The sequence below is a fragment of the Chitinophaga sp. S165 genome (assembly GCF_003182155.1).
Taxonomy (GTDB): Bacteria; Bacteroidota; Bacteroidia; order Chitinophagales; family Chitinophagaceae; genus Chitinophaga.
In genome coordinates, this window is record NZ_QGTG01000002.1 from 1,172,003 (window position 1) to 1,287,345 (window position 115,343).

Genomic DNA, 115,343 nt, shown 5'->3' on the forward strand with positions numbered 1-115,343 from the left:
GAAGCAGGTAAGAAATACCGCTTTACTGAACCAGGAAAAGATGTAAAGCCTGCATATGATCTTTCCGGTAAATGGGAACTGCAGATCTATAGCAAAGAACCTACTCCTAACCGCATAGGATTACTGAAACAGGACGGCAATAAACTGACAGGCGTGATCATGTCTGTCGTAGGCGATAGCCGCGAATTGGAAGGTACTGTGCAGGGCAATGAGTTTGAGTTGTCAGGTTTTACAGGACCAAGCCCCATCTACATAAAAGGAAAGATCAACGATGATCAGTCTTTCAGCGGAGAGTTAAGTTTAGGTATCTACAATAATGTAAAGTTTGACGGTGCTAAAAATGCACAGGCAGAACTGCCGGACCCTTATAAACTCACTTATCTGAAAGAAGGATATAAGAAACTTGATTTTACCCTACCCGATCTGAATGGTCAGACGGTATCATTGAGTGATGCAAAGTATAAAGGAAAGGTAGTGATCGTAGAGATCATCGGGACCTGGTGCCCTAACTGTACAGACCAGACTGCGTTCCTTGCTCCCTGGTTCAAAAAGAACAAAGCACGCGGCGTGGAAGCGATCGCAATAGGCTTTGAGCAGAAAGATGATCTCGAATATGCCAGGTATACACTGGGTAAATTAAAAGATAAATACGCAATTGAATATGATATTCTTTTTGGTGGCATTGCTGATAAGAAAGTGGCTTCGGAAAAACTTCCGGCACTTAACCGCATGATGGCATTCCCGACTACGATCATCATTGATCGTAAGGGTGATGTACGACAGATCCACACCGGTTACACCGGTGAAGTAACTGGTAACTATTTTAAATCTTATGTGGAGAAATGGAATGAAGACCTGGATGCATTAATTAAAGAACCTGCTCCGCAGGATGTTGCGGTTGCAAACTAGATCATACTATTATCCTCAGAAGATAAACTACATCTGTTTCCCGACTCTACATGTTGTTCTTTGTTGTCTGGCCTGTGAGGCTGTGTATGCAGCCTTACAGGTCCTTTAAAAAACTATTATCATGAAACTTTTTCAACACGCCACTTCCTTTGCCTCCATCGGTGTAATAGCTGTCATCACAGCATTTACCGTACAGAAAAATAATACACATCCTGCAACTGCTGCTAATAAAGAAATTATTGCAACGCATAAAGTAACTGCTTTCCAGGTGGATAGCAAGAACAGCAAACTGCTGTGGACTGCACACAAAGTGACCGGCGAACATGCAGGTACGATCAATATCAGCAGTGGTACTTTAAACGTCGAGAACAAGGCCTTACAAAGCGGCAGCTTCAAACTGGATACACGCAGTATTACAGTGACCGATATCAAAGATGCTGACAGCAATGCCAAGCTGGTAGGTCATCTGAAGAGTGATGATTTCTTTGCTGTAGAAAAACATCCTTCGGCCGATTTTCTGATAACAGGAATTAAACCTCATGGTAATGATCTGTATGACCTGACAGGAAAACTGACCATCAAAGGTATTACTAATGATATCAGCTTCCCCGCTACCATTAAGGTTGATAAGGATAAACTGACAGCTACCGCAAAGGTGAAAATAGACCGGACCAAGTACGATATCAAGTACCGTTCGAAGAACTATTTTGAGAACCTGGGCGACAAAGCTATCTATGACGATTTTGAACTTGACATAACATTGTTGGCTAATGCGCAGTAATGAAACAGTGGTATATCGCAGGCATCATATTATCTGCAGGAATGCTGCTGGCCTTTCATTCAGAAGAACCGTTAACACGCGCGAAGCTAGGCGAACAGCTCTTCTTTGATCCGGTATTATCCGGCGACAGAAGTATCAGTTGCGCTTCCTGCCACAAGCCGCAGTTTGCATTTGCCGATACGGTTGCTTTTAGTCAGGGTATCCATGGACAGCCAACGAAGAGGAACACTCCTTCCATCACCAATCAGAGCGGACGACCTAGTTTCTTTTGGGATGGACGTGCTTCAACACTGGAGGAACAGGCTAAACAGCCGATCATTTCTGCAGATGAAATGGGTCTTCCTATTGAAGATGCTGTGAAGCGGCTGAATGCAGACAGTGGTTATGTACGTGCTTTCAGGAAACTGTTTAACAGTACGCCTACTGAAAAGAACCTGCTACAGGCACTCGCAGCTTATGAGCGTACTCTGGAAACAGCGAACAGCCCCTACGACAGATATATTAACGGAGACGATCACGCCATTTCACCGGAGGCGGCCAGAGGCAGACTGTTATTCATCGGTAAGGCCAATTGTAACAATTGCCATTCCGGAGAAGACTTCACTGCCGACCGCTTTAAGAACATCGGTTTATACAATGGCACTACATTGAAAGATGCCGGGCGCTTTGAAGTAACGAAAGACAGCGCTCAGCTGGGATTCTTTAAAGTGCCCGGACTACGGAATGTAGCGGTTACCGCACCTTATATGCATAATGGCATGTTTAAGACGCTGCGTGAAGTCATAACATACTACAATAAGCCCGATGCAGTGATTTATGACGGTATTAAGAGGGATCTGTCATTGAGTACACCATTGAATTTAACAGACACAGAAATCAGCGAATTAGAAGCATTTTTAAAGACATTGACGGACGACCGTTTTATCAACCAATAATCTAGCCCGCCGAAGGCGGAAGACCTTATCTTATTTTAACATTACAAACATGAGGATCTTTACTATCATTTTTTTACTGCTGTTCGCAGGCTACATCTTGCCGGCACAGTCGCAGGAGAAGGACACCCTTACCCGGCGTCATCTGGGGGAAGTACAGATAGTAGGTTCCCGCAGCGTGACCCGTACCCGGCTCAATGCACCGGTACCGGTGGATGTCATTAACCTTAGATCTTTACAGGAAAACGCTCCCCAAACAAGTGTAACGCAGTTGCTGCAGTATGTCTCGCCTTCATTTCATTCTGTAAATGGCAGCAACGCCGGTGATGCAGGTTCCGCACTCAATCTTGCGCAATTGAAGGGATTGGGTGTGGACCAGTTACTGGTACTTGTAAACGGAAAAAGAAGGCATAAAAGTTCTAATGTGAACTGGGGTGGTCTTGGGAATGGTGCAACAGGTTATGACCTGAATGCTATTCCCGCAGGAGCGATAGAGCGTATCGAAATTCTCAGGGATGGAGCAGCCGCGCAATATGGTTCAGATGCCATCGCAGGTGTGATCAATGTGGTGCTGAAAAAGGCGACAGATGATATTACCGTTAGTACAACGGCCAGTGTGCGCCGTCGTGGCGACGGACTAACCACCCGCTCCAATGCCAGCTATGGCTTCAAAATAGGACAGCAGGGTGGTTATCTGCATCTCACGGCGGAATTTGCCACACAAGGTATTGCGCTGCCTGCCGGCAGAGAAAATGCAGGATTGTACAATGGTCCCATTTACGGTGGAGGCGCTAATACCCGCGCATATGATGCTATCTATACCAAAGAGATCGATGATGCTATACTAGCCAGTCGCGGTATAGACCGTCATTATTTTGATCAGCGTGGAGGGGGCTCCAACAAAGCAAAAGATGCGCTGCTGGCATTCAATGCGGCTGTTCCTTTGAAAGATGGCGTTGAACTGTATGCGTTTGGCGGTATCAGTCATCGTAACTCGGAATTTACAGCCGTGTACCGGTTGCCGGGTTGGACCGAAAGGAATAATTCTTTCCTTTATCCGGATGGTTTTCTTCCTGAAATGGATAACACTATTACGGATAAGTCGATCGCAATTGGCATCAGGGGGAAGTTGGGAGAATGGACGACCGACCTCTCCAATGTGTATGGTAAGAATGACTTCGGGAATGTGATAGACAATTCCCTGAATGCAAGTTATGGCCTGAAGAGCCCTACCACGTTTGATGCGGGCCGGTATAACGCCTCTCAGAATACAGCCGGTCTTGACATCTCCAGGTATTTCGACAATGCGTTGAACGGAATAAATGTAGCCTTTGGTGGTCAGTACAGGGTTGAAACGTACCAGATCATCGCCGGAGAAGAAGCGTCGTATGCAAAGGCCGACTTGCGGACAGTTTACAATATAGACACTACCGCTGCCGGTGTACCTTATCTCTCTTCTTCCGGGTTGATAGCACTGAACGGCTTATCGCCCGGATCCCAGATCCATGCAGGTTTCAGGCCTGCCAATGAAGTAAATGTTAACCGTGCTGTTGCAGCAGGTTATCTCGATATTGAAGCCAACATCACCAGTAACTGGTTGTTGTCGGCAGCCATAAGAGCAGAGCATTTTTCTGACTTTGGCAATGTTACTACCTGGAAAGTAGCCAGCCGTTATAGCCTTGCTAAATGGCTGGCTTTCCGGGGAGCCTATAATACCGGTTTCCGTGCGCCCGACCTTGCGCAGTTCTATTACACCGAGACTTCAACCACTTTCCAGCAGGGACGTGCAGTAGACCTGGTAACGGCTTCCAACAAAAGCGCTGCAGCAAGGGCTTTAGGTATTCCTTCCCTGACGCCGGAAAGGTCCAAAGGTTTTAGTGCAGGCATCACTTCCCAGCCAGCGCCGCTGGTAGAGTTAACACTAGACGCTTATCATATCGATATTAAAAACCGGGTAGGTAATACGGGCAATTTTTCAGCCCTGGATACCAATCTGCCGGAAGATGTAAGGGCTTTACTGCTGCAAACAGGTACGACACAAGCCAAGTTCTTTTACAATGCATTCAGTACCCGTACCAAAGGAATTGAGTTTACGGGCAGTTACAAACTGTTGCTGAACAAAGCGTCACTATCGTTCCTGGCAGGCGCCAATTTTTCCAGCAATGAAGTAACAGGTGTGAACACACCGAAAGGGCTGGAAGCCTATCGTTATGTCATATTTAGTGAAGCAGAAAAAGCGCGCGTAACAACCAACATCCCGCAACAGAAGGTCACTTTGCAGGGAGTTTACAATAACCGCAAATGGAACTTCCTGTTACGTACGGTTTATTTCGGCACTGTCACCACAGCAACCGCATTGAACGCTGCCTTTCCGCGGCCGGATTATTTCTTCCAGGAGCTGAAACCTATCTGGGTAACAGACCTGTCTGCAGGCTATCATATCACGCCCCAGCTGCTGGCTACGATAGGTGTAAACAATGTGTTTGATACTTTGGGCGATTATACGGATGCCGCAATAGCCGGCTTGCGCAACCCCACTGTTGTGGGGATCCAGAACGGTAGTGCCGGGATCCAGCCTTTCGCCAGGTTACTGGCTCAATTTTAAACGTGCCTTTCAGGCGCATTAAAAAGCAGAACATGAAAACGAAGATCAAGATCAACCAACATATTTTAATATCGCGTTTTGCGGGTATAATGCTCATTGCGGGGCTATTGGCATCCTGCAATAAGGCGGACTACCTGGATGTGAATGCAGGGGAAAGGCCACCGCTCAATGCGGAGATCAGATTTGTCAATGCCCGGCCTGTGGACATTCCTTTGCAATTCTGGGCTTTTACGGCACAGGTTACCACCACTGCTGTAGGTGTTGGTAAGGCATCTCCATACCTGCCAACGGTATTCGGCAATGTGCAGATCAATTTTACGGAGGGAACAGGCTCCAGTTACAAGCTGTCCCGTCAGTTCGGGAACCAGGCTGCTTTCTCTGCCAGTGGCGGTCCGAACGGCCCTGTGGCCGGTTACCGGCATACGGTCTTCGCAGCCAGCAGCAAAGCAGATATCACAAAAGACACCCTCATACTATTCTACGACAACCAGCAATCGCCTGCCGCCGGAAAGGCCAAACTACGTTTTGTTCATCTTGCTCCGGATATTCCGGCAGTTAGTATTGCCCTGCAACAGCAAGGCAAGGAAAACCGGTTATTTGAACAAGTAGAGTATGGCCGTGCCGGTGGTTCGGTATTGTCGGGCGATAGCTTGAATGTATGGTCGCTAGGGCCTTTTATTGAAGTGCCGGCTGGTACTTCAGGCCTGGCTGTGAGCATAACATCCGGTCATAGTCCATTGCCCATTGAAGGAGAAACATTCTCGAACCTGGCCCTGGAAGCAGGTAAAAGCTATACTGCTTTTCTGTACAAGGTTCCTGGGAAGTCAGCTACAGGAGGTGCTATCATTAAACATCTTGAGAACTGACAACAGAACATACCATGCACCTGAAACCTGTAACAGTTATTAGTGGTTATACCCGGCAATAATGCGTACAGTAACAGGTGTCTACTAAAATAGGACTGTTCAAGGACTATACAAGGATCATACAAGCTTTAACTTACGTTCATCTTACGTTCAAAGACGTAGGATGAACGTAAGTTAAGCCTTGTATAAACCTTGTAAAATGCCGTTTTAATAGGGATCTGTGCCTGAGAGCTGCCTGTTCGTAGTTGTTTGGCTTGTTTAGAGTTGAGGAGGTATGTAAACTATTGTATATCTGTGTGTTGTGTGGATTTTTCCCGTGTGGTGTGCAGTTAAAAATCCGTATTTCCCGCATCACTTTTCTGCTTAATTTTGTGATGTAATGAGAAAAATGGCAAGCAAACTTGCTACTTTTTTTGAGTTGCAATTTGAACAATCCGCGTTCTAAACGCGTCGCAATAAATACGTATTTCGTTACTGATGCAGGTGGTTCGCAGCACGTGCTACTGAACGGAATTAGTGAAAGTTAGCATTTTGACGTGTAAGCGTTACAATTATTGGTTGAAAACGATAGATGGATCTCATCATTTCACATTGAATACAAAGCCGATCCCGTATACGTTCTTGATACTGATACCGGGATTTTGCTGGAAATACTTTCTGAACCTGGAGATGAATACATCAAGGCTGCGGCCGACGAAATAGTCGTTTGAGCCCCATACTTTGGTTAAGATCTCTTCCCGTTTTATCACACGGTTCACATTATGGAAGAACAGTACAAGCAGGTCGCATTCTCTCGGTGTGAGCACGATTTCATCTCCCTGTTCTGTAACGAGTTTCAGGGAATCGACAAATAACCGGGTATTGCCTATAGTGATAACGTTATTGGCTTTTACAACCTCGGGTACGACAGCAGGTTGTTTACGTTTGATGATATTGCGGATACGTAATACCAGTTCATCCACATCAAAGGGTTTCACGACATAGTCGTCAGCGCCTATTTTCAAACCGGCCAGACGATCTGTTTTTTCGCCCCTTGCAGTAAGAAAAAGGAAAGGCACCTGGTTATTGATCTTTACGACGTGTTCGGCCAGTTCAAATCCATTCATGCCGGGAAGATTGACATCGATCAGCAGTATGTGATAACGTTCCGGACTTCTTTTAAAGTCTTCCAATGCATCACTGCCGCTTTGTTGCCAGTTTACCTCAAAGTCCATCAGCTCCAGGTATTGCTTTACTACATTACCCAGATCTGATTCATCTTCTACCAATAAGATTCGATGTCGCATAGCATTCAATTTTAAATTTGAAGCAGGGACGTGTTTACGTTAAATATAAAAGAACGGTCCTACATTGGAATTACAATTACAAATGTAGTCCCTTTTCCCACTTCGCTGTCTACTTTTAATTTCCATTGATGCGCATCTATGCATTGTTTTACATAGTGCAGTCCCAGTCCCAACCCCTTTGTATTCTGTGTCAGATCTTTCTGATATCTGTAAAATTTTTCAAAGATATGTTTGAGTGTCTCCCTGGACATACCAATACCCATATCGGTGACTGTGATTTGAATATTCTCTTTATCATTTGTGATAAACACTACCAGCTCTTTGATAGGCTGGAGATTATATTTCACCGCATTGTCCAGTATATTGAGCATTAAGGTAGTAAAATGAAAACTGTCAAGGTTTACTACCAGATCTTCTTCTGCCGGCTTAAAATCGATCTCCAGGTTGGAATTCGAGAACTTGATACTGAAGTCAGTTAGAATTTCACTCACCAGCATATTGAGGTGGTGAGGCGTTTTCTGCACGAACAATTTATCTACCGTAGCAAGGTCCAGCACCTGTCCGAACAGCAGTTTCAGCCGCTGGGACTGACGATCTATGACCTCCGACAGGGACTTGATGGCCATCTTGTTATCCAGGATCTTTTCATTCTGGATATTCTTGTTAGCCACCATGATGGCGGATAGTGGCGTATGAAATTCATGCGTGATGTTGTTGATAAAATCAGTTTTCACATCTGAAAGACGTTTCTGTTTTATCCAGTTCCGCATGGTGATGAAAAATAGTAAAATAATGGCAAACATCGATAGCAATGACATTGTCAGCATCAGGCGCATTTGCCGGAACACCATCTGGCGGCGGTTAAAGGGCTCGGCATGGAAGCTGAATGCCATCGCATAAGTATAGGGGGATGGAGTGGATACGTTCAGCCTTACAACCTGGCTACGCTCATCCGGATTTTCCAGGTCGCCGTAAATGCGGATACCGTCTGACCATTGCAGGGAATCATCTATCAGCGCATACTTTTTTCGGTAGTCGTAGATGTTGATATATTTTCTGTCGCCGGTCATGAATTCGATCCTGGAGATGTTCAGCGCATAACGAAGAGAGTCAGTGATGCTGTCCTTTTGCCGGATCTGTTGCATCAGGCTGTCTGCGCTTTGTTCTTCAATGAGCCGGTGAAATACTTTGTTTAATATCTGCTGAGCGTAGTTGTGGAATTTGGTAGTATCAGTATTATACAGCTGTTCCAGTGTTTTGAGCTCAGGCATCAGGATACTGTCTATAATTGCCTGTCCGCCCGGGAATAATTTATCGTTGGTGATAGCCTTACTATATTCCTCATTGATCTTATTCTTTTTCTCATAGTAGAAACGCCTGTTGAGCAGGTCATAGGTATTGTAGACCAGAATGAACTGAACCAGCGCTAGTACAAGAAAGCAAATAACAGATGTAGTGATATAGATCTTAAAAGGATGCTTCATCGAAAATTTCCTGGAGAACAAATATATTCTTTCAGGTGGCAGTTTTAGTAAGCCCCATAGTTTTCTGTTCATATTTAAATATTGGAAATTTAACTTTCATTCACAATTTGTTTAAAATTGTTTACACTTTGTTTGATTTCCGTTTGCAACTTTTCCACAAATGCTTTATTAACTTCGGTTTCAGCGATTAGTTTAATAATCGTGTTATCAATTGTCAGGTTTTTACATTAAAGACAAAGCCATGAGGCCTTTGTGCTAATTCCCACGAAACACGTACTCAGCCCGCTCCAACGGGAAAAAAAGCAAACTACAGGCTGTACTTTTTGTGCGGCTTGTAGGTTGCGAACCAGGCATATATGATAACCGGAACATCAGCCGGGAAAAAGAGAAATTTATACCGGTTATGTAGTAGAAAAAGAGCAGTTCCATATGTTAGTAAGGGATACTGCTTATAATTTCGGATGAATGCAGAGTTATATAAGGTTAATGCACTGTCAATTGACGGTGCATTCCTGTTTTAAGCACTGTCGCTCGCTTGTTCCTTACCAATCCCCATAGCACAATTATACCTCCCACAGCAGGCTGGCCTGTTGCACTGGCTATAAGCTGGTTTTTCATAATTGTATTGATTATCAGCTGTTTTTGTGGATAAGTCCTCCCTTTTTCCTTACTGATTTGTACATAAAGCGCACTTTTTACCCCGGAATTGGGGTGCCGGTGTTGGGAGATGGGGAGAATTATCCCACTCTTTACTTATACAACCATACTGGCAAATATTTTGTTCTATGTAGTATGTCAGCTTATTATTACTAACCCATTTAAATGTGAGATTATGAAGACGTATTCGATTAGGGGTCCAAAGGTGATAAAGAGAAGCGTAGAAGGAACAATAGCAGGTCAGACAGTGAACAGTGACAACTTTAGCATGCCCCCCGGCGGTTAACAGCCAGTAATATATCAACAGATTCTCTCCAACTTTATTCTGCTTTGGAATAATTCCATAGTAGCACCCCTTTAATTGTTTGTTATGGAAAGGCGTACAATAACAGTTTACATTGAAGGCAGATCATATCAGCTTGCGATCACTGTAGACGAAGTAGCACAGGAAACGACATACGAAGTCATCACCAGCGGAAACATCCTCAGAGATTTTATGCCTGAAGGTATTGACTGGCAGGAAGACAGTATGATCAACCCGGAAGAACGGGTTAAAACAATTGAAAGCGAACAAATAGCCCGTATCATCTGGACAGATATACTGGATATGATGGAACATTAATATCACTCCCTCTGATACTACTCATACCGGTTATTTTATACCATTCAAATAAAAGTCTATAAAAATAGTGGACTTTTAAATTCCTACTGCATATATTTGCATCAGATTATTTGTGCTCCCACCAAGAGACTAATGCAAGTAACCAGTAATGGTTACACTCTGCGCATTATAATCAACCAACGATACAAGTCTCATTTTATCTGATGTTAAAGCTACGAATGCCTTTTTGGGTGTGCGTTACGGGCACTGTCATGATTGCCTGTGAACGCCGCAGTAATGCTGTGCCGGATCATTTCGGTTATGGCAGGCCTGCTACGGAAAAAGAGATTGCTGTGAAAGCCATTGCCATTCGTCCGGATGGTAAAGGATTACCTGCAGGTAGTGGTACAGTGCTGGATGGTGCAATTATTTATGCCGCAAAATGTGCTTCCTGTCACGGAAGTACAGGTGTAGAAGGGCCATTCAATGTATTGGTAGCGCCCGACACTGTTGGTGCGAAACCGTTTGACCAGTCATCCAAACGTGTAAAAGCGATCGGTAATTACTGGCCGTATGCCACTACTGTCTTCGATTACGTACGTCGTGCAATGCCCTTTAATGCACCTGGCTCTCTATCAGATAATGAAGTTTACAGCGTTACAGCCTGGCTGCTGCATGCCAACAAACTGATCGGCGCAGATGCTGTTATTAACGCGAAAACCTTACCTGGCGTCGTTATGCCGGCCAGGAAATATTATGTCACAGACAGCCGGAAAGGCGGGGACGGACCATATGAATAAACATATGTGTCATAATTAAACTGTAATTCATAATTGAACTTAATATGAGTCAAAAGATGACGCGTCGTCGCCTTTTGCTGGGAGGTGCTGCCACAGCTGCTGTGGCACTGGTAAAGTCATCTTTCGGCAAAGTGGTGCAGACAGGTATTCCTGAAGCGGCTCTCGATCCTACTAAACAGGTCGGGCCGTTGCCTGGTGTATTAGGTACAAGATCTCCATTCGAACATCCGCAAAGAAAGCCTTCCCTCACTTCTTCACAGACGCCGTTACAGGATCTGTACGGTATGATCACACCGTCAGATCTTCACTTCGAACGTCATCATGCCGGCGTGCCTGCTATTGATCCTCATACCTATGAATTGATGATACATGGAATGGTAGATAAGCCGACTGTCTTTTCCCTGGCCGATCTGAAGCGTTTCCCATCAGTATCACGCATCTGTTTTATTGAATGTTCAGGAAACTTCAGGAAGCCCGATAAAGAGAATATTACGCCGCAGGACATCTGCGGATTAACCAGTCAGAGTGAATGGACCGGTGTGATGTTATCTACACTGTTCAGGGAAGTAGGCGTTAATCCTAAAGCTACCTGGTTTCTCGCGGAAGGCTCGGACGCGGCAGTAATGACACGTAGCATTCCCGTCAGTAAAGGTTGGGAAGATGCTATGATCGTTTATGCACAAAATGGGGAAGCCATTCGCCCCCAGCAAGGATACCCGGCAAGGCTGCTGCTGCCGGGCTGGGAAGGCAACACCAGTATAAAATGGTTGCGTCGCATTGAATTGTCCGACGGCCCCTTTATGACAAGAGAAGAGACTTCCAAATACACAGAACCTGTAAAAGATGGCAAGATCCGGCAGTTCAGCTTTACAATGGACGCCCGCTCTATTATCACTTATCCTGCTTATCCCGCACAGCTGCAGAAGGGCTGGGTGGAAATAAGAGGGCTTGCCTGGAGCGGACGCGGTAAGGTCCGCCAGGTGGAAGTAAGCACCGATGCCGGCAAAACATGGAATGCCGCACGCCTGCAGGAACCTGTACTTGACAAGGCACATACTTATTTCAGATACTTATGGCAATGGAACGGAGATACTACGGCTATTATGAGCCGTGCCATAGATGAAACAGGCTATATACAACCATCACTTGAACAATTGATCACTGCACGCGGTCCGGGTACCGGATATCATCTGAACCCTGTTACAGCCTGGCTGATAAAACGGGACGGGCAGGTAGTGTATAGTCCGGAGAAATGGAAATAAAGTAACCAATATAAAACCAATCAGCTATATGTCATTCTTTGATTATGGGCATGCTCCTGTGATACGCAGGCTTGCAAGAAATGCGGGTTTCCTGCTTATTCCCGCCGTACTGGGAAGCCCGGAAGTTTGGGGTGCAGTGCTGCCTGCCGCCAGTAAACATGCCGTTGCCAGTAAGCTACGGGCAGATGTTCCTGTAAAGGGAAAGGTAACAGATACAAACGGTCAGCAGCTGCCGGGTGTAAGCGTAGTAGTGAAAGGTTCCAAACGTGGTGCACTCACCCGTATAGATGGTTCTTTCGAATTAAATGCCCCTACTGATGCCGTGCTTATTTTTACCTATCTAGGCTATAAGCCGCAGGAGGTGAAAGTAAGTGCCAATCCGCAGCTGAATATCAAACTGGAGATAGACGATAAGAAACTAAGTGAAGTAGTGATCGTAGGTTATGGTACACAGGAGCGCCGTAACCTGACCAGCTCCGTATCTACAATCAATACCGCTGAAACCAAGACTGTACCCGTGGCTGGCTTTGATGCGCAGCTACAGGGAAAGGCAGCAGGTTTACAGATCAACTCCAACACAGGTGTACCTGGTGATGGCGTCTTTGTACGTGTGCGCGGTACCACTTCCATCAATGCCGGCAATGATCCTTTGTATGTTGTAGATGGCGTGTTCGTAAACAACACCAGTCTGCAAACTGTCAGCACAGGCGGCCGCGCTACCTCTCCTATTGCCGATATTAACCCGTCCGACATTGCCAGCATAGAAGTATTGAAAGATGCAAGCGCCACTGCTATTTACGGTTCCCGTGGTGCAAACGGTGTGGTGATCGTTACTACTAAACGTGGTAACTATGGCGAACGCACTAAGGTGAATCTGAACGTATCACATGGTTTTGCAAAAGCACCGAAACTATGGGACTTAACTACAGGCCCTGAACATGCAACCCTGATCAATGAATTCTGGATCAACAGTGGGATAGACAATCCTGCACTGAACCAGACATTTGCCAACAGGCCTTTCAGACCAGTGTCTGAAGGTGGCCGTGGACTACCGGAAGAACAAAAGACCTACGACAGACTGGGTGAACTTTTCCGTACAGGCCAGCTGGCCAACTATGATGTATCAGTTAATGGTGGTTCAGAGAAAACGAAATTCTACATAGGCGCCGGTTACACAAAACAGGAAGCCAATATCCATCCTGTCTTCTTCGAACGGGCCAGTTTGAAACTGAATGTGGACCATAAGATCAGTGACAGGGTACAGATAGGTGTAAGCAATGGTATCACACGCTCCAACAGGAACCAGGCACGTGCCGGTGACGGTCCGCAGGGAGGTCTGCTGCAAACAGCATTGCATACACCGACCTACTTGCCGGAAACAAATCCTGATGGCACACCTGCCCGGTATGCCGGGTTTGACAACCTGCAGGTATTGCTGAATAACTATGATGTACACACTATCAGCTTAAGGTATATCGGTAATGTGTATGCAGAGGCTGAAATACTGAAAGATCTGAAGTTCCGCACCAGCTGGAGTGTTGACTATAATAACTATGATGAGTCAGAATACTGGAACGATAAGACACAACTTGGCGCTGCACCTACAAATGGTTTAGCAACATCTTCCATTACACAGAACAGCACCTGGATCAATGAACAGACATTGTCTTACCGGAAGAAGCTGGGCCGCGGACATACATTCGGCGCTGTAGTAGGTAATACTATCCAGCAGAATACACTGGAGAGGACTTTCGCTCAAGGCACCGGTTTCCCGAATAATGCCTATAAGGATATTTCCTCTGCGTCTACCCGTACTGCCGGGCAAACCTGGACACAGGGTACACTCGCCTCTTTCTTTTCCCGTGTTGATTACAACTACGACAGCAAGTACTACCTGGAACTGAGCGTTCGTGCAGATGGTTCTTCCCGCTTCGGCAGTAATCACCGCTGGGGTTATTTCCCCGCTGTTGGTGCTGCATGGCGTTTGAAAGAAGAACAGTTCCTGAAAGACGTACAATTCCTCAGTGACCTGAAGTTAAGGGCCAGCTATGGCGTGACCGGTAATCAGAGCGGTATCAATGACTATGCAGCCCGTGGTTTATGGACAGGCGCCAGCGGTTATCCTGATACAGAAAGCGGTGGAGATAAAGCTGCGACCGCTCCTTTACAGCTGGCCAATCCTGACCTGCGCTGGGAGAAAACGACACAAACTAACCTGGGTGTAGACGTGGGTTTCCTGGATGGACGTGTTTCATTGGAAGCAAATATTTACTCCAAGAAAACGACTGATGTGCTGTTACAATTACCAGTGCCTTCCAATACCGGATATACAACATACTATTCCAATGCCGGAGAGATCAGCAATAAAGGATATGAGGTGGCTATCCGTTCTGAGAATATCAAACGTGGAAGTTTCACCTGGAATACATCCTTCAGCATTTCCGGTAATGTGAACAAGATAGAAAAACTGCCGGTGCCAATTACACAATACAACCGCGACTGGGTAAGGATGCAGCAGGGATATTCCATGTACTCCTTCTGGATGTACAAACAGCTGTATGTAGATCCGAAAACAGGTAATGCCGTGTTTGAAGATGTAAACGACGATGGTAACATCACGGTGGCCGACAGGCAGATCGTAGGAAATGCCCTGCCTAAGTTCTTCGGCGGTATTAATAACAGTTTCTCCTGGAAGTCGTTCGATGCCGCAGTACAGTTCAACTACCAGTATGGCAACAAGGTATTAAACCTGAACCGCTTCTTTGGCGAAGGTGGCGGTACCCGCGATGCGAACAGGGTATTGTTTGCCAGTCAGCTGAAACGCTGGCAGAAAGAAGGAGATGTCACCGACGTACCACGCCTGACCAAAGTAGGCAACAATTATACGCTGGAACAGAACAGCCGTTTCATTGAGAATGGTTCCTTTTTGCGTTTACAGTCGCTGACCCTGGGTTATACACTGCCTAAGTCGCTGACCAGCCGCTGGCATGTGGATGCATTGCGCGTCTACTTTGCCGGAAACAATCTGTGGCTGCTGACGAAATATACCGGCCCGGACCCTGAAGCAAACGTAACTGCTACGCAGACAGTACAGGGTGTTGACCTGGGTACGCCGCCACAATCGCGTACGCTGCAGTTTGGCTTGAATGTGACATTATAGGAATACTTAATGAAGAAGATCATGAAATCACTCATCCGCATATTACCACTTGTATTATTGCTCGCATCCTGCAAGGACTTCCTGGATGTGGAGCCCCGCGACTCCGTTTCGGACGATGCAACTATTGTTGACGAAGCATCCGCACAAACAGCTGTAAGAGGCGTTTACCGTGAACTGGGAGATGATGCTTATTACGGTGCCCTCTTTCAGACCATCGGTTATTTGTCAGGTGATAACATCCAATGGACAGGATCGCAGTCGGTGATACAGCAATTCATCACGCATAGCGTGAAAGCTGATAACACGAACGTAGCTACTGTATGGGCCGGGATCTATTCCACCATTAACAGGGCTAACCAGGTGATCGATAAAGTGCCTGGTGTGACAGATGCGACCTTTACACAGGAAGAGAAGAACGCATTGGTGGGCGAGGCTTATTTCATACGCGCCCTGGCATACTTTGACCTGGCCCGCACCTGGGGCGGCGTACAGCTAGTATTAAAGGCGACCACAAACATCAACGATACCAAAGGTTTGAAACGTAGTACGCTGGAGCAGACCTATGCCCAGGTGCTGAGCGATCTGCAAACGGCAGAACCGCTGTTACCGGAAACGACTAACCGCTACCGTGCCACCCGTAAAACAGTATGGGCATTATTAGCCCGTTTTTACCTCTATCAGGAGAATTGGCCCCAGGCTGAGGTCTATGCCTCAAAACTGATAGGAGACGCCGAATATCGCCTTATAAAGCCATATAGCGCCTTCTTTGCCAACAACGTGGTGGCAACCGATGAATCCATCTTCGAAATATCCTACAGTGCCAACAACACTAACGCACACCGTGGCTACTGGCAACCGCCTGCTAATGGCGGTACCCGCCAATGGGCGCCTAACGACGCATTCATTGCCCTGGTGAATGATCCGGCTGTTGGCGGTAACCGTAACGCCGCAGTAGCTATTACCAACCAGGGATTATGGTACGGGAACTTCTACTACCGCAGTCCCGCTACAGATCCTACCTATGTGCTCCGTATTGCAGAACAGTACCTCATCCGTGCAGAAGCGCGGGCAAAACAAAGCAACCTGGAAGGAGCGCTGACCGACCTGGACGCAGTTCGCGACAGGGCGGGACTGACAGCAAGCACGGCTACCTCTCAGGGGGATATCCTGTTGGCTGTCGAAAATGAAAGAAGGCTGGAATTTGCTTTCGAACCGCATCGTTGGTATGACCTGGTGAGAACAGACCGCGCAGCAGCGGTACTGGGATTAACAGACGAGCGCAGGTACGTAATGCCTATCCCCGCGATAGAACTGAGTGCAGATGGAGCACTGGAGCCTAATCCCGGTTATTAATCGCTATCCGATCTTTCACACATAAACATTGCAGGTATGACACATCCGGCAAACCTATTACCACCACGGGAGTGGAAAGCATCCTGGAAGGTCCTTTTCCGCTTCTTTTTCATCTATTTCGTTCTCCAGTGTGTTCCGCTGGACTGGAAGTATTACAGTACCTTGCTCCGTATTCAGTGGGGGGCACTGGGCTTTAAAGACATTTTTTATCTGGCCCGGTATACGCCGAAGTCCCTTCCGTCAGATAGTCCCTTCGGCGGATTTGCAGACTGGGGCGTTATTGCTTTCATAGCGCTGACCGGTACACTGGTATGGACCTACCTGGACAAGCAACGGAAAGAGTACAATCAGTTGTATTACTGGTTACGGGCGATTGTCAGGTACCGGCTAGCCATCGGTGTTATTGCATACGGGCTGCTGAAATTGTTCCCACAGCAGTTGCCATATCCGAGCATCAGCCAGCTCAATACTCCATATGGCGACCTGTCGGCCTGGAAGATCTTCGCGATGAGCACAGGAGTAGTACCTTCTATGGAAACCTTCCTCGGGCTTGTTGAAACTGTTGCAGGGCTTCTGTTGTTCAGCAGGCGAACGGCTACTATCGGAGCAGGCATCATCATTACATTTACTGGCAATGTATTTATGTCCAATCTCGCTTATGAAGGAGGAGAATATACGTACAGCTTCTACCTGGTGATATTGGCGCTGTTCTTACTGGCATACGATGCAATACGCATTATTAGTCTGTTGACGCTGGAACAGCCCACAGCTCCCAATACCGTACGGCTTCAGCTTGTTAAGCCCTGGCACCGCAGTGCAAGGATCGTATTGAAGTCGTTGTTCATCTTTTTCTTTGTCGGGCTGTATGGATATAAGACCTATGCCAGCTATAAACATAATGGTTATCAGTACCCTCAAACACCCGGATTGGCGGATGCAGCCGGTATTTACAATGTGTCGGAGTTCCGTATTAATAACCAGGAACTGCCTTACTCACTGACAGACAGCGTGCGGTGGAAAGACGTTGTGTTTGAGAAATGGGCTACACTCAGCATTCGGTCTAGCCGTTATGTGCATCCTGATCTGGCCAATACGGAAGAGATATATGCAGAAGACCCGGCCAGGAACTATGAGCTGACAGGCGCTGTGAGCAGGCATTACTTCACCTATGGTATAGATGAATCCCGGCAGGTGCTTTTCCTGCAGAATAAGAATAAATATCATCAGCAGGAAAAACTGGTGCTGCATTACACAAGGCCTGACAGCAGCCGTATCATTCTTTCGGGCATTAACGAAAAGAAGGATTCCGTGTATGTAGTGCTGGATAAGATCAATAAGAAATATCCGATGATCGAAGGCCGCCGTAAACCTCTTAAACTCTAAAACTAACGTTATGTCTGATATAGCCAATTCACCCGCTATAGAGCAGGTAGCGCCCATAGCGGCAGATACTGAAAGCCAGACTGTTGCTGCACCCGCAAAGCCCTGGAAGGAGTATCAAAAGTGGGCATTCCGCATTGCTTTTATCTTTTTTGTGATCATGAGTATTCCGCTCAGCTGGAACTGGTACACCCACCTTTTCACAATGGACTGGGTGCATCTGAAATACCGTGATGTATATGATATAGCGCGATTCCAGCCTAATCTCTGGAACGTCAATTCAGAGAGCGGTCGCTGGGGAATAGCCAGCTTTGCCAGCTGGTTAGCAGCGTTGGGTATAGGTGTGATAGGTGCTGTGATATGGAGCCTTTTTGACCGTAAAAGACAGGAGTATAACCTGCTGTATTATTGGTTACGGGTGATTGTAAGGTACCGTGCAGGGATAGGTATTATCGGGTTCGGGTATACCAAGTTGTTCCCCGTACAGATGCCTTATCCGTCTATCTCTAACCTGCATACTAATTTCGGCGACTTTACAGCGCAGAAGATCTACTGGTTATCAATCGGTATTGTGCCCTGGTACCAGGTATTTGCAGGCATTGTGGAAGTAGGTGCAGGTATCCTGTTGTTCTTCCGTGGTACGGCTGCAATCGGAGCTGTACTGCTGGCAGGCGCGTTGTTCAATATTACATTCGTGAATCTGGCGTATGATGGCGGCGTACATGTGTATGCAGCATACTTTGTATTGCTCGGAGCATTTGTACTGGCATATGATGTTCCAAAGATTTACAACCTGTTAGTATTGGAACGTTATACTGTGCCGGTGCATTACTATCCTTCCTTCGATGAAAAATGGAAGAAGTATGGACGTCTTGCATTGAAAGCAGGGACCTTTGTTTTGTTTGTGTTCATACTGTTCTACCTGCAGATGTGGAACTACCTGTATGACCCATATAAACAACCTGTGAACAAAGGATTAGCGGGTACGAAAGGTTTTTATAACGTGACTGAATTCAGGTTGAATAACCAGGTGATCCCTTATTCACCGCTGGACACTGTGCGCTGGCAGAATGTGACCTTTGAAAAATGGTCGAGCATCACTTACCAGGTGAACAAACCAGTATGGCTGGACCTGAGTAATGGTGGCGGATCTCCGAAGAACGACGTGGACCGTAACTTTGAACTGGCAGGCGTAGCTGGTGGAAGAAGGTTCTTCTATTATGACGCTGATACTGCAAAACAGGAACTATCTCTAAGGGATAAGAACAGGAGTGCGGCGAACCAGGGGCGTGAACGGCAGCGACGGAATGCAACAGACCGTCCCAATACAGCAAAGAAGAAAGATCCTCCTTTTGTTTTACACTATGAAAGACCCAGTGATACGCGGATCATTCTTTATGGATTGAACGAGAATAAAGATTCGATTTACGTAATTTTGGATAAGGTAGATAAACAATACCTGCTTTCGCCGAGCAAGCTGGAAGCGGGACAGTACTAAAATATTTAATCAGGGACTAAAGGAGCGGGGCGGATGTGTGTACATCATTCCTGGTTGTTTAGTCCCTGATGTTCAATTGAAGCCCACATGCATAAAAACGAATATGACGCAATCGTCATCGGATCAGGACCCAACGGATTGGCAGCAGCAATAGCCATGCAGCAGCAAGGGCTTTCTGTATTGCTGATAGAAGGAAGGAACGAAATAGGAGGAGGCTTACGATCTAAAGAACTGACGTTGCCTGGTTTTATGCATGATATCTGTTCCGCTATTCATCCTATGGCGGTAACATCACCTTTTTTCAGCCAGCTGCCATTAGAAAAGTTTGGATTGTCCTATATCTACCCGGCTGTTGATGCGGCTCATCCTTTTGATGATGGTACCGCTGCTGTGTTACATCCCTCATTGGAAAGAACAGCGCAGTTATTGGGGAAGGACAGCATTGCCTACGAGCAGTTATTCCGCCCTTTGCTGAAAGATTTCAAAGGATTATCTGAAGATATATTGGGCCCTTTACAGTTCCCAAAACATCCGCTAACATTAGCGAAATTCGGACTAAAGGCATTGCCTTCAGCTATGCAGCTGGCTAAACGTTTTAAAACAAAAGAAGCCCGTGGATTATTTGGCGGAGTAGCAGCACATGCTATTCAACCATTGACAAATATCGCCACAGCAGCTATCGGCTTAGTATTGATGTTGAACAGCCATGCCGGAGGATGGCCTGCACCACGTGGCGGCGCACAGGCATTGGCCAACGCATTAGGTGATTATTTTGTGTCATTGGGCGGAGAGATCGTTACGGGTACGTATGTGAACGCACTCAAGGAATTGCCGCCTTCCAGGGCGGTATTGCTGGATGTAACACCAAAGCAGTTGTTAAAGATAGCGGGCGACAGGTTCAGCTCTTTCTACAAATGGCAGTTGCAGCGATACCGCTATGGAATGGGCGTATTCAAAGTAGACTGGGCGCTGGATGGGCCTACACCTTTCACCGCCGCAGGTTGCAGGGAGGCAGGAACCATTCATCTCGGTAACACGATCGAAGAAATCGCCGCCAATGAACAACGAACAACGGATGGACATCATCCGGATAATCCGTATACATTGTTTGTTCAACATAGTGTCTTTGATGAGACACGCGCTCCCGCAGGTAAACATACGGCATGGGCATACTGTCATGTACCCAATGGCTCCACAAAAGATATGACAGCTGCTATTGAAAACCAGGTAGAACGTTTTGCACCGGGTTTTAAAGATCTTATCATAGGCAGGCATGTAATGAATACGGAAGACGTAGAAACGTATAACCCTAATTATATCGGTGGTGATATCAATGGAGGTATCCTCGACATCACACAACTTTATACAAGACCTGCTATAAGATGGTCGCCTTATACCACGCCGGCCAAAGGCATTTACGTATGTTCATCATCTACACCGCCGGGTGGCGGTATTCATGGCATGTGCGGTTATCATGCTGCAAAGAAGGCGTTGAAGGATGTCTTTGGTATTGCACTTAAATGATCTGCAGTTTAATTTTCATTAACATTCCGTTTGAGATTTGTTGACACCTTTATTTACGTTTGCTTCCTATATTAGTAGGATAGTTAACGTATCTGTGTAACCCGTTTTGTGAGCACTCAGTATCAACCAAAGTAGACACGTGAAAAACTTCACATCAACCTATGTTTTACAATAATTAAATGCGTTTTATCTCGTAAACCTTAAAATAATCAATTGCTATGCGTATGCGTAATTTTACAAAGCTGTCTTTGTATGTGACCTTGTTATGCGGTGCTGTGCCGGCCCTTGCACAGACTGATATAACATCTGCCGCTGGAGTACTGACGGTTCAGTATCCCAATTCAAATGCGGTGGAAAACTATCCGAAGTTGATAGACAATAATGTAAATACGAAGTATTACATTGCCAGAACGGCGATCTGGGTACAGTTTGAAGCTGCCAGGTCAGCAACCGTTAACCAGTATTCCATTTCTTCTGCAAATGACTTTGCAGACAGGGACCCCAAAAACTGGAATCTGCAAGGTTCTGACGATGGCAGAACATGGACCACGTTAGATACCCAGACCGGCCAGACATTCACTGCGCGTTTTCAAACCAAAACCTATTCATTCACTAACACCACGCCTTATCTGTATTACCGGTTAAATATCACGGCTAATAACGGAGGAGGAGCTATTCAGTTTTCAGAGTTGGAATTGAACGGTACTGTTGGTGGCCCTGCTTCAGGTCCCAGTGGTTTGACAGCTACTGTACAGTCGAGCAGCAAGGTTAGTCTCAGCTGGTCTGACAATGCAACCAATGAAACCGGTTACCGCATTGAAAGCTCATTAGATGCAGTGACTTTCCTGCCACGTGCAACAGTAGGAGCAAACGTGACATCTTATGTTGATTCGTCACTGAGCACAGGTACAAGTTTCCTGTACCGGGTAAGAGCTATCAATGCTACCGGTGCATCTGTTGCAGATACTTCTGATGTGATTACCACCCCTACAGCTACTACAGGCAATGACATCACCAACTTCACGAATGATGTGGTGACAGACCAGTATAACACTACGGGTGTGGAAGGTATAGACAAAGTGGTAGATAATAACACTTACAGCAAGTACCTGGCATGGGCTTCCACCACCTGGATCCGTTATCAGTTGCCAACAGGAGCTGTGGCTAAAGGATACAGCATTACAGCTGCTAATGACGCGACAGACAGAGATCCGAAGAACTGGGTATTCCAGGGCTCAAACAACGGCAGTACCTGGACTGATCTGCAGGTGCAAACTAACCAGTTGTTCACTACCAGGTTCAAGAAACGTACATACCTGCTTGCCAATACAACATCTTATCAGTACTACCGCCTGAACATCACAGCTAATAACGGAGGTTCTCTCACACAGTTAGCAGAACTGGAGATCTATGGTACCGGTAGTGGCACAGTCGATGCATCTGCGCCTGCAGCGCCGACAGGATTCACTACACAGGCTGTTTCAAGCAACCAGATCATTCTGAACTGGCAGGACAATGCCGCTACAGAAACCAGCTATCGCCTGGAAAGAACAACAGACACGACGGACTGGGATGATGCTTTTGTACTGGCCGCAAATAGCAGCCGCTATTTCTCATTGGACCTCTCACCGTCAACTAAATATTATTACAGGCTGAGAGCTGAAAACGTAAATGGCGTATCTGCATGGGTGACCGGCAGCAATACAACACTGACCAATGTAGTACCTGCACAATGGCAGGAACACTGGGCAGGTCATACAGAGCTGTTATCGCTGGTATACGCTAACAGCAGCGTGAACATCTGGTTTGATGATGCTGTAAGCCGTTCAGCTACCTGGATGAACCAGGACTTCACTGATGTATGGGAGTATGTAAAAGACAACTATGGCTCATTCAGTGATCCTAAATTGAATATGGTGTTCCACAGCGAACCTGGATACTCTGGCGGACATCCGGCAGTGGTCTTTGATGCTGATCATGATTATACAAATGCGGGTGATCTCGGTGGTAGCTGGGAAGCCAGGGAAGGCTGGAACCTGCATGCTTCTATTCATGAAGTAGGGCATATTGTAGAAGGCGGCAGTAAGGGCATTCACAACTCGCCATCATTCCCTATATGGGGAGACAGCAAGTGGGCGGAGATCTTCATTTATGATGTAATGAAACGCCTGGGATGGTCAGCTGATGCACAGCAGGCATATAATGACTTTGTTGTGAAACAGGAAAGCTTCCCCAAACCTGGTACCTACTGGTTCAAGAACTGGTTCTACCCGATCTATGACAGGGCCGATTCCAGTGCCGCATTAAACCGTTATTTCGACCTGCTGGCCCAATATTTCCCACAGCATAATGGCGAGTATACCCGCGACCTGAACCTGGGCGAATTTGTGCACTTCTGGAGTGGCGCGGCACAGTTTAGTCTTGAGGCACAGGCAGATACCGCCTTCGGCTGGTCAAAGGACCTGGAAATGCAGTTTAAACAGGCACAGATCGACTTCCCGTTCACTTATCCACAGCCGCTTACTATAAATGCAACAGCGGTAGCGCCGGTTAAGTCATCCGCAGTATTAAGTATCTGGCCTAACCCTGCCAGCAATACCCTGAATATTGCGTTACCGGCAAGTAATAAAGCGTATACAGTAGATGTATATAATATTGCAGGGGTAAGGAGACTGTCCCAGCGGGTAAAGGGAAATTCCAATAACCTGAATATTTCCTCCCTGCCAGATGGTGTATATATTGTTACTGTGAGTGAGAACAAGCAGGTGATCCGGAAGGAAAAAATAGTAGTGAATAATACTTCCCGTTAACCAATGTTATAACACGTAATAGTGATTCCGGTCCGCTTCCAGCGGGCCGGAATTTTTTTATTTATTTAAGTAGTACTATTCTGTTTCTCGCCCGACATCTATGAAAACCTACAACATAAAACTATAAAAACCTTTTTTCCACGTAGATGCAATCGATTGTTTTAAAGGCAAATTGACGAAACAGACAAATCTATAGGCATATCTTTTTTCATTTTCCCTTAAAAAACCATAACAAAAATGAACAGACATCAAATTGTCAGTCTTACGAAGGGCGCTGCTCTCTCCATGATCGTATTACTATCAGCCTGTACTAAAGAAACCGTTAAGGAAGACCAACACCTGGCAGCAGCCAGCAGCCTGGAAACGCAGGCAGTAGGTAACACTATTCTGAACAGCTGGAGTGTAAACTGGGACAATTACGCCCACAGCAGCACCTACACTGCTAATAATGGTGCAGCAGATTTCGGTAATGTAACCGGTTGGGTGGACAGCCGGGGGATGATCTCTAACGGTAACCTGCGTATCACCTTATTAAAGAATGCATTATCAGGTGCAGGCGGTGTGGTTGCCAACATTGATATCTCTGACGGAACTGCCTATGAAGTTGATTATGATATCAGATTTCACAGCCAGTTTGACTGGAGCAGAGGCGGAAAGTTAGGTTTCGGCTTCTCTATCGGTGACGGTAATACCGGTGGAGATCCAGGTTGGGATGGTAACGGTGGTTCCGCACGTCTGATGTGGTACCGTACAGATGCAGGCAGGGTATTCTTCCAGCCTTACGTTTACTTCAGAGATCAGTCAGGTCAATACGGAGAAACTTTCGGTAAGTCCTATCCTTCCTCAGGCAGCCTGAACAAAGGTCAGACCTACCACGTACATCTGTATGTGAAAAGTAATACCGGTAGCAGTACCAATGGCCACGTACAGTACGTAATTGACGGCGTAGTAGTACTTGACCAGGATATTCGCTGGACAACCAACGACAGCAAACGTCTGATCAGAGGTTTGACATTCCATACTTTCCGTGGTGGTAGCCAGACTTACTGGCAATCATCTACAGACGGATATATCTACTACGATAACCTGAAAGTTCACAGGATCAGCACCAATTGATAATATCACAATATCTAAATCTCAGGAGTCTGTTTAACAGGCTCCTGAGTTTCTTTTTTTATAAGGTGGCCATTTCCCGTTTGGATAGTCTCACCCATTCCGCATTTAACCTGCGCACATACCGGGGATGCAGGTCTATCTCATCTCTTACTGCCTGGAACTGCGTTTTCGCTTCCTGCACACGCTGCTGCTTTTTCAGCATCAATCCATAATAGTACATGGCTTCCAGTGAGTGATGTACGCGGATCACTTTTTTGTATTCTTCTTCCGCTCTTACATAATCTGTACTGCCTTCCAGCGCTCGCGCAAACAACAGCTCATCTTCCTGTTTGGTCATCCGGAAATTGCGCATGCCTGACAGCCTGATATATACAGACACGCTTTCAAAATACTGTTCGTTATAAAAATGTAGCCTGGCAAGCAGTAGTAAAATGCCCTGATCATTAGCATGATGGGCATTAAGGCAGGATTGTGCCAGTTCAATAGCTTGCTGATACTGTTGGCGGTATGCATAGGCATTGGCCAGCGCCAGTCTGTTGGTAACGGTATCGGAGAGCCGTACTTTGCGTTCCAGCTCTTTGATATTATGACCTGGCACGAACAATTGTTGCAGATTGCCGGTCATTTGTCCGCCGTTAATAGTTGGCCAGATCTCCCTGATAAAATAGGCGATGGCCCCAAGACCTGGAAGGAAAAGCAGAATATAGATCCAGTCTTTCTTTCCATTTTTCATAGCGTGCACAATACAAACAAGTTGTGCAATGAGTATCAAATAGTAGTAGTTGTTCCAGAAGGGATACATGACGTTACAGGTTAGGTATAGAGGATTTTATGGACAGCAAAATAATTCAAATTGCTTTGAAATTTGATACCTGGCCCTTGATTTTCCCTATTTCTCAGTCAGCTTCTTTCCGCTTTCGAGCTTTTCTATCAGAAGCTTAAGCCTGTTATTTTTGGTTTCTTCCCTTTTGGCGGAAGTGATCCAGACATTATATTCTTTCCTGTCCGTATAAGAAAGCGTGTCAAAAAATGCCTTTGCTTTTGGGTGTTTTGAGAAGAGTGCAATCACTTCTTCTGGTAATATAACTTCCCTGGGCGCCAGGTCCTGTTCCAATACTATATGTATTGTATCTCCAAGCTCCTTACCCAGCTCTTTCCGGATGGCCTGGGTAATACCGAGTGTATGACAGGGCATCGACATCTTAGCAAGGCTACCTCTGTAAGTTACTTTACCGTCGATCAACGCTTTTACTTTCACCTGCCCTTTTACACCATATAGTTCCTGTACATCGTATGGAAAAACAACATAGCCTGCATTCATGCCGCCATGTTGTTCTATTACTGCATCAAAAGTTACTTTCTTTGACATGATTTATTCTTTTTCATAGACTTCTATCTCTTTCAGAAAATTGATAGCCTTTGTAACGGAGGTCCATTCTTTACTCCCAAAGATAACCTTAAACCAACGTTCACCGGCATTCTTCATCTGTATATTCCGGTACAGCCAGATAGCTGTTACAGTGAATACGGTAGTGATTGTTACCTGTAATACCCACAGCCCGATATTTACATGTTCAAACATAGCGTTATTAATGTAAAAAGTAGTGTAGAAGGGAGCGGATAGGAATAATATCCGGGCAACGTTGATGGTGGATGATTGCAGTCCTGCCAGTTTCCGTTGTGCTTCTACAATATTCTCACTATTATCGATTTGCTGAATAAGCACAACCTGCCTGATATATATCACAACGGCGGCGGCAGTAGTGATGATAATGCCCAATGCAGAAACCACAAAAAAGAGCCGGGAAGCTGTCATACCCGATATGGCAAAGGTGACCAATACCGACAGGAACAGTGTCCATATTATGCCAGCAATAACCCCGATGATCTTAATTGTTTTCAATGGGCGTAAAACAGAGCGGGCTTTCTGTCTCTGTATTTCGGCGATAAGACGGTAGTTCAGTGCCAGGGTCTTTTCCAGCTTCTTATCATAATTAGCCCACATTTCTTTTAATGCGATGTCTTCCATATTTCTTAGTTATGAATAGTGGAGAATTTTCCTTTCAGTTTGTTTTTGATGCGATTGATCTTCGTTGCGATATTGGTTTCAGTGAGTCCAAGAATATCTGCGATCTCTTTGTAGCTCTTTTCTTCGAGATAGAGGATCATAATAGCTCTGTCCAGTTCAGGCAATTCGGTGATGAAACGCTGAAGGAGATGCAGCTGTGGCGATAGGTCCTCTTTTTCTTCTGCGACAATAATAATGTCTGTTGTGAGCTCGGATGCGCGGCCGCTTCTTTTGCTGTCTTTCCGGTAAAAGGAGATGGCCACATTTAAGGCAATCCTGTATAACCAGGTGGAATATTTATACTGATCATTGTACCTGCCGAACGATCGCCATAGCTGATAAATAATCTCCTGGATAAGGTCTTTTCTGTCTTCAGTATTTCTGCAATAGGAATTAGCTATTTTATAGATGATCCCTTTATGCTGTTCTATTACTGATAGAAAGACATTATCTTCTTTTGACGGGGTCATATGAGGTAATAATTAAGGTCATGAACAAAATATTTTACCTTATTATTCGCAGAGGGGAATAAAAAATCACAACAGGATACCAGCTGGTCCTGAAAGTAGTACTATTTAGTAAATTGGGGTGCAGATTTTATACGGTTTTCTGTGGCCTTTTAAACAAAGGCAGGGAATTCATAGGATAGTAAAATTATTTTTACGGCTTTTCAGTGCTTCGGCTCAAATGCCACGCTGTAGCGGGATTCGAGCCGAAGTAAAAAGGCGTTTCATAGGATAGTATTCGCTAAAGATAATCAAATTTTGATATCAGGAAATTATTTCTTCTCTTTTTGAAATATTTAATATTAAAATTAAAAAAAGAACGTTGTGGGCTAAAAAATATGTATTTTTTGACCCTTAAATTATTAAAAATCTATTGGGTATTTCTGCATCCCGTTAATCGATGCAAAGTCCTAAACGCTATCAGATGAAACTTTTATTCTTCTTTCTCGTGACCCCCGTTGTTGCGTTGGCCCAACATTCCTATTCTGTAAAAGGTGAGGTTCCTGACTATTTCAATGGTAAAACAGTATATCTTTCTGTATTCGACAACTATTCGGATACGCGCTATGAAACAAAGGATTCCGCTACAGTGGTGGATAATTCCTTTGCTTTTTCCGGGAAGATAGCCCAGGTAAGTGAGGCTGCCCGTATTTCATATAAAAACGAAGAGCAGCAGACCTTTTCCCAGGAGTTTGTATTGGATAGTGGTAATAACAATATGATCGTTCATCCTGTACCGGCCGATTATATTTATTATAAGAACAAGGTTTCGATTTTATCTTTTCCTCACTCAGCATCTAACAGCATCAAGCTACAATTGGATAGTATTAGCAGTTACTACATGCGCGTCTATGGTGAATACGCAGATAGCGCCCGTCAGTTTATAGTACTACCTTTCCAGTGCGACAGGGAAAAGCTGGAAAAGCAACAGACGCTTCTTGCAGGCTATAAAAATAACTATTATACCATCATACAGCTTTATAGGTTGTATAGGAGGCGCGTTTCTTTGTATGATCTTGACAATGCATTAAAGCTCCTGGATGACAATTTGCAAAAAACGCCTCTTTATAAAGAACTGCTACATAAAGTGACCATCGATATCGCCGGCAATGAGCGGGCACGTGTGAATGAAAAGATGCCTTCATTTACGGTAAAAACCAGTACGGGTACTCTCTTTACCAACACACAGCTTGCAGGTACTCCTTACATTGTGGTCTTTTCTGCTACGTGGTGCATTCCCTGTCAGGAAGTGCTTCCCGGACTGAAAACGATCTACAAGGAGAATAAGAAAAAAGGGCTGCAGGTAGTATATTTCAATCTGGATGATGATGTAAAGAAGTGGCAGAAGCATATCAACAAGCATCAGTTAGATTGGATCAATGTTTCTACCTATTCAAAATTTGAACTTAACAATGAATTGACCGACCTATTCAATATTAAAGCTGTCCCCGGTTACATTGTGGTAAATAAGGATGGTAAAATCGTTTTTAATTCCTACCAGGTAAAGAATAACGATGTGTCACTTCTAAAAGAACATGTCAGTAAGATGCTTACTAATAGCTTGTGAAAATGGTCACGGCCTGCTGTTCCCGTCCCTTGGTAACTGGTATTAAGTTACTTCTGATCAAGATCTTTTTGATAGGTAATGGGAATTTCATGGTATCGTACTTGAATTTTGTAATGCTGTTATCAGCTCTTAGCGATCAGTGAAATTAATTCTTCTGTAGATAATTTTCCGCTGATATCACTGCCTTCCAGTAACCTGTCCGCCAGGTCCCGTTTACTATGATGAAGCGCAATGATCTTTTCTTCAATGGTATGTTTAGCCACCAGCCGGTAGATAGTCACAGGTCTTGTTTGTCCGATACGGTAAGCCCTGTCGGAAGCCTGTTCTTCAATAGCTGGGTTCCACCATGGGTCAAGATGTATCACATAATCGGCGGCAGTGAGGTTTAAGCCGGTGCCTCCCGCTTTTAAACTGATAAGGAACAGTGAACCTTCTCCTGACTGGAATTGCTGTACTACTTTCTCTCTTGCAGGTATCGGCGTGCTGCCATCCAGGTAACAATAGGAAATACACAGTTCATCCAACGCCTGCCTTACCAGTTCAAGATGACGTACATACTGGCTGAATACTAAAGCACGATGATTATTATCTATCAGCTCTTTTACTATTTCAAGGAATACTGCCAGTTTAGAGGAATGTATGTCTATCTCAGGATCTATCATCCTGGCATTACAGGCGGCCATACGCAGTTTGCCGATCTCTGTAAGTGTGTTCAGGTGTTGTTTGCTGTTCTTTTCGCGGCTGTATTTTTTGATGTTCTCTACAGCCGTCAGGCGCATCGCTTCATAAAAAGCTGCTTCATCCGGTGAGAGTGAAACCATTTTAACGATCTCCGTTTTCTCCGGCAATTCATCCAGCACTGCTGTTTTGGTACGGCGTAACATGAAAGGGCCGATCAATTTCCGGAGATGTTTCGTTACACTACTTTCCGCATTATAAATAACCGGTGTGGCAAATTGTTTATTGAAATATTGCAGGTTGCCAAGCAGGCCCGGATTAATAAAGTTGAAGAGGTTCCATATTTCGGCGAGATGGTTTTGTACAGGCGTACCCGTCAGGATCAATTTGAATCCTGCCTGTAATGCCATAGCCGCTTTAGAAGTTTTAGTCTGATAGTTTTTGATAGTATGGGCTTCATCCAGCACCACCATGTTCCAATGTACGCCTGCCAGCAACTTGTCTTCAGATTGCAATATGCCATACGTGATCAGTACGATATCAAAAGGTCCGGCTGTTTTCAATACGGCCGATCTGTTGCTGTTACTGATCTGTTTTACCTGTAAAGAAGGTGCAAATCTGTATAGTTCGTTTGCCCAGTTAGGTAATACGGAGGCAGGACATACTACCAATGCAGGTCCTTCGCTGGCACGATATAGTAACATGGTAATGGCCTGGATGGTCTTACCAAGACCCATATCATCTGCAAGGCAGGCGCCCGCGCCCCAGTTCGCAAGCCTCGCCATCCAGCGGAAACCTTCTTCCTGGTACGGCCGTAATTGTGTTTGCAGGGTAACGGGTACTTCCGGATGGATCTCTTCTGCTGTTGCCTGTCTGGCGCGTAGTGCTTTCCAGTGTTCGTCAGTTTCCACATTACCGGCACCTTCCAGTATCTCGTCCAGCATATGTGCCGCCAGCGGACGGATATGTATCTCTTCGTGCTCTGTTTGTGCTATGCTGGCCAGTTCATCCAATTGCCTGCGTAGTTTGGTGGTCAGCGAAAGGAACTCGCCATTTCTGAGTGTAATGAACCGCGTATTGTTCATTTTGACAGCATCCAGTAATTCCTTTAAAGACAATACGGTGTCTTCATCAACTTTCAGTTCGCCGTTGCAGGCAAACCATTTACCATCCACTCTGCGGATAGTGACCCGCAACTGCGTCTGATGTGCTACTCCACGAACTTTCAGCTTCTGTCCTTCCGGCCATTCTGCTGTAGCCAGCTCCGGATGCCGGTATATGATCTCAAGCAGCTGTAAACAATCCAGCGGATCATCAAATATGATGGTATCATCCAGTACTTCCTGTACCACAGATTCCTGGATGAGGATCATGAGTTTAGCCAGATTGCTTTTCTCCGCTTCAAGGTCGCGGATAACCTGACACCTTTCGCCGTTCGTGACACCTATCAGATGCCGGGCGCCTTCACCTGGTTGGCAATAAGGAGGATCGACAGCGAACGGTTTTACAAAGAAGGATGCTTTCAGCGCTTCACCTGTGGGTTGTAACTGTACGCGTATACGTGCATCGGCAGCGCGTTGTTTTATGTTCAGTGCCGTGGTATCGTCAACATTGGAGTGTACTGTGATATGTGCACCGATATTCCGCAGTGCCTGCAATAACTTTTCTTTTCCTTCGGCAGGTACTGTACCGATCTGTCTTAATGTTTGCAATACGGAACGCTGCTGTTGCGTTAGCCTGATCACTCTTAGGCGTGTGGGTGTTTCTTTTATGAGCAGTATATCACGTGTGTAATCGCTGATATTAGTACCGAACACGTATCCTTTACCTGTACCGTTTACGATCAGTTCCGGTTGTCCTTTTACTACTTCTACAGGCACCGTAGGGTCATCCTGCAGAAAGAGAAAAGGGTGGCCCGTTATTTCCTGCCACACCTGTTCTCCAAAAGCATACGACTCAGTACCGTAAGTATGATAGCTTTCTTTAAGTATCGTAGCAGCTATTCTGAAGTCATGGTCTGTCATGTTTTCCAGCCTTCCTTCCTTCAGCTTTTTCAGGTCTGTTGGTCTGCCACGGCTCCAGCCGGTATCTCCCTGGTGTGTTTGTATCACAGGTTGAATATCTGATCCGGCAACGTCTATCAGGTAAGCGAGCCGGGTAATGACAGGCGCTTTTTCTTTCGGTTTATTGGTCTCCTGTAGTATCAGGGTATTTAATAACCTTTCCCATTCAGGTACTGCCTGCATACGGGAGAATATGGGCGTTTTGCCAATGAAAGCTGCAAGCTCGCGGAAGGTTTTTTCTGTACCCAGATATGCCTGTTCGCGGAAAAGGTAAAGCAATTCGTAGGTTAACAGCCGGTAATGATGCTGCACACCCTGGTAAAGCACTACCTTGATGAACGGAGCATACGTTTTAAGGAGTTTACTTTTCGGATGGAATGCCTGCAGGCATATCAGTGAAAGATAACTGAGCAGGTATTTTTCCTGCTGCCTGGAGGTTGTTTCCAGCAAGATCTGGAGCATATGTTCCGCCCGTTCTTTTCTGCCACTGTGGAAGTGCAGTAAACTGATGGCGGGGGTAATATCCTGGAAGAGTTTTTTATCATAAGCTGCCACGATCTTGTTAATGATCGTGTATGATTTTTCTTCCGGCAGTATTGTTAACGTATAGGTATATAAAAACGCAAATAGCGGGGATACAGGAATGCTGTTCTTTTTGTCCAGCTGCCGCTGTTGTTTGATGCCTTGTTCAAACAGTGTTAACGCCTTTTCCGGCTGACCTTCATATAGTTGTACAACTGCATTCGCGTAAAGTGCATCTGTGCCACTGATTTCTTCTTTGATCTTACCTTCCTGTAATGCAACTTCAGCATGGCTAAGAGAAGATGCATCCTCCCTGATAAAGGCTGCAACCTGTTGCCTGAACGTATGTAGCGCTTCCAGCGACGTCATAGCCAGCAGGTGCTGTTTTACTGCTGCTTCATATATTTTGATGATGCTGTCTGTATCAAACACACGCAACAGTCCTTCATAGGCCGGATAATATAAGAGATAGCATAAGTGCGGGAAATATTCGGGCAGCTCAAAAGAGATCTTTCTGACCGGTTGCAGCAGCAGGGACCGTTCTCCTGTAAAATAAGCGGTCAGCAATTGTTGAAGCTCCTGGAGGCGCGCGCTCGTACTATAAAAAGAGTAAGGTTTGGCGTGATCGAGTAAACGTAAGTATTGTGGCTGGCGGATAACTTCGGGAAACAGGAGAAATCCGAGCTCGGGGATCAGTGAATAGTTGCCCGCCAGATTGTAACTCCCCAGGTTTCTTTCCTTTAATAACTCCAGGATATCAATGATCCTGTCTTGCGGCATTTCTTTGACACGGTTCACTGCGTCAATGAAGGTATACCGTTCCAACGGATAAAGGTATACTGACAGCACGTCCATAACGATCCTGGTGTCGGCGTTCTGGGACTGATATAGTTCTTTGTAAAAGGAAAGATTCACCATTGCTGGTGCAATCTACAATTTTATCTGTCGTTCGTTATTTGATAAAAGAGAGCATATACCTGGCTGTGGTCAGGAAAGATGCCAGATCATTGGGTTTGGTGATATAATCTTTAACCCCCAACTCTATACTTTTGGCTTTGAATACAGGCGAAGCTGATGTGCTCCAGATGATCTTGGGAATGTCCATGAAACGTCCCTTGTCATTCAACTCTTTTACTACTTCTACACCGGTTAGTTCAGGAATATTGTAATCCAGGATCATGAGGGCCGGTAGTTCCTCTTCTCCTATGTTCTCAAGGTATTTGACAAACTTTCTGCCATTAGGAATGCATACGAGTTGCCAACTAGGATCTATTTCTTCAATCGCATTTTCCAACAGCTCCTGGTCATCGATATCATCTTCTGCCAACAGGATCAGCCTCTTCGAATGGCCTAAAAGTTGCATCTGTTAAGTTGTTTTTATGGAAACAAAAGTAATTACTTCAAACCATATAATGCATAGCATCTATATGGGATGAAGTGGAAAAGACGGATCAAACACAACTTAAAGAATTTTTTAACTTATATACATAGCACCAGCTAACACGCCTTCAACATGAACACGCGGAGAAAAAGTCCCGATAATACTGCTCTGTCTGATAAGCCTGTGGAGAAAAGTCCACAGACTTCCACAACAAAAAGCAAAAAGCGAATACAACAGGTCCACGAACCGTTGGCTGATGAATTGGATTTACGGCAGCTTTTTCAGGTGTTGTCGGAGGTCAGAAGTGGTAATTTCTCCGCTAGAATGCCGGAAGACAGCATTGGGTTAAGCGGTAAGATCTGCGATACAGTCAATGAGATCATTTCCCTGAATGAAACCCTGGTAGAAGAGCTAACCCTTGCGCGTAACACCATCGGGAAAATGGGGCGTTTAAACCATAGGGTAGTGATGCCCCGTACGGCTAAAGGCTCCTGGGATACTGCCGTAGTATCCATTAATACACTGATATCAGACCTTGTACATCCGACGATCGAAATAGCTCATGTAATCAGTTCCGTGGCGAAAGGTAACCTTTCCCAGGAGATGCCGCTACAGATAGAAGATCACGTATTACAGGGAGAATTTGCGCGTATTGCCACTGAGGTGAACGGGATGGTGAAACAGCTGAACCTCTTCTCCCGAGAGGTAACGCGTGTGGCGCGTGAGGTGGGCTCAGAAGGTAAACTGGGTGGTCAGGCGAAAGTAAAGGACGTTGCGGGGGTATGGAAAGACCTGACGGACTCGGTAAACCAGATGGCGGGTAACCTTACGGCGCAGGTGCGTAACATCGCAGATGTAACGACGGCTGTGGCAAAAGGAGACCTTTCCAAGAAAATTACGGTGGATGTACAGGGTGAGATCCTTGAACTGAAAGATACGATCAATACGATGGTGGACCAGCTGAACTCATTCTCATCCGAGGTAACGCGTGTGGCGCGTGAGGTGGGTACAGACGGTAAGCTGGGAGGCCAGGCTGAAGTAAAGGGGGTGGCAGGTACCTGGAAAGACCTGACAGACTCCGTAAACCAGATGGCGTCCAACCTGACAGGGCAGGTACGAAACATCGCGGAGGTAACCACAGCGGTGGCGCGAGGTGACCTGTCACGTAAGATCACGGTGGACGTACGCGGAGAGATCCTGGAACTGAAAAACACCATGAACACGATGGTGGACCAGCTGAACTCCTTCTCTGCCGAGGTAACGCGTGTGGCGCGTGAGGTGGGTTCTGAAGGCAAACTGGGTGGCCAGGCTACGGTGAAAGGCGTAGGTGGTGTGTGGAAAGATCTGACGGACTCGGTAAACCAGATGGCGGGTAACCTGACAGCGCAGGTACGAAATATCGCCGACGTAACAACGGCGGTGGCGAAAGGTGACCTGTCGCGTAAAATTACAGTGGATGTAAAAGGAGAGATCCTTGAACTGAAGAATACGATCAATACGATGGTGGACCAGCTGAACTCCTTCGCCTCCGAGGTGACCCGCGTGGCGCTGGAGGTAGGTACGGAAGGTAAGCTGGGTGGCCAGGCAAAAGTGCAGGGTGTGGGTGGTACCTGGAAAGACCTGACGGACTCTGTAAACCAGATGGGGTCCAACCTGACAGCGCAGGTACGTAACATCGCCGAGGTAACAACGGCGGTAGCGAACGGGGACCTTTCCAAGAAGATCACGGTGAATGTGGAAGGTGAGATCCTGGAGCTGAAAAAGACGATCAATACGATGGTGGACCAGCTGAACTCCTTCGCTTCTGAGGTGACCCGTGTGGCCCTGGAGGTAGGTACGGAAGGTAAGCTGGGTGGTCAGGCAAAAGTACAGGGTGTAGGTGGTACGTGGAAAGACCTGACGGAATCTGTAAACCAGATGGGATCTAACCTGACGGCGCAGGTGCGTAACATCGCCGAGGTAACAACGGCGGTGGCGAAAGGAGACCTGTCTCGTAAGATCACGGTGGACGTAAAAGGAGAGATCCTTGAACTGAAGAATACGATCAATACGATGGTGGACCAGCTGAACTCCTTCGGATCGGAAGTATTCCGGGTGGCGCGTGAGGTAGGTTCTGAAGGTAAACTGGGCGGCCAGGCGGATGTACCGGGTGTGGAAGGCTTGTGGAAAGACCTGACGGACTCTGTAAATATCATGGCGTCCAATCTGACGTCGCAGGTACGTAACATTGCTGAAGTAACGACGGCGGTGGCCAATGGTGACCTCTCCCGTAAAATTGAAGTAGACGTAAAAGGTGAGATCCTTGAATTAAAGAATACCATCAATACCATGGTGGAACAGCTGCGTGCATTCGCCTCTGAGGTAACGCGTGTGGCGCGTGAGGTAGGTACGGACGGCAAACTGGGCGGCCAGGCATTCGTACCGGGTGTAGGTGGTACGTGGAAAGACCTGACGGACTCAGTAAACCAGATGGCGGGCAACCTGACAGCCCAGGTGCGTAACATCGCAGATGTGGCTATTGCCGTGGCTAATGGTGATATGTCCCGCAAGATCACGGTGGACGTACGCGGAGAGATCCTCCAGCTGAAAGAAACACTGAATACGATGGTGGACCAGCTGCGTGCATTTGCCTCTGAGGTAACGCGTGTGGCCCGTGAGGTAGGTACCGACGGTAAGCTGGGTGGTCAGGCATTCGTGCCTGGTGTGGCAGGTACGTGGAAAGACCTGACGGACTCAGTAAACCAGATGACCGGTAATCTGACCTCGCAGGTGCGTAACATTGCCGAGGTGACCAAAGCGGTGGCCTCCGGCGACTTGTCCAAGAAAGTAACGATAGACGTAAAAGGTGAGATCCTCGATCTGAAAAATACTATCAACACAATGGTGGACCAGCTGAACTCTTTCGCCTTCGAGGTAACGCGTGTGGCGCGTGAAGTAGGTACGGAAGGAAAGCTGGGTGGACAGGCTGAAGTACAGGGTGTAGGTGGTACCTGGAAAGACCTTACCGACTCCGTGAATATGATGGCGTCCAACTTAACCAACCAGGTGCGTGGCATCGCGAAAGTGGTAACCGCAGTGGCTACAGGTAACCTGAAACAAAAGCTGTCCATCGTTTCCCGTGGTGAGGTGGCCCAGTTAACAGAGACTATCAACGAAATGATCGATACGCTTGCGTTGTTTGCCGACCAGGTAACAACGGTGGCCCGTGAGGTGGGGGTTGAAGGTCGTTTGGGTGGTCAGGCAAGTGTGCCAGGTGCTTCCGGTATCTGGAAGAACCTGACGGAGAACGTGAACCAGCTGGCGGAAAACCTCACTACACAGGTACGTGCTATCTCGGCGGTAGCATCTGCGGTAACGAAAGGTGATCTGACCCAGATGATCCGCGTGGAAGCGAAAGGTGAGGTGGAAGAACTGAAAGACACCATCAACCAGATGATCGCCAACCTGAAACAGACGACATTGCGTAACCAGGAACAGGACTGGCTGAAATCCAACCTGGCTAAGTTCACGCAGATGCTCCAGGGACAAAAGGACCTGAATACGGTGACCCGCCGGATCCTCTCAGAGCTGGCGCAGGTGGTGAACGCACAGAAAGGGATGTTCTACATCCTGGAACAGGAAGAAAACCTTTTGAACCCAAAACTGAAATTATTCGCAGCATATGCTTATGGCAATGAGGTGAGCGTTTCGCGCGAATTTGCACTCGGACAGGGCCTTGTAGGGCAATGTGCCGTGGAGAAAGAACGTATCCTGCTTACCAATGTGCCTTCAAATTATATTAAGATCAGCTCCGGTCTGGGTGAAGCTACACCGGTGAACCTGATCGTACTGCCGGTACTGTTCGAATCGCAGATCAAAGCGGTGATAGAACTGGCGTCCTTCGATATGTTCAGCCAGACGCACCTGGACTTCCTCAGTCAGTTGACAGAAAGTATCGGTATCGTGTTGAACACCATCGAGGCGAACTCCAGAACGGAAGACCTGCTGGAACAGTCACAATCGCTGGCAGATGAATTAAGACGTACCAACGAAGAATTACAGGACAAGGCCCACCTGCTGGTAAAACAGAAAGAGGAAGTGGAAGAAAAGAACAAGGAGGTGGAAGAAGCAAGGAAATCGCTGGAAGAGAAAGCAGAACAGCTCCAGCTTACTTCGAAATACAAATCGGAGTTCCTTGCCAACATGTCGCACGAGTTGCGTACCCCGTTGAACTCCTTATTGATCCTTGCACAGCAGTTATATGAGAACCATGACGGTAACCTGAATGAAAAACAGGTGCGTTATGCGAAAACGATCCACAGCTGCGGAGATGACCTGATACAACTGATCAACGATATTCTTGACCTGTCGAAGATCGAGTCTGGATATATTTCTACAGACTTTATCAAAGTGCGCTTTAATGAAGTGGTATCTTTCGTGGAAACTACCTTCAAGCACGTATCCGAAAGCAAGAACCTGCGCTTCCGTATTGAAATGGATGATCAGTTGCCACAGTCGCTGGAAACGGACGTACAACGTTTGAACCAGATCCTGAAGAACCTCCTTTCCAATGCGTTTAAGTTCACAGAAAAAGGAGAAGTTAAACTCCGGATCTATGAAGCGAAACGGAACTGGCGCCTGCTCAATGGAAGCCTTGATAGTGCAGACAGAGTGGTGGCCTTCGAGATCAGGGATACGGGTATCGGTATTTCGAAAGATAAACAGAACATCATCTTCGAGGCTTTCCAGCAGGCAGAAGGTTCTACCAGCCGCAAATACGGAGGTACCGGCCTCGGACTGTCTATCAGCCGTGGTCTGGCCGACCTGCTCGGAGGTTCTATCGAACTGGAAAGCGAAGCTGGCCGGGGCAGTACCTTTACGTTGTTCCTGCCATTGCAGTATAATCCTTCTGCTATCAGAAGAGAGAAACAAAGCAGCCTGACAGTAGGACAATACCAGTTGCCGGACGATTATGAAGCTGCGCTCGTACAGCCTCTACCGACAATAAAAGTTCCGGAAACAAAAGATCTTGATGGACTGAATGAGATCATCAATGAAATAGGCGACGACCGGACACATATTGTCGATACGGATAAGGTAGTGCTGATCGTGGAAGATGATGTCAGGTTTGCCAAGATAATGCTGGAAAAGGCACATGAGATGGGACTAAAGGTAGTTGTGGCTACCAGTTTCGGAGATGTATTCGACCTGACGAACAAATACAATCCGATCGCGGTAACGCTTGACGTGAAACTGCCGGACGCAAGTGGATGGAGAGTATTGGACCTTTTCAAGAATGATATTAATCTAAGGCATATTCCTATTCACCTGATCTCAGGAGAAGAAAACCGTTTACTGGCAATGCACCGTGGCGCGAGGAGCTTTAGCCTCAAGCCACTGAAGGCGGAAGCGCTGAATGTGTTGTTTGCCAACATCATTGAACACGACAGCAGGAAAACGAAGAAGGTGCTCGTCGTGGAAGATAATGAGCCGGATGCTTCTCAGATAGCCAGGATCCTGGATAACGGGGAACTGATCGAAATGGATTTTGTGGAAAATGGAAAGGCTGCGATAGATCGGGTGAATAATACAATTTACGATTGTATTATTGCCGACTATATGCTGCCGGATATTGACGGGGCGGAGTTCGTTGCTAATATGAACACGGTGAACAGGTATAATGCAACACCGGTGATCGTATATTCAGCCAAAGACTTTTCCAACAGTGAGAAATCCAAGCTGAAACAGTATGCCAATAAAATACTGCTCAAAGGCGTTAATTCTCTTGACCTGTTACTTGAAGAAACGGTGATGCAATTACATATTAATCACCAGTCCCTGTTACCGGAAAAGAAGAAGCTGATAGAAGACCTTCGTTCTCAGAAAGATGTACTGATCCATAAAAATGTGCTGGTAGTAGATGATGACGTACGTAACCTGTTTGCCCTGACCACTGCATTTGAAAGGTTCCATATCAATACTATCACCGCAGAAAGTGGTAAAGAGGCAATGAACATTCTAAGTGAAAATGGTGATATCGATATTGTGTTAATGGATATTATGATGCCTGAAATGGACGGATATGAAACGATGCAAAAGATCAGGAGAGAGCATAAGAACAGCGCCTTGCCGATCATTGCTGTAACAGCAAAAGCAATGAAGGGCGACAGGGAGAAATGCCTTGAGGCAGGAGCATCCGATTATATTACAAAACCGTTAAAAATAGATCAATTGTTGTCGCTGATGCGTGTTTGGCTGTATAGGTAATTTTGAAGTATTCATTTGAAAAATCAAACAATTTTGCAGGAACAGGATTTGATTAAAATATTAGTAGTAGACGACCGGCAGGATAATTTATTGTCTATAGAATCTATCCTCGAAAGGGAAAGCTATACAATTGTTAAAGCCAGTTCAGGCAGGGCCGCATTGAAGATCCTGCTGAAGGAGTTTGATTTCTCATTAATACTGATGGACGTGCAGATGCCTGATATGAACGGTTTTGAAACAGCAGCGCTTATTTATCAAAGGGAGAAGCTGAAAGATATACCGATCATCTTCATTACTGCTCACAGCCATGAAGAGGAAGCTATTTTTAAGGGATATAAAGTAGGTGCTGTTGACTTTATCTACAAGCCTGTGAATCCTGAACTGTTACGTGTGAAGGTGGGATTGTTCGTAGAGTTATATCGTAAAACACAGTCGCTCATTGCACAGGAACAAAAACTGCTGCTGGCAAATGCATCCCTGCAAAGGGAAATTGAAGAGAAGGAAGCATCTGAACTAAAAGTGCGCGAGTTGAACAGGCAGTTGTTGCAGAATAACATTCATCTGAAAGCGGTGAATGAAGAACTGGACCGCTTTGCCTATATCGCTTCTCATGACTTGCAGGAACCTTTACGTAAGATCAGGGTGTTCAGTGATATGATCCTGCAAAAGAAAAGTGGTGAGGTTGAAGTTGACAGATATGTGCAGAAGATCACAAATGCCACTATTCGTATGCAGCAACTGGTCAGTGACTTATTGCGCTTCTCCCGCCATTCTATACAGGGAGGGGATTTTTCCTTATGTGACCTTAACGACCTGGTAAAAGAGGCGTTAACAGAACTGGAGATCAAGATCCAGCAAACCAAAGCCAGGATTAAGATCGATACCTTACCTTCCTTACAGGTGATCCCTACCCTGATGCGGCAAGTGTTCTATAATCTTATCAGCAATGCATTGAAGTTCCGGAAGAAGGGTGTTGCGCCAGAGGTACATATTTATGCAGAGGTCGTGTCTACACCAGATCATCATTATGTGCGGGACAGCGATCACGGTATTTACTATAAGATCTTTGTAACAGATAACGGTATTGGTTTTGAAAGCCAGTATGTAGAGGATATCTTCGTTGTGTTCAAGAGATTGCATAGTTACCATGAGATAGAAGGCACTGGCATAGGGCTGTCTATCTGTAAGAAGATCATGGAACAGCACAATGGATTTATTACCGCGACAAGTGAGCTTGACAATGGCGCTACTTTTATAATTGGTATTCCTGAGAAGCAGGTATTACCATTGAATATAACTATGAGCTCATAAAAGATTAAATAGAAAGAGCCATCCCGTTTATGAGATGGCTCTTTTATTTTGCCTGTAAGGCTGATTAATACTTACACAACACCTGTTGCTTCACTTCGAAGCTGCCTTTTAAGCGGATATCTTCAGAAGACGCGCCAACCATTACAGAAAATGAACCGGGTTCTACTACCCATTTCATATCCATATTCAGTAATCTCAGATCTTCAGGTAACAGTTCAAAAGTGATATCCTGCTGTTCGCCTGCCTTCAGATGTACACGTTTGAATTTCTTCAATTGTTTTACGGCTGTAACAACAGAACTTGCATCATCACGGATGTATAACTGTGCCACTTCATCACCTGCTATTTTGCTGGTATTTTTTAATGTGAAAGTAACAGCTACTTTCAGGTTATTTCCTGAAGCCTGTACATTCGTTTTCAGGTTTTGATAATCGAAAGTGGAATAGCTTAAGCCATAACCGAAGCTGTATAAAGGTTTCGCATCCATTTCAACATAGTCATGCCTTGATGCATTTTTATAGTTGTAATACACAGGCAATTGTCCTACAGACTTAGGGATGGAAACAGGTAAACGTCCGGCAGGGTTATAGTCTCCGAAGAGTACATCAGCGACAGCGTTACCACCTTCCTGACCGGGATACCAGGCATTCACAATAGCAGGTACATGTTGTGCAGCCCAGTTGATATTAAGCGGACGGCCTTCGATCAGTACCAGTACAACCGGTTTGCCGGTAGCAACGATGCGCTCAAGTAAACGGGATTGTAAACCCATAAGGTCAAGACTTACCCTGTCATATCCTTCCCCGCTTTCCATATCGCTGACTGCTACTTCTCCTGATTTAACTTCAGCAGCACCAGTGCTCTGATAAGAGGTTTCGAAGTCACGCGCACTGGAACCACCCAATACTATTACAACTGCATCTGCCTGTTGTGCAGCAGCAACTGCTTCGTTGATCGTAGCATGAGCAGTATCGCGGATAGCACATCCTTTAACATAAGTCACCTTTGTATCGGCAGATACTTTTGCCTTGATACCTTCCAGTACGGTCACTATCTTTTCATCCGGCTGAGGAGCGGTATAGTCACCCAGCTGATTGTAGATATTATTAGCATTGGGGCCGATCACTGCCAGGTTCTTAATGGTCTTATTCAAAGGGAGTAATCCGTTTTCATTCTTCATCAGTACGATGGACTCAGCAGCTACACGTTTTGATAACGCTTTGTTAGCATCGTTACCTACTGACTTTTCTGCTATTGCTGCATCTACATAAGGATGCTCGAACAAGCCCATCGCAAATTTCAGTCTGAGTACATGTGCCACGGCCGTATCGACGGTAGCCATTGTTACACGCTTATTATTAATAGCTTTGATCAATGCATCACCATAGGCTTCACCACCAAGATCCGCATCCAGCCCCGCATTTATGGACAGTGCCGCCGCTTCTTCTATTGTAGCAGCTACATGGTGATTGGAACGTACGCCTGGAATGCCACCCAGGTCAGAAACTGTGAAGCCTCTGAAGCCCCATTGTTTTACCAGCACGTCTTTCAACAGGAAGCTGTTGGAGCTGCATGGCACACCGTCAATGGAATTGTAAGACGCCATGATCGATAATGCGCCCGCTTTGATGGCGGCCTGGAAAGGCGGGAGATAAGATGAATACAGATCGCGCAGACCAGTCAATGCAATACCACCATTATGTCCACCTTCAGGAGAACCATAAGCAGTAAAGTGTTTCAGTGTGGAGATCACATTAGCGCCGGTATTGATGTTGCTGCCCTGAAAGCCTTTTACCATAGAGATGCCCATCTGGCTGATGAGGTAAGGATCTTCTCCATAGGTTTCCTCCAGCCTGGACCAACGTGGCTCACGCACGAGGTCTAGTACCGGACCATAGCCAATGTGTGCGCCCTGTAAACGTGCTTCTTTCGCGATCGCAGCTGCCATTTCCTGTATCAGCGCCGGGTTCCAGGTGCTGGCCTGACCGATGGACGTAGAGAAGACAGTAGTGCCGATAGCCATATGTCCGTGGGGACATTCTTCGGCCAGCAATAACGGAATACCCAGGCGGGTATTTTCCATCATATATTTCTGCAGGGCATTGGTCGCCTTTGCAGACAGCTTTGGCGTCAAACCGGTCTTCAGTGTCTTTTTAGTCCACGGATCGGCTCTTAGAGTAGCCCAGAAGCTACCAATGTACCGTTTGGCGATCACGGTCTTAAAGGCTTCGCTAACGCCTACAGAATCACCATTCTTTTCATACATATCCCATCCCAGCAGGGTACATAATTGCCCTACTTTTTCTTCCAGCGTCATTCTCTTCAGCAGGTCTTTTACCCTGGCGTCGACCGGTGCTGATGGGTTTTTGTAAACAATAGCGGTAGTACTTCCTTTTTTGACCTGCCCCAGGGCTTGTGAGCCTAACCCGAGTACTGCTATGAAAAGCATCAGATAACTCGGGTTAAAGGCGTTTTTTTTCGTTCTCATTGGACCTGTTGATAAGATTCTATTATGTTAAGGTAATTGACAATCATCCGTTTATTAACGTCTCTCAGTAAAAATAAGCAAGTAAGGGGAGGAATTTTACAAGAATTTTGAACGGTATGGTCTGCGGTGATTAGAAGGCTTATTCGCCGCACATTATGCGGTGAATAACAGTGATATTCACCGCATGACTTGCGGCGAAAGAGGATCAAGTTGAAAACCTGGGGGATATGTATGATAAAACATTAAAAATGAAGGAGTAACACTATAAGTCAGCTGCATGAGGATATTGTCTTTAACAATGGCCATAAAAGGTTTTTGAGGTTATACAATTACAAGCTTCTCGTCTTGCTTCTCTAAGGCACATATAACTATATTAAAATGGCTCCAAAAGGATACTTAAAGGTCACTTCAATATCGATTTGATATATAAATGCCCTTTTAGTGTCCTTTTGGTGCCATTTTGGCAAGCCGATATAAGCGTTATCTAAAGCCGACAGATAGCCTATCAGGACGTAGCGGAAGGATTAACGATACCTGTATAGTGTGGTTTATTTTATGCGGGGGGTGATTTTCCGAATTGCCAGCATTCGGATCATGGATGCAGGGCAAGGTATATAGCATTTTTCTTGTTTAGACGTTCTGAAATTTATGCCTGGCCCCCAGGTTTTCAATTTGATCCGAGAAAGAATGTCCTTGTCAAAACGAGAAAGGGCCGCCCTGAACGGACAGCCCTTCGTTATATGTAGAAATGGATGAAAGGGTTATTGATTTTCTACTTTAGGTATTTCCTGTTTGTTGCCCAGCTGCTCCAGCAATTTCAGTCCCAGCAAACCGCCGATAGGGCCATTGGTACTGTCTCCACCGCTGATAAGGATGTCAGGCATGATCTTCACCTGCTGTGCACCGATGGACTCCATCACTTTCAATTGGGTAAAGTTGTTACCACCCATCGCTTCTACCGCCAGTTTGTAAGATTCCGCGCTGGACTTACCAATAGCAAGGATCTTTTCCGCTTCCGCATTACCGGTAAGAGAGATCTTTTCAGCATCGGCTTTTGCGATCAGTTCAGTTCTTTCAGCTTCCGCTTTCGCCAGTACACGTACTTTCTCCGCTTCACCGCTCGCCATTAGCTTCATTCTGTCAGCTTCCGCGTTGGCTTGCAGACGCACACTGTTCGCGTCACCAGTAGCTTTCTTAACCGCAGCGTCCGCGATCCTTTCGGCGATGAGTACACCCTGGTCTGCCTTTACGATCTCTTTCTGGATCTCAGCGATCGCGGTTTCTTTTTCCAGGGCCTGTCTTGTTTCCTGTGCACGCATCTGCGTATCGTAAGTCACTTTCTGTTCTTCCGCTATCTTACGGTCTGTCAGTGTTTTCATCAGGCTTTCAGGCGGTACGATGTCACCTATCAGGGTATCCACACCGAATACGTTGTATTGTTCCAGTACCCGGCCGATATGCAACTTGGCAGACTCCTGTCTTTCCTTACGGCTCTTCAGGAAGTCGATCACTTCTGCATCTTGTGCGGAGTTACGGAAATAGTTACCGATGGTAGGTTCCAGTACCTGTGTAACCAGGTTGCCCATGTTACCGAAACGGGCAATCACCTTAGGCGCTTCGGTAGACGGGATATGAATGATCTGCGCTACGTCCAGGTTGAATGTAAAACCGTCCTTACTACGCACTGTAATTGTAGACAGGTTTTTGTCCAGCTGGTGAGTTTCACTCCGTGCAGATGCCCAGTTTAGTACCAGGTTAGTAGTTGGCACATACTCCACTTTCATGATGTACGGGTTGATCGGATACTTACCAGGTCCCAGTGGTTCTGCCCACACACCTTTTTGGTGTTTGGATACGATGTTACCGTGTTTAAATTCTGCACCGCTCACATCTACTCCATCGTTACCTACGTAGGAGATCACAACACCCACATGGCTGATAGGGATCTCGGTCATCTGGCGCATTTCCACCTTAACGAACCACGGGTTCAGGAAGTACGAACCTGACAGGATCACTTGTTCCTGCAAACCTTTATAACCGCCGCTGTTAAGGAATGCGTCAGCATCCTGGAAGTTATTGTGGTTCTGAATGATCTTACCCGCGATTTGGCCGGTTTCAATAGCCTGACCTTCCAGTGTGGTAACGATACCTACGGCATTATCAGGTACGCTGGTCATATCAGTGATCTCTATCTCAAAGAGGAAGGTATTGACACGATAAGAACCAGGCGTCATGATAGCGGTTTGGCGTCCTTTCTGGCCGCCGTTCCTGAGAAATGCTTCAGCGTTCTGATACGCATCGCAATCTACACGACGGGCCATAATAGTACCTGCTTTCAGCTCGGTACCGTCTTTTGCCAGAACGAGACCGATCTTACCGGTAGGGATGATGGTGAAGGACTGGAAGGTCACTTCATACTGCCAGAACCATTTCCCGAAATAAACACCGGGAGCAAGTGTCTGCGCCTGGAAACCCGCTTCGCCATCAGTGGCGATGATACGGCCTTCCGGCAGTTCCTGTTTACCAACCAGGACGAATTTCTTGGTAACAAGACCAATTTTGTCTTCCGGTACAATAACAAGACCGAAGAAGACACGAAGAATAAACTTGTAAAGTACAAGGCATAGTACGGGTAGGCCGATAATGATCAGCCACCTGATTACTTCAGATGATTGCATAATTGTGCTGTGGTTTATAGTGATATATAAAATAGGATGCTAAGTATGCGCACATATGCGTATGCGCGAATAATTGTACGGACCCGTACAAAAGTGCATAGCGTTGCGTTTACAGTTGTAGCTGTAATAAAAAGCATTTGCTGACAGGAAGCCTGTTAAAACTTTCCGTCGTTCGTATAACTAAATTCCGGGGGGAGAAGTGTTAAGAATGGTGAAGTGTAAAAAGTGCCAGTCAGCACATATAAAGGGATCAGTGTCCATTGTAAATTGATTACCACACAAAGGTTATAACAATTTTCTGAATTGCAAAAAAGTTTCGCGGAAATGATGATAAATTATAGTGCAAAAACATATCATTGTATATTGATATTCATCATGTTGGATGATGTGAATAAGTATTTGTGGAATTTACAGGGACGGTACCGCTAATGACTACTCAATGCGGCTACGTCGAGACATTCAGTATAGCTGTCTGCGTATATTTCATGTCTGCGTTTTTCGCTTTCAGCACTTTAAGATAAGGGGCCTGTATGAATCTGTTTTACGATAGTTATCATAATGGCAAAACTTTCTGCTGATAGCTTTTAACAAAATAATATAACGGTTATGCAGGTTGTATCAGGTCCCACATATTGCCGTACAGATCTTTAAAAACAGCTACTGTTCCGTAAGGTTGCTGAACCGGCTGCCTTACAATAATGACCTCTTTATCCAGCAGGTTTTGAAAGTCCCGCTCAAAGTTATCCGTATAAAGGAACAGGAAAACCCTGCCTCCCGTTTGGTTACCTACCCTGCTTTTCTGCTCTTCGTCTGTGGCCTGTGCCAGTAAAAGACGGGTTTCCGTGGAGCCCGGAGGCGCTACCAATACCCATCTTTTCCCCTCGCCCAGGGGCGTATCTTCTACGAGCGTGAATTGGAGTTTATCCGTGTAGAAACGGATAGCATCGTCGTAGTTGTCAACGATGAGCGCAATATGGGCTATCTTTTGTTTCATACTATAAATATATATCTTAGGTACTTTATTCCAACGTTATGAACAAACGCCTGCTATCTGTGTCTCTGCTGATCGTTTCCTGTATCATCATCTTTTCCCAATGTATCAGTAAGCGGAAGGAAGATCTCAGGGGGGCACAATTTGCGGGTTCGGCCGCCTGTGTTAGTTGTCATAAGAGCATCTACGATAACTATGTTGCAACCGGACACTATAATACTTCCAGCCTGGCATCGCAATCAACGGTCAGGGGGAGCTTTGCCGGCCCTGATAATATTTTCTCTTACAGCAACGGAACTAAGGTAATAATGGAAGCGCGGGATAGCGGCCTTTATCAGGCGGCTTATACTGACAGCGCCCTGCAGCAGATACATCGTTTTGATATTGCTATCGGGTCCGGGAGGAAAGCGCAGACATTTCTATCCTGGCGGGATGGGAAGTATTTCCAGCTGCCCCTGTCCTATTTTATATCTGCACATTGCTGGGCTAATAGCCCGGGTTTCCCGCCGTCCTATCCGAAATATGACAGGATGATACCCAGTACCTGCTTTGGTTGCCATAGTTCTGCCGTAGGTACTAAAAGTGTAGGTATTGAAGGGACGAGACTATCTGAGGAATTCGAGAAGAACCAGTTGGTATATGGTATTGATTGTGAGAGGTGTCATGGACCGGCGGCGGAACATGTTGCATTCCACCAGGACCATCCGCAGGAAAAGAACGGAATGCATATCACGAAGATCGGCGGACTTAAAAACCAGCAGAAACTGGATATGTGCGCGCTTTGCCATTCGGGATTAGGTACACCGCAAAGACCGGCTTTTCAATTTAAACCGGGAGATGCTTTATCTGATTATTTCTTTCCTGACTTTACCCGTCCTGAGAAAGCAACGGAAATTGACGTACATGGAAAGCAGTTCCAGTTATTTACAGCCAGTAAGTGTTTTATAAAGAGTGCGAATGTCATGAACTGTTCATCCTGTCATAGTCCGCATAACAATGAGAGGGACCAGCTTACCGCTTTTTCCAGACGTTGTATGAGCTGTCATAAAACGGAAAGCCATAACTTTTGTAAAATGACCTCGCTGCCGGCAGCCACACTTTCAGAGAATTGTATAGATTGCCATATGCCGGCATTGCCATCGAAGAACATCACAATGCTGACCAATGGACAGGCCAGCCCAACACCGGATTCCATCCGTACACACCTGATCACTATTTATAAGGAAGAAACAAAGAAGTTCCTGGCAAAACTTACAAAGTAGTATTACCGTCTTCTTTTAATAATCTGTTGAGACTTCTGACGGAAATGCCGAGGTATTCTGAAAGGTCCTGTTTAGTGAAAGTGATCTGTTGTGATTCAAGGGTTGCCAGAAGCTGCGGTAGTATTTCTGATAATGTATATAACTGTTGCCTGGCGGCTTTCTCGGATATCCGGGCCAGCCGGGTAGCCATCAGTTCCAGCACAACGGCGCTGAAGGCGGGCAACGTTTTAAAAAAGTGATGAAACTGTATACCGCTGATGACATAGACAGTCACTGGTGTAATAGCTTCTATCGTACATGTTGCTTTGGTATGCCTGATGGCTTCAACTTCTCCGACCAACTCACCCTCTCCCAGGAAATCAAGGATGTAATCTTTCTCATTATTTTCTGTAATGAGGCACTTTGTTACACCGGACCTGATGATATACACACTCTGTAGCGTCTGGCCCTGTGCTATTAGCCGCTGTCTGGGCTGAAGGTCCCGCAAGGTGATGGCACTGCTGGTGCTGTCATTGCTGGTCAGTTCCTCCATTAAATTCCTCAGCTGCAGATTTGTTTTGATCATACCTGTAAATAGGACAAATGTCCCGAAATTTGAATTAACTCCCGTTAATTTTGGTCTCAACCTTAAGATAATACTAACATATGAAAGTTTTAGTTACCGGAAGCGCCGGACATCTTGGTGAAGGATTAGCCCGTACGCTAAAAGCCCAGCGTTATGAAGTGATAGGTGTTGATATGCTTGTTTCTCCATTTACAACACATGTAGGTTCCATCACAGACAGGGATTTTGTGAAAAGTTGTCTTGATGGTGTGAAGATCGTCTTTCATACCGCCACTTTACACAAGCCGCATGTCGCTACACATAGCATGCAGGAGTTTATTGATACCAACATCACTGGTACCCTGAACCTGTTGCAGGAATCTGTTGCAGCGGGTATTGAGGCATTTATATTCACAAGTACCACCAGTGTTTTCGGCGATGCACTGGAACCAGCTGCCGGCTCGCCTGCTGCATGGATCACGGAAGATGTGACACCTGTGCCGAAGAATATCTATGGTGTTACAAAAGCTGCCGCGGAAGATCTGTGTCAGTTGTTTTACAGGAACCATGGATTAAGTTGTATCGTACTGCGCACTTCCCGCTTCTTTCCTGAAGAGGATGACAACCGTTCTGTAAGGAATGCCTATGCAGATGATAATCTGAAAGCAAATGAGTTCCTGTTCCGCCGGGTGGAACTAGAAGATGCGGTCAATGCACATATCCTGGCAGCAAAACGTGCGAAGGCAATTGGTTTCAGTAAATACATCATCAGTGCCACTACGCCTTTTGTTCGGGGGCATGCCACCTATCTGCGGACGAATGCCGTATGGGTAGTACAGGGCCTGATTCCAGGTTATATACAGGAATATGAGCGTCGTGGCTGGAAGATGTTCCATGGCATAGACAGGGTGTATGTGAATGAAAAAGCCAGGAAGGAACTGGGTTGGGAACCTGTATATGATTTCCGGCATGTTATTGAGCGCCTGAAAGCGGGAGAAGATGTACAGAGCCCGCTGGCAAAGATGGTCGGCGCCAAAGGCTATCATATTGAGACTTTTGAAGACGGACCTTATCCGGTATAAAAAAGGAGACAATGGCAATGAAGCCTATTGTCTCCCAGGCTTAGAATGGCGTGAAAACTAATACAAAGAAAACACACTATACAAGGCCAAAATTGTAAAAAAGCGAACTACTTAGTCATCGGCGGGTATAAAAACGGCCATCCTATTTTATTATATTGGCTAGATAAAATAGTTAGCCTATGACGAATGTCGCCTGGCCGGTATTGCTGTTTGCTATACTGGTATTTAGTTCCTGTAAGAACCCTGTTAGCACTTCTGAAAATGATTACAACGGCTGGATGACCTATGCCGGCACCAAAGATGGTAGCCGTTATTCCGCCAATACACAGATCGATCCCGGTAATGTAGCTGGCCTCCAGGTTGCCTGGACATATACTACAAGCGATAAGGACACTGCCGGCCGTTCACAGAACCAGTGTAACCCTGTTATGGTGGACGGTATTCTTTACGGTCTTTCTCCCCGTTTGAAACTCTTCGCCCTGGACGCAGCCACCGGTCAGCAACATTGGTTATTTGACCCGGTATCGGAAGATACGGCTGCTAAGAACGATCCTGCTGCCCTGATGAAGGTAAGCCGGGGCGTCGTGTACTGGCAAAGTGAAGATGGAAAGGATAAGCGCATTTTCTATAATGCAGGCAATCGTACCTATGCTATTAACGCAGCAGACGGAAAACCTGTCAGGACCTTCGGAAAGGGAGGATATATCGATCTGGCAAAGGACCTTGACAGGGACACTAACAGCGATCCCTATGTATCTGGCAATACGCCCGGCATTATTTACAAAGACCTGCTGATCATTGGCATCAGGGTAGCTGAATCTGCGGATGCAGCTCCCGGGCATATCCGCGCCTTTGATGTGCGCACAGGAGCACGCCGCTGGATCTTTCACACCATTCCTCATCCGGGGGAAGTTGGCTATGACACCTGGCCTGATAAAGACGCCTGGAAGAAACTGGGGGGTGCAAACAGTTGGGCGGGTATGTCGCTGGATGAGCGAAGAGGTATTGTATACGTACCTACGGGAAGCGTAGGCAGCGACTTTTACGGAGGCATCCGTAAAGGGTCAAATCTGTTCGCCAATTCGCTGATAGCCCTGGATGCGGCCACCGGAAAGTATCTATGGCACTACCAGGTAGTGCATCACGATCTCTGGGATCGCGACCTGGCGGCTAATCCAAACCTGGTTACCCTGCATAAGGATGGAAAGACAATTGACGCTGTGGCACAGATCACTAAACATGGCTATGTATTCCTGTTTGACAGAACGAACGGTAAGCCGGTTTTCCCGATAGAAGAAAAGCCTGTTCCGCAGGAGGCATTGCCTGGAGAAACACCCTGGCCTACCCAGCCTATACCCACATTGCCGGAGCCTTTTGCCCGGCAGCAGTTCGGTGAAAATGACCTCACAGACATAAGCCCGGAAGCTCACCAGGAAATGCTGGAGAAGTTCCGCAAGGTGAAACACGCCAAAATGTTTACACCACCCTCTAAAGAAGGCAGCTGGATCTTTCCCGGCTTTGATGGTGGTGGCGAATGGGGAGGTGCTGCTGTAGATCCTGAAACGGAGATCCTGTATGTAAATAGTACGGAACTGCCCTGGGCACTGACCATGATAGATGTACCACGGGAAGATAAAGGGACGGCAGGACACAGTACCTACAACAAATACTGCATCAGTTGCCACGGACCTGAGTTAAAAGGAAACGGCACTTCCTATCCATCCCTCGTGAATATTGGTAAGAAGTATAAGGCGGATCAGATCGGGAAAATAATAGCAGGCGGCAGGAATATGATGCCTTCCTTTAAACAGATCCCGGACAATGAGCGGGAGCAGCTGATAGACTTCCTCCTGCACAAGGACGCTTTTAACAAAGAGCCTGGAGCCACGGTGGTTGCCAATACCTCCGGAAAGAAAAGCATCCTGGACGAAGTGCCTTATACCATGACCGGGTACATCCGTTTCCTGGATAAAGATGGCTACCCCGGTATAAAGCCACCCTGGGGTACTTTAAATGCGGTAGACCTGAACAGTGGTAAACTACTCTGGAAAGTTCCTTTAGGTGAATTTGAGGCCCTTAAAAAGGCAGGAATACCCCCTACAGGTACACAGGTATATGGAGGTCCTGTTGTGACCAAAGGCGGGCTGATATTCGTGGCCTCTACACAAGATGAAAAGATCAGGGCTTTTAACAAAAAGACCGGTCGCCAGTTGTGGGAGGCCTCACTGCCCGCTGCCGGGTATGCCACCCCAGCTGTATATACCCTGAAAGGCAAACAGTATGTAGTTATTGCCTGCGGGGGTGGAAAAGTGGGCAGTAAATCGGGAGACGCTTATGTGGCCTTCGCCCTGCCTGGATAGGTTTTGTGTTGATAATCAATTTGATAGTTCTTTTTGAAGACCTTCTCTATAACTTGAAGGTTAGCCAGGGACAGTACCTGATCAGCATTCATCCTATATCCTACAGGCACTATACGCCGTTGTTACAGGCATATTCCTATATCGATCGATATGGAAATAACGGCGTAATGCCGGCGTAGACTGCCTGTAGGATATAGGAAGAATGCCAGTTATATAGAGGATTAATCTATCCGGATTGCCGGCTATTCACTTCGGTAGGCAATATTTTCAGTTCAGTGGGGATTTTTGTCAGTTCAGTCAGATTGGCCGTGAAATATCTGGTATTTGGGACAAATTGCTGTCAAATAACGGAAACGATCATGACTAATACCCTTCATTACGCGTCACAGCTGTATAAAATAGGTAAATTGCTGAATATTATTAAAATCGTTTTATCTGTTTTATCATTAGGCATACTATACTTAATATGGCAGTTGCTGACAAGACCAGTTCACCGCGTGTCATACAATTAAACATATTAAAATAGGATAGTGTAGCCCGGTAAAAAGTCTCACTTATCATGACTACATCCAACTATAAATTCTTGCGACTTTATGGCTATCCTATCTTTTGCTTACTTTCCAATCTCATCTTCTTCCTGATCAACCCCTACGAGCGTACCTTCAACGCCTGGAAGCAGTTCACTGTATTTGATTTCATCGTTAATACATTATTGTCCTGGTTGTTTCCCCTGCTGGTGATAGAAACCGGCATATGGCTGACCTATTTCTTTCACCGCAGGTTACCCTGGGAACGGAGTATGAGAACTCGCTTCATTGTACAACTGATATTCCATATGGGGATCATCCTGTTAGTGCTTTACCTCTTTTTTCATATTCCTTTCCCTGAGAAGTTCGCTTTTAACCAGCTGTTGTACCGGCAATCTTCCATCACGGGGATGATCTATTGCCTGATCATCACTTCCATCTTTGCGGCAGAGCATCTTATTAACAGATTGAACAACGCCCGCCTGGAGGCATTTAAACTAAATGAACTGGCCGTACAGGCGCAACTGGATGCATTGAAACTGCAACTGGACCCCCATTTCCTGTTCAACAATCTGAGTGCGCTGACGTCCCTGATAGAAGAGAATCCATCCTTATCCGTTAACTATGTTGTGAAGCTGGCGTCCATTTACCGGTACATGCTGGCTAACCGTAATCAGAACACCGTATCCATAGCGGTGGAGCTCGACTTTATCAGGAACATGCTCTTTCTGCATCAGATCAGGTACGGGCAGGCTATCCGGATCAATATATCTCCTGCTGTAGAAGAATTGCAGGGTGATATTGCACCTCTGACCTTACAGTTATTGATTGAAAATGCCACTAAACATAATCAGTTTACCATTGATTCGCCTTTGATTATCGATATTTACATTGCAGATAATAAATGGCTTGTTGTTAAAAACAATAAGAAGCCCAAACGGATACAAGAACCGGGTGCACAGTTGGGGTTAAAGAACATTACCCAGCGTTATTTGCTGCTTAGTGGCAGTAAGCCTGTCATTAACAATGGAGGCGATTATTTTGAAGTGAAGATACCATTGATGAAAAAAACAGAAAAGGAAAATGCTGAGCATACTGATAATTGAAGATGAATTGCCCAATGCCGCAAGGCTGAAGAAGATGTTGCTGGAGATCGATAAGCAGATAGAGATTGCCGGCGAACTGCAAACAGTGGAGGCGAGCATTCAGTGGTTGAAAGAAAATGAACATCCTGACATCATCTGTATGGATATTAAACTGATAGATGGATTGAGCTTCGAAATATTTGATCATGTAGCAGTACGGTCGCATGTTATTTTTACTACGGCCTATGATGAATATGCACTGAAAGCATTTGAAGTGAACGGTATTGATTACCTGCTGAAACCATTAGAAGCCTCGAAACTGGAAAAAAGCATTACTCGTATAAAGGGATTGGTTAAGAAGTCTGCAAGCCCCGACCTGCTGGAGGTGATCAGGAAAATGCAACACAGGGAAGATGTATACCGCTCGCGTTTCCTGGTGTCTTACCGCGACATGCTGATCCCGGTGATGGTGCATAATATTGCCTATTTCTTTTCAGAACATAAATTAGTATATATCGTCACTAACCAGTCGGAACGTTACGTGATAGACCAGACATTGGAAGTGCTGGAGCAGGAATTGAACCCGAAAGATTTCTTCAGGGCTACCAGACAGTATATTGTTTCTGCCGGAGCAATACAAAAGATCCACCAGTTATTTAATGGTAAGCTGCAACTGGAATTGTTTCCACCAGCGGAAGAGGTGATAGTCAGCAGAGAAAAGTCGAATGCATTAAGGAAGTGGTTAAGTTAGGTTTAAAATGTCGTACCAAAATAAATAAAAACCTGACGTAAGGGTAGATGATAAATAGGGTTGTCATATTGATGACATGTCCCAATGTGAAAATTTATCAATCTATGAACTACTATACACCAGATACTAACAAGCTGAAGGCGCTTGCCGGTCAGCACCGCAATAAATATATAGAGGGGAATCCTTTTCCACATATCTGCCTGGACAATGTTTTCCCGGAAGAAGCATTAAATAATGTACTGGACGAATTTCCCGGTGTTGATGATGCACACTGGCAGCAATACAGGAGCGCGCAGGAACTGAAGCTGGCCTTAAAAGATGAAAGAAATTATGGAACATTCACCCGGCATTTTATTAATTCATTGAACTCCCGTCCTTTCCTCAATTTCCTCGAAGATCTCACCGGGATTGATGGTTTAATACCTGATCCATACCTGGAAGGCGGAGGATTGCATCAGATTGTAAGAGGCGGACTACTTAAAATACATGCTGATTTCAACAGGCATCCCACTACAAAACTGGACCGCCGTTTGAATGTGCTGATATATCTGAATAAAGATTGGGAAGAAAGTTATGGCGGTCATTTCGAGTTATGGGATAAAAACATGGAGAAGGCTGAAGTGAAGATGTTGCCTTTGTTCAACAGGATGGCTATTTTCACTACTACTTCCTATTCCTATCATGGGCACCCGGACCCGTTGAATTGTCCGGAAGACCGTACCAGGAAATCAATCGCTTTATATTATTATACAAATGGCAGGCCTAAAGAAGAAATAGATCCTGCATTGGGCAACCATACTACATTGTTTAAAATAAGAAGGCACCGTGTGGAAGATTTCAAGAGAGGGATCCGGTTAGGGTTGAAAGATTTCGTACCTCCCGTAATGATGCACGCTTATAACAGATTGATGTCCTGATACACCTATACCAATAATGCCGGAAGACGATGTATTCGATCTTTCCGGCATTTAAAAGGCGATTAGAATAGTTTATAGAAGAATGATATTTGAAGGCCGATCCATCGTCTGAAGTCGCCATTCTCACTATAACTTCCGCTAAGCAGATATGGAGCCTTGCCATATGCAAAATGCCCATAATCGCCGGTCAGGTTCTGGATGACGGCCCTCGTGGAATCGGAGGTCTTCTTTAGGACATTATATTGCAACTGCGCCTGAAATATAATGTGCGGGGTTACGGTTTTAGACCATCCTGCGCCATAACGGGTTAAGGTTTCTTTCACACCATACGAAATGAGGCTGTCGGGATTGGTCCTCCTCTTCAAGCTGCCTGTGGTGAATGTGAAATGCAGTTTTTGTTCATCATTCAGGCTGACAGGAATGCCTGCGCCCCAGCGTAGACGGCCTCCGGGGAAGGCACTGCCATAAGAGATGATACCATAGATGAATTTGATCCCTGCAGTCAGTGATGCATTAAGGTATAAGACTTCATCAGCATTGATACCGGCATTCACCAATGGCTGGTACCATTTAATATCATCATTGCTGTTCACAATGCCGGAAATTAGCCGGTTAAGCCGTTGCTTGTTATTTTTTTCTTTCTGTTTCGTCTTTGCGATAGCGATGTCTTTCATTAAAGACGGGACTGTTAATTTGGGGGGGAGTTTTTTATTGCCTGCACTATCTGTTCCTTCGAACAATGCAGGTGGGGGTATTTTGGGGGTGACATACTTTGTACGGATAGTATATAACGCCGGTAGCCAGGATGAACGTTCTCTGTTATTAGTTGAACGACCGCCTGTTATGTTTTTTCCCTCCGGCGATGTAAGCCGGGCATTTCTCTTTGCGAGAATAATTGATCGTCCCGTAGTATCTGTCTGAATGTCGTGTGATGCCAGCTTTGGTTTTTTGACCATACCAAAGGTCCGGGCCGTGTCAGTTTTGGCTACGGTGTCCGTCGCTATAACCTGATCTTCAGTAACAGTAAGGAGTGCTAGCAACTGAGCTTTGGATAAAGGAACGTTTACAGTTGCGGTGGCGTTGTTACTATCTGCAGATAAAAAAACTTTTTCAGCTTCGATGACTTTGTTACCATTTGCCTTTGGATTGGTAATAACTTTAGCAGGGAGGGCTGTCGGACGTGGCTTAGTGGATATTGTTGCTTTATTAACGGGAGCCAGATAGTCCATAAAAAGAATGTGGTCGCCGATGATCCTATAGTTAAGTCCAGCCTGTAGCTGTACCTGTTTTAAGATATCGGATAATTGCCAGTTGCCGGTACGTAATGTAATATGCTTCTTTAGGGAAGCATTTTGCATATTCAGCGAGTATTCCAATCCTGTTTGTTTCGCGATCGTTTTTGCCAGGGTAGTGATATCAATAGGACTTTGAGATATTTTAACAATAGCATTATTGTATTGTTGGGCGTACAATTTGAAGGTGAAGGCTGATAGTAGGACAAAAAGAATAGTCAGGTTAATTTGTTTTCTCAAAATAGATCTCATCGTTGGTTTGATTGGTCGTATAGTTTATATTAAGCGTCGTAGCAATAACTTCCAGTATGTATTCAAGCGGCTTGTTCTCAAAATTGCTTGAGATTTTAAGCTTTGCGATCTCAGGGTCACGGATGATTATTTTTTTATGATAAGCTTTAGATAATGTATTGCTCACTATCTCCAGGTTTTCATTATCGAAACGGAAGGACCGCCGGATCACTGCCATGACCAGTCTTTTTTCTTTTTTCAGATATCTTCCTGTTTCTCCTGCAGCAACGATAGTTTGCTGATCTGCAGCTGACATGAGGATCTTACCGCTGATCACCTTTACTGTAATAGTAGAATCTGTATCAAACACATGGAAAGATGTGCCCAGTACTTTGATCTTCACGGGACCTGCCGTAACAATGAACGGACGGTTGGCCAATGTTTTTACATCAAAGAAGCTACTGCCATACAGAGTTACGTGTCTTTCATTTCCTGTAGGGGACAACGGATAGCTGATGCTGCTACCTGAAGAGATCAATACCATTGAACCGCACGCTAGTATCCGCTGTTCTGCTTTATTATGAGAGGCGGTAACTACCTGGTGTTTAGACGTGTTGTTGTTGCCCTTAAATAATAGTGCAGCGGGAATAGCTAAACAAATGAGGATGGATGCGGCGGCTGCCCATCTGAGCAATAGAGTGCGTTTGGACGATATTCTTTTGTGGAGTGGTAGTAGTTCCTGCCACGCAGCCTGTACATCTCCTGTATTATGGGTACGTAACGCTATTTGATTCCAGGCAATCCATAATGTTGTGAACTCTTTTAGATTGGTTGCATTGCGTGACTTCCATTCATCAATGGCCATAGCTTCTTCCGGTGTTGCTTCGCCTGAAAAATATTTTGAAAGCAAGTCATCGTTTATGATAATATTTTCAGCTTCCTGTGCCATAATTAATGAATGAGTTTATTTATTTCAGCCAATAAGGGATAGCTTATGATGAGCCAGAAGAGTGCCTTGCCGGATAGGATGGTCCGCAGGATCCGTAGTGCTTTGCCCATTTGTGCTTCAACAGTTTTAACAGATATGTTTAGCTCTACAGCAATTTCAGCATAACTTTTCTCTTCAAATCTGCTCTTATAAAATATTTCACGACATTTCTCCGGGAGTGACTTCATAGCAGCCAGCACCTCTTTTTTCAGGTCTGACAGTGCCATGGATTCTTCCAGCGTGGTAGTGCTTTCGTCTTCGCCGGAGGCAAATTGATCATAGTGCCGTTGCCGTGTCTTTTTGCTCTTGATATAATTGAGACAATGATTGTGCGTAGCAACGTACAGGTAGGAACGGACAGACTGTTTAATGTTCAGCTCTTCCCTTTTCTGCCATAACTGGATAAAGACGGACTGCACCACATCTTTTGCTGCATCATTATCTTTCAGTATCGTATAAGCATACGTATGCAATACTTCAAAATATTCGAAGAAGTACTGTTCCAGTAGGCCACTGTCTTTTTTTGACTCTTTTACCGCTTCCAATGCCTCGCGCTTATAATTTGGATCCGAAGGTAGACAATGCTCTTAAAGGTTTACCCTTACGTCAAATGAAAAAAATTAAAAAAAAGTATTTAAGTTTGCAGCATTGTTCACGAAAACTCCCATCAATGTGAGATATAATTTCTTTCAAAAAAGATAAGTAAGTACTTCCTCCTCCGGGGGCTGTATGATTATTGGCTTTAAAAGAAAGGAATTATGTTAATTCTTCAAAATCTCACGTATACCCATCCCAATAAGGATTTGTTATTCGACAACATATATCTGACTGTTAATCAGCAGGATAAGATTGCTTTGATTGGTAATAATGGTGCAGGGAAATCTACTCTGCTTAAGATCATAGCCGGCATACTCCAGCCTTCAGGCGGAACTATACACACAAACGCGGTACCGTATTATATTCCGCAGATCTTCGGACAGTTTAACGGCTTTACCATTGCCAAAGCTCTTCAGATAGAGGATAAATTAAAAGCCCTGAAGGAAATTCTTGATGGTAAAGTAACAGAAGAGAACCTGACGCTACTGAATGATGATTGGGGCATCGAAGAAAGATGTGCAGATGCATTGAACTACTGGGGATTGGGAAATCTTGACCTGACACAGGAGATGTCCACTTTAAGCGGTGGGCAGAAAACAAAGGTTTTCCTGGCGGGCATTGCTATTCATCAACCGGAAATAGTATTACTGGACGAGCCTAGCAACCACCTGGACAGAGCAGGACGGGAACTGTTATACCAGTTTATACAAGACACCTCCAGCACTTTGATCGTAGTTAGTCACGACAGGAAATTACTTAATCTGCTCGACACGGTTTGTGAACTGAGTAAACGTGGTATTACTGTTTACGGAGGCAATTATGAGTTCTATGCTGAGCAAAAAGAGATTGAAGGCAATGCATTGGACCAGGATATCAGAAGTAAGGAAAAAGCATTGCGAAAGGCCAGGGAAACAGAACGGGAAACCGCCGAAAAGCAACAAAAGCTTGATGCCCGTGGCAAGAAAAAGCAGGAGAAGGCCGGGCTTCCTACTATATCCATGAACACATTCAGAAATAACGCAGAGAAGAGTACAGCGCGTATGAAGGGTGTTCATGCAGAGAAAGTCGATAGTATTTCACAGGGGTTGAATGAGCTGCGCAAGGAGTTGCCCGATATGGACAAGATGAAGCTGGGCTTTGATAACTCTACGCTTCATAGGGGCAAGATATTATTTACAGCAAAGGACATCAATTACAATTACGGTAAACGGACGCTCTGGCAGGACGCATTGAATCTCCAGATCACCAGTGGCGAACGGATTGCATTAAAGGGGCTGAATGGCGCGGGAAAGACTACGCTGATCAATATCATCCTGGGAAAGATGGAGCCCAGCTCGGGAACAGTTAGCAGGGCTGATAATAAAACAGTATATATTGACCAGGACTATTCGTTGATCAATGATGATATCAATGTTTATGAACAGGCGCAGCAATTTAATTTATCTGCCCTGCAGGAGCATGAGATAAAGATCAGGCTCACGCGATTCCTGTTCACAAAAGATTACTGGGATAAACCCTGTCATGCACTGAGTGGCGGCGAAAAGATGCGGTTAATGCTTTGTTGTCTGACTATCAGTGACCGGACGCCCGATATCATTGTGCTGGATGAGCCGACCAATAACCTGGATATCCAGAATATCGAGATCCTGACGGCGGCAGTGAATGAATATAGGGGAACGCTCATAGTAGTGTCACATGATGAATATTTTCTGGAAGAGATAAATGTGGAGCGGGTGATCGAGTTACACTAATGTGGATACTCACTCATGATGGCGATGTCCCGGCAGACTAACCATATTTAGTTTAAATATTATTTAATAATGCCCTGATATTAAAATTTCGAAGGACTTTTTAGCCTGAGAACAGCCATAACACAAGAGTTGTAAAGCTCTTTGTGTTATGGCTGAGCCTGATTTCCCGGACCCATCATTTCGTTATCTTTGAAACCGATTGCCAACAACAGATATTCTTATACCTGGGAACAATGATCAATACTTATCGCTTTAGAGCCGAAAGCAAACAGGATGTCTTGAAGTTACAACGCATCCTGAGGGGTGAATACGAAATATCACCCGTTAGAGGGGGAACTTCCGGAGTGGAAGTGCATTTAGAATCTCCATTCACTATTGAGGAAATTATCCGGTTTATTGAGTCATTACCTAACAGTAATGTGATGTATCAGACAATTGACCTTGAGGAGAAATACACCGGAGAAATGAATCACGCACGCTACCGGAATATTAACAATTGAGGCAACCGTTTCAGGTAGACGAGGCGGTTTTCCGTTATTGCCATCATAGCATGTGATATGTTGGGGAGGAAGAACTGTCTATCATTTACCCGGTAATTTTAAGAGATGCTATCAATTCATCTTCCAGCTTAAAATGATATTTTAGCACTAAGGGACTTCCGCTGAATGTTCCCGATACTTCGGTTTCCAGAATGCTTTCCTCTCCTTCAGTATAGAATCCGACAGGTTTAAGCCTGGTCCTGTATTTTGTATTGGTGTCTTCGTTCCAGTCTTTTATTTCCTGCCTTCCTGTATGTGTTTTCCCTTCGTCAAAAACCACAGCGGTTTCTGAGAAACAATCAGCATATGTTTTGCTATTGAAATTTGTCTGTGCAGCAAGCAAGCTGGATAATACTTCAGGTAAATTCATGGTCTGTTTTTTTAAGTGAGGTTTACAACTGTTAATGCAATTAAATAGTGGGAATGGTACCACCATCTATGACATATTCTGTTCCGGTGAGATAACCTGCCCTGGGAGAAACAAGAAATCCTACAAATTCAGCTACTTCCTCGGGCTTTGCAGGTCTGCCAATAGGAATACCGCCTAAGGCGTCCATTACGCTCTGTGTGGCCTCTTCTATCGTACTATTTGAGCTTTGTGCAATACGTTCCATCATCCGGGTAGAAGATGTGGTCATAATCCATCCCGGAGATACCGTTAGCACCCGTACGCCTTTGGGTGAAACTTCATTCGACAAACTTTTACTGTAATTGATCAGACCAGCTTTTGCTGCCGCATAAGGCAGCGTCGAATCGTATAGTGGCAGCGTGCCCTGAATAGATGCGATATGAATGATAACGCCAGCGCCCCTTTCGATCATTCCTGGCAGAAATCCTTTGTCGAGCCTCACAGGGGCCAGGAGGTTTGACTGAAGTGTACTGATCCAGTCTTCATCTGCCAATACGTTAAAACCTCCGCCGGGCGTTTCAGAGCCACCGAGATTATTTACAAGGATATCCAGTTTGTTGTACACTGTTAATACTTCGCTGATCACTTTTTGTGTGCCTTCTACTGTACTCAGATCGGCAGGAATGAAATGAAACTTATCATTTGCATCTTCCGGCTGTTTCCTTGCCGTAATGATAACTGTTGCTCCCGCTTGCAGCAGGCGTTCAGCTATAGCCTTTCCCGCGCCCTTTGTACCGCCTGTTACGAGTGCTGTTTTGCCTGCCAGTTCATTGTTGAAATTAAATTGCTGTTCCATTTGCTGAATGATTTGAATACAAAATTCGGGGGTATGATACTCGCAGACAAGTACGGGGGATCGAATCGCATAGGGATAAATTTCACCCATATTGTCACTTTTGTAACATTGGGTTAAATTTGACACTATGTACGAGAGAAAGATTCCTTTAACGCTGAATTGCGGGCTTGACCTGATTGCCGAGGTGTTATACGGCAAGTGGAAGATCCGTTTGTTATGGTTCATTAACGAGGGACATAAACGCCCAAGCGAATTACTGCGAAAAATTCCCGACGCATCAAGAAGAGTGCTCAACGTTCAGTTAAATGAATTGGAAGAGCATGGGCTGATCACAAAGATCATCTACCCACAGGCGCCTCCAAAAGTAGAATACAGCTTAACAGCATTTGGTCAGACGCTGATACCTGTGATCGGTGAGTTGGGCCGCTGGGGAGATAAACATTCAGATCACCTGCGGGCAGTTATTTTGAAGCGAATGGAGCAAAGCTCGTGATGACAAATGGATCGTTCGTTTAGCAGACTTCCAAATATGAACGGCTTTGGACCTTTCAACACAGTAAACTTGAACGTTTCAACAACGCTGGTAAGTAATTTTATACCGACTTTTACATTGTAAAAACGTTATTTCAATGGGACTTAATATAGTCATCACAGGTGTGACAGGCATGGTAGGCGAAGGTGTTTTGTTAGAATGTCTGCAAAACAAAAATATAGATAAGATACTGTCAGTAAGCCGTAAGCCTGCTGAATGGAAACATCCTAAACTACAGGAACTGATGGTAACTGACTTTATGCAGCTTGATGCTTTCAGAGAACAATTTAAAGGGTTTGACGCCTGCTTTTATTGTGCTGGAATCAGTTCTGTGGGATTGAATGAGGATCAATATACGAAGATCACTTACGACATCACATTGCATATGGCGGGCGAATTGAAAGAAATGAACCCTGATCTTATTTTCAATTTTGTTTCAGGTGGACATACTGATAGTTCAGAACAGGGAAAAGTGATGTGGGCAAGAGTAAAAGGCAGAACAGAAAATGCATTGTCAAAACTATTCCCCGGAAGGGAATACAATTTCCGCCCGGGATTGATGAAACCTGTGAAAGAACAAAAGCATGTGAAAGGCAATAATAAATACATTAAAGTGCTTTTTCCGTTATTGAATCTTTTCTTCCCGTCGTGTGATATCCGGGATATTGGAAAGGCTATGATAAATGCTACTATCAACGGATATTCCAAGAACATACTGGAGGTGAAAGACATTAAAGAACTAGCAGCGAAAGGTAGCTGACGGGTAAACACATTTTGTAAAAAGCGGCGCAGGCATAACATGTCTGCGTCGCTTTTTTGTTAGCTATAAAACCAGTTTATAGCTGCAAAAAATAAAACTGGATTACCTGCGTGTTAGGAGTCCTGACTAGGTTTGCAGTGACAATAACGTCGAAACCTTAAAAGTTAAAGAAATGGAAAAGTCAATCTTCTATCATGCAGGATGTCCGGTGTGTGTAAGTGCTGAACAAGATATTATAAGCCTGATTGGTGAGCCTAATGTTGAGGTAGTTCATCTAGGTGAAGATAGGAGCCGCATCAGCGAAGCTGAGAAGGCAGGTATCAAGTCAGTGCCGGCATTAGTTACACCGAACGGCAATGTATTACACATCAACTTCGGAGCGTCCATAGCTGACGTAAAAGGATAAATATGAGCGCCGCAAGGCTGTATAAAGTAAATAATCTTTAACCGGGACAGGTCTTCTTTGCGTTGGCCTGTCCTTTCTAAAACTTAATAAAATGAAAGTAGCGGTCTGGGATACATATGTAGTAAAGAGGAATGGCGAAACAATGCATTTTGATATCATTGTTCCGGATGATATTAAGGACGAAGCAGTAGTTCATAATATGGGTAAAGACTACCTGTCAACAAAGGATCAGCAAGGGCAGCCTTTGACGGCGCGGGAGTGCAGGTTATGTCATCAGGAAGTGGCGTCTCCGGAAATGGTGTCGGGTATAGCGCAAAAAGGCTATTATATTATTGAAATGGAGGGGTGTTAATAAACACGGGGCAAATGAAAAGGATGGCGGATACTTCTGTAGATGAAAAGATCGTTGAGGCGCTTGAACGGATCTCGCAGGCAGTGAGGGTCCTGGCCTGGAAGGCAGGGACAGTACTTCAGTTGAATCCGATACAGATGCAGATCCTGGTATTCCTTCTAAAGCACGAACATGTGAATAATAAGATCACCAGTCTTGCGAAGGAGTTCAATATTTCCAAAGCAAGTATAAGTGATTCTGTCAATGCGCTTGAACAGAAAGAGCTGATCTGCAAAAAATATATGATCGAAGATGTGAGGAATTTTAATGTTCATCTGACAGCTAAAGGAAGAAATGTAGCCGATGAAGCAGCGTTGTATACACGGGATCTGTCTGCCTCTATTGCCTCACTGCCAGCCAACGATAAGGGCCAGCTATTTTCAGTTGTGGGTAAAATTATATTTGATCTTCATACACGCGGAGTTATTCCTGTTCAGCGTATGTGCCGTGCCTGCAAGTATTTAGAGACAGATGGGGAAAAGCATTATTGCAGATTGCTTGAGAGAGCGCTCAATACAGACCAGTTCCAGATCGACTGTTGTGATCATGAAGTAGCAACAGGGCTGATTAACGACCGTGATTAAGATTTATCCGCATACAATGAAGCGGAATTAGTATAAGGGGAGCAAAACCTGGATAACCTGCAGTGTGTCCAGGTTTCTTTGTTACAGTAATAGGGAAAGGGCTTTCACGCCTTGTTCCAGCTGACTTTCATTAAGAGATGCATAACCCAGGCGCAAACCATTCACAGGGTCGCCAAAGCTGAATTCCCGCGGTGATATTATTTGTACGCCTTTCTTCATCAACTCCTTTGAAATATTGTCAGGGTCTACCGGTCTTTTGGGTTTAAGCCAGAACGCAAGCCCTCCTTCAGGTTTATGAAAATGAACTTTGTCAACCAGGTGTTCATTGATCAGCGTTTCAAAAAGATCTCTTTTATTTCTATAAAGGAGAGTCGCCTTTTTCAAATGCCTTTTAATGTGGCCGTCGTTTATCAATTGCAAGATGGCTTGTGCCATTATGTTGTCGCCCTGAACATCAATTATTTTTCTCAGCTGACTTATCTTATTGATCAGTGCCTGCGAGGATGCGAGATAACCGATACGCAATGCAGGCGCCACAATCTTACTCATAGTCCCTATGTAAACATAATTTTCTACGTTCTCGAAACTGCTCACCGGAAGAATAGGACGCTGTCCAAAATGAAATTCATTATCGTAGTCGTCTTCGATGATGGTGAATCCGTATTTGTTGGACAGAGCAATAAGCTCCAGGCGTCTTTGCAGGCTTAATGTAACTGTTGTCGGGAACTGATGATGAGGCGTGATGTATATCGCCTTAATTGACTTGTATCGGCGCAGGTATGCCTTCACATCATCAATGATGATACCGTCAGCATCGACTCCAACTGGTAGTAAAGAGGCGCCTGCATTTTCAAAAGCAAGCCAGGCGGGTTTATACCCTGGGTTCTCAACGATCACCCGATCGCCGGGCTGCAGCAGGCAATGTGCTGACAGATACATTGCCATTTGACTGCCTCGTGTAATAAAGATCTCATCAGGAGATAGCCGCATGCCTCTCTTGTAATTCAGCATTTGAACGATGGCGCTTCTGAAGGTGTGATCGCCGGAGCTATGACTGTATCCCATTAACTGCCATCTGCCCTTCTGATTAAATATCTGGCGGTAGGCACCTGCGAGTTCGGTAATTGGTGCTATTCTGGTATCAGGAAGTCCGTCGTCAAAAACGATCTCTGGTTTGGTAGCCAGCGCTTTTTTAAGCGGTTCCTGTACATCACGTTTGGCCGCGCTGAATGTTGGCAGACTGTCGGCCACAAAGGTGCCTTTTCTTTCTTTTGATACGAGCCATTCTTCTGCAAGCAACACGTCTAAGGCCTCAATAATTGTATTGCGGTTTACCTTAAGTTTAGTGGCCAGCTGACGGCTGCCTGGCAACGCATCACCACTATTTAGTTTTCCTGCCTTTATAGCGCTGATTATCGCATCAGCGATCTGTATGTATACCGGACGCTCACAGTCCGTATTAATAATGATTTGAAGATCCCATGGTCTAAGCATAGCTGGACTACCTGATTATGTATTTTCTGTACCATCAGGCTAGTCCAAAGCTACTATATTTTTGTATGGTAATAATGCAAAAACATCAAAAGTTTCAATCATGGCTAATACAACAATTGATCCGGTAGGAACAGCAACCAAAGCATCCAAAGAGGAAGCACAAACTCAGTTCAGTTCAAAAGATTTCCATCAGACTTTTGCAAGGCCACAGTATCAGAAGCCTTCATATCTTATACACAGGGATGTTGAAAAAGCAGGTGAGCATAATCAATTTTCAACCGAACGTAAACATCCGGTATTCTTTGTTGACCTGCCCAGCAAGAATGTAAGTATGACTATTGGCGGACTGTTGCCAGGACAGCTAACGAACAGGCACCGTCATACTTATGAAACTGTTTTGTATGTACTGGAAGGGAAAGGTTATACAGAAATAGAAGGAGAAAAAGTTGAGTGGCAGAAGGGCGATGCCGTGTATATCCCTTCGTGGGCATGGCACAGGCACCAGAACCTGAGTGATGCTGAACCGGCAAAATATATTGCCTGTGAGAATGCTCCACAACTACAGAACCTGGGTGTTGCACTTCGTGAAGAAGAAGGCAGAGATCTATAAATTCCGGAAGTCCGCGGATGCGGACTTTTTATAACCTAAAAAATTGCTTGAATGAAAGATATTCCATTTAAAGGGATCATTGCGTACCCTATTACTCCATTCGATGAGAATGAAAAGGTAGACATACCACTTTTCAGAAAATTGGTAGAGCGACTGGTTATAGCTGGTTCCCATAGTGTAGCCCCATTGGGAAGCACGGGTGTGTTGCCATACCTCGCAGACGCGGAAAAGGAAGCTATTACAGAAGCTACAATTCAACAGGTTGCAGGGCGTGTTCCTACGCTGGTAGGGGTATCGAACCTTACGACAGAGCGAACGGTCTATCATGCCAGATTCGCTGAGAAGGCAGGAGCAACGGCGGTCATGATCATTCCGATGAGTTACTGGAAACTGACGGACGATGAGATTGTGAAACACTATGATGCGGTGGCGTCTAAGATATCAATTCCCATCATGGCTTATAATAATCCGGCAACGGGAGGAGTAGATATGTCGCCCGCATTATTGAAGCGGTTATTGGCGATACCTAACGTCACGATGATCAAAGAAAGCACTGGCGATGTGCAGCGGATGCATTATTTAAAGCGGGAATTAGGTGAAGAGGTAGCGTTTTATAATGGCTCGAATCCTTTGGCATTAGCTGCATTTGCGGCAGGTGCCAATGGATGGTGTACTGCGGCGCCAAATCTGATACCGGAATTAAATGTTAGTCTGTATGAGGCAATTAAAAGCAACAATCTGGAAAAGGCACAAGACATATTCCTTCAGCAGATAGATCTCCTGAAGTTCATTGTTGCCAAAGGGTTACCGAGGGCTATTAAGGCAGGATTAAACATTTTAGGAGAGGATGGAGGTCATCTGAGAACGCCGCTTCAGCCATTGACCTATGCTGAAATAGAAGAACTGAAGGGAATACTTGAGAGAACGGATGTATTGGTAAAATAGACAGAAGGGTACTGAACGCGTGCAGGTCCAACGCCTGCACGCTTTAGCTATGTGGCTGCTAATTGAAAATAAGGAGTTTTATAATCAGATATTTACTTCAAAGTTTGCAAATGCTGTTCTTTTTTGCTCTTTTTGTTCCGCTAATTCTATTTCATGAAACGATCTGTTTTCACCCTGATATTAACTGCGGCATTAATAAAAGTAAATGCGCAGGCCCCTGATACCCGTCTGGACAGTTTTTATACAACATTGGCGAATGAGGGGCGATTGAATGGCAATGTGCTTGTATCTGAGAAAGGGCAAATTGTATATCAGCATTCATTCGGCTATGCCGATTTTGAAAATAAGCGTTTAAATACGCCGGAGACAGCTTTTCAACTGGCTTCGTTGTCAAAGCCTTTTACGGCAATTGCTGTTCTGCAGTTGGCTGACAAGGAAAAGTTAAACCTTGATGAAAACGTTAGCCGGTATTTGCCATCATTTCCTTATCCAACCATGACTATATCGCAATTGCTGTCACATAGTTCTGGTCTTTCAGATCAGGAGCTGGGGCGCAGTTTGGCTGACTATGAGAAGCAGCTGGGGCATCGTCACAACAACGCGGAACTTCTTCAGTTCCTGGCGGAGCGTAAGTTAAAGGCTAAATTATCGCCCGGCGAAAAATGGTGGTATTGTAATCTTGGATACGAAGTGCTCGCAGACTTAGTTGAAAAGGTATCGGGAGAAACATTCGGGGAATATATCCGAAAGAATATTACTGTGCCGGCAGGAATGAAACATACCTATCTGCTTTTGTTGCCAGGAGATCGGCAATCTTACCAGGCAAGGAATTATGATTATCCTAAACGATATTCAGCTGAGCGGCAGCGTGTAGATCAGACAGGGATGGACTATACGGAAAGGGCTTTTGGGCATAGCAATATTGTTAGTACCTGCCAGGACCTGTTTAAGCTGAGTGAAGCTTTTTTTGCCGGTAAACTGGTGCAGCCTACTACTGTTAAACGTGCACTGACAGGAACCAGCCTTGCCAATGGACAGCCCAATGCCGTGTGGTTGAATATTGGTGGTCTGGGTACAACTGTCGATGGATTGGGTTGGTTTATTTTTACAGGTGAAGCGATGAAAGACCAGGTATTTCATGCGGGGGGAATGTCGGGAGCGGTGACAATATTGCTTCATGACATTAAGAAGCAGCAAACTGTTATCATTCTCGATAATACAGGTAGTGAGGCCATCTATAAGAATGCTCAGAATGGTTTGCGCATTCTGAATGATCAACCGGTGCAGTATACAAAGCGCAATCTGGCGAGGTTATATGTACGCAGGTTAATGGCCGGGGGCACAGATGCGGCAGCCAGTCTGTTGCTGGCTAACGAGGCCGACACTGCCCATTTCCTGCTGCCTGAAAGTGACATGAACAGTCTAGGTTATGCGCTGCTGGAGGATCAGTATCGTGTGCAGGCACTGGAAGTTTTTAAAATGAACTGCCTGCTGTTTCCGGGGAGTGATAATGCGTTTAATAGCTATGCAGAGGCACTTGAGCAAAGTGGGCAGGTTAAGCTGGCAGAAGAAATGTATGATAGATCTGTGCAGCTTAATAGAGCGAATGAGGGGTCCCAAAAAGCGCTAAAGAGATTGCGGAGCGGAAGATAATAGTATTGTAATAGAAAAGCGGCTACTCGATATATTGAGTAGCCGCTTTTCTATTAAGTAAAGAATTATAATTTAGAATCAACCTTACGGGTGATCTTATCTAATTTTTCTTCCAGTTCGCCTATCAGTCTCTGAGAAGCATCTTCACACAGCGGCAGTACTTTGTCGAATGATGTTACCGGGATACCGCCCACCATTGCAACTTGTTTCTTGGAAGTAGCGTATTCAGAAATGCTGAATACTTTCTTCGCTTCTTTGTTATACAGCGTCAGGTGAATAGTTGCTTTCATACCACAGGTACCCATACCGGCGAAACCTTTCTTAGGAACGAATTCATAATCCATCCAAACAAACATTACACCGTCAGATTCAGGGAATACTTCCAGCAATTTGTTCTGGTTACGGTTTTCGCTTTTCTGCAGAAAACCACCTGGGTATATAGTTTTGTAACCTGGAGGATTAAGTTCACGGCCAGACATCAAAACTACGATACCAGAAGAGCTGGTGTCGTAAGCCTTGTATGTTTCGTTTTTGATAACGTAATCTTCCGGCATCAGTTCAAAAGGGAATTTCTTAGCGAAACCGTTGAAGAAATTGGAATAGAACGTTTCCAGTACTGGTTGCAGGTTGAAATTAGGATTGTCAGCGAGGTCGGTCACTCTGGACGCCAGCTGCGCGTTACCATCGCCTAATCCGATTTGTTTGCTAACGAAGAAAGTTACTACAGCTACTTTCTTTTTTGCATCCTGTGCAGACACACGCACAGTGGTTAGAGAGAGAATGGCAAACATAGCCATTACAAAGCCAATTTTTCTAGCTTTCATAGTCAAAGGGATATTGATAATTGAATATTTAAGGGTATTACTGAGTTTTAAATTGTCCCAGGGTTATAATGTTGTGTACTAAGTTTTCTAGTGCGGTGCAAATATACGAACAAAATATTCATATGATAAAAAAATAGTTCGTGTGGTTTTGGGAAGGGATACAGGTTTGGTTCTTAAAAAGGCTGGCAGGGTTTGTAAGGATTGATCCGGATGGTGTTATTTTAACATAGTGGTGTAAAATAAGCACTTATATGACGAAAAGCCGCTGTAGTAGAGAAGTAAGCATGCTGTATATGTGGAGTTAAGGTGGACTTGAGGTGGACTTGATATGGTGATGGGGATGATAAAATAGTATAAGAAATGGAAGCTTCAGTAGATTGTCTGGTACCTGGTATTAAGATCGGTCTAACTTTATCGGACTTCCTTTCCTGTTAACAGAACATAAATAGCAGTACAACAGAAATCACTATACGTTAACTGAATTATACCTCTAAAATACTAATTTTAATCATCCGAAGATTAAAAACCTGATACCTATGAATACCGCACAAATGGAAAATAGCATTTCTAAAGAGAGAAATGTGCTTGTTGTTTTGCAGGAAGAAAAAGAGATAAATTCAGAAGCCCGCTATTTGATCGACAAGTTCTGCGGGAAGGTAGTAAATAGCTTTTCTGAAATTCAGAACAATACGGGCGACAGAAGAATTTATGTATGTGGAGACATCTCCGGAATCAAAGAAGATGTTGGCCCTTTGTACATTATTAAAGAACTATCCAATAATTACGAGAATTATAATAAACCTGATGCCCGCCTTATCACACTCGGTGAAGTTCCCATTATCATCAGCAATGCCGGTGTATATTTCAGAAGATTATTTACTGGCAATGATTACTTCGGTAAGATTAAATCCGAGCACGCATTTCAGGAATTAACCGAGTCCAATAAGCCATCTAAAGCTTTTAGAAAAGGCATATACTTAACCAAAGTTGAGAAAGAGGAAAATGAAGATGGAAATGAAGTACTGCATTATCGTCTTTTAAGATGTTCAAGTAATTTAACCGGGCCAACTGATAATTTCCGGACCACTGATCATGAGATCATTGATGCTTTGAATGATGCAGTCAGATATGTTTTTGAATATAAAACGGACCTGAATCATGTGTTGGCACAGATCTATGAGAACAGAATGAAAGATGAGAGTACAGAGAAGGAGGTGAAGTCGAGAATAAAAGCGCATTCTGATAAAACGAAGGATATGCCGAAAGAAGGACTTATTGTCTTTTGCACCTTTTATGATAACGCGAATGCGGAGCAATTGAAGCTGTCACTGACAGATAGATATGACAGGTGTTATAAAGAAGTTAGTGGTTTCACAAGGCTTCATTTTAAATTGAAGAATACAGTTGATGATGAATCGTTGGAAAAGGAATTCAGTGTCACGCTATATCCCAATTCGGTGTTTATGATCCCGCTTTCTACAAACAGATTATACACGCATGAGATCAGGCCATCTATGCTGAATGCAGATAAGATTCCGACAAGGATGGGCTATGTAGTGCGTTGTTCTAATATGGAGGCGCAGTATATGAATGATCAGGCTTACATTAAGGAGAATGGCAGTTTCTTCAAGCTGGAGAAGATGACACCGGAAACACAGGAAGAGCTAAGGAGTTTTTACTATGAGGAAAATAGAACAGAAAAGATGGTTGAGTACGGGAAGATTCATTTCAGTATGAATGCCGGTGATTATGAGAAACCAATATTTTAATATAGACTTTTGATAAAGATATGATGAGTAGTGCGGAATTTCATAAGATCACACTTGACTTAAAGACAAACTTATTCGATGAGTTATTGCGTGCAACAGACTTTGAGCCAATCGCGAAAGGCAGGATCGGTAATCACCTGGTAAACGTGGAAGATAATGGTATACCGATTGTAAGAACTACTACAAAGTATAATATACCGGCCAATAATTTTGCTGCGATTCACCATCTGCTTGTTGAACGTATTAATGATACTATCAGAGGGAATAACCAGGATGGGATACCTGCACAGCATTTTAATAATGCCCTAATAGAGGTCTATGACGCTAACTATTATAAAATGAATTATCATTCAGATCAAAACCTGGATCTTGATAATGATTCATATATAGGACTCTTCTCATGCTATGAAAGACCAGATGAACTTTCCGAACAACATATAAGAAAACTGAAGATAAAAAATAAAGAGAGTGATGAGGAGTCTGAACATTCATTAACGCATAATTCCGTAATGTTGTTTTCGTTAACAACCAATACAAAATTCCTGCATAAAATTGTATTGGATGCTGCTCCAAATCCGAAACAATCAGCATCAGATAATAGATGGCTGGGCATTACATTCCGTACATCGAAAACATATATCCGGTTTGAGAACAATTTGCCTTATTTCTCCAATGGGAAACTACTGGAATTAGCGAATAAGGAACAGGAGGCTGAGTTTTACAAGCTTCGCGGGGAAGAGAACAGGGACATGAACTTTGTTTATCCTGACCTTACGTATACTGTAAATGCGGCTGATATAATGATGCCTAAGAACAGTTAAAAGTTATAATTAGCCGAAAATAAATAACGACCGTACCAGGAGCAGTGATTATCAATGTTAAAACTTTTATCTTTTATTTGCATTGCAGAGATTGAAAAAAAGATGTATTATTGTATAAGTAGTTACCCCATTAAACTTTTTAAAATAGTCATGCGAAAAAGTAATATTTGTAATATTCCGTTTTAGCTGTTTAAATCCAAAAAATAATATTGTTACCCTGAAAACCGCCACCAGATGTAATTTCCTTATTGCGTAAAATGTTTTCCGCTTTTGATCGTCTCACTCAACCGAGATGATGCAAATTTGTGACGCTTAGTTAATCCGATAAGCATTTTAACATTAGAAGACTTTCTTGCATGTTGTTATAAGTAACAACGTATTGGAAAACCTTATTTATTAAATTTTCGGCCCTCAACATTGACGTAAAAATTTATTGAATGAAACCCTTAGACGTAACACCCACAATTAGCCCTGGAGTTCAGGAGCCTATGCGCTTAAAGCATTTTACTGCTGAACCGCCTTTACAACCCATGATAGTAGATATCACGGAAGAAGAGAAACTGGAAATAACTTATATCGGGAAGAAACTCAAACGAAAGTATAAGAGTTATGACAATCCCGATTTCATCTCGATGCTTCACTTAAATGCGTTTACACTGCTACCAGAGCGTATCGCAAAGGTGCTTAGTAATTTCGGGACAGACTTTTCAGATCAGCATTACGGTGCTGTCGTATTGCGCGGCTTAGTAGAAATAGGCCAGGATGAATTAGGCCCCACGCCGCGTTCCTGGCAGGAAACCGACTATGAAAAAATTATGGAGTATGGCTTCATTTCATCACTGTTACACGGAGCCGTACCATCGAAACCTGTTGAGTATTTTGCTCAGAGAAAAGGCGGAGGATTAATGCATGCCATTATTCCTGATGAGAATATGAGCTACACACAAACGGGATCAGGCTCGCGTATTGATCTGTTTGTACATACAGAAGATGCTTTCCTGCACAATGCAGCAGATTTCCTGAGTTTCCTTTTTCTGCGCAATGAAGAACGGGTACCTTCTTCTTTGTATTCCATCCGCTCTCATGGCAGGCCAGATGCCATATTACAAGAGCTTTTCAAACCTATCTATAAATGCCCGAAAGATGCCAATTACGCGTCAGACGAAGCAATAGGAGACGATACCCGTACTTCCGTCTTATATGGCAGCAGATCGGCTCCTTTTATGCGTTTTGATGCGGCAGAACAGATATACAATGAAGACGCCAATCAGGACCCTGAGGCATTACATAATCTGAAACGCTTTTGGGAAGAGGCCCGTGAACTGATATATAATGATTTCATTCCGGAGTCAGGAGATCTGATCTTTGTGAACAATCATCTATGTGCGCATGGGCGTAATGCATTCCTTGCCGGCTTCAAAGAAGAAAACGGTCAGCTGGTGAAATGTGAACGCCGTCTTATGTTGCGTATGATGAGTAAGACAAGTCTGATTAACATCCGTGAAGTGACCCACCCCGAAAATCCTTATCTCATCATGGAAGAGCACTACGGTAAGTTATATAGCTCTCACCTTGCAAACCTTTAATTAAACCCGGAAAAATAGCATCCACATATGAGTACTACCGCATTTGCAGGCTGGGAACAGCCACTGCAGGACCTTGTATTGCCTGTAAAGGAAACCTATAAAGATATTTTTCATCAAGGCTCAGTTGCTGAATATGAGAAGGCGATGGACGGAGCGCGTGAATTGGTAACCAATTTCCTGCACAGGAACCGTCAGCCTTTCAGCGGAATATCTTCTGCAGCGCTGAAAGCGGCATTTGCCGAAGTAGATTTTGATACGCCGCTGGCGGATTATGAAAGTCTCCTGAATGAAGTGCAGGAGCTGTATGTAAAACATGCTACTGCGTTTCATTTACCTGCCTATATCGCGCATCTGAATTGCCCGGTAGTGATACCGGCAGTAGCTGCAGAAGTGCTGATCGCCGCTATCAATTCCTCTCAGGATACCTGGGACCAGAGTGCAGGCGGAACACTGATGGAACAACAGCTGATCAACTGGACGGCACGCGAGATAGGTTTTGATAGTGTAGCTGATGGCGTATTCACAGCCGGTGGCTCACAGAGTAACCTGATGGGGTTATTGCTGGCAAGAGATCATTATGCCATTACACATGGTGGTCACAATATCAAAAAGCAGGGCTTACCTGCTGATGCATCCCGGTATCGAATTTTCATCTCTGAAAAGGCGCATTTCAGCAATCATAAAGGCGCCGCATTATTAGGATTGGGTGAACAGGCATTGGTGGAAATAAAGACCGATGACCGTTTCCGTATGGATGCTGTATTGCTGGAAGAAGCTATTGCCAGAGAGATACAACAGGGAAATATTCCTATCGCAATTGTGGGTACGGCTGGTACGACAGACTTTGGTAACCTTGACCCGCTTGCCGCTATCGGCCGTATTGCAGCTAAGTATAAGTTGTGGTTTCATATAGATGCTGCATATGGATGCGGACTGCTGCTCACTGATAAATACCGTCATCTGTTAAATGGAATAGAAACGGCGCATTCCGTTACTATCGATTATCATAAATCATTCTTTCAACCCATCAGCAGCAGTGCCTTTATAGTAAGGGATAAACAATATCTGCGTTTGTTACGCATGCATGTGGATTATCTCAATCCTAAAGACGAAGATTATGACGATCTGAATCAGATCAATAAATCCATCATGCAGAGCACCCGCCGTTTTGATGCGCTTAAGTTGTGGTTCACATTACGTTTGATGGGTAAACAGAAACTTGGCGCTTACACTGAAACTATTATTGAAACGGCTGAAAAAGCTGCACAGGTAATAGGTATAGACCCGGAGCTGGAGCTCCTGAGCTACTCAGATATGGGTGTAATACTGTTCCGTTACGCACCTGAACATTATAATGCTACTGATCTTGATGCCTTGAACCAGTACATTAAGAAGACGATGTTCAACAGTGGACTGGTATTAGTGGCAAGTACGCGTGTAAATAGTAATTTCTATCTGAAATTTACTATGCTGAACCCCTTAACGACCATGGATGACGTGCGTTTCATCCTCAACACCATCAAGGAAACCGGTGCTGCCTGGCGCCAATAAAAACAGATTTTATGGATCAACAATCTAATAATATATCAGCAGTAGAAGCGGCAGCGCATCTGCAACCCTCCACCTGGCTGAAGGTGAACCGACTGCACCTGCGTAAGATCATCGCAGAGTTTGCACATGAATTACTTATTACGCCAGTATTAACTGGGACAGAAGCTGGCTGGGGATATTACCACTTATCTCCTGCTGAAGGAATTGATTATCGTTTCCGCGCTAAGTTGCTTAGCCTCGATCACTGGCACATTGATACGGAGTCTATTGAGAAGCTGGTGAACGGCGTTCCTGCACCATTGGATTCAGTACACTTTATTACGGAGTTCAGTGAACAGCTTGGATTTGACCCGGTGTTGTTACCAACATATCTGGAAGAGATCATCAGTACGCTCTATGGCAGTGCTTATATGCATACCTATAATACAACTACGGCTGCTGAACTGACGGAGGCCGATTACCAGGATATAGAGCATGCTATGATGGCTGGTCATCCTTGTTTTGTAGCTAATAATGGCCGTATCGGTTATGATACGGTTGATTATCGTAAATATGCACCTGAAGCGGCCACCCCCTTCCCTGTTATATGGCTTGCAGGCCATAAAAGCAGGACGGTGTTTACAGGTATAGATACGCTGAAATATGAAGAGGTTTTACAACAGGAACTGGATGCTGTGACTATAGCGGAGTTCCACGGTGTACTAAGAGACAAAGGATTGCAACCGGACGACTATTACCTGATGCCGATCCATCCGTGGCAATGGTATAACAAACTGGCCAGCATCTTCTCTCCTGATATAGCGGCTGATCATCTTGTTTGTCTTGGATATGGGCAAGATAAATACCTGCCGCAGCAATCTGTGCGAACTTTGTTCAACGTTACGACTCCGGAACGCTTCTATGTTAAGTCGGCATTGTCCATACTTAATATGGGCTTTATGCGTGGCCTTTCCCCATATTATATGCGTACTACGCCTGGCATTAACGAATGGGTAAGCGCAATCATAGAAGGCGATGCATACCTGCAGCAAAAGGGATTTACAATGCTGAAGGAAGCGGCCACTATGGGATATACCAATCATTATTTCGAAACAGCTATCAAGGGTGAGAGTGCCTATAAGAAGATGCTGGCGACACTCTGGCGTGAAAGCCCGGTCAATAAACTTCAACCGGGGCAACGTTTAATGACGATGGCTGCCTTGTTGCATGTTGATGCACATGGCCAGGCGATGCTGCCTGCATTGATCAAGGCTTCCGGCCTGGATACAACCACCTGGTTGCAGCAGTATATGGATTGTTACCTGAGTCCGTTGTTACATTGTTTCTATTATTACGATCTGCGTTTTATGCCACATGGTGAAAACGTGATACTCATACTGGAGAACAACGTGCCGGTAAAAGCTATCATGAAAGATATTGCGGAAGAAGTGGCTGTAGTGAACAGCGAACTGGATCTGCCTGAGAACGTAAAACGTATTGTTATACCGGTGCCTGAGGAGTTGAAGATACTCTCCATCTTCACCCAGATATTCGATTGCTTCTTCCGGTTCGTATCGCACATACTGGTAGAACATGCGGATTATCCTGAGGAACAATTCTGGGCATTAGCTGCTGAGTGTATTCAGCGATACCAGCAATTGCATCCTGAACTGGAGGATAAGTTCAAACGCAGTGATCTTTTTGCAGATGAGATCATCAAGACCTGTCTGAACAGGCTGCAGATCCGTAATAACCAGCGGATGATAGAGCCTAATAACCCTTTTAAGAGCCAGCAGTTTGCAGGTACGTTTAAGAATCCATTGGCGGCCTTTAAGCACAGACAGGTGCCGGTTATTTAATTATTTAAAGATACTTACATGTTTAACACAATTACTCCCCGGGAAGCAGTCGCTCACCTGCAACCGGATATATGGGCGCGGGTGAATCGCCTGCACATCCGTAAAATGATTGCGGAATATGCCCACGAGCAGATCATACAGCCATCCTACCGGCATGTAAAACAGGGATGGGTATGTTATGTACTTACAGCAGATCAACCTAATATAGAATACCGGTTCCGCGCTAAAATATTACGCCTTAACCATTGGTACATCCTGACGAAATCAATTGAGAAGTTTGTAAACGGACAAGCCGCTACGCTGGATGCGTTGGCATTCATCGTGGAGTTCAGTGAACAACTGAAAATGGACCCCGCCCTGCTGCCTGTGTATATGGAAGAAGTAGCGGCTACTTTATACGGTAGTGCATATATGCATGTTCAGGGCGGACCATCTTCAACATATCTGGCAGGAGCCCGTTACCAGGAAATAGAACATGCCATGACAGGGCATCCCCGCTTTATTGCCAATAATGGCAGGGTCGGATTTGATGCAGGTGATTATCGCATTTATGCGCCGGAGGCAGCAAGGCCTATGAGTTTGTTATGGCTGGCAGGACACCGCAGCTGTACAGAGTTCACCAGCATTGCTCCGCTTGAGTACCAGCAGGTACGGCAACAAGAGCTGGGTGAGCTTGCAGATGATTTTGACGCAACGCTTAAAAGCAAAGGGTTGCAGCCTGCGGATTATATCTATATGCCGGTACATCCATGGCAATGGTATAACAAACTGGCTAACATCTTCGCACCTGATGTAGCGGCAAATAAACTGGTGTTGCTGGGATATGGAAAGGACCAATACCTGCCACAGCAATCTATCCGTACGTTCTTCAATGTTGATCATCCGGAGAAGTACTATGTTAAAACGGCTCTTTCTATTTTGAATATGGGGTATGTACGTGGGCTGTCGCCTTATTTCATGCGTACTACACCAGGCATCAACGAATGGGTAAATACACTGGTAGCACAGGATGCTTACCTGCAGGAAACGGGGTTCTGTACACTTCGTGAGATCGCCTCTACTGGTTATTCAAACCAGTATTATGAGCAGGCTACGAAGACAGACAACCCTTACAAGAAGATGCTGGCGGCATTATGGAGGGAAAGCCCAATATCTAAAATAAAAGACGGCCAACGTATCATGACGATGGCAGCATTGCTGCATATCGATACAGAGGGAGAAGCTTTACTGCCCGCTCTGATTAACCTGTCCGGACTGGACCCGGACGAATGGCTGAAGCAATATATCCATGTTTACATGAGCCCTTTGCTGCACTGTTTTTACCAGCATGATATGGTCTTTATGCCACATGGAGAGAATATCATACTCGTACTGGAAGATCATGTACCGGTACGTACCATCATGAAGGATATCGGAGAGGAAGTGTCGGTGCTAAGTGAAGATGTTCGCTTACCGGAAGTGGCTAATCGCTTACGTGTGATCGTACCTGACGAGGTAAGGACCCTGCCATTGTTCACGCAGATATTTGATGGCATTTTCAGGTTTATAGCTGCTATTCTTGAGGAGCATATGGATTATCCTGAGAAGCGTTTCTGGGAGCTGGTAGCGCAGGTAGTGCTGGACTACAGACAAAGGCATCCGCAGCTGGAACAGAAGTTCCGGCAGTTTGACCTGTTTGTGAAGGAGATCAGTCCTGATGCACTGAATCGTTTACAGATCAGCAACAATCGTCAATTGCGGAACAGGGCTAATCCGTTTGATGTGCCATCTATAGGCATCGTGGAAAATCCCATAGCTGCTTTCAGGCCTGCCGCGTTTTTTACTAAAATGGCAACGGCATGAAAAAGATAGCTGGCATTGGTTGTCTCCTCTTTTTTGTATGTATCCGTTTATTGGCGCAAACACAAGAGCAGGTGCTTATAGAGGCAATGACCTCCCGGGAACTGGCCACGCGTGTTGCTGCCGGAGCTAATACAGTGCTCATTTTCAGCGGAGGTACAGAAGCTTCCGGCCCTCACCTGGCTTTAGGTAAACACAATTATCGTGTATACCGGTATGCAACGCAGATAGCGGATAGTCTGGGGAATACGCTTGTTGCACCTGTGCTTCCTTTTGCGCCTAATAGTCCGGTGCTGGAGCAGTATCCCGGTACGATCTCACTGACCGATCAGACATTCTCTGACGTGAATGAGCAACTGGTGCAAAGCATGGCAGCATCCGGGTTCCGATATATCGTTTTGATGAGCGATCACTTTAATAGTCAGCGTCCTTTAAAGAAGCTGGCTGCAAGATTGGATAGCGCGTTAAGCAAAAAGGGCGTACGTGTTTTCTTTTCGAGTGATGGATATGCGAAAGCCAGAGCGGAAATAGAGACAGGCATTGCCAGTGAGGGGCATGTACCTGGCGGTCATGGAGGCCTGTGGGATACGGCAGAAACATGGGCTGTATTGCCGGCTGCCGTGCGTACAGCTTACCTGGCGGCAGGAGATACTACGCATCTGGGAAATGGCCCATTAGATGCAGCGGGTGTATCCGGAGATCCCTGTCCTGCAACGCCTGAACAAGGAAAGCTGTTTGGCCGGCTGCGCGTGCAACTGGCTGTTCAGGAAATACGTCACTGGCTGTCACAGGTAAAACAATAACGAATGAATACACATATTCTGACTGCCATCATCAACAGTTATTGCAGGGGATTCTCCAACTGGAGCTGTTATGAGGGCATTCCAAAATACGATGCAGTTGTTGCGGCGCACTTCTCTGCTACAGGCCATCAGTTACATTTACGGCTGGACTTCAGTGCTAATGGTATAGAAGTCTTTGTTCCGCTGCGCTACTTTTCTGAAAGCGGCTATCACGTATTTGATTTTCCGGCACTGGAGAGAACGTGTTCTGACGATCGGATAAACACGATCGATGCAGCAAGATTGCTTGTAATAATAGCTGATCATCTGCAACAAACGTATCCTGACATACGCTTGCAACAGGCGCTGGATAAGCTCTCTTCTTTTCCATGTTCACCGCAGATGGAAGGAGGCAGTATAGAGGCATTTAACACTTTACTGGCATTCACGGATGTTAGTGGTAAGCCGGAACCGGAGCAATGGCTGGTGCAGCATTTGTTGCCTATGGTGGCGCATCTGGGCTACCGGCAAGGGGCAGATGAAACGGAACTACTGAGCTCTGTCTATAGAAGGTGTGAACAATCATTAGGTGATCATCTTTTATTAAACAGCAATAAACTTTCAGTTCCTAATGAGTTGTTATCCTTTCTGTTGGGAAAAGATAAAGTAACACGTCCGTACCCTAATCCATTGCACAAGGTGTTCTTTTCTTCAGCACTGATCCAGCCTGAAGGAAAAGGGCCGGTGTATAGCCGTTATTTTCCGAAAGAAGATATCACTGTCAGCATACGGCCATTTGACATAGACCGTGATCTGGAAATGGTGCATGAGTGGTTTAACCGCGAGCATGCAAAGAAGATCTGGAAAATGGACTGGCCATTGCGTGAGCTGGAATTGTATTACCGCACTATGCTATCCGGCAATTGGTCGCACAGTTACATCGGAGAGATCAATGGCACACCCAGTTACAACTTTGAAGTGTATTGGGTAGTGCGTGATATGTTAGCGGACTACTATGATGCTTTACCTACAGATTATGGCACCCATCAGTTTATCGCTCCTGTAGATCCTAAACTGAAGTTTTCATCGCCGTCTACACAATGTATGCTGGACTGGGTATTCGCTCAATCTGAAGTGGGTAAAATGGTTGGTGAAGGATCTGTTGAATCTTTGGCAGCACTCATGAACAAAGCACATGTCGGCTTCCGTGTGGAGAAGGTGATAGAACTGCCGCACAAAAAGGCCAATCTCAATTTCTGTTATCGCGAATGGTATTGGGCGAAGTTTCCGGAGAACCGGGACCTATCTGTACAAACGGCTATTCCAACAATTAAACAAACAACACATGAAACATTCTCAGGTATATAATATCATTGGTATCGGTATAGGGCCGTTTAATCTAGGGCTTGCCGCATTACTGCATCCGGTAGAAGATGTCAGCGCTGTATTTTTTGATCAGGCAGATGGTTTCGACTGGCATCCTGGTTTGATGTTGCCTACTGCAACGCTGCAAACGCCTTTCATGGGTACCGACCTGGTAACAATGGCCGACCCTACCAGCAAGTTTAGCTTTCTTAACTTCCTGAAACAAACAGATCGTTTATATCCGTTCTTTATCAGAGAGGATTTCTATATGCTGCGTAAAGAGTATAATCTTTATTGTCAGTGGGTGATAACGCAATTAACATCGTGCCGATTCTCTCAGAAAGTGTCCCGTCTTGCATATAAAGATGGTTTGTATGAAGTAACAGTGCAACATACAAAGACAGGTGATGTAACTACCTGGTATGCGGAAAAGCTGGTGCTTGGAACTGGTACGCAGCCTTATCTGCCGTCTTTTGTGAACAGGGAACAGCTGCCTGGTGTAATACATACCTCTGCATATCTTCCCAACAAAGCAGAGATACTGGAAAAGGGAAACCTGACTATCATCGGCTCTGGTCAGAGCGCTGCTGAAATATTTTATGACCTGTTACCGGAAACAAAACATGGCTTGCAGCTTAACTGGTTTACACGGGCTGACAGATTTTTCCCAATGGAATATTCCAAGCTGACATTGGAGCTGACCTCTCCGGAGTATGTTGATTATTTCTATGAGATGCCACCCGAGCGCCGCAGAAAGGTCCTGTCTGCCCAGAATACGCTCTTTAAAGGGATCAACTACGATCTTATCAATGAGATCTTTGATACTATGTATGAAATGAGTGTAGGAGGAAAGAAGCTGAATGTTCAGTTGAATACTAATAGTGAGCTCACTGATATAACATCGGCTACTGGTGTGCTTTCATATACTTTGCATTTTAATCATATACAGCAACAACGGCATTTCTCATTAGATACTAATTCCGTGGTACTGGCAACAGGTTATAAGTACAACGAGCCTGCTGTTATCAGTGGTATTGAGGAACGCATCCGCCGCACGTCAGACAATCTGATGGATGTGCACCGTAACTATACAATAGACATTCATAACAACGAAGTCTTTGTGCAGAATGCAGAATTGCATACGCATGGGTTTGTGACGCCCGATCTTGGGATGGGTGCATACCGTAATTCGCATATCATCAATGCTGTTGCCGGCAGGGAAGTATATAAGATCGAACAGCGGATCGCATACCAGGACTTTGGCGTTGTAAATGTAAAAGAAAAGGCTACTGATCTAGCTATCCTCTAACGTTAAACCATTATTACGAATGAATGCCGCGCTGCTGAGAGCCCGTTCTATATTAAATCTGTTTAAAAGTGCTATTGCCGGTAAGGAGAAGGACTTTACCTCGGGTAGTGTCAATCGGGCTACCTTTTTATTGTCAGTACCTTCTATGCTGGAACTGGCGATGGAGTCTTTATTTGTGATGGTAGACCTTCTCTTTGTGAGCAGTCTGGGGGAAAGGGCTATCACAATTGTGGGGATCGTTAATTCTGTGATCATCATTTTTCACTCTGTGGCAATGGGGCTTAGTATTGCAGCTACTGCTATTATATCCAGGCGTGTTGGAGAGAAGAAACCACGGACTGCGGGCCTTGCTGCTATGCAGGCGATCTATCTGGGAGTAACGATCTCTGTACTGTTCAGCATTCTGTCGGTCAGTTTTAACAGGAGCATCCTGCATTTGGCGGGCGCTTCGGCTGAATTGGTCCGGGAAGGTGATCTGTTCTCTCGTATCATGTTCGGTTGCATTCTGCTGGTCGTTATGCGGGTTTTGTTGAATGGTATATTCAGGGGGGCAGGTAATGCTGCCATGGCAATGCGCACGTTGTTATTATCCAATGCGGTGAATGCCATACTATGTGCCGTGTTGATCTTTGGTGTAGGGCCTGTGCCTGCCTTCGGATTATTAGGTGCAGCAATGGCTACCACCATAGCGAATCTTGTTGGTGTAGGATATCAGTGCTGGTATTTTGCAAAAGTGGAAAAGATGATCACGATCGGCCGACAGCAACTAATGTTGGTGCCGTCCATCATTAAGCGCTTATGCAAGCTGGCGGCTTCCGGTACAGTACAATACCTGATCCCCTCTTCCAGCCGCTTCCTGATGATCATTATTGTGGCTAAACTGGGTGAGAGCGTGCTGGCAGGTTATATTGTAGCAAACCGTATCATTATGTTCACCGTATTGCCTGCATGGGGCATTGCTAATGCTGCCGGGGTATTGACAGGACAGAACCTGGGCGCAGGACAGCCGGAAAGAGCGGAGCAATCGGTATGGAAAACAGGCACGTTCAATATGTGTTTCCTGGGTAGTATCGCAATATTCCTGCTGGTGTCGGGTGAAAGCCTTGTGCGCATTTTTACCCATGAGCAGGTAGTTGCGGAGAATGCGGCCCTCTATCTCCGTTACATGTCCATCGCATACTTTTTCTTCGGATATACCATGGTGATCTCCCGTTCTCTCAATGCGGCGGGTTCCGTCAATGTGGTGACGTTAATGTATGTGCTGATGTTTTATGTAACACAACTCCCCCTTGCATGGTTCTTAGGAATACATTCCAACTGGGGATCGCAGGGTATATTCATTGCTATTCTGGCATCTGAAATTGTATTGGCCGTTGCCTGCCTTATTGTCTTTCGTAGCGGCAAATGGAAAAAAGTAAAGATCTGAATTAAAAATATTGTCTTATGAACACAACTCAAACACTACAGGATATTATCGCAGCTGCATTGTCCATACCTGCAAATGAGGTGACAGATGATCTCAGTTATCAGAGTATTCCGGAATGGGACTCAGTATCGCATATTTATCTCATAACAGAGCTGGAAGCGGCCTTTAATATTACCATTGATACAGATGAAGTGCTGGAAATGAGCAGCGTGGAAAAGGTAAAGGAAACTCTCAGAAAGCATAATGTCAATATATGAGTTTATATGGATTGATTGCCCGGAATGAACGTCTGCAGTACCTGGATGCTATTACGGGAGAGCGTTATGCGCTACATGATTTAAATGATACCCTGGATATTACTGACAAGCAGGCATTGGCATTTTTGTATCTGGATAATTCCATAGCATCCATAAAGGTGTTATTAAATTGTCTTAATAGTAAATTGACCCTGGCGTTGTTAAGTCCAAAGTTGAATATCGAGTATAAACAGCAGTTAGAGCAAGTATATAGCCCTTATTACATTTATGATGTAACGAGGGATGAGATACCTGATTTTGACCTGCAAAAGAGTAAGCTCTTTCGTCATAGGAAGGGAATAAGGAATGACATACATCCGGATATAAAAGTATTGCTTAGTACATCAGGCACTACCGGCTCACCTAAGTTTGTAAAGCTGTCGGAGGATAACCTGGTACAGAATGCGCTGTCCATCCTTGATTATCTGCCTGTCAACAACAGTGATGTTACTCCGTTGAATCTGCCGGTATTCTATTCTTATGGATTATCTGTGTTTACTACCAATAGCATAGCTGGAGGGCAGATCGTATGTGGTAACCGTGACGTGGTGCAGAAGGAGTTCTGGGAAGATATGGAGCGGTATGGTTATACCTCTATTGCAGGTGTGCCATATGTTTATGAAATGCTGCACCGCATTGGGTTTTGCCGCAAAGAATATGCCTCTCTGCGATACATGACGCAGGCTGGTGGAAAGCTGAATGCATCACTCATAAAGTCCTTCGGAGAGTATATGACTGACCGGAATAAACAGTTCTTTGTGATGTACGGACAGACCGAAGCTACTGCCCGTATGGCTTACATGCCTCCGCATGACCTGCTGAAGAAGACGGGTTCTATTGGCATGCCTGTTAAGGGAGGACAATTCACATTGGCGCCCGATACAAATGAACTGTTATATAGCGGGCCTAATGTATTTGGAGGGTATGCTACATCAGCTGCTGATCTGGCTACATTTGAGTATCTGCCGATGTTACACACTGGTGATGTAGCCAGCCGTGACGCTGACGGGTATTACTACATTACAGGCCGTTTGAAGCGATTTGTTAAGTTGTTTGGTACGCGTATCAACCTCGATGAAGTTGAAACTATCCTGAAGCAGGAAATGCAGGGAGAAACTTTTGCCTGTGTAGGTATTGAGGACAAACATCTGTTGGTATTTCACAAGCAGGCAGCGTTGGATGATAATGATATAAGGTCGCTCCTTGTTAAGAAACTAGGGTTACATCCAACAGCGTTTAAAGTGCAGAAGGTAGATGACTTTGCGTTGACGCCCAACGGGAAGTTGGACTATACGGCAATGCAGCAAAATAATATGCTGCAGGTACAGAATTGAAAACGGCCGGACACATGTCCGGCCGTTTTATTGTTATCTTGAATATTGTGGTTAGAATTTGAAGGCAATGCTACCCAGGAAGTTCAGTTGTTTTTGTGGTGAGCCAACCGGATTCCAATATTGCTCATTCAACAGGTTATTTGCTTTCACAGATAATCTGAACTTAGGCTGATCGTAGAAAACTGTTGCATTAACCAATGTATAGCTAGGCAGTACAAAAGTATTGGTCGCCTCAAACCATGAATCACTGATATAGTTAGCGCCTGCGCCAAAACCAAGGCCTTTTGCGTTACCGCGTGTAAGATGGTAACTAACCCATATGTTGGCTACATCTTTCGGGCTGGCTGTTACATACTTGCCTTGCAGGGCAGGGCTCGCATTGGTATATTTGTTTTCATTGTGCGCGTAACCTGCGATGATATTTAAACCAGGTACAGGGCTGGCGGTGATGTCTGCCTCATATCCTTTGCTGTGTTGAGTACCATCCTGGCGGGTGAATGTCTTACCATCTACTACTTCAGTACGTGTTGAATTAGTTACAGCAATATCATAATAGCTCGCACTACCGCTCAGTTTTCCGTCTATGATATCTACTTTCACACCACCTTCCCACTGGTTACCATATTGTGGTTTTAACTCGAGAATGGTGTTATCAGGTTGTGTTGCAGGAGCGAGGTTTACGAACCCGTTCATATAGTTACCGAATATCGATACCTTTTCTTTCACGACCTGGTATACAAGTCCGAATTTAGGTGATAATGAGTTCTGGCTATATTTTCCTGTGTATTTACCGGTAGCAATGGCATAAGTACCATCCGTAGTATAACGGTCAGCACGTAAGCTCAGCATCGCCATCAGGGAAGGAGTGATATTAAATACATCGGAAATATAAGCGCTGTAATTGTAAGCTTTGGAAGTAGTACCAACAAACCCTTTCTGATATGAAAGGGCGTCAATTTTCTCAGCACTGATGTCAGGTAATGGACTATTGATATTTACTTTATCGTATGCAACGGCAGCACGATACAGCTGGTTGTAGTTATAGTTGTAATCCAGTCCTATTACCACCCTGTTCCTGAAAGAACCGATGTAGAAATCGCCTATGAAGTTCTGTTGCAGCTGGATGTTACCAAAAGTCTCAGGTGTTTGATTCCTTACTGTACGGGCCATCATGGAATCACTTACGAGTGACAATGTCGTCCAGTACAGGTGTTTATAAAAGCCTTCGGAATACAGATAATTGGTCTGGGAAGTCCAGGTATCGGAAATCTTATACTCTGCCTGCGCCTGGATATTGTTGATGCCGTTGGAAACATCTACGCTGTTGTTAATATAAGAACGGTCGTAGAGGATCGGCAGGTCTTTAAAGCTGCGGGCAGTTACTTTGCTCAGAGAGTCTATGGCAAATGAGGTAGTAGTATAAGACGCCCTGGTCAGCTCTACATCCAATGTGAGTTTCAGACGGTCGGTAAGCTGATAGGTGATAGTTGGAGCGATGGTATAGTTTTTAGCGTAACCCTGGTCCTGGAAAGAACCTTCCGTTTGTGCGCCGGCGTTCAGGCGGAACAGGAGCGTTCTTTCTTTATTGAGGGGAGCATTCACATCGGCGGTTACACGGCCAAACTGGAAGCTGCCACCTGTAACGCTGACTTCACCACCGAACGCGTCGTAAGGTCTTTTGGTCACATAATTAAATACGCCGCCAAATGTCACGTTACGGTTGCTTCCGAATAAGGTACCTGAAGGGCCTTTGATCACTTCTACTCTTTCCAGGATGATCGGGTTCAGCGGAACGATGGCGCTGGTGACCATACCGTTACGCATACCCATAGAGTTTGAAAAACCGCGAATGGTCATACCCTGTGAGCCTCCTGCTGCAAAGTTTGGTACGGCACCGGGGATATTACGGTAGAGGTCTGTTCTTTCCGTGATCACCTGTTCTTCTATCAGCTCTTTGCCCGCTATCTGGTATACCTGTGGGTTTTCCAGATTTTTAATAGGAAGGCGGGCGATCTGCTCACTTTCCCTGCGGCTGAACTTATTCTGGTTAGAGATAACAGAGATCTCCTTCAGTTGGGTACTGGATACCTGCAATTGCAGGACTATCTCTGTAGCTTTACCCTTTTCGACATTTACTTCCTGTTGCAGGGGCGCATAACCAACCAGCGATACCTCCAGCAGATGGCTACCTGCCGGAACGTGTGCGATGGTAAATGTGCCGTCTTCATTGGTAAGTGTGGTCTTTTTTGCATCTTTTATCACAATGGATACCGCGGATGCAGGGCGGTTATCGTTAGTTGTTACTTTACCTTTAATGGTACCAAAATCATTCTCGTCAAGTGCAAAGCAGCATACAGGTAGCAATAAGAGGAGTATTTGTAGAAAGTGCCTCATAGTCAGTGGATATGAAATTTCCGCAAAAGTCCGGCACTTGGAGAAATAAGGCTTTTAATAATCGGGAAAATCTTTTACGCAAAGCGGAATTTTTTTAAAATAGGCAGATAAATGGGCATTTTCGCTACTGGTTGAAGGTCATATCTTATGGCATTTCGTTCAACTTATAGAACTCTTCCAATACGCTGAACTTGATCTTCGTAGGGTCGACTGGATTAGTATAGCCATATTCCTCGAAGGTTGCGGCCCAAACATATCCCGGCTGGGCAATTATCTTTTGTAGGATTTGAGCAGATGCGGGGTACGGAATAGCTTTCACAGCATCTACCGGGGAAAACCATTTATAGGAGGAATCACTGAAGCCCTGTGCATTGGCATAAGCCTCCATTTGCATGACGAAATATGGTCTGATAAACGTCCTGTACCTATTGGGGTAAATGTAGGTAAACATACCGGCTAAGCGGAAAGATTTATAAGTAATGCCTATTTCTGTTGCGGTACGGTTCATATATTCCCTGATTGATATTGGACCTTCTATAAATCCGATACTGGGCAATTCATAAGCTTTCCTGTTATTGTCGAAGGCCAGTAATACCTCTTGTTTGTTGTTGATAATGACAACCTTTGGAAAGATTGGGCTGATACTGTCGGCTTTTGTTTGAGCAGCAGCATCATTGAACAGCGGGAGAAGCAAAAGGAAAGAGATAAGGAATCGCATGTGTAAGTATTAGGTGAAAAAATAAGGATCCGGGTTGTCTGGTTTGTTATCAGCAGAAGTAACTGTATGGGCTTTAGTGGATGAAATTAATTATATTTAGTGATCAAAGTGACCCGAAAAGTCTATCCGTTGAATTATGTTCAAATTTAAAGCTGACATTGCAATTATCGGAATTAACCCTTTCGTTTTCATCCCTGAAGAAATTCTGGCAGAAATCTTTAAACAGGCAGGGAAAAGTAAAGGTGCAATTCCGGTTAGCGGAATGATCAACAATAAGCCTTACACACAAACATTAGTAAAATATAGCGATTTCTGGCGTTTATACATCAATACCACTATGCTTAAAAATTCTCCCGAAAGGATCGGTGAGACCATTGATGTGACGATTTCGTTTGACCCTGCCGATAGGACAATCACTCCACATCCCAAATTGGTGGAGGCACTTGAAAAGAATATGGAAGCTAAAGTTGTTTTCGACGGTTTAAGCCCATCTTTGAGAAAGGAGATCGTACGATATATATCCTTTCTTAAATCGGAGCAGAGTGTTGATAATAATGTGGCAAAGGCAATTGATTTCTTATTAGGGAAAGGAAAATTTATTGGCAGAGACCATCCGTAATTTCTATGATATTCCATAAACATATACCGTGCCTTCCCCTGTCTGATTACATTCAGCATATCGTGTATGTTAGTGGTTCGACGCCGGACATCCCATATATTAAGGAACTTCCTGATAAAGGTATTAATCTGGTGATTGAACTACAGGAGAAAACGATTAATACTGCATTTCTTGATACCGATCTGAAGGAGAAGGTTACTATGAAAAATGCATGGATATCAGGAACGCAAAGACAGGCTATCTTATATCAGAATCAAACAGTATCATCTATTCTCAGTATACGCTTTACAACGGGCGGTTTCTATGCACTGACAAAGATCCCTATAACAGCAATACATCAGGTTTGTGTGGAGGCTGAGTTGCTGTTGGGTAATTCCTTCAAACATTTGTATGAAAAGCTTATTAATACAAATGATGTGGGGCAGCTATTCGTGCATATTGAAAGCTATTTCCTGCAATGCATCAGGGATCAACGGTTTGAAGATTCGCTGACCAGATTTGTTGATAAAAACATTGGAAAACCGATCGACTGGCTGATAAAGAAATCCGGTTACTCGCAGAGGCATGTTATACAGGTCGTAAAACAACACACCGGCTTTTCTCCCAAATACCTGCAAAGGCTCCATAGATTTCAAAATGTGATCAGGGACATCCAGGCCCTTAAGGGGAAAACTGACTGGATGGCTATTGTAAATGACTATGATTATTTTGATCAGGCTCATTTTATCAAAGAGTTTTCACAGTTTACCGGTATCAAGCCAACAGAATATCTACTGTCGCAAATGGAAGTAGAAGATAATCAACTGGTTGCGGATATGATCTTACGACCTCCTTCTGAGTAGGTAAATTTTTTACAATGCGGCCGGGATACGGGAAGGTACCTTTGTATAAACAAAACAAAATGGCTGAAATGACACCTTTTAAAATAGCAATACCACAGGAAGTATTAAACGATCTGTCAACAAGATTACAGCAAACACGCTGGACGGATGAACCAGAAAATGCCGGCTGGAATTATGGAACGAACCCTGCCTATTTGCGCGAACTGGTAGATCATTGGCAGAATAAGTATGATTGGAGAGCGCAGGAAGCAGCGCTGAATAAGTTTCCCCAGTTCAAGACAACAATAGACGGTATTACTGTTCATTTCATATATGTTAAAGGTAAATCTGAAAATGCTAAGCCATTGATCTTAACACATGGTTGGCCCGATAGCTTCTACAGATTCCATAAAGTAATCCCAATGCTTACTGATCCGGCTAGTTACGGAGGTGACGCAGCGCAGGCTTTTGACCTCGTAATCCCTTCAATACCTGGATTTGGATTTTCTGATAAGGTTCCTCAGAGCAGTGATAAAACAGCAAGTTTATGGGCGAAGCTAATGACAGAAGTTTTAGGTTACCAGTCATTCTTTGCTGCCGGAGGAGATATTGGCTCGACCATCAGCAAGTCGTTGGCAAATCAATACCCTTCACTGGTTACCGCTATTCATATAACAGATGTCGGCTATCCGAACGGAAGGGAAGATTGGGCAACGATGTCAGCCCCGGAACAGGAGTTTGGTAGCTTTATTCAACAATGGTTTTTTGCTGAAGGTGCTTTTAACCTTATTCAGGCTACCAAGCCTCAAACATTGGGCTATGGCTTAAATGATTCCCCTGTAGGATTAGCCTCATGGATCGTGGAGAAGTTTCATGGTTGGTCAGGCAAACCGGATAATCTTGATGATCACTTCACCAAGGATGAGCTGATCACCAATATCATGATATACTGGGTTACACAAACTATTAATACCACTGTCCGGACATATGCTGAAGAAAGTAGAGCTGCGTGGACAACTGGGCTTAAATCGGACGCAAAGGTTGAAGTTCCTACCGGTGTATCACTGTTCCCGGGAGAAGCACCTTTTCCGATAGAATGGGTCAATAGGAAAGTAAATGCGCAGCGGTTTAATATTATTGAAAAAGGGAGTCATTTTGCAGCGCTGGATGTTCCTGATGTATTTGCGAAAGAGCTTAGAGATTTTTTTTATAGCAGGTCTTGAATAGCTGCCGTAAAAGTAGAAGCCTTCAAGTTTGAATGATTTGAAGGCTTTTACTTTTATGAATCCTCTCGCATATAATTTGTATCAGTCGCCTGTTGACAATCCGTCCGCCCAATTTTCACTCGCCAATACAACTGAAGTTTCTATTTGACGGCTAGGTATTACCCAATATTTCTTCAATAAATCATTCTTCTCCTCTTCCGGCAATAGGCGAAAGCCGTGCTTTTGATAAAACCTGATTGCCCAGGAGGCGTCTTTCCATGTTCCGATCAAAATAGGCGTTGTGGCGACTGTACGTAAATGGCTGAGCAGGTCACCTCCGACACCCTTATTTCTTTGGAGTGTTCTGACATAAGCATGTCGAATTAAAGTAACTGGTCCTTTAAACTGGATTCCCATCACCCCTAACACTGTATTGTCCTCGCTATATTTCCAGAATAGAACACCGTCTTTAATTTGTTCCTGCAATTCATCTTTTGTCATGTACGGCTCATGCCATCTGTCCTCCGGGATAATCCCTTTATAAGCTAAAGCAGCGTCGTTTATTATTTCATAAATAGTATCAAAATCCGTTTGCTCAGTTTTTGTTATCATTGGGTTCATTTTAATGTCGTTATGAATGCAAAGGGTATAAGAACCAGAACGCTTTAAGTAATGTCTTTAATTCTTCAATAAGCTTTTCCTGATTCTGCTTAACGATTGAGGGGTAATTTTCAAATAAGATGCAATATACTGTTGAGGAACTTGCTGTGCTAATGTTGGGTAACGGTTAACGAACTCAAGGTATTTTGTTTTTGCGTCTCCAAAATTCAAAAAATCATTATCCTTAATTTTATTTAGTAGTTGGACTTCTGTCGCACTTTTTAGAAAGATATAAAAATTAGGGATTTCCTCGCATAGCTTTTCAATCACCGACTTGTGAATGACATAAATTTCTGAAGTGATTGCTGCCTGAAATGCATCTTTAGAGGGTTTAGATGCATGATAGCTTACCAGGTCAACGCCAAACTGGTTTTCCTTAATAAAATATTTAGTGATTTCGTTTCCTGAATCGTCACATGCATATACTCTAAGTACTCCCTGTTCTACAAAAGCTATTTCATTTGCGATTTTATTGATTGGATGAAAATAGTCTCCCGGTTGGAGCTTTTTATATTTAAAATGAGCGAGGGCCCGGCTAATGTCTTCTTGTGTAAGAACGCCGCCGAAGCCTAATGCAGATTGCAGTTTGTTCATATTACTTAACAATTCCTTTTTTAATCACGCTCTCTGCACACGATAGTACAGCTTCCTGTGCAGATCTGGGATGCCATTGGAGTTCTTTTGCCGCTTTAGTTATATCCAGATTTCTCTTGATCCCAAGATCGAGCAAGATAGGTTTTAAAGAAGTATCAAAGTTAGAGAATAAGCGAACCAGATAATTCGAAAGTTGGGACGTAGGAATTTTCCGGTGAGGATAGTGCTCCTTCAAGATCATTGCGATGTCTTTAAAGGTAAGATAACCTGATGATGCAATGTATCGTTGATTAGCTGCTTGTGGCATTTCCATCGCCCGGATCAGCAAATCAGCGACAGAACGGACATCTATGATATCAAAACCGATTTTGGGTAATGCGGGTGAACTTCCATCCAGGATCTTGATAATTATATTCGCCGAGGTTCCGAAATCATCTTCTAAAACGGGGCCTAATATGGCTCCTGGTAAGACAGTGGTTAATTCCAATTCTGACCCCGTTTGATTTATAAGTTGCCAGGCAGCTTTTTCGGCAATTGTCTTGCTTCTATAGTAAGGCGTGCTATCCTGTTTATTTTGTTCATCCGTCCATACGCTCTCATTAAATACTTTTTTTAAGTCATCTTTGGTCTTTCCATAAGCGACTGCCGCGACGGAAGAGGTCATGACAACCCGCTTTACTTTATTTTGCAAAGAAGCATGTAGAATATTTAACGTTCCTGATTTTGCCGGAGCAATCAGTTCCTCTTCGTTCTTAGGCAACTTTCTTGGAAATGGAGAAGCAATGTGTTGAACATAATCTTTATCTCTTGTAAGTTCCTTCCAAACGAATTCGTCATTTAAATCTGCTTCTACAAGTTCCAGGTTCTGCACCTTAGTGGTATGTCTTCCGATGATTTTTGTGATAGGACCAATCCTTTCTTTGTTGCGCAGCGTTCCTGTTACTTTATAGCCCCTTTCCAGTAGCGCTATTGCTGTATGAGAGCCCAGGAATCCTGTTACACCTGTTAGTAATACGTTTTTGTTATCCATGATGATTTTGATATGCTACAAAAGTGAGCATTCATCACATAACTGCAATTACCATTTGGTAAGAATTGTTTCACCTTCGAACTCAAATCCGAGCTCTAGAAAGAAGGCTTTCGTGGCTTCGAGGCCGTTGACAACGATGAGGAGGTTATCCATTCTCAGTAATTTGCTTTTTGACATTTCTTTACCTCCGTTTAGTTTAAAATCAATAGTCTCAATTTAAAAGTTTTTTCAACGCCAACTTTGGCACAAATGCCCTCTTTTTTGTCGCAGATCCACCGTATGCCATTTAATGTGAGTTCTTATTTTTGACTTATATTTAAATTAAAACAAGGCCAATAAAATGAGAAGTGTAACATTTGCTATGAATATTAGTTTAGATGGCTGTTGTGATCACACTGCTTTCGCTCCCGATGAAGGGCTTCATGACTATTTCACAAGATTGATGAATGATGTCGACCTTATTTTTTTCGGTCGTGTCATGTATCAGTTAATGTTTCCTTATTGGGCCGATGTAGCGAAAAATCGATCCGGCACAGAAGACGAAATTAGATTTGGACAAAGGTTGACGGCTATCGATAAAGTTGTTGTTTCGCGATCATTAGACAGTGCAGCAGAAAATACGCGGATTGTTCGTGGCAACCCTGCAGAAGAACTCCTTAAACTGAAACAACAACCCGGGAAAAAAATTTCGGTAGACAGTGTGAGTATGCTTCCTGAATTGATAGCGGCAGGCCTTATTGATGAATTTCATCTAGTGGTCCATCCGGTAATTGTGGGGAAAGGAAGACAATTGCTGGATGCCGGCAGCCTTCAGGAAAAGCTGGATTTAAAGTTGGTTGATACGTTAGTTTTCAAATCGGGATGTGTGGCACTGCATTATTTAAAAAAATGACTGAAGGCATCTTGCAGCCATTGAGTAAACAAGCGATCTGTATTGTGCCAAACCGCTATTCGGTTAAGTTAGATAAAAACAAAAATGGGGCTGTCTCAATTACTTTTGAGACAGTCCCATTAAACTTTTAGCGGAGAAGAAGGGATTCGAACCCTTGAAACCCTTTCGAGTTTACACACTTTCCAGGCGTGCCAGTTCAACCACTCCTGCACTTCTCCGGTTGATTTTAATTCAGGGTTGCAAAGATATTGCTTTCCCCTGTATTATCAAAAATAAATTTATATAGTCTCCCAGTCGTGGGTATTCGTCGTTAATTCTCCCCTCAGAGGAGCCTCGATCATCGCTTTGGTAGCTTCGAGGTCCAGGTTCTGGCCTAGTACGAACATCAGTTTTGTAATGGCCGCTTCGAAGGTCATATCATGTCCGCTGATCACACCTATTTGCTGCAGGGGTTGGCTTGTCTCATATTTTCCCAGTTCAACAGATCCACCGTCACATTGTGTGATATCCACGATCACCACGCCTTTGTCAATAGCCTTTTTAAGGCTCTCAATGAACCAGGGCTGGGTGTTGGTATTACCGCTACCGAATGTTTCCAAAATAACGCCCCGGAGGCCTGTTACGTTGAGTATTGCTTCCACTGCCTTGCGGGTAATGCCTGGGAACATCTTCAGAACGGTCACATTATCGTCCAGGTGCTTATGGACTTTCAACGGTTTTTCCGGAGAGGGTAATACTACCTGCGTTTTGTACTTGATGTCAATTCCTGCTTCTGCCAGCGGGGGGTAGTTCATTGAGTAGAACGCTTCGAACTTTTCGGCGTTATACTTCTTGGAACGGTTACCCCGGAAGAGAGCGAAGTCGAAATATATACATACCTCCGGTACGACTACCTGACCATTGTGGCGGGTAGCGGCTATTTCCATGGCGGTAATGATATTCTCTTTAGCGTCGGTACGGATCTTGCCGATGGGCAGCTGTGACCCGGTCAGGATGACTGGCTTAGACAGGTTCTCCAGCATAAAACTTAATGCTGAAGCCGTGAAAGACATGGTGTCAGAACCATGCAGGATAACAAAACCGTCGTACCGGTCATACCGGTCTTCTATGATAGAGGCTATTTCCACCCATATCTCCGGTTGCATATCTGAAGAATCGATAGGAGGATTGAAGGCGTATACGTAAAAGTCAATCCCCATCCGGTATAATTCAGGAAGATTGTTACGTATTTCATTAAACCCGATAGGACGCAAGGCTTTGGTTTTCTCGTCGTAGATCATCCCAACTGTGCCCCCTGTATAAATAATCAGGATTTTACTCATTGATGCTGCTGTTCCAAATTGCCTGCAAATGTACCGCCTAAAAGGTTAGTGTGTTTTGAATAATTTAAGCGCGTTGTTTGTTGTAATTGCAGCTACATCCGCTATTTTTAGATTTTTTACATCTGCTATCTTTTCACCGATCAGCGGAATGTAGGCGCTTTCATTCCTTTTTCCGCGATACGGTACGGGGGCCAGGTAAGGCGCATCGGTTTCCAGCACGATGTATTGCATGTCTATATCTTCCAGGATCTTATCCAGTCCGGACTTCTTGAATGTTACTACTCCTCCGATGCCCAGGTAAAAGCCCAGATCAATGATCTCTTTTGCTTCTTCCAAAGTGCCTGAGAAGCAATGGAAGACGCCTGACAACCGGCCGTCCTGTAAAGCTTTTACTTCGTCGATGCATTCGCGGGTGCTTTCCCTGCTATGGATGGCAACCGGCAGACTATACTCTCTGGCCATTTCCAGCTGACTGCGAAAGGCCTTGTACTGCTGTTCCCGGTAAGTGGTGTCCCAATAAAAATCAAGCCCGATCTCTCCAATGGCTTTGAATGGCCTCTTTGCCAGCCATTCCCGTACCACGGCCAGCTCCTGTTCTACGTTCTCATTGATGTAACAGGGGTGTACGCCCATCATGGCGAAGCAGTTTTCAGGGAATTGGTCTTCCAAAGCCAGCATGCCATCTATAGAAGTACTATCAATGTTTGGGAGGTATAACCTGGATACGCCCGCTGTCAACGCCCGCTCCACCATTGCTGTCCTGTCTGCCGAAAAGTCCTCCCCATACAGATGGGCATGTGTGTCAATCCAGTTCATTTATAAGATATTAAATATTTTTATTGGATTTGTAAAAATATTATATTTGTATAATATTTATATTTTAGCTAAATCCGTACATACAAAAGTACGGCCGGAAAACCTCATTTAAAACTATACTATTCTATGAAAGGCTACTTTTGCTTTAACCGTATCTTCGCAGGTGTCATAGTCCTGCTATTGATGGTAACCTTATTCTTCGCCTGTACCAAATCGGCTACAGATACTGCCGATATCGATACTAATAAAGGCGATAATGCAACGATCACTGCTGCTGCTGACCAGGCGGTTGTAAGCGGGATATACGATGATCTCTTTGGTATCGCGCTGGAGATAGGTGCAGACGCTGGTTATAATGAAACCGGCCGCAAAGCTGCCATTGATAAATTAAGCGCAAAATTAGGGATCGGCTGCTTCAACTACGATATTGATGATGTGATGGATGACCAATGGCCTAAAACCATTCTGCTCCGTTTTGGCGCAGGTTGTGCAGATAACACCGGCCGTGTACGTGCAGGTAATATCCAGATTATTTTCAGCGGTTATTTCTTCTATCCTGGTTCCGTGATCACTATCAAACCATTGACCTACACTGTAAATAATGTGAAGGTTACCGGTACCAAGACCATCACCAATGTCAGCACCGGCAGTTTATATAAATACACTTCTGTTGTGACCGACGGTACTGTGACACTTGATTCAGTAATGGTAAGCTTCATCAGCAATACTACACTTACCCAGACTTCAGGTACCGCTACCCTGGGAGATGTAACTGATGATATCTTCAAGATCACCGGTACGGATTCCCTGGTATATCCCGGAGGTATTGGCGCTTCTATTGTTGTAAATGAAGCAGATGCACTGGAAAGACAAGTAGAGTGCCCATGGATCGGTAAAGGTAAAGCGCTGGTTACCGTAAATGGTGTTAGTGCTACGATCAACTATGGTAATGGTATCTGTGATGATTCAGCTACTATTGACCTGGGTGATAAGATCAAAGCCATCAAATTGCCTAAATAAGCAATAATAATTCATAAAGAAAGCCCGGGCATATCACCCGGGCTTTTCTATTTTTAGTTATGTTCTAGTAAGGGATCGCTTCCATGTTCAGCTGCTGTTTCCTGAAGTACTCGAGTACACGTGGGAGGGCATACTCCAGCCGGTCCCACGCCTTCGTACTGTCATGGAAGACTATAATAGACCCTGCCTTTGCCTTGAACACTACATTCTGCACACAGTCTTCTCCGCTTCTTTCCGTATCGAAATCAGCACTTAATACATCCCACATGATGACCTGTGCATTTGGAATGACCTTTTTCAGGTGTTTGATCTGAAAAGGAGTGATTCGCCCGTAGGGAGGCCTGAATAAAGGGGAATTGACATATTTCCGGGCTTCGAGGATATTCTCAATATATTTCTCCGTCCCTGTTTTCCAGCCGTTAAGGTGGTTATGGGTATGGTTGCCTGTATGATGTCCTTCTTCCAGGATCTGCTGATAGATCTGAGGATGATCAATAACGTTTTTACCTATACAAAAGAAAGTAGCTTTCGCTTCGTATTTACGGAGCTGTTCCAGCACGAATGGAGTGGCCGTAGGATGGGGGCCGTCATCGAATGTCAGATATACGGATGGCCTGGCCGGGGAAAAGTTCCAGGTGCAGCTTTTATACAGTGCTTTTAGCAATGCAGGTGTTTTCGTAAGATAAAACATGGATGTAGAGATTGAAAAATAAAGGTAGCTAAAATCTTTCTTTACCTTTGCGCCATGCAACAACAGAAAGTAAGGGTACGCTTTGCGCCCAGTCCAACAGGTGGCCTGCACCTCGGAGGTGTACGCACGGTTCTATTCAATTATTTATTTGCAAAGCAGCACAACGGTGAGTTTGTGTTGAGGATTGAAGATACAGACCAGACCCGCTACGTGCCTGGCGCGGAAGAATATATCATAGAGTGCCTTCGCTGGTGCGGATTGAACCCGGATGAGGGTCCGCACGTAGGTGGCCCCTATGCTCCCTATCGCCAGAGTGAACGTAAAGCGCAGTACCGCCAGTATGCCGAACAGCTTGTGAAAGATGGCTATGCTTATTATGCTTTTGATACTCCCGAGGAACTGGAGGAAATGCGCGCTAAACTGAAAACTGCGGAGAACCCTAATCCGCAATATAATGCTGCCGCCCGCCAGCAGATGCGTAATTCCATCAGCCTGCCTGCCGAAGAAACTGCCAACCTGATTGAGAAAGGTACACCACACGTAATTCGTATCAAGATGCCACAAAATGAAGAAGTTGGCTTTACTGATATGATCCGCGGACATGTACAGTTCAACACCAGTACTGTTGATGATAAAGTGTTGCTGAAAGCTGACGGTATGCCTACTTATCACCTCGCAGTGGTGGTAGATGATTACCTGATGAAGATCACCCATGCTTTCCGTGGCGAAGAATGGCTACCTTCTGCGCCTGTACATCTTCTGTTATGGAAATACCTGGGATGGGAAGCACAGATGCCTAACTGGGCTCACCTGCCGCTGATCCTGAAGCCGGATGGCAATGGTAAGCTGAGCAAACGTGATGGCGACAGATTAGGTTTCCCGGTGTATGCCATGAACTGGACAGACCCTAAGAGTAATGAAATGACCAAAGGCTTCCGTGAGCTCGGTTTCCTGCCTGAGGCATTTGTGAATATGCTGGCCATGATCGGCTGGAATGACGGCTCCGGTCAGGAGATCTTTACTATCGAAGAACTGATCGAACGTTTCTCCATCGATCGTGTACATAAAGCCGGTGCTAAGTTCGATTTCGACAAGGCAAAATGGTTCAATCACCAATACCTGCTGCAGGCAAATAACGACCGTTTAGCGGAGTTGTTTGCTCCTGTATTGAAAGAGAAAGACGTAAATGCATCCCTGGAATACGTGGCGAAAATAGCCGGCCTGGTAAAGGAACGCTGCAACTTCGTGAACGATATCTGGGAACATGCTTTCTTCTTCTTCCAGCAGCCTGAAAGCTTTGATGTTGCAGCTGTAAAGCCTAAGTGGAATGACGATAAGACACAGTTTTTCCGTGACTGGGCGGGTGTAGTAGAAGATCATGCGGAGTTCACAGCAGTATCTTTGGAAGAGAGCTTTAAAACACTGGCGGCATCTAAGAATATTAAACCGGGAGAATTGCAACTGCCTTTCCGTATCATGTTATGCGGTGGTAAGTTCGGTCCTCCGGTGTTCAATATTGCAGAGACGCTGGGTAAACATGAGACTATTGCAAGGATCATTAAAGGCCTGGATGCAATCAATGCATAAGGTGTATTACTATAAAAAATAAGCCGTATCAATTGATACGGCTTATTTTTTTATGAATGCATTTATTATTGATTATCCTTTCTTCGCCTCTTTCGCCCAGGTATCCTTCAACGTTACAGTACGGTTGAATACCAGCTTGTCAGCAGTACTATCCGTGTCCACATTGAAATAACCTTTACGCAGGAACTGGAAGCGATCACCTGGCTTGGCTTTCAGTAAGCTAGGCTCGATATAAGCATTCTTAATGACCTGCAAAGAATCGGGATTGATATACGATTTGAAATCACCTTCTTCATTGCCCGGATCTTCTACTTTGAACAGACGATCGTACAGTCTTACCTCTGCAGTAGCCGCATGTGCAGCACTTACCCAGTGGATGGTGCCTTTCACATTCAGTCCGGTAGTATCTCCACCGCTTTTGCTTTCAGGGAAGTATGTTGCGTAGATGGTAGTGATATTACCATCGGCATCTTTCTCAAAGCTTTCGCCTTTGATGATGTAGGCATTTTTCAGACGTACCACTAAACCTCGTCCCAGACGGAAGAACTTCTTAGGAGGCTCTTCCATGAAGTCTTCACGCTCAATGTACAGGGTATTGCTGAATGGCAATGTACGTGTACCGCTATTCGGATCTTCTGGATTATTCTCAGCGGTCATTTCTTCTACCTGATCTGCCGGATAGTTAGTGATCACCAGTTTCACCGGGTCCAATACTGCCATCACACGATTAGCTGTTTTGTTCAGCTCTTCGCGGATACAGAATTCCAGCAGGCTCACGTCAATCATGTTATCACGTTTCTGTACACCAATGCGTTCACAGAATGCACGGATGCTGGCAGCTGTGTAACCACGGCGGCGCAGACCGCTGATAGTGGGCATACGTGGATCATCCCAGCCGCTAACGTATTTCTCATTCACCAGCTGTAACAGTTTACGTTTGCTCATTACCGTATAGGTAAGATTTAAACGTGCAAACTCGTACTGGTGAGATGGGAATATTGCCAGTTGCTCGATGAACCAGTTGTACAGCGGACGGTGCGGAATAAACTCAAGCGTACAAACGGAATGCGTAATGTTTTCGATGCTGTCGCTCTGACCATGGGCAAAGTCATACATCGGATATATACACCAGCTATCACCGGTACGATGGTGATGAGCATGTTTGATACGATAGATGATCGGATCGCGCATATGCATGTTGGGAGACGCCAGGTCTACCTTTGCGCGCAATACTTTCTCTCCGTCTTTGAACTCTCCCTTACGCATACGTGCAAACAGGTCGAGGTTCTCCTCGATACTGCGGTTACGGTAAGGAGTGCCTTTACCGGGTTCAGTAGGTGTTCCTTTGGAAATCGCGATCTCCTCCGGAGTGGAATCATCTACATAGGCCAGTCCATTCTTTATCAGTTGTACAGCGAAGTTGTATATCTGTTCGAAATAATCGGACGCATACAGTTCCTGGGCCCACTCAAAACCCAGCCATTGGATGTCGGCTTTAATGGAATCCACATATTCAGTATCCTCCGTAACGGGATTTGTATCGTCAAAACGGAGGTTGGTTTTACCATTGTACTTCTGTGCAAGGCCAAAGTTGAGGCAGATGGATTTGGCATGCCCGATATGCAGGTAGCCATTTGGTTCGGGAGGGAAGCGTGTATGCACCCTGCCGCCATTAACTCCGTTGGCAATGTCCTCTTCTACGATCTGTTCCAGAAAATTGAGGGTCCTTTCTTCGCTCATAAAGTTTAATATATTTCGGACGGCAAAGGTAGTGAAAAGTCCACAGACCGGATCAGGAAGTAAGGGCAGGATTGGTCGCAGCCGGTGGTAGACTGATCAAAAAACTTATATTTACAAACTTAACAACCTGTAGATTATGGTCAACCCCCTACAACGTCCTGTACGTGTGCTGGTGGCTAAAGTCGGACTGGACGGTCATGACAGAGGCGCCAAAGTGATTGCAGCAGCCCTGAGGGATGCCGGTATGGAAGTGATCTATACCGGACTGCGTCAGACCCCCGAAATGGTGGTCAGCGCAGCACTCCAGGAAGATGTGGACGCTATCGGCGTTAGCATCCTGTCGGGCGCACACATGACGGTTTTTCCACGTATTATGACCCTTATGAAAGAAAAAGGGATGGATGATGTATTACTTACCGGTGGCGGCATCATACCGGAAACCGATATGTCGGAACTGAATGAGATCGGCGTTGGAAAACTCTTTCCTCCCGGTACCCGTACAGAAGATATTGCCACGTATATCACAGATTGGGTCGCAGCCCACAGGAATTTCTAAAAATCAGCCACGTTTTGAAACCTTTTTCCTGCCCGGTCGTCTTTGTATAATATATAGGACCACCCGATTAAAACAGAACCAGATATATGAAACGGAAACTCTACCTGATCCCATTGCTGCTTTGTTTGTTGCAGTTAAACGCATTCTCCCAGGATAAGGATACAGATACTACCAAAGCGAAATCTGTATGGAAGAAGATGATATTGAGCCGGTATCCGCCTCATAGCCATAGCAAACGCCCATATATTACCTGGGGCGGAGATGGCCCCCTGTTATCTTTCAGTGATGAGATCAGGGATGCGGGCAGCCGGGTACATAACATCCCCCGGTTTACTTTCTTTTTTAATGTCGGCCATAACTTTAACTATGACTTTGGGCGAAACTTCGGCATTTTTACCGGGTTGAACCTCAAGAATATAGGGCTTATCACAAAAGACGACAAAGACTCCGTAAAGCTGAAACGCCGTGTATACACACTGGGTATACCGTTGGGTTTCAAGATCGGCGACCTGAGAAGAGGTTCTTTCTTTTTCTTTGCCGGTGGATCTTATGACCTTGCCTTCAATTATAAAGAGAAGAAATTCATCAACGGAGATAAAAAGGAGAAGTTCAACGAATGGTTCAGCGATCGTACTCCATTGCTCATGCCTTCGCTGTTTGCAGGCCTGAGGATGAGTCCAGGTTTCGGACTGAAGGTGCAGTATTATCCTAATAACTTTTTCAATAAAGAATATAAGGAGTCATTGGTAGGAGGTACTACTACTCCATATAAAGACCTGAACGCTAAACTGTTCTTTGTAACGCTCAGTTATGACTTTGGCAGATGGCCTGATCATAAACACTGGAAAGAAAAGCATAAACGTTTTCAGCAACGCCACAAGAAGTAGCATTAAGGCACACGATGAGCTTCATTATAATACTACTTGATATAATGCCTGATAAGGCTTAAATTAGGAATGACGAATAATGTTAATGGATGTTTAACAGGTTATTCGTCATTCCCGATTTTTATCGTTTTTCCTATACTCCTGTATTATTTTAACATTCCGTAATAATCCTTTTTCCGCTTTTTCTTCGACCTTGCTTCGCCGTCGCTTGTTCTATGCGTCTTCTCCGCTTGTTCTACCCTTCTTCTCTGCTTGTTCTCTCAAATCAGATTTTCTTTGGGAATCCTTGCTGATAGCGTGTTTTCTGAGCTGGGTGCTGTTGCCGGCCTGGAAGGTGAGGTATATTATGTGCTTTTGTTGTAATGTTAAAATAATACCACCGGTTATTGTCAGAAAATAAAATAAATTAGTCCTCCAACAAAAACCGGATCTCATGTACAATACTATCAAAACTGAACTCACCGATAATATCCTCTTCATTTATATCAATCGACCTGATAAAATGAACGCCCTTAACCAGGAAGTCATGAAGGAGCTGGCGTTGGCGATAGACGAGGTATATACGAACAAGGAGATCAGGAGCGCAGTGATTACGGGCAAAGGTGAGAAAGCTTTTGTAGCGGGAGCTGATATTTCGGAATTCCTTGCCTTGTCTGATGAACAGGGTATGGAGCTGGCAAAGAAAGGGCAGGTAGTTTTCAAACATATTGAAGATTGCCCCAAACCTATTATTGCAGCAGTAAATGGTTTTGCGCTGGGTGGTGGGTGCGAGCTGGCAATGGCCTGCCATTTCAGGATAGCTGCAACCAATGCAAGATTCGGGCAACCGGAAGTTAACCTGGGATTAATTCCCGGATATGGAGGTACACAACGGTTAACCGCTCTTGTAGGCAAAGGAAAGGCGCTCGAAATGATGATGACCGGCGATATGATCAATGCGGAAGATGCATTGGCATGGGGCTTAGTCAATTATGTGGTAGCACCGGGCGATCTGCTGCTGAAATCGACCGAGCTTTTGCAGAAAATACATGCTAAAGCACCGCTGGCCATTGCTCGCGTGATCAAGTGCGCAAATGCCGCGTTGGACAATAGTGTAGATGGTTTTGAAATGGAGCTGAATGAGTTCGGCGCCTGTTTCGCTACAAAAGATCTGCAGGAAGGAGCCGAGGCATTTATCCAGAAAAGGGCACCGAGGTTTGTGGGGGAATAACAAGCACTCAATAGTCGTGTTTGTTTAAAGTGGCCGGATCAAACACATGGTTCCGGAAGGAAGCGTATATTTTATTTGTGTATAAACGACATTGAATTCCCGATTCGTAATTGATTTTTCGTAATTCATATGTACGTTTGTACCGCAAAAAATCAAGCATATGGAATATAGAATAGAGAAAGACACGATGGGCGAAGTGAAAGTACCTGTAGATGCTTACTATGGTGCTCAAACTCAACGTTCTATCGACAATTTCAAGATTGCTCAGGATATCAACAGGATGCCGAAGGAAATTATCAAGGCGTTTGCTTACCTGAAAAAAGCAGCTGCTTTGACTAACCTTGACGCTGGCGTACTGTCCCAGGAAAAAGCAACACTGATTGGTCAGGCTTGTGATGAAATACTGGCTGGTAAACTGGATAACGAATTCCCGCTGGTAGTTTGGCAGACCGGTTCAGGTACCCAGTCAAACATGAACGTGAATGAAGTGATAGCCTACCGTGCGCACGTGATCAACGGCGGTAAGCTGTCTGATAAAGATAAAGTGATACACCCGAATGACGATGTGAATAAATCACAGTCATCCAACGATACTTTTCCTACAGCTATGCACATTGCTGCATACAAAATGCTGATCGAGACCACTATTCCGGGTATCGAAAAGTTAAGGGATACCCTTGCTGCCAAAGCAGCTGCTTTCAAAAATGTTGTGAAGATCGGCCGTACCCACTTCATGGATGCTACGCCTCTTACGCTTGGACAAGAGATCAGCGGATATGTTTCTCAGCTGAACCACGGTCTGAAAGCAATCAAAAATACGCTTGAACACCTGAGCGAACTGGCTCTGGGCGGTACAGCAGTAGGTACTGGCATTAACACGCCAAAAGGCTATTCTGAGAATGTAGCAAAACATATTGCTACGCTGACAGGCCTGCCTTTCATCACCGCTGAAAACAAATTCGAAGCGCTGGCAGCACACGATGCTATTGTAGAAGCGCACGGTGCATTGAAAACTGTGGCCGTAAGCCTGATGAAGATCGCGAACGATATCCGTATGCTCAGCTCTGGCCCACGTTCCGGTATTGGGGAGCTTCACATCCCGGACAATGAGCCAGGTTCTTCTATCATGCCAGGTAAGGTAAACCCTACCCAATGTGAAGCACTGACTATGATCGCTGCGCAGGTACTGGGTAATGATGTGGCTATCAACATCGGCGGTGCTACCGGTCATTTTGAACTGAACGTGTTCAAGCCGGTAATGATCTACAACTTCCTGCACTCAGCCCGTCTGATCGGCGATGGTTGCGTAAGCTTCAATGATAAATGTGCTGTGGGTATCGAGCCAATAGAAGCGAACATTAAGAAGCACGTGGATAATTCCCTGATGCTGGTAACTGCACTGAATACGAAGATCGGTTACTACAAGGCAGCGGAGATCGCGCAGACAGCCCATAAAGAAGGTACTACCCTGAAAGAAATGGCAGTGAAACTGGGATATGTGAAACCAGAAGAATTTGATGCCTGGGTAAACCCGATCGATATGGTAGGTGAGATTAAGTAAGTATCTGCTCAAAGAGACAAAATAATAAACGGGTATCTATGCGAATAGATACCCGTTTATATTTAACCGGAAGCCGGTTTATATCAATGTGTGAGTGTAAGAATAATAGTGCGGAGGCTCAAGAGTATGATAAGTGAACCTACGAGGATCATCAACGGCTTACGTTTAATCTTTCTTACCAGAATAGCTGCAAAAGGAGAAGCGATCACACCGCCTATGATCAATCCTATAATAACCGGCCAGCCGGCAATTGCACCGAAAAGTAGGAACGTTCCTGCACTGGAAAGGGAGATAAAGAATTCTGCAGCATTTACAGAACCAATAGTATAATGTGCGGTACGGCCTTTGCTCAATAAGGTAGATGTTACGATTGGTCCCCAACCTCCGCCACCAAAAGAATCCATAAAGCCACCAAAGAATGCCAGGGAACCCAGACGTTTTGTTTTGCTTTTGGCCTTTTTAGGCAGGAATGCTTTCCGCAATACAATAGCGCCTAACACAAGCAGGTAAGCACTGATGAAAGGTTTTATATTCTCTTCCTTAAAGTAAGACAACCAGGGAACTCCACTTGACAGGGCGTTCATTTTAGAAAGCAGTAATGACCCGCTGACAGCACCGATCATACCAGGTACCAGGAGGTAGAGGAACAGTTTCTTGTTCACATTACCGAAGCGAAAATGGGAAATGCCTGATGCGCCGGTTGTGAATACCTCTGCCACGTGAACACTGGCACTTGCGATAGAAGGCGGAATGCCCAGTCCCAATAGCAATGAAGAAGATGTGGCGCCATACGCCATACCTAATGCTCCATCTACGGTCTGCGCCGCCAGGCCTACCAGTATATAGAACAGCAGTTCCTTTGTGAAGAGCGCCTGGGTAAACTCGAAAATCCGGGTATGCGTGGCCGCAGACGTATTATAATACGACAGAATTCCTATCCCGGCGACTGCTACAACGGCAATAATACCGATCAGCAACCACAAAGCCGGCTTACGTTGGTTCTCCTCATTGACAAGGTCAATCAGTATCTCCTGACGTTCTACCGTAGCGTACTTTTTTTCAAGTTGGTCTATCTCCTCGTTGTGCGACATGTATTACTTCAGTTATATAGTCTATAGATGTTATAGACTAAGGTAGGGCGAAATCATCGGATATCCAAATGCGGAGGATTAAAATGTGCGGAATAATCTTATAAATAGTGGAAAGGTCTGTAGCAAGGATAGAAAATCCACCGGAATAAAAAAGAAAACCCGCCGGTAGCAGCCAATTTGCCCGGCGGGTTCTTTTAATATTTTAATCGCTTATTTCTTGAAAGGCAGATCATATGTTATAGCAACATAATACAATCCTTTGATAGTCGGGCCGCCTACATACTGGAAATAGGAAGTATTGAAGATATTGGAACCACCAACTTTCACGGCAGTGTGCAGTTTAGGCAAACCGTAGGTTACCTGTGCATCTACTGTGCTGTAAGCAGGTACATCGCCATTACCGAACAGGTTCTGCCAGTAGAACTTCTCCTGCCAGTGCCATACCACATTGAAGCCCAGGTTTTTTGCCACTCTTCTGTTACCCAGGCTCACATTGGTGAACCATTTTGGCGTATTGAAGCCTGGGATCAGGGCGTCATCTTTGGTCTTGTCCTGTGCCAGCGCATTGTAGTTGGCATTACCACTGATGGTGAATGTTTTCAGGAAGTTGTAAGTAACACCCAGCGCAAAACCGTAGTTCTGAACAGTAGATTTACTGTTTGTCCATACACGATAGCGGTTCTGGAATTGTTTGTCATACATCTGCCTTAATACTTCCTGGGTAGGATTATTCACATTACCTGTTTGAGGTACAGCTACTTCTACCTGACCGATGAAGTTCTTGTAAGTATTGTAATATCCATCGATGTCTACAAACACCTTATTATCAAACAATACGCTCTTGTAGCCTACTTCGAATGATTGGATCTGTTCAGGTTTGATCGCTTCGAGGTTGGCCACTTTCAGTATATTGGCATTCCGTTGCTCCGCCTCATCCCTGGTCAGGGTAGGATCTGCATTGGTCGCTTTGTTCACTGCTGTAGTAAATGCTGTAGCGCTGGAGGTGAGGTAAGAATTCCTGAAATATCCCAGTCCTTCTTCTATGAAACCTAGTCCGCCTACACGTCTTACGCCGCCGTTGTTCACGAAGGAATAGGCTTCAAACAGGGAAGGAAAACGGAACCCGTTCTGCCAGGAAGCCCTGAAGTTATGACGCTGGTTAGGAGTAGTATACACTGCAGCTACACGTGGATTGAACTTTCCTTCGAACTGCTGGCTTTTGTCGAAACGGAGGGACGCAGTCAGTTTCAGCTGATCGTGAAACAGTACCTTGCTGCCCTGTACGAACCCACCGGTTTTTCCATACCAGATATTTTTGCCACCTGGTGTATTACGTTTATCCAATGGTTTGGTCAGGTCCACGAAGTTGTTACCATCAGGGATGATCTCGTAAGTACGGTAATCTGCTCCCACCAGTACATCCATGAAGTGAATGTATTTACGGAGGTTCCATGTACCTTCTGCATGATAGAAACGGCTCATCTGCAACAGGGCAGCGCCACCGCTTTTATTGGTACTGTCTTTGGATACAGGATAGATGTCCCAGTCATTAATGCTCTTGATCTTGGCCAGCTGGGCGTCAAAGGCCGCTGTACCTGGTGTCCAGCGACCAGCATCAGCGGCTGCACGTGCGGCCCTGTGAGCTTCAGCTATATTGCTGCCGCTTGCGTCCAGTGCATTATTCAGGGCTGTGGTATAATCGGCCTGCCATTTTTTATCTGTTTTGAAAGACTTCTCGAGGTTATCTGCCAGCGGGTTCATATTGTAGGAATCGCCGGTATTTTCAAGAGAAACGTAAGAGCGCAGCGTAAAATCCTGCCCAACTACTTCCACCTTATGATTCTGTACCACTACATTTTTCAGCCCGATACGGTTACCTCGCTGGAAGAATCCATCCATTTTACCTACACGGTAAGTATAGGACGCCTCAACTTTAGGAGTGATCTTATAATGCAGGGCACCGTCAAATTTCAGGTTCTTCACTTTATAATCACCTACCAGATCTTTCTCCCAGTAGCCGGTGCGGGATACGTTATAAGATTTGCCAAATTTGTCTGTAATAGGGAATGAGCTCTGGTCTGCATATTTGTTCCAGGCATCATTTGCTGTATTGTCAGCGCCGGTCAGCTGTGGGAAATCAGGATTCGCCTTGCTACCGGGATTGAAATCGTTATGGCTGTCGGCATACCAGTCAGTACCCTCCATGTAGGAGAAGTTCACTTTGAATGCCAGCTTTTTGCTGAGCGGCTGTGCATAACGTACGGATGTTTCTGAGATCGGTTTCGGAGAGTTGCCTTTACCGTCAAAGTGGTTGAAGGCAACTTTCTGGTATACACTAACACCCTGGTACTGGAAGGGATTTTTGGTAATAAGGTTTGACATGCCGTTCAGGGCGTTCATACCATATAATGCGGAAGAAGCACCAGGCGTCACCTCAATACTCAGTATATCCAGTTCAGTGGGGCCGATCGCATTTCCTAAAGGCACACCAAGTGTTGCGGCCTGGTTATCCACACCATCTATCAGCTGCATGAAACGAAAGTTATTCGGCACGTTGAAACCACGTGTATTGAAAACTTTGAAGGTCAGACCAGCGGTGGTCATCTGAACACCTTTCAGATTACCGATGGCGTCGTAGAAGGAAGCTGCCGGGGTTTCTTTCAGTGCTTTTACATCCAACTTTTCAATGGCTACCGGAGAGCGCATCAGTTTTTCCTGCTGACGGGAGGCTGATACTACTACCTCATTCACAAGTAGTGACTGTGTTACGAGCTGGAACTGGAGCCGGCTGTTGCTGTTTTTTACTTCAAATTCCTGGGTCTGATATCCCAGCAGGTGTACCTGCAGTTTAAGGGGGAATTTAGTGTTGGCAGTAATGTCGAAGCGTCCGGTGGTGTCTGTTTGTCCGCCGAAGGAAGTTCCCTTGATCTGAACAGTGGCGCCTATAAGCGGCTCTCCTCTGTCTCCGGTGATCTTACCGCCGATAATATAAGAGCCGTTCAGCTGTGCCTGGGCCAGTACAGGCAATAATAGTGTCAACAGCCATAGAAATGATATGCGAATAGTGCGTCTTTTTGCGGACATAACTATAGATTCTTAGTATTTGAATTGGTCTTGTAATTGAAATTGATCAGGCAAATGCCATTTCAGGTTGAATGGGGGAAAACTGTTTTTTTATGTTCAGCAACATCGTAAAGAAGTGATCATGCGTATTTTATTGGTGGTGAATACTATCTAATCCTCTATTATAACTATTAGTCTATCGGATTTGTGGACAAATGTAATACGGCAAATCAATTTTTCAAAGGGATAGGCAAAAAAAAGGCGGTCCCATTCTTGACGAAACCGCTCCTAAAAGTATCTTGAAAGCTTATTTTGTTACTGCAACTGGTTCTTTTTCAGTTGGTTGTTTTTCATTGTGCTTGTGAAAAAAACGTTTCTGAAATACCAGGATGGTGATTACCCCTACAGAGATAGCTGCATCTGCAATATTGAAGATCGGGTTGAAGAACACGAAATAATCGCCTCCCTTGAATGGGATCCAGGTAGGCAGATAGCCACGATAAACGGGGAAATACAGCATATCTACTACTTTCCCGTGGAAGAAGCCCGCATAGCCGCCACCTTTCGGCATGAAGGTAGCTACGTCGTAGAAGGTGGTCTCTGAGAATATCAGTCCATAGAACATGCTGTCGATCAGGTTACCGGCTGCACCAGCAAGGATAAGGGCGCCGCAGATCAGCAATCCGGTATGATGGCGTTGTTTTACCAGCGTACTCATATACTTAAAACCTACAACTACAGCAACAAGGCGGAAAAGCGTCAGTATTAGCTTGCCCCACTCTCCTCCCAGTTCCAGGCCATAGGCCATACCGGGATTTTCAGTGAAGTGAATGCGGAACCAGTTAGGAAAGATGATAAATTCCTGGTTAAAGTTCATATGTGTCTTTATCCAGAACTTCAGGGCCTGGTCCACCACCAGCACTAAGACAACAATCCAAATTACGTGACGATATTTCAAAGGGTAAAAATTTTATCAAAAATAATAATAATGCGCAAAATCGGAATTTCCGGTCATTCCTCGAAATATACCCGTTTCACACGCTGCGAAATTCCTGTTAATATTTCGTAAGGAATGGTGTCAGCCCATGCAGCTATTTGCTGTACAGGCAATTGCGCGCCGAATACGATCACTTCATCGCCTTCTGTCACATCGGGGATGTGGGTTACATCAAGCATCAGCATATCCATGGCCACAATGCCGGCCACTGGCGCGAGCTGTCCGCGTATGAGCATTTTTCCTTTCCCATTACTCAGTCGGCGGGGATAGCCATCTGCATAACCTATCCGTACTGTAGCTGTGACTGAGGGGCCTTTCGCCACCCATTTGGCTCCATAACCTACCGTTTCTCCGGTTGCAAGGTGTTTTACCTGGGCGACCGTCGTTTTCAAAGTACTGGCTGGTTTCAGTAGCTCCTGCATAGAAGCGGTGCTATCTACCCCATACATCCCGATACCCAGTCTTACCATATCCAGTTGCAGATCGGGGTGCCTTTCTATGGCCGCACTGTTGGAAATATGCCTGATCACGGCATAGCCCAGTGCTTTTTGGAGTTCATGACTCATTTCAAAGAATAAGCGCCCTTGTTGTCTTGTGAACTCGTCCATTGCCGGATCTTCACTTGCTGCCAGGTGACTGAATACCGAACTTACTTTAAGATATAAATTGTCATTGAGCAATCTTCCCAATTCAGGGATATCTTTCCGCTCAAAGCCCAGCCTGTGCATACCTGTGTCCAGTTTAATATGCACGGGGAAGCCGTTTTTACCGGCTAACTGTACTTCTTCTTCAAACTGCTTTAACAGGTGGAGGGAATATATTTCGGGTTCCAGGTTCCATTGAAGGATGGCGTCGAAAGAAGCTGGTTCAGGGTTCATCACCATAATCGGCATCGTAATGCCGGTCCTTCTTAATTCTACTCCTTCATCAGCATAAGCAACGGCAAGGTAATCTACACCATGGAACTGCAATAGATTTGCAATCTCAAAACTTCCACTGCCATAAGAAAAGGCTTTTACCATCGCCATCAGTTTGGTGGCAGGTTTCAGCCGGGATTGATATTGTTTTACATTATGTGCTACAGCGCTCAAATTAATTTCAAGGATGGTCTGATGCACTTTTTGTTCCAGCAGTTTGCCGATCCTTTCAAATTCAAACACACGTGCGCCTTTCAGCAGAATAGTTTCATGTTGGAAGTCCTGCTGGTTGAACTGCTGAATAAATTCTTCCGTTGTAAGAAAGAAACTGCTTTTCAGCCCCTGTACCTGCTGAAAGCTTTTTTTCTCTCTGAAAATATTTTTGCCAATCCCGATCACTTTGTTAATACCCTTCTGTTGCAGTAAGCTAGCTACTTCTTCATAAAGGGAAGCATCGCTTTTGCCGCTTTGTAGTATATCACTGAGTATGACCGTGCGGGTAGGATGTTGTTGCTGTTGTTGGAGGAATTCCAGTGCAATTGTCAATGAGCCGAGGTCGGAATTATAACTGTCATTAATAACAGAACAGTTATTAATGCCCTGCTTGAGTTCCAGGCGCATGGCAATATTGCCCAGCTGGTCCATCCGCTGTTGAATGATCTCCTGGCTCATTCCGAGGTGGATCATCAGCGCCCAGCAATGGATCGCATTCTCCACAGAGCCTTCATCCACAAAAGGGATACTGATGTGCAGCTGCTCATTCTGGTATAGCGCGTCTATTTGAGATCTGTTGTCACTCTTATTAACGCTGGTGATGCGGAGGTCGGCCTCTGTTTTACGGGACCAGGAAAATAGCTGTAACCCGCCTTCATGGCTGTCTTTCTTACCCACCAGGTTGTGGAAGTTAAGCACACACTCATTGAGGGCCAGGTAATCTTTACAATAGATCAGCAATTCGCTTTTGGAGAATAACACCAGCTTTTCATTGATCTTCTGCCTGATGTTCAGGAAGCCTTCATTATGCGCTTCTCCAATGTTGGTGAAAATGCCAATGGTAGGCCGGATGATCTTTTCCAGATGCTCCATTTCTCCCGGTTGCGAGATGCCGGCTTCGAAAATAGCCAGCTGGTGCTCGGGTTTCATTGGCCAAACGGACAAAGGAACGCCGATCTGGGAGTTGTAGCTTTTTGGGCTACGAACAATATTATAGTCTTTTTCCAGCAGCTGATATAACCATTCTTTTACGATGGTTTTACCATTGCTGCCGGTAATGCCGATCACCGGAATATGGAACTGCTGCCGATGGTAGGCCACCAGCGTATGCAGTGCGTGCATAGTATCTTTTACAAGGATGATGTTGGCTTTAGGATATTTTCCTGCAGGCACAGGTTCACTCACAATGAAATTGGAAACTCCTTTTTCATATAGTTCCGGAATATACTGGTGTGCATTGCGTCTGCTGCTGACCAATGGTATAAAAAGAGACGTTTCAGGAAAGCTCAGTTTCCGGCTGTCCAGCAAAATGTGTTCGATATCCGGGTTACCCGTCTGCTGCAATAGTTCACCTTTCAGCACCTTGCTGATACTTTCTGCGTTGTACACGTGTGGTTAAATTTTGATGTGAAAAGCTACCTGCTCTTCACTGCTTCCCTTAATGATTCCCGGGCGGCCGGGTATTAATTTTAAAAGTTGACTCTTTTATTTCAGGGGTTTAAGTAGCCGCTTTTAAATTTATCGCTGGGCAAATATATGGGGAATAGTCCATAGTCATAGACTTGAATCCATAGTTGCGTCCGTTGAAAGCAGGTTTGCAGACTATACCGGATAGTCTAAAGCTGTGATCGTTATAGGATATCGTCATATTTCTTCAACGCCGGGTGTCGGTTGTCTATTGTTTGTAAATCAATTATTTACAAACAATTATTGACTGACCGGTAGTTTAAGCAATATTAACTCCGATAACAAAGCAGCAGCTGATCTTACTGTTATATTTCGAACTTTCTTTGTCTGATAAACTGGAAAATGGCAGCAAATAATAAAACCAGCCCGATGGGGACGATGAAACAAATAGCCTGCCATTTGCTTTTCTCCTGTTTAACTTTTTCAGGATTCAGCAACCGTAATGTTAACTCCTTATTACGTGCATCCATGATGCTGGCGTTGTGGGTAAGATATCCGAGGGA

The 115,343-nt window shown here is 44.9% G+C and carries 91 protein-coding genes and 1 tRNA gene (2 of these 92 running past the window's edge); 56 read left to right on the plus strand and 36 right to left on the minus strand.

Annotated features, from left to right (window positions below; all coding sequences use genetic code 11):
- From C7475_RS13025 to C7475_RS13045, 5 genes are all read left to right on the plus strand, one after another.
- Positions 1–909, plus strand: partial view of a peroxiredoxin gene (locus C7475_RS13025; protein ID WP_110053772.1) — the 3' portion only. 378 nt of this gene lie to the left of the window's left edge; the window shows 909 of its 1,287 coding nt (coding positions 379–1,287); its start codon lies off the left edge, out of view; the stop codon is at positions 907–909.
- A 121-nt stretch (positions 910–1,030) separates the two neighbouring features.
- On the plus strand, positions 1,031–1,690 hold the full coding sequence (locus tag C7475_RS13030; RefSeq protein ID WP_110053773.1) for a YceI family protein: 660 nt from the start codon (positions 1,031–1,033) through the stop codon (positions 1,688–1,690).
- Positions 1,690–2,625: a cytochrome-c peroxidase gene (locus tag C7475_RS13035; protein WP_110053774.1), complete on the plus strand. Its 936-nt coding sequence runs from the start codon at positions 1,690–1,692 to the stop codon at positions 2,623–2,625. The genes C7475_RS13030 and C7475_RS13035 overlap by 1 nt, the downstream gene beginning before the upstream one ends.
- 49 nt (positions 2,626–2,674) lie before the next feature.
- On the plus strand, positions 2,675–5,227 hold the full coding sequence (locus tag C7475_RS13040; RefSeq protein ID WP_110053775.1) for a TonB-dependent siderophore receptor: 2,553 nt from the start codon (positions 2,675–2,677) through the stop codon (positions 5,225–5,227).
- Between the two features lie 32 nt (positions 5,228–5,259).
- Complete coding sequence (locus tag C7475_RS13045) at positions 5,260–6,093, plus strand: DUF4397 domain-containing protein (protein ID WP_146217536.1); 834 nt, start codon at positions 5,260–5,262, stop codon at positions 6,091–6,093.
- Positions 6,094–6,674: 581 nt separating this feature from the next.
- On the opposite strand, the gene C7475_RS13050 is transcribed toward C7475_RS13045, so the two are convergent.
- The 3 genes from C7475_RS13050 to C7475_RS33415 all read right to left on the minus strand — a co-directional run bounded on the left by C7475_RS13050 (position 6,675) and on the right by C7475_RS33415 (position 9,481).
- Positions 6,675–7,379 (minus strand): response regulator transcription factor, encoded by a 705-nt coding sequence (locus tag C7475_RS13050; protein ID WP_110053777.1) that lies wholly within the window; start codon positions 7,377–7,379, stop codon positions 6,675–6,677.
- Between the two features lie 59 nt (positions 7,380–7,438).
- Positions 7,439–8,935: a sensor histidine kinase KdpD gene (locus C7475_RS13055; protein WP_110053778.1), complete on the minus strand. Its 1,497-nt coding sequence runs from the start codon at positions 8,933–8,935 to the stop codon at positions 7,439–7,441.
- Between the two features lie 411 nt (positions 8,936–9,346).
- The gene (locus C7475_RS33415) at positions 9,347–9,481 is read right to left on the minus strand and encodes a hypothetical protein (RefSeq protein ID WP_255412649.1); all 135 of its coding nucleotides are present in this window, start codon (positions 9,479–9,481) and stop codon (positions 9,347–9,349) included.
- A gap of 409 nt (positions 9,482–9,890) precedes the next feature.
- Between C7475_RS33415 and C7475_RS13065 the strand changes: the two genes are divergently transcribed.
- From C7475_RS13065 to C7475_RS13110, 10 genes are all read left to right on the plus strand, one after another.
- A complete protein-coding gene (locus C7475_RS13065) occupies positions 9,891–10,142 on the plus strand; it encodes a hypothetical protein (protein ID WP_110053780.1) in 252 nt (83 codons plus the stop codon).
- Positions 10,143–10,360: 218 nt separating this feature from the next.
- Complete coding sequence (locus C7475_RS13070) at positions 10,361–10,921, plus strand: c-type cytochrome (protein WP_110053781.1); 561 nt, start codon at positions 10,361–10,363, stop codon at positions 10,919–10,921.
- Positions 10,922–10,965: 44 nt separating this feature from the next.
- On the plus strand, positions 10,966–12,183 hold the full coding sequence (gene soxC, locus C7475_RS13075; RefSeq protein WP_110053782.1) for a sulfite dehydrogenase: 1,218 nt from the start codon (positions 10,966–10,968) through the stop codon (positions 12,181–12,183).
- Positions 12,184–12,211: 28 nt separating this feature from the next.
- Positions 12,212–15,343 carry a TonB-dependent receptor gene (locus tag C7475_RS13080; RefSeq protein ID WP_110053783.1) on the plus strand — a complete coding sequence of 1,044 codons (3,132 nt, stop codon included), beginning with the start codon at positions 12,212–12,214 and terminating at the stop codon, positions 15,341–15,343.
- Between the two features lie 21 nt (positions 15,344–15,364).
- Positions 15,365–16,696, plus strand: coding sequence for a RagB/SusD family nutrient uptake outer membrane protein (locus C7475_RS13085; RefSeq protein WP_233259843.1), 1,332 nt, complete (start codon positions 15,365–15,367; stop codon positions 16,694–16,696).
- A gap of 36 nt (positions 16,697–16,732) precedes the next feature.
- Positions 16,733–18,079 (plus strand): hypothetical protein, encoded by a 1,347-nt coding sequence (locus C7475_RS13090; protein ID WP_110053785.1) that lies wholly within the window; start codon positions 16,733–16,735, stop codon positions 18,077–18,079.
- A gap of 10 nt (positions 18,080–18,089) precedes the next feature.
- Positions 18,090–19,574, plus strand: a complete 1,485-nt coding sequence (locus C7475_RS13095; protein ID WP_199236214.1) for a hypothetical protein — start codon at positions 18,090–18,092, stop codon at positions 19,572–19,574.
- An 87-nt stretch (positions 19,575–19,661) separates the two neighbouring features.
- Positions 19,662–21,098, plus strand: coding sequence for an NAD(P)/FAD-dependent oxidoreductase (locus C7475_RS13100; RefSeq protein WP_110053786.1), 1,437 nt, complete (start codon positions 19,662–19,664; stop codon positions 21,096–21,098).
- A gap of 224 nt (positions 21,099–21,322) precedes the next feature.
- The gene (locus C7475_RS13105; protein ID WP_199236215.1) at positions 21,323–23,908 is read left to right on the plus strand and encodes a T9SS type A sorting domain-containing protein; all 2,586 of its coding nucleotides are present in this window, start codon (positions 21,323–21,325) and stop codon (positions 23,906–23,908) included.
- 237 nt (positions 23,909–24,145) lie between these two features.
- Positions 24,146–25,024, plus strand: a complete 879-nt coding sequence (locus C7475_RS13110; RefSeq protein ID WP_146217537.1) for a polysaccharide lyase — start codon at positions 24,146–24,148, stop codon at positions 25,022–25,024.
- Positions 25,025–25,082: 58 nt separating this feature from the next.
- Here the strand turns inward: C7475_RS13110 and C7475_RS13115 are convergent, their stop codons facing one another.
- From C7475_RS13115 to C7475_RS13130, 4 genes are all read right to left on the minus strand, one after another.
- Positions 25,083–25,826, minus strand: coding sequence for a hypothetical protein (locus C7475_RS13115; RefSeq protein ID WP_146217538.1), 744 nt, complete (start codon positions 25,824–25,826; stop codon positions 25,083–25,085).
- A gap of 87 nt (positions 25,827–25,913) precedes the next feature.
- Positions 25,914–26,393, minus strand: a complete 480-nt coding sequence (locus C7475_RS13120) for a YdeI/OmpD-associated family protein (protein WP_110053790.1) — start codon at positions 26,391–26,393, stop codon at positions 25,914–25,916.
- A gap of 3 nt (positions 26,394–26,396) precedes the next feature.
- A complete protein-coding gene (locus C7475_RS13125) occupies positions 26,397–27,053 on the minus strand; it encodes a hypothetical protein (protein ID WP_110053791.1) in 657 nt (218 codons plus the stop codon).
- Positions 27,054–27,058: 5 nt separating this feature from the next.
- On the minus strand, positions 27,059–27,562 hold the full coding sequence (locus C7475_RS13130; RefSeq protein ID WP_110053792.1) for an RNA polymerase sigma factor: 504 nt from the start codon (positions 27,560–27,562) through the stop codon (positions 27,059–27,061).
- 460 nt (positions 27,563–28,022) lie between these two features.
- Here C7475_RS13130 and C7475_RS13135 point away from each other — a divergent pair, with 460 nt between their 5' ends.
- On the plus strand, positions 28,023–29,165 hold the full coding sequence (locus C7475_RS13135; protein WP_158286499.1) for a TlpA disulfide reductase family protein: 1,143 nt from the start codon (positions 28,023–28,025) through the stop codon (positions 29,163–29,165).
- Positions 29,166–29,287: 122 nt separating this feature from the next.
- Here C7475_RS13135 and C7475_RS13140 read toward each other — a convergent pair whose 3' ends face one another.
- On the minus strand, positions 29,288–33,346 hold the full coding sequence (locus C7475_RS13140; protein WP_110053794.1) for a DEAD/DEAH box helicase: 4,059 nt from the start codon (positions 33,344–33,346) through the stop codon (positions 29,288–29,290).
- A gap of 34 nt (positions 33,347–33,380) precedes the next feature.
- A complete protein-coding gene (locus tag C7475_RS13145; RefSeq protein WP_110053795.1) occupies positions 33,381–33,791 on the minus strand; it encodes a response regulator in 411 nt (136 codons plus the stop codon).
- 150 nt (positions 33,792–33,941) lie between these two features.
- Here C7475_RS13145 and C7475_RS13150 point away from each other — a divergent pair, with 150 nt between their 5' ends.
- Entirely contained in the window at positions 33,942–40,055 is a 6,114-nt protein-coding gene (locus C7475_RS13150) for a HAMP domain-containing protein (protein ID WP_199236216.1), read from the plus strand.
- Positions 40,056–40,088: 33 nt separating this feature from the next.
- Positions 40,089–41,366: a response regulator gene (locus C7475_RS13155; protein ID WP_110053796.1), complete on the plus strand. Its 1,278-nt coding sequence runs from the start codon at positions 40,089–40,091 to the stop codon at positions 41,364–41,366.
- Positions 41,367–41,430: 64 nt separating this feature from the next.
- Here C7475_RS13155 and C7475_RS13160 read toward each other — a convergent pair whose 3' ends face one another.
- The 3 genes from C7475_RS13160 to C7475_RS13170 form a co-directional block, all read right to left on the minus strand.
- A complete protein-coding gene (locus C7475_RS13160) occupies positions 41,431–43,854 on the minus strand; it encodes a glycoside hydrolase family 3 N-terminal domain-containing protein (protein ID WP_110053797.1) in 2,424 nt (807 codons plus the stop codon).
- Positions 43,855–44,615: 761 nt separating this feature from the next.
- Positions 44,616–46,532 (minus strand): SPFH domain-containing protein, encoded by a 1,917-nt coding sequence (locus C7475_RS13165; protein ID WP_110053798.1) that lies wholly within the window; start codon positions 46,530–46,532, stop codon positions 44,616–44,618.
- 604 nt (positions 46,533–47,136) lie between these two features.
- The gene (locus C7475_RS13170; RefSeq protein WP_110053799.1) at positions 47,137–47,526 is read right to left on the minus strand and encodes a VOC family protein; all 390 of its coding nucleotides are present in this window, start codon (positions 47,524–47,526) and stop codon (positions 47,137–47,139) included.
- A gap of 38 nt (positions 47,527–47,564) precedes the next feature.
- Here C7475_RS13170 and C7475_RS13175 point away from each other — a divergent pair, with 38 nt between their 5' ends.
- Positions 47,565–48,785: a multiheme c-type cytochrome gene (locus C7475_RS13175; protein ID WP_110053800.1), complete on the plus strand. Its 1,221-nt coding sequence runs from the start codon at positions 47,565–47,567 to the stop codon at positions 48,783–48,785.
- Here the strand turns inward: C7475_RS13175 and C7475_RS13180 are convergent.
- Positions 48,775–49,350 carry a Crp/Fnr family transcriptional regulator gene (locus C7475_RS13180; RefSeq protein ID WP_110053801.1) on the minus strand — a complete coding sequence of 192 codons (576 nt, stop codon included), beginning with the start codon at positions 49,348–49,350 and terminating at the stop codon, positions 48,775–48,777. The two genes, C7475_RS13175 and C7475_RS13180, sit on opposite strands and share 11 nt — an antisense overlap.
- Before the next feature lie 80 nt (positions 49,351–49,430).
- On the opposite strand from C7475_RS13180, the gene C7475_RS13185 reads away from it, so the two are divergent.
- The 5 genes from C7475_RS13185 (at position 49,431) to C7475_RS13205 (ending at position 56,051) form a co-directional block, all read left to right on the plus strand.
- Positions 49,431–50,411, plus strand: a complete 981-nt coding sequence (locus C7475_RS13185) for an NAD(P)-dependent oxidoreductase (RefSeq protein ID WP_110053802.1) — start codon at positions 49,431–49,433, stop codon at positions 50,409–50,411.
- A 179-nt stretch (positions 50,412–50,590) separates the two neighbouring features.
- A complete protein-coding gene (locus C7475_RS13190; protein WP_110053803.1) occupies positions 50,591–52,771 on the plus strand; it encodes a PQQ-binding-like beta-propeller repeat protein in 2,181 nt (726 codons plus the stop codon).
- 559 nt (positions 52,772–53,330) lie between these two features.
- The gene (locus C7475_RS13195) at positions 53,331–54,404 is read left to right on the plus strand and encodes a sensor histidine kinase (RefSeq protein WP_110053804.1); all 1,074 of its coding nucleotides are present in this window, start codon (positions 53,331–53,333) and stop codon (positions 54,402–54,404) included.
- Positions 54,382–55,134, plus strand: a complete 753-nt coding sequence (locus C7475_RS13200; RefSeq protein ID WP_110053805.1) for a LytTR family DNA-binding domain-containing protein — start codon at positions 54,382–54,384, stop codon at positions 55,132–55,134. The genes C7475_RS13195 and C7475_RS13200 overlap by 23 nt, the downstream gene beginning before the upstream one ends.
- Before the next feature lie 104 nt (positions 55,135–55,238).
- The gene (locus tag C7475_RS13205) at positions 55,239–56,051 is read left to right on the plus strand and encodes a 2OG-Fe(II) oxygenase (RefSeq protein ID WP_110053806.1); all 813 of its coding nucleotides are present in this window, start codon (positions 55,239–55,241) and stop codon (positions 56,049–56,051) included.
- A gap of 62 nt (positions 56,052–56,113) precedes the next feature.
- On the opposite strand, the gene C7475_RS13210 is transcribed toward C7475_RS13205, so the two are convergent.
- Genes C7475_RS13210 through C7475_RS13220 form a run of 3 tightly spaced genes read right to left on the minus strand, consistent with a single transcriptional unit; the run spans position 56,114 to position 59,107 of the window.
- Positions 56,114–57,595: a hypothetical protein gene (locus C7475_RS13210; protein WP_146217539.1), complete on the minus strand. Its 1,482-nt coding sequence runs from the start codon at positions 57,593–57,595 to the stop codon at positions 56,114–56,116.
- The gene (locus C7475_RS13215; protein ID WP_110053808.1) at positions 57,567–58,523 is read right to left on the minus strand and encodes a FecR family protein; all 957 of its coding nucleotides are present in this window, start codon (positions 58,521–58,523) and stop codon (positions 57,567–57,569) included. The genes C7475_RS13210 and C7475_RS13215 overlap by 29 nt, the downstream gene beginning before the upstream one ends.
- Before the next feature lie 2 nt (positions 58,524–58,525).
- Positions 58,526–59,107 carry an RNA polymerase sigma-70 factor gene (locus C7475_RS13220; RefSeq protein WP_110053809.1) on the minus strand — a complete coding sequence of 194 codons (582 nt, stop codon included), beginning with the start codon at positions 59,105–59,107 and terminating at the stop codon, positions 58,526–58,528.
- A gap of 213 nt (positions 59,108–59,320) precedes the next feature.
- Here C7475_RS13220 and abc-f point away from each other — a divergent pair, with 213 nt between their 5' ends.
- Positions 59,321–60,910: a ribosomal protection-like ABC-F family protein gene (gene abc-f / locus C7475_RS13225; RefSeq protein WP_110053810.1), complete on the plus strand. Its 1,590-nt coding sequence runs from the start codon at positions 59,321–59,323 to the stop codon at positions 60,908–60,910.
- Positions 60,911–61,143: 233 nt separating this feature from the next.
- On the plus strand, positions 61,144–61,410 hold the full coding sequence (locus C7475_RS13230; RefSeq protein WP_110053811.1) for a hypothetical protein: 267 nt from the start codon (positions 61,144–61,146) through the stop codon (positions 61,408–61,410).
- Between the two features lie 85 nt (positions 61,411–61,495).
- On the opposite strand, the gene C7475_RS13235 is transcribed toward C7475_RS13230, so the two are convergent.
- Entirely contained in the window at positions 61,496–61,819 is a 324-nt protein-coding gene (locus C7475_RS13235; protein WP_110053812.1) for a nuclear transport factor 2 family protein, read from the minus strand.
- 40 nt (positions 61,820–61,859) lie between these two features.
- Positions 61,860–62,654, minus strand: coding sequence for an SDR family oxidoreductase (locus C7475_RS13240; RefSeq protein ID WP_110053813.1), 795 nt, complete (start codon positions 62,652–62,654; stop codon positions 61,860–61,862).
- Between the two features lie 127 nt (positions 62,655–62,781).
- Between C7475_RS13240 and C7475_RS13245 the strand changes: the two genes are divergently transcribed.
- The 5 genes from C7475_RS13245 to C7475_RS13265 all read left to right on the plus strand — a co-directional run bounded on the left by C7475_RS13245 (position 62,782) and on the right by C7475_RS13265 (position 65,327).
- Complete coding sequence (locus tag C7475_RS13245; RefSeq protein WP_110053814.1) at positions 62,782–63,147, plus strand: helix-turn-helix domain-containing protein; 366 nt, start codon at positions 62,782–62,784, stop codon at positions 63,145–63,147.
- Positions 63,148–63,283: 136 nt separating this feature from the next.
- A complete protein-coding gene (locus C7475_RS13250; RefSeq protein WP_110053815.1) occupies positions 63,284–63,946 on the plus strand; it encodes an NAD-dependent epimerase/dehydratase family protein in 663 nt (220 codons plus the stop codon).
- Between the two features lie 172 nt (positions 63,947–64,118).
- Positions 64,119–64,352, plus strand: coding sequence for a thioredoxin family protein (locus tag C7475_RS13255; protein ID WP_110053816.1), 234 nt, complete (start codon positions 64,119–64,121; stop codon positions 64,350–64,352).
- Positions 64,353–64,443: 91 nt separating this feature from the next.
- Entirely contained in the window at positions 64,444–64,704 is a 261-nt protein-coding gene (locus C7475_RS13260; protein WP_110053817.1) for a DUF2024 family protein, read from the plus strand.
- A gap of 14 nt (positions 64,705–64,718) precedes the next feature.
- Positions 64,719–65,327: a MarR family winged helix-turn-helix transcriptional regulator gene (locus C7475_RS13265; RefSeq protein ID WP_110053818.1), complete on the plus strand. Its 609-nt coding sequence runs from the start codon at positions 64,719–64,721 to the stop codon at positions 65,325–65,327.
- An 81-nt stretch (positions 65,328–65,408) separates the two neighbouring features.
- On the opposite strand, the gene C7475_RS13270 is transcribed toward C7475_RS13265, so the two are convergent.
- Positions 65,409–66,821: a PLP-dependent aminotransferase family protein gene (locus C7475_RS13270; RefSeq protein ID WP_110053819.1), complete on the minus strand. Its 1,413-nt coding sequence runs from the start codon at positions 66,819–66,821 to the stop codon at positions 65,409–65,411.
- Between the two features lie 100 nt (positions 66,822–66,921).
- Here C7475_RS13270 and C7475_RS13275 point away from each other — a divergent pair, with 100 nt between their 5' ends.
- The 3 genes from C7475_RS13275 (at position 66,922) to C7475_RS13285 (ending at position 70,029) form a co-directional block, all read left to right on the plus strand.
- Entirely contained in the window at positions 66,922–67,431 is a 510-nt protein-coding gene (locus C7475_RS13275; protein ID WP_110053820.1) for a cupin domain-containing protein, read from the plus strand.
- 51 nt (positions 67,432–67,482) lie between these two features.
- Positions 67,483–68,376, plus strand: a complete 894-nt coding sequence (locus tag C7475_RS13280; protein WP_110053821.1) for a dihydrodipicolinate synthase family protein — start codon at positions 67,483–67,485, stop codon at positions 68,374–68,376.
- Positions 68,377–68,529: 153 nt separating this feature from the next.
- On the plus strand, positions 68,530–70,029 hold the full coding sequence (locus C7475_RS13285; protein WP_110053822.1) for a serine hydrolase domain-containing protein: 1,500 nt from the start codon (positions 68,530–68,532) through the stop codon (positions 70,027–70,029).
- A 65-nt stretch (positions 70,030–70,094) separates the two neighbouring features.
- Here C7475_RS13285 and C7475_RS13290 read toward each other — a convergent pair whose 3' ends face one another.
- Positions 70,095–70,853 carry a hypothetical protein gene (locus C7475_RS13290; protein ID WP_146217540.1) on the minus strand — a complete coding sequence of 253 codons (759 nt, stop codon included), beginning with the start codon at positions 70,851–70,853 and terminating at the stop codon, positions 70,095–70,097.
- A 536-nt stretch (positions 70,854–71,389) separates the two neighbouring features.
- Here C7475_RS13290 and C7475_RS13295 point away from each other — a divergent pair.
- The 12 genes from C7475_RS13295 (at position 71,390) to C7475_RS13350 (ending at position 86,769) form a co-directional block, all read left to right on the plus strand.
- A complete protein-coding gene (locus tag C7475_RS13295; protein ID WP_110053824.1) occupies positions 71,390–72,622 on the plus strand; it encodes a hypothetical protein in 1,233 nt (410 codons plus the stop codon).
- Positions 72,623–72,642: 20 nt separating this feature from the next.
- Complete coding sequence (locus C7475_RS13300) at positions 72,643–73,443, plus strand: alpha-ketoglutarate-dependent dioxygenase AlkB (protein ID WP_199236217.1); 801 nt, start codon at positions 72,643–72,645, stop codon at positions 73,441–73,443.
- A 437-nt stretch (positions 73,444–73,880) separates the two neighbouring features.
- Complete coding sequence (locus C7475_RS13305) at positions 73,881–75,029, plus strand: taurine catabolism dioxygenase TauD (RefSeq protein ID WP_110053826.1); 1,149 nt, start codon at positions 73,881–73,883, stop codon at positions 75,027–75,029.
- Positions 75,030–75,056: 27 nt separating this feature from the next.
- Entirely contained in the window at positions 75,057–76,580 is a 1,524-nt protein-coding gene (locus C7475_RS13310) for an aspartate aminotransferase family protein (protein WP_110053827.1), read from the plus strand.
- A gap of 11 nt (positions 76,581–76,591) precedes the next feature.
- Positions 76,592–78,418, plus strand: coding sequence for an IucA/IucC family siderophore biosynthesis protein (locus C7475_RS13315; RefSeq protein WP_110053828.1), 1,827 nt, complete (start codon positions 76,592–76,594; stop codon positions 78,416–78,418).
- 18 nt (positions 78,419–78,436) lie between these two features.
- Entirely contained in the window at positions 78,437–80,260 is a 1,824-nt protein-coding gene (locus C7475_RS13320) for an IucA/IucC family siderophore biosynthesis protein (RefSeq protein WP_110053829.1), read from the plus strand.
- Entirely contained in the window at positions 80,257–81,060 is an 804-nt protein-coding gene (locus C7475_RS13325; RefSeq protein WP_110053830.1) for a creatininase family protein, read from the plus strand. The genes C7475_RS13320 and C7475_RS13325 overlap by 4 nt, the downstream gene beginning before the upstream one ends.
- A gap of 3 nt (positions 81,061–81,063) precedes the next feature.
- Positions 81,064–82,407, plus strand: a complete 1,344-nt coding sequence (locus C7475_RS13330) for a GNAT family N-acetyltransferase (protein ID WP_110053831.1) — start codon at positions 81,064–81,066, stop codon at positions 82,405–82,407.
- Entirely contained in the window at positions 82,385–83,713 is a 1,329-nt protein-coding gene (locus C7475_RS13335) for a lysine N(6)-hydroxylase/L-ornithine N(5)-oxygenase family protein (RefSeq protein WP_110053832.1), read from the plus strand. The genes C7475_RS13330 and C7475_RS13335 overlap by 23 nt, the downstream gene beginning before the upstream one ends.
- A gap of 19 nt (positions 83,714–83,732) precedes the next feature.
- Positions 83,733–85,139: an MATE family efflux transporter gene (locus C7475_RS13340; protein WP_110053833.1), complete on the plus strand. Its 1,407-nt coding sequence runs from the start codon at positions 83,733–83,735 to the stop codon at positions 85,137–85,139.
- A 17-nt stretch (positions 85,140–85,156) separates the two neighbouring features.
- On the plus strand, positions 85,157–85,396 hold the full coding sequence (locus tag C7475_RS13345; RefSeq protein ID WP_110053834.1) for an acyl carrier protein: 240 nt from the start codon (positions 85,157–85,159) through the stop codon (positions 85,394–85,396).
- Positions 85,393–86,769, plus strand: a complete 1,377-nt coding sequence (locus C7475_RS13350; protein ID WP_110053835.1) for an AMP-binding protein — start codon at positions 85,393–85,395, stop codon at positions 86,767–86,769. The genes C7475_RS13345 and C7475_RS13350 overlap by 4 nt, the downstream gene beginning before the upstream one ends.
- A 51-nt stretch (positions 86,770–86,820) precedes the next feature.
- Here the strand turns inward: C7475_RS13350 and C7475_RS13355 are convergent, their stop codons facing one another.
- Complete coding sequence (locus C7475_RS13355) at positions 86,821–89,163, minus strand: TonB-dependent receptor (protein WP_110053836.1); 2,343 nt, start codon at positions 89,161–89,163, stop codon at positions 86,821–86,823.
- A 145-nt stretch (positions 89,164–89,308) separates the two neighbouring features.
- Complete coding sequence (locus tag C7475_RS13360) at positions 89,309–89,881, minus strand: NUDIX hydrolase (protein WP_110053837.1); 573 nt, start codon at positions 89,879–89,881, stop codon at positions 89,309–89,311.
- A gap of 136 nt (positions 89,882–90,017) precedes the next feature.
- On the opposite strand from C7475_RS13360, the gene C7475_RS13365 reads away from it, so the two are divergent.
- Genes C7475_RS13365 through C7475_RS13375 form a run of 3 tightly spaced genes read left to right on the plus strand, consistent with a single transcriptional unit; the run spans position 90,018 to position 92,544 of the window.
- Entirely contained in the window at positions 90,018–90,500 is a 483-nt protein-coding gene (locus C7475_RS13365; protein WP_110053838.1) for a YdeI/OmpD-associated family protein, read from the plus strand.
- A gap of 5 nt (positions 90,501–90,505) precedes the next feature.
- Positions 90,506–91,342 carry a helix-turn-helix domain-containing protein gene (locus tag C7475_RS13370; protein WP_110053839.1) on the plus strand — a complete coding sequence of 279 codons (837 nt, stop codon included), beginning with the start codon at positions 90,506–90,508 and terminating at the stop codon, positions 91,340–91,342.
- A 59-nt stretch (positions 91,343–91,401) separates the two neighbouring features.
- A complete protein-coding gene (locus C7475_RS13375) occupies positions 91,402–92,544 on the plus strand; it encodes an epoxide hydrolase family protein (protein WP_110054069.1) in 1,143 nt (380 codons plus the stop codon).
- An 84-nt stretch (positions 92,545–92,628) separates the two neighbouring features.
- Here the strand turns inward: C7475_RS13375 and C7475_RS13380 are convergent, their stop codons facing one another.
- The 4 genes from C7475_RS13380 to C7475_RS33420 form a co-directional block, all read right to left on the minus strand.
- Positions 92,629–93,138, minus strand: coding sequence for a GNAT family N-acetyltransferase (locus C7475_RS13380; RefSeq protein WP_110053840.1), 510 nt, complete (start codon positions 93,136–93,138; stop codon positions 92,629–92,631).
- Between the two features lie 66 nt (positions 93,139–93,204).
- Complete coding sequence (locus C7475_RS13385; RefSeq protein ID WP_110053841.1) at positions 93,205–93,780, minus strand: Crp/Fnr family transcriptional regulator; 576 nt, start codon at positions 93,778–93,780, stop codon at positions 93,205–93,207.
- A 1-nt stretch (position 93,781) separates the two neighbouring features.
- Positions 93,782–94,810, minus strand: coding sequence for an aldehyde reductase (locus C7475_RS13390; protein ID WP_110053842.1), 1,029 nt, complete (start codon positions 94,808–94,810; stop codon positions 93,782–93,784).
- A 48-nt stretch (positions 94,811–94,858) separates the two neighbouring features.
- On the minus strand, positions 94,859–94,987 hold the full coding sequence (locus C7475_RS33420) for a hypothetical protein (RefSeq protein WP_255412650.1): 129 nt from the start codon (positions 94,985–94,987) through the stop codon (positions 94,859–94,861).
- A gap of 163 nt (positions 94,988–95,150) precedes the next feature.
- Here C7475_RS33420 and C7475_RS13400 point away from each other — a divergent pair, with 163 nt between their 5' ends.
- Positions 95,151–95,702 carry a dihydrofolate reductase family protein gene (locus tag C7475_RS13400; RefSeq protein WP_110053843.1) on the plus strand — a complete coding sequence of 184 codons (552 nt, stop codon included), beginning with the start codon at positions 95,151–95,153 and terminating at the stop codon, positions 95,700–95,702.
- A gap of 131 nt (positions 95,703–95,833) precedes the next feature.
- Here C7475_RS13400 and C7475_RS13405 read toward each other — a convergent pair.
- The 3 genes from C7475_RS13405 to C7475_RS13415 form a co-directional block, all read right to left on the minus strand.
- Positions 95,834–95,920: transfer RNA gene (locus C7475_RS13405), tRNA-Ser, on the minus strand.
- A gap of 60 nt (positions 95,921–95,980) precedes the next feature.
- Positions 95,981–97,024, minus strand: a complete 1,044-nt coding sequence (locus C7475_RS13410; RefSeq protein ID WP_110053844.1) for an asparaginase — start codon at positions 97,022–97,024, stop codon at positions 95,981–95,983.
- A 45-nt stretch (positions 97,025–97,069) separates the two neighbouring features.
- Positions 97,070–97,840 (minus strand): TatD family hydrolase, encoded by a 771-nt coding sequence (locus tag C7475_RS13415; protein WP_110053845.1) that lies wholly within the window; start codon positions 97,838–97,840, stop codon positions 97,070–97,072.
- A 126-nt stretch (positions 97,841–97,966) separates the two neighbouring features.
- On the opposite strand from C7475_RS13415, the gene C7475_RS13420 reads away from it, so the two are divergent.
- A complete protein-coding gene (locus C7475_RS13420) occupies positions 97,967–98,860 on the plus strand; it encodes a hypothetical protein (RefSeq protein WP_110053846.1) in 894 nt (297 codons plus the stop codon).
- 64 nt (positions 98,861–98,924) lie between these two features.
- Here C7475_RS13420 and C7475_RS13425 read toward each other — a convergent pair whose 3' ends face one another.
- A complete protein-coding gene (locus C7475_RS13425) occupies positions 98,925–99,551 on the minus strand; it encodes a polysaccharide deacetylase family protein (RefSeq protein WP_110053847.1) in 627 nt (208 codons plus the stop codon).
- A 54-nt stretch (positions 99,552–99,605) separates the two neighbouring features.
- Between C7475_RS13425 and gltX the strand changes: the two genes are divergently transcribed.
- The gene (gltX, locus tag C7475_RS13430) at positions 99,606–101,138 is read left to right on the plus strand and encodes a glutamate--tRNA ligase (RefSeq protein WP_110053848.1); all 1,533 of its coding nucleotides are present in this window, start codon (positions 99,606–99,608) and stop codon (positions 101,136–101,138) included.
- 72 nt (positions 101,139–101,210) lie between these two features.
- Here the strand turns inward: gltX and C7475_RS13435 are convergent, their stop codons facing one another.
- Positions 101,211–102,878 carry a glutamine--tRNA ligase/YqeY domain fusion protein gene (locus C7475_RS13435; protein WP_110053849.1) on the minus strand — a complete coding sequence of 556 codons (1,668 nt, stop codon included), beginning with the start codon at positions 102,876–102,878 and terminating at the stop codon, positions 101,211–101,213.
- Positions 102,879–103,014: 136 nt separating this feature from the next.
- Between C7475_RS13435 and C7475_RS13440 the strand changes: the two genes are divergently transcribed.
- The 4 genes from C7475_RS13440 (at position 103,015) to fumC (ending at position 107,092) form a co-directional block, all read left to right on the plus strand.
- Positions 103,015–103,434 (plus strand): cobalamin B12-binding domain-containing protein, encoded by a 420-nt coding sequence (locus C7475_RS13440; RefSeq protein ID WP_110053850.1) that lies wholly within the window; start codon positions 103,015–103,017, stop codon positions 103,432–103,434.
- An 86-nt stretch (positions 103,435–103,520) separates the two neighbouring features.
- Positions 103,521–104,321, plus strand: coding sequence for an outer membrane beta-barrel protein (locus C7475_RS13445; protein ID WP_110053851.1), 801 nt, complete (start codon positions 103,521–103,523; stop codon positions 104,319–104,321).
- A gap of 433 nt (positions 104,322–104,754) precedes the next feature.
- Positions 104,755–105,531, plus strand: a complete 777-nt coding sequence (locus C7475_RS13455) for an enoyl-CoA hydratase/isomerase family protein (protein WP_110053853.1) — start codon at positions 104,755–104,757, stop codon at positions 105,529–105,531.
- A gap of 160 nt (positions 105,532–105,691) precedes the next feature.
- The gene (gene fumC, locus C7475_RS13460; protein WP_110053854.1) at positions 105,692–107,092 is read left to right on the plus strand and encodes a class II fumarate hydratase; all 1,401 of its coding nucleotides are present in this window, start codon (positions 105,692–105,694) and stop codon (positions 107,090–107,092) included.
- 83 nt (positions 107,093–107,175) lie between these two features.
- Here the strand turns inward: fumC and C7475_RS13465 are convergent, their stop codons facing one another.
- From C7475_RS13465 to gldG, 5 genes are all read right to left on the minus strand, one after another.
- The gene (locus tag C7475_RS13465) at positions 107,176–108,183 is read right to left on the minus strand and encodes a sulfite exporter TauE/SafE family protein (RefSeq protein ID WP_199236219.1); all 1,008 of its coding nucleotides are present in this window, start codon (positions 108,181–108,183) and stop codon (positions 107,176–107,178) included.
- A 210-nt stretch (positions 108,184–108,393) separates the two neighbouring features.
- Positions 108,394–111,267, minus strand: coding sequence for a TonB-dependent receptor domain-containing protein (locus tag C7475_RS13470; RefSeq protein ID WP_110053855.1), 2,874 nt, complete (start codon positions 111,265–111,267; stop codon positions 108,394–108,396).
- A 286-nt stretch (positions 111,268–111,553) separates the two neighbouring features.
- Positions 111,554–112,204 carry a lipoprotein signal peptidase gene (locus tag C7475_RS13475; RefSeq protein WP_110053856.1) on the minus strand — a complete coding sequence of 217 codons (651 nt, stop codon included), beginning with the start codon at positions 112,202–112,204 and terminating at the stop codon, positions 111,554–111,556.
- Between the two features lie 53 nt (positions 112,205–112,257).
- On the minus strand, positions 112,258–114,762 hold the full coding sequence (locus C7475_RS13480; protein WP_110053857.1) for a bifunctional UDP-N-acetylmuramoyl-tripeptide:D-alanyl-D-alanine ligase/alanine racemase: 2,505 nt from the start codon (positions 114,760–114,762) through the stop codon (positions 112,258–112,260).
- Between the two features lie 383 nt (positions 114,763–115,145).
- Positions 115,146–115,343, minus strand: the 3' end of a protein-coding gene (gene gldG, locus C7475_RS13485; protein ID WP_110053858.1) for a gliding motility-associated ABC transporter substrate-binding protein GldG. The gene runs 1,503 nt beyond the window's last position; the window shows 198 of its 1,701 coding nt (coding positions 1,504–1,701); its start codon lies beyond the right edge, outside the window; the stop codon is at positions 115,146–115,148.

What these genes read in the sequence shown, in the direction of transcription:
- C7475_RS13050 (WP_110053777.1), bottom strand. Translation starts at nt 7,379, where the DNA reads ATGCGACATCGAATCTTATTGGTAGAAGATGAATCAGATCTGGGTAAT.
- C7475_RS13195 (WP_110053804.1), top strand. Translation starts at nt 53,331, where the DNA reads ATGACTACATCCAACTATAAATTCTTGCGACTTTATGGCTATCCTATC.
- C7475_RS13465 (WP_199236219.1), bottom strand. Translation starts at nt 108,183, where the DNA reads ATGTCGCACAACGAGGAGATAGACCAACTTGAAAAAAAGTACGCTACG.
- C7475_RS13255 (WP_110053816.1), top strand. Translation starts at nt 64,119, where the DNA reads ATGGAAAAGTCAATCTTCTATCATGCAGGATGTCCGGTGTGTGTAAGT.
- C7475_RS13470 (WP_110053855.1), bottom strand. Translation starts at nt 111,267, where the DNA reads ATGTCCGCAAAAAGACGCACTATTCGCATATCATTTCTATGGCTGTTG.
- C7475_RS13035 (WP_110053774.1), top strand. Translation starts at nt 1,690, where the DNA reads ATGAAACAGTGGTATATCGCAGGCATCATATTATCTGCAGGAATGCTG.
- C7475_RS13345 (WP_110053834.1), top strand. Translation starts at nt 85,157, where the DNA reads ATGAACACAACTCAAACACTACAGGATATTATCGCAGCTGCATTGTCC.
- C7475_RS13330 (WP_110053831.1), top strand. Translation starts at nt 81,064, where the DNA reads ATGAATACACATATTCTGACTGCCATCATCAACAGTTATTGCAGGGGA.
- C7475_RS13240 (WP_110053813.1), bottom strand. Translation starts at nt 62,654, where the DNA reads ATGGAACAGCAATTTAATTTCAACAATGAACTGGCAGGCAAAACAGCA.
- C7475_RS13295 (WP_110053824.1), top strand. Translation starts at nt 71,390, where the DNA reads ATGAATACCGCACAAATGGAAAATAGCATTTCTAAAGAGAGAAATGTG.
- C7475_RS13305 (WP_110053826.1), top strand. Translation starts at nt 73,881, where the DNA reads ATGAAACCCTTAGACGTAACACCCACAATTAGCCCTGGAGTTCAGGAG.
- C7475_RS13095 (WP_199236214.1), top strand. Translation starts at nt 18,090, where the DNA reads ATGTCTGATATAGCCAATTCACCCGCTATAGAGCAGGTAGCGCCCATA.
- C7475_RS13070 (WP_110053781.1), top strand. Translation starts at nt 10,361, where the DNA reads ATGCCTTTTTGGGTGTGCGTTACGGGCACTGTCATGATTGCCTGTGAA.
- C7475_RS13135 (WP_158286499.1), top strand. Translation starts at nt 28,023, where the DNA reads ATGAAACTTTTATTCTTCTTTCTCGTGACCCCCGTTGTTGCGTTGGCC.
- C7475_RS13245 (WP_110053814.1), top strand. Translation starts at nt 62,782, where the DNA reads ATGTACGAGAGAAAGATTCCTTTAACGCTGAATTGCGGGCTTGACCTG.
- C7475_RS13115 (WP_146217538.1), bottom strand. Translation starts at nt 25,826, where the DNA reads ATGTATCCCTTCTGGAACAACTACTACTATTTGATACTCATTGCACAA.
- C7475_RS13215 (WP_110053808.1), bottom strand. Translation starts at nt 58,523, where the DNA reads ATGGCACAGGAAGCTGAAAATATTATCATAAACGATGACTTGCTTTCA.
- C7475_RS13400 (WP_110053843.1), top strand. Translation starts at nt 95,151, where the DNA reads ATGAGAAGTGTAACATTTGCTATGAATATTAGTTTAGATGGCTGTTGT.
- C7475_RS33415 (WP_255412649.1), bottom strand. Translation starts at nt 9,481, where the DNA reads ATGAAAAACCAGCTTATAGCCAGTGCAACAGGCCAGCCTGCTGTGGGA.
- C7475_RS13205 (WP_110053806.1), top strand. Translation starts at nt 55,239, where the DNA reads ATGAACTACTATACACCAGATACTAACAAGCTGAAGGCGCTTGCCGGT.
- C7475_RS13120 (WP_110053790.1), bottom strand. Translation starts at nt 26,393, where the DNA reads ATGTCAAAGAAAGTAACTTTTGATGCAGTAATAGAACAACATGGCGGC.
- C7475_RS13325 (WP_110053830.1), top strand. Translation starts at nt 80,257, where the DNA reads ATGAAAAAGATAGCTGGCATTGGTTGTCTCCTCTTTTTTGTATGTATC.
- C7475_RS13190 (WP_110053803.1), top strand. Translation starts at nt 50,591, where the DNA reads ATGACGAATGTCGCCTGGCCGGTATTGCTGTTTGCTATACTGGTATTT.
- C7475_RS13165 (WP_110053798.1), bottom strand. Translation starts at nt 46,532, where the DNA reads ATGCAATCATCTGAAGTAATCAGGTGGCTGATCATTATCGGCCTACCC.
- C7475_RS13230 (WP_110053811.1), top strand. Translation starts at nt 61,144, where the DNA reads ATGATCAATACTTATCGCTTTAGAGCCGAAAGCAAACAGGATGTCTTG.
- C7475_RS13440 (WP_110053850.1), top strand. Translation starts at nt 103,015, where the DNA reads ATGGTCAACCCCCTACAACGTCCTGTACGTGTGCTGGTGGCTAAAGTC.
- C7475_RS13315 (WP_110053828.1), top strand. Translation starts at nt 76,592, where the DNA reads ATGGATCAACAATCTAATAATATATCAGCAGTAGAAGCGGCAGCGCAT.
- C7475_RS13385 (WP_110053841.1), bottom strand. Translation starts at nt 93,780, where the DNA reads ATGAACAAACTGCAATCTGCATTAGGCTTCGGCGGCGTTCTTACACAA.
- fumC (WP_110053854.1), top strand. Translation starts at nt 105,692, where the DNA reads ATGGAATATAGAATAGAGAAAGACACGATGGGCGAAGTGAAAGTACCT.
- C7475_RS13150 (WP_199236216.1), top strand. Translation starts at nt 33,942, where the DNA reads ATGAACACGCGGAGAAAAAGTCCCGATAATACTGCTCTGTCTGATAAG.
- gltX (WP_110053848.1), top strand. Translation starts at nt 99,606, where the DNA reads ATGCAACAACAGAAAGTAAGGGTACGCTTTGCGCCCAGTCCAACAGGT.
- C7475_RS13140 (WP_110053794.1), bottom strand. Translation starts at nt 33,346, where the DNA reads ATGGTGAATCTTTCCTTTTACAAAGAACTATATCAGTCCCAGAACGCC.
- C7475_RS13080 (WP_110053783.1), top strand. Translation starts at nt 12,212, where the DNA reads ATGTCATTCTTTGATTATGGGCATGCTCCTGTGATACGCAGGCTTGCA.
- soxC (WP_110053782.1), top strand. Translation starts at nt 10,966, where the DNA reads ATGAGTCAAAAGATGACGCGTCGTCGCCTTTTGCTGGGAGGTGCTGCC.
- C7475_RS13130 (WP_110053792.1), bottom strand. Translation starts at nt 27,562, where the DNA reads ATGACCCCGTCAAAAGAAGATAATGTCTTTCTATCAGTAATAGAACAG.
- C7475_RS13340 (WP_110053833.1), top strand. Translation starts at nt 83,733, where the DNA reads ATGAATGCCGCGCTGCTGAGAGCCCGTTCTATATTAAATCTGTTTAAA.
- C7475_RS13265 (WP_110053818.1), top strand. Translation starts at nt 64,719, where the DNA reads ATGAAAAGGATGGCGGATACTTCTGTAGATGAAAAGATCGTTGAGGCG.
- C7475_RS13355 (WP_110053836.1), bottom strand. Translation starts at nt 89,163, where the DNA reads ATGAGGCACTTTCTACAAATACTCCTCTTATTGCTACCTGTATGCTGC.
- C7475_RS13065 (WP_110053780.1), top strand. Translation starts at nt 9,891, where the DNA reads ATGGAAAGGCGTACAATAACAGTTTACATTGAAGGCAGATCATATCAG.
- C7475_RS13085 (WP_233259843.1), top strand. Translation starts at nt 15,365, where the DNA reads ATGAAATCACTCATCCGCATATTACCACTTGTATTATTGCTCGCATCC.
- C7475_RS13040 (WP_110053775.1), top strand. Translation starts at nt 2,675, where the DNA reads ATGAGGATCTTTACTATCATTTTTTTACTGCTGTTCGCAGGCTACATC.
- C7475_RS13425 (WP_110053847.1), bottom strand. Translation starts at nt 99,551, where the DNA reads ATGTTTTATCTTACGAAAACACCTGCATTGCTAAAAGCACTGTATAAA.
- C7475_RS13435 (WP_110053849.1), bottom strand. Translation starts at nt 102,878, where the DNA reads ATGAGCGAAGAAAGGACCCTCAATTTTCTGGAACAGATCGTAGAAGAG.
- C7475_RS13270 (WP_110053819.1), bottom strand. Translation starts at nt 66,821, where the DNA reads ATGCTTAGACCATGGGATCTTCAAATCATTATTAATACGGACTGTGAG.
- C7475_RS13235 (WP_110053812.1), bottom strand. Translation starts at nt 61,819, where the DNA reads ATGAATTTACCTGAAGTATTATCCAGCTTGCTTGCTGCACAGACAAAT.
- C7475_RS13110 (WP_146217537.1), top strand. Translation starts at nt 24,146, where the DNA reads ATGAACAGACATCAAATTGTCAGTCTTACGAAGGGCGCTGCTCTCTCC.
- C7475_RS13415 (WP_110053845.1), bottom strand. Translation starts at nt 97,840, where the DNA reads ATGAACTGGATTGACACACATGCCCATCTGTATGGGGAGGACTTTTCG.
- C7475_RS13185 (WP_110053802.1), top strand. Translation starts at nt 49,431, where the DNA reads ATGAAAGTTTTAGTTACCGGAAGCGCCGGACATCTTGGTGAAGGATTA.
- C7475_RS13380 (WP_110053840.1), bottom strand. Translation starts at nt 93,138, where the DNA reads ATGATAACAAAAACTGAGCAAACGGATTTTGATACTATTTATGAAATA.
- abc-f (WP_110053810.1), top strand. Translation starts at nt 59,321, where the DNA reads ATGTTAATTCTTCAAAATCTCACGTATACCCATCCCAATAAGGATTTG.
- C7475_RS13390 (WP_110053842.1), bottom strand. Translation starts at nt 94,810, where the DNA reads ATGGATAACAAAAACGTATTACTAACAGGTGTAACAGGATTCCTGGGC.
- C7475_RS13175 (WP_110053800.1), top strand. Translation starts at nt 47,565, where the DNA reads ATGAACAAACGCCTGCTATCTGTGTCTCTGCTGATCGTTTCCTGTATC.
- C7475_RS13310 (WP_110053827.1), top strand. Translation starts at nt 75,057, where the DNA reads ATGAGTACTACCGCATTTGCAGGCTGGGAACAGCCACTGCAGGACCTT.
- C7475_RS13045 (WP_146217536.1), top strand. Translation starts at nt 5,260, where the DNA reads ATGAAAACGAAGATCAAGATCAACCAACATATTTTAATATCGCGTTTT.
- C7475_RS13445 (WP_110053851.1), top strand. Translation starts at nt 103,521, where the DNA reads ATGAAACGGAAACTCTACCTGATCCCATTGCTGCTTTGTTTGTTGCAG.
- C7475_RS13250 (WP_110053815.1), top strand. Translation starts at nt 63,284, where the DNA reads ATGGGACTTAATATAGTCATCACAGGTGTGACAGGCATGGTAGGCGAA.
- C7475_RS13170 (WP_110053799.1), bottom strand. Translation starts at nt 47,526, where the DNA reads ATGAAACAAAAGATAGCCCATATTGCGCTCATCGTTGACAACTACGAC.
- C7475_RS13360 (WP_110053837.1), bottom strand. Translation starts at nt 89,881, where the DNA reads ATGCGATTCCTTATCTCTTTCCTTTTGCTTCTCCCGCTGTTCAATGAT.
- C7475_RS13300 (WP_199236217.1), top strand. Translation starts at nt 72,643, where the DNA reads ATGATGAGTAGTGCGGAATTTCATAAGATCACACTTGACTTAAAGACA.
- C7475_RS13200 (WP_110053805.1), top strand. Translation starts at nt 54,382, where the DNA reads ATGCTGAGCATACTGATAATTGAAGATGAATTGCCCAATGCCGCAAGG.
- C7475_RS13105 (WP_199236215.1), top strand. Translation starts at nt 21,323, where the DNA reads ATGCGTAATTTTACAAAGCTGTCTTTGTATGTGACCTTGTTATGCGGT.
- C7475_RS13275 (WP_110053820.1), top strand. Translation starts at nt 66,922, where the DNA reads ATGGCTAATACAACAATTGATCCGGTAGGAACAGCAACCAAAGCATCC.
- C7475_RS13420 (WP_110053846.1), top strand. Translation starts at nt 97,967, where the DNA reads ATGAAAGGCTACTTTTGCTTTAACCGTATCTTCGCAGGTGTCATAGTC.
- C7475_RS13260 (WP_110053817.1), top strand. Translation starts at nt 64,444, where the DNA reads ATGAAAGTAGCGGTCTGGGATACATATGTAGTAAAGAGGAATGGCGAA.
- C7475_RS13285 (WP_110053822.1), top strand. Translation starts at nt 68,530, where the DNA reads ATGAAACGATCTGTTTTCACCCTGATATTAACTGCGGCATTAATAAAA.
- C7475_RS13090 (WP_110053785.1), top strand. Translation starts at nt 16,733, where the DNA reads ATGACACATCCGGCAAACCTATTACCACCACGGGAGTGGAAAGCATCC.
- C7475_RS13290 (WP_146217540.1), bottom strand. Translation starts at nt 70,853, where the DNA reads ATGAAAGCTAGAAAAATTGGCTTTGTAATGGCTATGTTTGCCATTCTC.
- C7475_RS13100 (WP_110053786.1), top strand. Translation starts at nt 19,662, where the DNA reads ATGCATAAAAACGAATATGACGCAATCGTCATCGGATCAGGACCCAAC.
- C7475_RS13365 (WP_110053838.1), top strand. Translation starts at nt 90,018, where the DNA reads ATGTTCAAATTTAAAGCTGACATTGCAATTATCGGAATTAACCCTTTC.
- C7475_RS13350 (WP_110053835.1), top strand. Translation starts at nt 85,393, where the DNA reads ATGAGTTTATATGGATTGATTGCCCGGAATGAACGTCTGCAGTACCTG.
- C7475_RS13030 (WP_110053773.1), top strand. Translation starts at nt 1,031, where the DNA reads ATGAAACTTTTTCAACACGCCACTTCCTTTGCCTCCATCGGTGTAATA.
- C7475_RS13210 (WP_146217539.1), bottom strand. Translation starts at nt 57,595, where the DNA reads ATGAGATCTATTTTGAGAAAACAAATTAACCTGACTATTCTTTTTGTC.
- C7475_RS13455 (WP_110053853.1), top strand. Translation starts at nt 104,755, where the DNA reads ATGTACAATACTATCAAAACTGAACTCACCGATAATATCCTCTTCATT.
- C7475_RS13125 (WP_110053791.1), bottom strand. Translation starts at nt 27,053, where the DNA reads ATGGAAGACATCGCATTAAAAGAAATGTGGGCTAATTATGATAAGAAG.
- C7475_RS13180 (WP_110053801.1), bottom strand. Translation starts at nt 49,350, where the DNA reads ATGATCAAAACAAATCTGCAGCTGAGGAATTTAATGGAGGAACTGACC.
- C7475_RS33420 (WP_255412650.1), bottom strand. Translation starts at nt 94,987, where the DNA reads ATGTCAAAAAGCAAATTACTGAGAATGGATAACCTCCTCATCGTTGTC.
- C7475_RS13280 (WP_110053821.1), top strand. Translation starts at nt 67,483, where the DNA reads ATGAAAGATATTCCATTTAAAGGGATCATTGCGTACCCTATTACTCCA.
- C7475_RS13335 (WP_110053832.1), top strand. Translation starts at nt 82,385, where the DNA reads ATGAAACATTCTCAGGTATATAATATCATTGGTATCGGTATAGGGCCG.
- C7475_RS13160 (WP_110053797.1), bottom strand. Translation starts at nt 43,854, where the DNA reads ATGAGAACGAAAAAAAACGCCTTTAACCCGAGTTATCTGATGCTTTTC.
- C7475_RS13320 (WP_110053829.1), top strand. Translation starts at nt 78,437, where the DNA reads ATGTTTAACACAATTACTCCCCGGGAAGCAGTCGCTCACCTGCAACCG.
- C7475_RS13410 (WP_110053844.1), bottom strand. Translation starts at nt 97,024, where the DNA reads ATGAGTAAAATCCTGATTATTTATACAGGGGGCACAGTTGGGATGATC.
- C7475_RS13055 (WP_110053778.1), bottom strand. Translation starts at nt 8,935, where the DNA reads ATGAACAGAAAACTATGGGGCTTACTAAAACTGCCACCTGAAAGAATA.
- C7475_RS13375 (WP_110054069.1), top strand. Translation starts at nt 91,402, where the DNA reads ATGGCTGAAATGACACCTTTTAAAATAGCAATACCACAGGAAGTATTA.
- C7475_RS13370 (WP_110053839.1), top strand. Translation starts at nt 90,506, where the DNA reads ATGATATTCCATAAACATATACCGTGCCTTCCCCTGTCTGATTACATT.
- C7475_RS13145 (WP_110053795.1), bottom strand. Translation starts at nt 33,791, where the DNA reads ATGCAACTTTTAGGCCATTCGAAGAGGCTGATCCTGTTGGCAGAAGAT.